The 97,465-nt window shown below is 44.5% G+C and carries 105 protein-coding genes and 1 riboswitch; of the genes, 54 read left to right on the forward strand and 51 right to left on the reverse strand.

What is annotated here, in order from left to right:
• Nucleotides 1–557 precede the first annotated feature (557 nt).
• The 4 genes from prfH to J6578_RS08420 all read right to left on the reverse strand — a co-directional run bounded on the left by prfH (nt 558) and on the right by J6578_RS08420 (nt 3,594).
• Nucleotides 558–1,166 (reverse strand): peptide chain release factor H, encoded by a 609-nt coding sequence (gene prfH, locus J6578_RS08405; RefSeq protein ID WP_287954367.1) that lies wholly within the window; start codon nt 1,164–1,166, stop codon nt 558–560.
• A complete protein-coding gene (locus J6578_RS08410; RefSeq protein WP_287954369.1) occupies nt 1,166–2,302 on the reverse strand; it encodes an RNA ligase RtcB family protein in 1,137 nt (378 codons plus the stop codon). Before J6578_RS08410 ends, prfH begins: the two co-directional genes overlap by 1 nt.
• Nucleotides 2,303–2,644: 342 nt before the next feature.
• Nucleotides 2,645–3,100 (reverse strand): GNAT family N-acetyltransferase, encoded by a 456-nt coding sequence (locus J6578_RS08415; RefSeq protein ID WP_287954371.1) that lies wholly within the window; start codon nt 3,098–3,100, stop codon nt 2,645–2,647.
• Nucleotides 3,101–3,126: 26 nt separating this feature from the next.
• Nucleotides 3,127–3,594 carry a macro domain-containing protein gene (locus tag J6578_RS08420; RefSeq protein ID WP_100120477.1) on the reverse strand — a complete coding sequence of 156 codons (468 nt, stop codon included), beginning with the start codon at nt 3,592–3,594 and terminating at the stop codon, nt 3,127–3,129.
• 180 nt (nt 3,595–3,774) lie between these two features.
• Between J6578_RS08420 and J6578_RS08425 the strand changes: the two genes are divergently transcribed.
• Both J6578_RS08425 and J6578_RS08430 read left to right on the forward strand, forming a co-directional pair.
• On the forward strand, nt 3,775–4,395 hold the full coding sequence (locus J6578_RS08425) for an L-threonylcarbamoyladenylate synthase (protein WP_100150219.1): 621 nt from the start codon (nt 3,775–3,777) through the stop codon (nt 4,393–4,395).
• Nucleotides 4,396–4,460: 65 nt separating this feature from the next.
• Entirely contained in the window at nt 4,461–5,111 is a 651-nt protein-coding gene (locus J6578_RS08430; RefSeq protein WP_093092038.1) for a site-2 protease family protein, read from the forward strand.
• Between the two features lie 106 nt (nt 5,112–5,217).
• Here the strand turns inward: J6578_RS08430 and prmC are convergent, their stop codons facing one another.
• The 5 genes from prmC to J6578_RS08455 form a co-directional block, all read right to left on the reverse strand.
• A complete protein-coding gene (prmC, locus tag J6578_RS08435; protein ID WP_287954373.1) occupies nt 5,218–6,060 on the reverse strand; it encodes a peptide chain release factor N(5)-glutamine methyltransferase in 843 nt (280 codons plus the stop codon).
• A gap of 18 nt (nt 6,061–6,078) precedes the next feature.
• A complete protein-coding gene (mgtE, locus tag J6578_RS08440) occupies nt 6,079–7,512 on the reverse strand; it encodes a magnesium transporter (RefSeq protein ID WP_093092040.1) in 1,434 nt (477 codons plus the stop codon).
• A 1,402-nt stretch (nt 7,513–8,914) separates the two neighbouring features.
• A complete protein-coding gene (locus tag J6578_RS08445; RefSeq protein WP_093092042.1) occupies nt 8,915–9,511 on the reverse strand; it encodes a sigma-70 family RNA polymerase sigma factor in 597 nt (198 codons plus the stop codon).
• 97 nt (nt 9,512–9,608) lie between these two features.
• On the reverse strand, nt 9,609–10,934 hold the full coding sequence (gene tilS, locus J6578_RS08450; RefSeq protein WP_239365488.1) for a tRNA lysidine(34) synthetase TilS: 1,326 nt from the start codon (nt 10,932–10,934) through the stop codon (nt 9,609–9,611).
• A complete protein-coding gene (locus J6578_RS08455; RefSeq protein WP_093092046.1) occupies nt 10,912–11,871 on the reverse strand; it encodes an acetyl-CoA carboxylase carboxyltransferase subunit alpha in 960 nt (319 codons plus the stop codon). Before J6578_RS08455 ends, tilS begins: the two co-directional genes overlap by 23 nt.
• A gap of 407 nt (nt 11,872–12,278) precedes the next feature.
• On the opposite strand from J6578_RS08455, the gene rpsP reads away from it, so the two are divergent.
• The 5 genes from rpsP (at nt 12,279) to purM (ending at nt 15,580) form a co-directional block, all read left to right on the forward strand.
• The gene (gene rpsP / locus J6578_RS08460) at nt 12,279–12,527 is read left to right on the forward strand and encodes a 30S ribosomal protein S16 (RefSeq protein WP_037407977.1); all 249 of its coding nucleotides are present in this window, start codon (nt 12,279–12,281) and stop codon (nt 12,525–12,527) included.
• Nucleotides 12,528–12,543: 16 nt separating this feature from the next.
• The gene (gene rimM, locus J6578_RS08465; RefSeq protein WP_239428293.1) at nt 12,544–13,056 is read left to right on the forward strand and encodes a ribosome maturation factor RimM; all 513 of its coding nucleotides are present in this window, start codon (nt 12,544–12,546) and stop codon (nt 13,054–13,056) included.
• Nucleotides 13,056–13,802 carry a tRNA (guanosine(37)-N1)-methyltransferase TrmD gene (trmD, locus tag J6578_RS08470; protein WP_093092050.1) on the forward strand — a complete coding sequence of 249 codons (747 nt, stop codon included), beginning with the start codon at nt 13,056–13,058 and terminating at the stop codon, nt 13,800–13,802. The genes rimM and trmD overlap by 1 nt, the downstream gene beginning before the upstream one ends.
• Nucleotides 13,803–13,815: 13 nt before the next feature.
• Nucleotides 13,816–14,181 (forward strand): 50S ribosomal protein L19, encoded by a 366-nt coding sequence (rplS, locus tag J6578_RS08475; protein WP_025331156.1) that lies wholly within the window; start codon nt 13,816–13,818, stop codon nt 14,179–14,181.
• A 364-nt stretch (nt 14,182–14,545) separates the two neighbouring features.
• The gene (purM, locus tag J6578_RS08480) at nt 14,546–15,580 is read left to right on the forward strand and encodes a phosphoribosylformylglycinamidine cyclo-ligase (RefSeq protein WP_100150215.1); all 1,035 of its coding nucleotides are present in this window, start codon (nt 14,546–14,548) and stop codon (nt 15,578–15,580) included.
• A gap of 458 nt (nt 15,581–16,038) precedes the next feature.
• Here purM and J6578_RS08485 read toward each other — a convergent pair whose 3' ends face one another.
• The 3 genes from J6578_RS08485 to J6578_RS08495 form a co-directional block, all read right to left on the reverse strand.
• Nucleotides 16,039–16,377 (reverse strand): hypothetical protein, encoded by a 339-nt coding sequence (locus J6578_RS08485; protein ID WP_287954375.1) that lies wholly within the window; start codon nt 16,375–16,377, stop codon nt 16,039–16,041.
• A complete protein-coding gene (locus J6578_RS08490; protein ID WP_287954377.1) occupies nt 16,343–16,759 on the reverse strand; it encodes a phospholipase D-like domain-containing protein in 417 nt (138 codons plus the stop codon). The genes J6578_RS08485 and J6578_RS08490 overlap by 35 nt, the downstream gene beginning before the upstream one ends.
• 902 nt (nt 16,760–17,661) lie before the next feature.
• Nucleotides 17,662–18,147, reverse strand: a complete 486-nt coding sequence (locus J6578_RS08495; protein ID WP_287954379.1) for an HPP family protein — start codon at nt 18,145–18,147, stop codon at nt 17,662–17,664.
• Between the two features lie 110 nt (nt 18,148–18,257).
• Here J6578_RS08495 and J6578_RS08500 point away from each other — a divergent pair, with 110 nt between their 5' ends.
• Complete coding sequence (locus J6578_RS08500) at nt 18,258–18,824, forward strand: TetR/AcrR family transcriptional regulator (RefSeq protein WP_287954381.1); 567 nt, start codon at nt 18,258–18,260, stop codon at nt 18,822–18,824.
• Nucleotides 18,825–19,116: 292 nt separating this feature from the next.
• On the opposite strand, the gene J6578_RS08505 is transcribed toward J6578_RS08500, so the two are convergent.
• From J6578_RS08505 to J6578_RS08525, 6 genes are all read right to left on the reverse strand, one after another.
• Nucleotides 19,117–19,752 (reverse strand): alpha/beta hydrolase, encoded by a 636-nt coding sequence (locus J6578_RS08505; protein WP_287952772.1) that lies wholly within the window; start codon nt 19,750–19,752, stop codon nt 19,117–19,119.
• A gap of 5 nt (nt 19,753–19,757) precedes the next feature.
• Nucleotides 19,758–20,093 carry a (2Fe-2S) ferredoxin domain-containing protein gene (locus tag J6578_RS08510; RefSeq protein WP_037407971.1) on the reverse strand — a complete coding sequence of 112 codons (336 nt, stop codon included), beginning with the start codon at nt 20,091–20,093 and terminating at the stop codon, nt 19,758–19,760.
• 68 nt (nt 20,094–20,161) lie between these two features.
• Nucleotides 20,162–20,959 (reverse strand): polyamine aminopropyltransferase, encoded by a 798-nt coding sequence (locus J6578_RS08515; RefSeq protein WP_239428280.1) that lies wholly within the window; start codon nt 20,957–20,959, stop codon nt 20,162–20,164.
• Between the two features lie 275 nt (nt 20,960–21,234).
• Nucleotides 21,235–21,726, reverse strand: coding sequence for a nitroreductase family protein (locus J6578_RS08520; protein ID WP_239365456.1), 492 nt, complete (start codon nt 21,724–21,726; stop codon nt 21,235–21,237).
• Nucleotides 21,638–21,874 (reverse strand): nitroreductase family protein, encoded by a 237-nt coding sequence (locus J6578_RS10335; protein ID WP_353846666.1) that lies wholly within the window; start codon nt 21,872–21,874, stop codon nt 21,638–21,640. The genes J6578_RS08520 and J6578_RS10335 overlap by 89 nt, the downstream gene beginning before the upstream one ends.
• Nucleotides 21,875–22,352: 478 nt before the next feature.
• On the reverse strand, nt 22,353–23,222 hold the full coding sequence (locus J6578_RS08525) for a phosphoribosylaminoimidazolesuccinocarboxamide synthase (RefSeq protein ID WP_287954384.1): 870 nt from the start codon (nt 23,220–23,222) through the stop codon (nt 22,353–22,355).
• 223 nt (nt 23,223–23,445) lie between these two features.
• Between J6578_RS08525 and J6578_RS08530 the strand changes: the two genes are divergently transcribed.
• The 3 genes from J6578_RS08530 (at nt 23,446) to J6578_RS08540 (ending at nt 24,552) form a co-directional block, all read left to right on the forward strand.
• Nucleotides 23,446–23,760 carry an ElaB/YgaM/YqjD family protein gene (locus J6578_RS08530; RefSeq protein ID WP_037407968.1) on the forward strand — a complete coding sequence of 105 codons (315 nt, stop codon included), beginning with the start codon at nt 23,446–23,448 and terminating at the stop codon, nt 23,758–23,760.
• An 85-nt stretch (nt 23,761–23,845) separates the two neighbouring features.
• Nucleotides 23,846–24,253, forward strand: a complete 408-nt coding sequence (locus J6578_RS08535) for a phage holin family protein (protein WP_100150208.1) — start codon at nt 23,846–23,848, stop codon at nt 24,251–24,253.
• A 2-nt stretch (nt 24,254–24,255) separates the two neighbouring features.
• Complete coding sequence (locus J6578_RS08540) at nt 24,256–24,552, forward strand: hypothetical protein (RefSeq protein ID WP_239365454.1); 297 nt, start codon at nt 24,256–24,258, stop codon at nt 24,550–24,552.
• Nucleotides 24,553–24,662: 110 nt separating this feature from the next.
• Here J6578_RS08540 and dapD read toward each other — a convergent pair whose 3' ends face one another.
• From dapD to fur, 3 genes are read right to left on the reverse strand one after another with little or no spacing between them, the layout of a single operon-like run.
• Nucleotides 24,663–25,481 (reverse strand): 2,3,4,5-tetrahydropyridine-2,6-dicarboxylate N-succinyltransferase, encoded by an 819-nt coding sequence (gene dapD / locus J6578_RS08545; protein ID WP_037407966.1) that lies wholly within the window; start codon nt 25,479–25,481, stop codon nt 24,663–24,665.
• Between the two features lie 15 nt (nt 25,482–25,496).
• Nucleotides 25,497–26,279, reverse strand: coding sequence for a leucyl/phenylalanyl-tRNA--protein transferase (gene aat, locus J6578_RS08550; protein ID WP_287954387.1), 783 nt, complete (start codon nt 26,277–26,279; stop codon nt 25,497–25,499).
• 22 nt (nt 26,280–26,301) lie between these two features.
• A complete protein-coding gene (gene fur, locus J6578_RS08555; RefSeq protein WP_037407964.1) occupies nt 26,302–26,736 on the reverse strand; it encodes a ferric iron uptake transcriptional regulator in 435 nt (144 codons plus the stop codon).
• 129 nt (nt 26,737–26,865) lie between these two features.
• Between fur and J6578_RS08560 the strand changes: the two genes are divergently transcribed.
• A complete protein-coding gene (locus J6578_RS08560; protein ID WP_051608261.1) occupies nt 26,866–27,246 on the forward strand; it encodes an outer membrane protein assembly factor BamE in 381 nt (126 codons plus the stop codon).
• A 4-nt stretch (nt 27,247–27,250) separates the two neighbouring features.
• Entirely contained in the window at nt 27,251–28,063 is an 813-nt protein-coding gene (dapB, locus tag J6578_RS08565; RefSeq protein WP_287954389.1) for a 4-hydroxy-tetrahydrodipicolinate reductase, read from the forward strand.
• A gap of 199 nt (nt 28,064–28,262) precedes the next feature.
• Here dapB and J6578_RS08570 read toward each other — a convergent pair whose 3' ends face one another.
• A complete protein-coding gene (locus tag J6578_RS08570; protein WP_037407962.1) occupies nt 28,263–28,592 on the reverse strand; it encodes a four-helix bundle copper-binding protein in 330 nt (109 codons plus the stop codon).
• Nucleotides 28,593–29,217: 625 nt separating this feature from the next.
• Here J6578_RS08570 and J6578_RS08575 point away from each other — a divergent pair.
• Nucleotides 29,218–29,490: a DksA/TraR family C4-type zinc finger protein gene (locus tag J6578_RS08575; RefSeq protein ID WP_093092080.1), complete on the forward strand. Its 273-nt coding sequence runs from the start codon at nt 29,218–29,220 to the stop codon at nt 29,488–29,490.
• A 394-nt stretch (nt 29,491–29,884) separates the two neighbouring features.
• On the opposite strand, the gene J6578_RS08580 is transcribed toward J6578_RS08575, so the two are convergent.
• Together J6578_RS08580 and moaC are read right to left on the reverse strand one after the other, a co-directional pair.
• Nucleotides 29,885–30,640, reverse strand: a complete 756-nt coding sequence (locus J6578_RS08580; protein ID WP_100150203.1) for an XRE family transcriptional regulator — start codon at nt 30,638–30,640, stop codon at nt 29,885–29,887.
• Between the two features lie 1,094 nt (nt 30,641–31,734).
• Entirely contained in the window at nt 31,735–32,220 is a 486-nt protein-coding gene (gene moaC / locus J6578_RS08585; protein WP_093092084.1) for a cyclic pyranopterin monophosphate synthase MoaC, read from the reverse strand.
• A gap of 71 nt (nt 32,221–32,291) precedes the next feature.
• Between moaC and mog the strand changes: the two genes are divergently transcribed.
• Nucleotides 32,292–32,867 carry a molybdopterin adenylyltransferase gene (gene mog, locus J6578_RS08590; RefSeq protein WP_093092086.1) on the forward strand — a complete coding sequence of 192 codons (576 nt, stop codon included), beginning with the start codon at nt 32,292–32,294 and terminating at the stop codon, nt 32,865–32,867.
• A 155-nt stretch (nt 32,868–33,022) separates the two neighbouring features.
• Here the strand turns inward: mog and pntB are convergent, their stop codons facing one another.
• The 4 genes from pntB to sugE form a co-directional block, all read right to left on the reverse strand.
• On the reverse strand, nt 33,023–34,402 hold the full coding sequence (gene pntB / locus J6578_RS08595) for a Re/Si-specific NAD(P)(+) transhydrogenase subunit beta (protein ID WP_093092088.1): 1,380 nt from the start codon (nt 34,400–34,402) through the stop codon (nt 33,023–33,025).
• 12 nt (nt 34,403–34,414) lie between these two features.
• On the reverse strand, nt 34,415–35,956 hold the full coding sequence (locus J6578_RS08600) for a Re/Si-specific NAD(P)(+) transhydrogenase subunit alpha (protein ID WP_287952782.1): 1,542 nt from the start codon (nt 35,954–35,956) through the stop codon (nt 34,415–34,417).
• A 305-nt stretch (nt 35,957–36,261) separates the two neighbouring features.
• Nucleotides 36,262–37,203 carry a siderophore ABC transporter substrate-binding protein gene (locus J6578_RS08605; protein WP_287954428.1) on the reverse strand — a complete coding sequence of 314 codons (942 nt, stop codon included), beginning with the start codon at nt 37,201–37,203 and terminating at the stop codon, nt 36,262–36,264.
• Nucleotides 37,204–37,352: 149 nt separating this feature from the next.
• A complete protein-coding gene (gene sugE / locus J6578_RS08610; RefSeq protein WP_093092095.1) occupies nt 37,353–37,670 on the reverse strand; it encodes a quaternary ammonium compound efflux SMR transporter SugE in 318 nt (105 codons plus the stop codon).
• A gap of 82 nt (nt 37,671–37,752) precedes the next feature.
• Here sugE and J6578_RS08615 point away from each other — a divergent pair, with 82 nt between their 5' ends.
• Nucleotides 37,753–37,881 carry a hypothetical protein gene (locus J6578_RS08615; RefSeq protein WP_275413926.1) on the forward strand — a complete coding sequence of 43 codons (129 nt, stop codon included), beginning with the start codon at nt 37,753–37,755 and terminating at the stop codon, nt 37,879–37,881.
• 15 nt (nt 37,882–37,896) lie between these two features.
• Here J6578_RS08615 and gloA read toward each other — a convergent pair whose 3' ends face one another.
• The 3 genes from gloA to J6578_RS08630 all read right to left on the reverse strand — a co-directional run bounded on the left by gloA (nt 37,897) and on the right by J6578_RS08630 (nt 39,683).
• Nucleotides 37,897–38,289, reverse strand: coding sequence for a lactoylglutathione lyase (gene gloA / locus J6578_RS08620; protein WP_093092097.1), 393 nt, complete (start codon nt 38,287–38,289; stop codon nt 37,897–37,899).
• An 11-nt stretch (nt 38,290–38,300) separates the two neighbouring features.
• Entirely contained in the window at nt 38,301–39,341 is a 1,041-nt protein-coding gene (queA, locus tag J6578_RS08625; protein ID WP_287954391.1) for a tRNA preQ1(34) S-adenosylmethionine ribosyltransferase-isomerase QueA, read from the reverse strand.
• Between the two features lie 213 nt (nt 39,342–39,554).
• Nucleotides 39,555–39,683, reverse strand: coding sequence for a hypothetical protein (locus tag J6578_RS08630; protein ID WP_287952788.1), 129 nt, complete (start codon nt 39,681–39,683; stop codon nt 39,555–39,557).
• A 927-nt stretch (nt 39,684–40,610) separates the two neighbouring features.
• Here J6578_RS08630 and aroQ point away from each other — a divergent pair.
• From aroQ to ppk1, 9 genes are all read left to right on the forward strand, one after another.
• Nucleotides 40,611–41,069, forward strand: coding sequence for a type II 3-dehydroquinate dehydratase (aroQ, locus tag J6578_RS08635; RefSeq protein ID WP_093092102.1), 459 nt, complete (start codon nt 40,611–40,613; stop codon nt 41,067–41,069).
• A 41-nt stretch (nt 41,070–41,110) separates the two neighbouring features.
• A complete protein-coding gene (gene accB, locus J6578_RS08640; protein WP_093092104.1) occupies nt 41,111–41,578 on the forward strand; it encodes an acetyl-CoA carboxylase biotin carboxyl carrier protein in 468 nt (155 codons plus the stop codon).
• Between the two features lie 46 nt (nt 41,579–41,624).
• Complete coding sequence (gene accC, locus J6578_RS08645; RefSeq protein ID WP_093092107.1) at nt 41,625–42,983, forward strand: acetyl-CoA carboxylase biotin carboxylase subunit; 1,359 nt, start codon at nt 41,625–41,627, stop codon at nt 42,981–42,983.
• A 90-nt stretch (nt 42,984–43,073) separates the two neighbouring features.
• Nucleotides 43,074–43,970: a 50S ribosomal protein L11 methyltransferase gene (gene prmA / locus J6578_RS08650; RefSeq protein WP_093092109.1), complete on the forward strand. Its 897-nt coding sequence runs from the start codon at nt 43,074–43,076 to the stop codon at nt 43,968–43,970.
• 123 nt (nt 43,971–44,093) lie between these two features.
• Complete coding sequence (locus J6578_RS08655; protein WP_287952793.1) at nt 44,094–44,888, forward strand: zinc ribbon domain-containing protein; 795 nt, start codon at nt 44,094–44,096, stop codon at nt 44,886–44,888.
• Complete coding sequence (gene argA / locus J6578_RS08660; RefSeq protein ID WP_093092114.1) at nt 44,885–46,225, forward strand: amino-acid N-acetyltransferase; 1,341 nt, start codon at nt 44,885–44,887, stop codon at nt 46,223–46,225. The genes J6578_RS08655 and argA overlap by 4 nt, the downstream gene beginning before the upstream one ends.
• 63 nt (nt 46,226–46,288) lie before the next feature.
• On the forward strand, nt 46,289–46,561 hold the full coding sequence (locus J6578_RS08665; RefSeq protein WP_093092116.1) for an oxidative damage protection protein: 273 nt from the start codon (nt 46,289–46,291) through the stop codon (nt 46,559–46,561).
• A gap of 71 nt (nt 46,562–46,632) precedes the next feature.
• Nucleotides 46,633–47,184 (forward strand): serine acetyltransferase, encoded by a 552-nt coding sequence (locus tag J6578_RS08670; protein ID WP_093092118.1) that lies wholly within the window; start codon nt 46,633–46,635, stop codon nt 47,182–47,184.
• An 85-nt stretch (nt 47,185–47,269) separates the two neighbouring features.
• Nucleotides 47,270–49,333 carry a polyphosphate kinase 1 gene (gene ppk1, locus J6578_RS08675; RefSeq protein WP_287952797.1) on the forward strand — a complete coding sequence of 688 codons (2,064 nt, stop codon included), beginning with the start codon at nt 47,270–47,272 and terminating at the stop codon, nt 49,331–49,333.
• A gap of 141 nt (nt 49,334–49,474) precedes the next feature.
• Here the strand turns inward: ppk1 and dut are convergent, their stop codons facing one another.
• On the reverse strand, nt 49,475–49,936 hold the full coding sequence (dut, locus tag J6578_RS08680) for a dUTP diphosphatase (RefSeq protein ID WP_037407930.1): 462 nt from the start codon (nt 49,934–49,936) through the stop codon (nt 49,475–49,477).
• A gap of 69 nt (nt 49,937–50,005) precedes the next feature.
• Nucleotides 50,006–51,193 (reverse strand): bifunctional phosphopantothenoylcysteine decarboxylase/phosphopantothenate--cysteine ligase CoaBC, encoded by a 1,188-nt coding sequence (gene coaBC / locus J6578_RS08685; protein WP_287954395.1) that lies wholly within the window; start codon nt 51,191–51,193, stop codon nt 50,006–50,008.
• Between the two features lie 537 nt (nt 51,194–51,730).
• Between coaBC and J6578_RS08690 the strand changes: the two genes are divergently transcribed.
• The 5 genes from J6578_RS08690 to J6578_RS08710 all read left to right on the forward strand — a co-directional run bounded on the left by J6578_RS08690 (nt 51,731) and on the right by J6578_RS08710 (nt 56,967).
• A complete protein-coding gene (locus J6578_RS08690) occupies nt 51,731–52,861 on the forward strand; it encodes an ABC transporter ATP-binding protein (RefSeq protein WP_100150194.1) in 1,131 nt (376 codons plus the stop codon).
• Between the two features lie 19 nt (nt 52,862–52,880).
• Nucleotides 52,881–53,849: an ABC transporter permease subunit gene (locus J6578_RS08695; protein WP_287954397.1), complete on the forward strand. Its 969-nt coding sequence runs from the start codon at nt 52,881–52,883 to the stop codon at nt 53,847–53,849.
• Nucleotides 53,842–54,723, forward strand: coding sequence for an ABC transporter permease subunit (locus tag J6578_RS08700; RefSeq protein WP_093092130.1), 882 nt, complete (start codon nt 53,842–53,844; stop codon nt 54,721–54,723). Before J6578_RS08695 ends, J6578_RS08700 begins: the two co-directional genes overlap by 8 nt.
• A gap of 78 nt (nt 54,724–54,801) precedes the next feature.
• Nucleotides 54,802–56,115, forward strand: a complete 1,314-nt coding sequence (locus J6578_RS08705) for an NAD(P)/FAD-dependent oxidoreductase (RefSeq protein WP_287954399.1) — start codon at nt 54,802–54,804, stop codon at nt 56,113–56,115.
• A 69-nt stretch (nt 56,116–56,184) separates the two neighbouring features.
• Nucleotides 56,185–56,967 (forward strand): BUD32 family EKC/KEOPS complex subunit, encoded by a 783-nt coding sequence (locus tag J6578_RS08710; RefSeq protein ID WP_093092134.1) that lies wholly within the window; start codon nt 56,185–56,187, stop codon nt 56,965–56,967.
• A gap of 132 nt (nt 56,968–57,099) precedes the next feature.
• Here the strand turns inward: J6578_RS08710 and fnr are convergent, their stop codons facing one another.
• Nucleotides 57,100–57,843 carry a fumarate/nitrate reduction transcriptional regulator Fnr gene (gene fnr / locus J6578_RS08715; RefSeq protein WP_093092136.1) on the reverse strand — a complete coding sequence of 248 codons (744 nt, stop codon included), beginning with the start codon at nt 57,841–57,843 and terminating at the stop codon, nt 57,100–57,102.
• Between the two features lie 264 nt (nt 57,844–58,107).
• On the opposite strand from fnr, the gene hemN reads away from it, so the two are divergent.
• Entirely contained in the window at nt 58,108–59,493 is a 1,386-nt protein-coding gene (hemN, locus tag J6578_RS08720; protein ID WP_287954401.1) for an oxygen-independent coproporphyrinogen III oxidase, read from the forward strand.
• Nucleotides 59,494–59,943: 450 nt separating this feature from the next.
• The gene (locus J6578_RS08725; protein ID WP_287954403.1) at nt 59,944–60,555 is read left to right on the forward strand and encodes an NUDIX hydrolase; all 612 of its coding nucleotides are present in this window, start codon (nt 59,944–59,946) and stop codon (nt 60,553–60,555) included.
• Nucleotides 60,556–60,557: 2 nt separating this feature from the next.
• On the opposite strand, the gene J6578_RS08730 is transcribed toward J6578_RS08725, so the two are convergent.
• Nucleotides 60,558–61,178: an NAD(P)H-hydrate epimerase gene (locus tag J6578_RS08730; protein WP_287954405.1), complete on the reverse strand. Its 621-nt coding sequence runs from the start codon at nt 61,176–61,178 to the stop codon at nt 60,558–60,560.
• 39 nt (nt 61,179–61,217) lie between these two features.
• The gene (gene folB / locus J6578_RS08735) at nt 61,218–61,571 is read right to left on the reverse strand and encodes a dihydroneopterin aldolase (protein ID WP_093092145.1); all 354 of its coding nucleotides are present in this window, start codon (nt 61,569–61,571) and stop codon (nt 61,218–61,220) included.
• 58 nt (nt 61,572–61,629) lie between these two features.
• Here folB and plsY point away from each other — a divergent pair, with 58 nt between their 5' ends.
• Complete coding sequence (gene plsY, locus J6578_RS08740; protein WP_037407916.1) at nt 61,630–62,232, forward strand: glycerol-3-phosphate 1-O-acyltransferase PlsY; 603 nt, start codon at nt 61,630–61,632, stop codon at nt 62,230–62,232.
• A gap of 73 nt (nt 62,233–62,305) precedes the next feature.
• Here plsY and J6578_RS08745 read toward each other — a convergent pair whose 3' ends face one another.
• The 5 genes from J6578_RS08745 to J6578_RS08765 form a co-directional block, all read right to left on the reverse strand.
• Nucleotides 62,306–62,980: a DedA family protein gene (locus J6578_RS08745; protein ID WP_093092147.1), complete on the reverse strand. Its 675-nt coding sequence runs from the start codon at nt 62,978–62,980 to the stop codon at nt 62,306–62,308.
• A gap of 40 nt (nt 62,981–63,020) precedes the next feature.
• Nucleotides 63,021–64,364 carry a phosphoglucosamine mutase gene (gene glmM / locus J6578_RS08750; protein WP_093092149.1) on the reverse strand — a complete coding sequence of 448 codons (1,344 nt, stop codon included), beginning with the start codon at nt 64,362–64,364 and terminating at the stop codon, nt 63,021–63,023.
• 291 nt (nt 64,365–64,655) lie between these two features.
• Complete coding sequence (gene folP / locus J6578_RS08755; protein ID WP_287952807.1) at nt 64,656–65,519, reverse strand: dihydropteroate synthase; 864 nt, start codon at nt 65,517–65,519, stop codon at nt 64,656–64,658.
• 645 nt (nt 65,520–66,164) lie between these two features.
• Nucleotides 66,165–68,135: an ATP-dependent zinc metalloprotease FtsH gene (gene ftsH, locus J6578_RS08760; RefSeq protein WP_093092151.1), complete on the reverse strand. Its 1,971-nt coding sequence runs from the start codon at nt 68,133–68,135 to the stop codon at nt 66,165–66,167.
• Nucleotides 68,136–68,220: 85 nt separating this feature from the next.
• The gene (locus J6578_RS08765; protein WP_093092153.1) at nt 68,221–68,841 is read right to left on the reverse strand and encodes an RlmE family RNA methyltransferase; all 621 of its coding nucleotides are present in this window, start codon (nt 68,839–68,841) and stop codon (nt 68,221–68,223) included.
• A 480-nt stretch (nt 68,842–69,321) separates the two neighbouring features.
• Here J6578_RS08765 and J6578_RS08770 point away from each other — a divergent pair, with 480 nt between their 5' ends.
• The 3 genes from J6578_RS08770 (at nt 69,322) to scpC (ending at nt 72,318) form a co-directional block, all read left to right on the forward strand.
• A complete protein-coding gene (locus tag J6578_RS08770; protein ID WP_255356351.1) occupies nt 69,322–69,450 on the forward strand; it encodes a hypothetical protein in 129 nt (42 codons plus the stop codon).
• 48 nt (nt 69,451–69,498) lie between these two features.
• Nucleotides 69,499–70,443: a tRNA (adenosine(37)-N6)-dimethylallyltransferase MiaA gene (gene miaA, locus J6578_RS08775; RefSeq protein ID WP_287954407.1), complete on the forward strand. Its 945-nt coding sequence runs from the start codon at nt 69,499–69,501 to the stop codon at nt 70,441–70,443.
• A 357-nt stretch (nt 70,444–70,800) separates the two neighbouring features.
• A complete protein-coding gene (gene scpC / locus J6578_RS08780) occupies nt 70,801–72,318 on the forward strand; it encodes a succinyl-CoA:acetate CoA-transferase ScpC (protein WP_093092155.1) in 1,518 nt (505 codons plus the stop codon).
• Nucleotides 72,319–72,331: 13 nt separating this feature from the next.
• On the opposite strand, the gene J6578_RS08785 is transcribed toward scpC, so the two are convergent.
• The gene (locus tag J6578_RS08785) at nt 72,332–72,499 is read right to left on the reverse strand and encodes a hypothetical protein (RefSeq protein ID WP_287951081.1); all 168 of its coding nucleotides are present in this window, start codon (nt 72,497–72,499) and stop codon (nt 72,332–72,334) included.
• 177 nt (nt 72,500–72,676) lie between these two features.
• Between J6578_RS08785 and glyA the strand changes: the two genes are divergently transcribed.
• From glyA to J6578_RS08810, 5 genes are all read left to right on the forward strand, one after another.
• On the forward strand, nt 72,677–73,927 hold the full coding sequence (gene glyA, locus J6578_RS08790; RefSeq protein ID WP_287954409.1) for a serine hydroxymethyltransferase: 1,251 nt from the start codon (nt 72,677–72,679) through the stop codon (nt 73,925–73,927).
• Nucleotides 73,928–74,209: 282 nt separating this feature from the next.
• Nucleotides 74,210–74,416 carry a hypothetical protein gene (locus tag J6578_RS08795; protein WP_093092159.1) on the forward strand — a complete coding sequence of 69 codons (207 nt, stop codon included), beginning with the start codon at nt 74,210–74,212 and terminating at the stop codon, nt 74,414–74,416.
• 293 nt (nt 74,417–74,709) lie between these two features.
• Nucleotides 74,710–75,006, forward strand: coding sequence for a hypothetical protein (locus J6578_RS08800; RefSeq protein ID WP_287954410.1), 297 nt, complete (start codon nt 74,710–74,712; stop codon nt 75,004–75,006).
• A gap of 21 nt (nt 75,007–75,027) precedes the next feature.
• Entirely contained in the window at nt 75,028–75,633 is a 606-nt protein-coding gene (locus tag J6578_RS08805) for a HEAT repeat domain-containing protein (RefSeq protein WP_287954411.1), read from the forward strand.
• A 297-nt stretch (nt 75,634–75,930) separates the two neighbouring features.
• On the forward strand, nt 75,931–76,182 hold the full coding sequence (locus J6578_RS08810) for a GlsB/YeaQ/YmgE family stress response membrane protein (RefSeq protein WP_037407903.1): 252 nt from the start codon (nt 75,931–75,933) through the stop codon (nt 76,180–76,182).
• A 51-nt stretch (nt 76,183–76,233) separates the two neighbouring features.
• Here J6578_RS08810 and J6578_RS08815 read toward each other — a convergent pair whose 3' ends face one another.
• Together J6578_RS08815 and alaS are read right to left on the reverse strand one after the other, a co-directional pair.
• Nucleotides 76,234–76,851 (reverse strand): MlaC/ttg2D family ABC transporter substrate-binding protein, encoded by a 618-nt coding sequence (locus tag J6578_RS08815; protein ID WP_093092163.1) that lies wholly within the window; start codon nt 76,849–76,851, stop codon nt 76,234–76,236.
• An 88-nt stretch (nt 76,852–76,939) separates the two neighbouring features.
• A complete protein-coding gene (gene alaS, locus J6578_RS08820; RefSeq protein ID WP_287954413.1) occupies nt 76,940–79,567 on the reverse strand; it encodes an alanine--tRNA ligase in 2,628 nt (875 codons plus the stop codon).
• A 329-nt stretch (nt 79,568–79,896) separates the two neighbouring features.
• Between alaS and J6578_RS08825 the strand changes: the two genes are divergently transcribed.
• Nucleotides 79,897–81,057 carry a polyamine ABC transporter substrate-binding protein gene (locus J6578_RS08825; RefSeq protein WP_037407898.1) on the forward strand — a complete coding sequence of 387 codons (1,161 nt, stop codon included), beginning with the start codon at nt 79,897–79,899 and terminating at the stop codon, nt 81,055–81,057.
• A 90-nt stretch (nt 81,058–81,147) separates the two neighbouring features.
• Here J6578_RS08825 and J6578_RS08830 read toward each other — a convergent pair whose 3' ends face one another.
• Entirely contained in the window at nt 81,148–81,627 is a 480-nt protein-coding gene (locus J6578_RS08830) for a hypothetical protein (protein WP_143557886.1), read from the reverse strand.
• A gap of 249 nt (nt 81,628–81,876) precedes the next feature.
• Here J6578_RS08830 and J6578_RS08835 point away from each other — a divergent pair, with 249 nt between their 5' ends.
• Nucleotides 81,877–82,503: a flavin prenyltransferase UbiX gene (locus tag J6578_RS08835; RefSeq protein ID WP_093092169.1), complete on the forward strand. Its 627-nt coding sequence runs from the start codon at nt 81,877–81,879 to the stop codon at nt 82,501–82,503.
• Nucleotides 82,504–82,704: 201 nt separating this feature from the next.
• Nucleotides 82,705–83,280, forward strand: coding sequence for a hypothetical protein (locus J6578_RS08840; protein ID WP_176715069.1), 576 nt, complete (start codon nt 82,705–82,707; stop codon nt 83,278–83,280).
• 23 nt (nt 83,281–83,303) lie between these two features.
• On the opposite strand, the gene J6578_RS08845 is transcribed toward J6578_RS08840, so the two are convergent.
• On the reverse strand, nt 83,304–83,735 hold the full coding sequence (locus J6578_RS08845) for an Lrp/AsnC family transcriptional regulator (RefSeq protein ID WP_287954416.1): 432 nt from the start codon (nt 83,733–83,735) through the stop codon (nt 83,304–83,306).
• Between the two features lie 65 nt (nt 83,736–83,800).
• Here J6578_RS08845 and J6578_RS08850 point away from each other — a divergent pair, with 65 nt between their 5' ends.
• Entirely contained in the window at nt 83,801–84,346 is a 546-nt protein-coding gene (locus J6578_RS08850; RefSeq protein ID WP_287954418.1) for a cysteine hydrolase family protein, read from the forward strand.
• A 171-nt stretch (nt 84,347–84,517) separates the two neighbouring features.
• Here the strand turns inward: J6578_RS08850 and J6578_RS08855 are convergent, their stop codons facing one another.
• Both J6578_RS08855 and rsmI read right to left on the reverse strand, forming a co-directional pair.
• Nucleotides 84,518–85,447, reverse strand: a complete 930-nt coding sequence (locus tag J6578_RS08855; RefSeq protein ID WP_100150176.1) for a peptidoglycan DD-metalloendopeptidase family protein — start codon at nt 85,445–85,447, stop codon at nt 84,518–84,520.
• Nucleotides 85,448–85,603: 156 nt separating this feature from the next.
• The gene (gene rsmI / locus J6578_RS08860) at nt 85,604–86,476 is read right to left on the reverse strand and encodes a 16S rRNA (cytidine(1402)-2'-O)-methyltransferase (protein ID WP_093092178.1); all 873 of its coding nucleotides are present in this window, start codon (nt 86,474–86,476) and stop codon (nt 85,604–85,606) included.
• A gap of 218 nt (nt 86,477–86,694) precedes the next feature.
• Between rsmI and J6578_RS08865 the strand changes: the two genes are divergently transcribed.
• The 3 genes from J6578_RS08865 (at nt 86,695) to J6578_RS08875 (ending at nt 88,606) form a co-directional block, all read left to right on the forward strand.
• A complete protein-coding gene (locus J6578_RS08865; protein WP_093092180.1) occupies nt 86,695–87,282 on the forward strand; it encodes a D-sedoheptulose-7-phosphate isomerase in 588 nt (195 codons plus the stop codon).
• A 31-nt stretch (nt 87,283–87,313) separates the two neighbouring features.
• Complete coding sequence (locus tag J6578_RS08870; protein WP_239428237.1) at nt 87,314–87,940, forward strand: BON domain-containing protein; 627 nt, start codon at nt 87,314–87,316, stop codon at nt 87,938–87,940.
• Nucleotides 87,941–88,078: 138 nt separating this feature from the next.
• Complete coding sequence (locus J6578_RS08875) at nt 88,079–88,606, forward strand: hypothetical protein (protein WP_287951087.1); 528 nt, start codon at nt 88,079–88,081, stop codon at nt 88,604–88,606.
• Nucleotides 88,607–88,902: 296 nt separating this feature from the next.
• On the opposite strand, the gene J6578_RS08880 is transcribed toward J6578_RS08875, so the two are convergent.
• Nucleotides 88,903–89,118 (reverse strand): hypothetical protein, encoded by a 216-nt coding sequence (locus tag J6578_RS08880; RefSeq protein ID WP_093092184.1) that lies wholly within the window; start codon nt 89,116–89,118, stop codon nt 88,903–88,905.
• Nucleotides 89,118–89,657 carry a C40 family peptidase gene (locus J6578_RS08885; protein ID WP_093092186.1) on the reverse strand — a complete coding sequence of 180 codons (540 nt, stop codon included), beginning with the start codon at nt 89,655–89,657 and terminating at the stop codon, nt 89,118–89,120. Before J6578_RS08885 ends, J6578_RS08880 begins: the two co-directional genes overlap by 1 nt.
• Nucleotides 89,658–89,730: 73 nt before the next feature.
• Here J6578_RS08885 and J6578_RS08890 point away from each other — a divergent pair, with 73 nt between their 5' ends.
• The 5 genes from J6578_RS08890 (at nt 89,731) to J6578_RS08910 (ending at nt 94,858) form a co-directional block, all read left to right on the forward strand.
• Complete coding sequence (locus J6578_RS08890; RefSeq protein ID WP_093092188.1) at nt 89,731–91,398, forward strand: ABC1 kinase family protein; 1,668 nt, start codon at nt 89,731–89,733, stop codon at nt 91,396–91,398.
• A 116-nt stretch (nt 91,399–91,514) separates the two neighbouring features.
• Nucleotides 91,515–91,560: riboswitch (PreQ1 riboswitch) on the forward strand.
• 86 nt (nt 91,561–91,646) lie between these two features.
• Nucleotides 91,647–92,075: a 6-carboxytetrahydropterin synthase QueD gene (gene queD, locus J6578_RS08895; RefSeq protein WP_093092190.1), complete on the forward strand. Its 429-nt coding sequence runs from the start codon at nt 91,647–91,649 to the stop codon at nt 92,073–92,075.
• A complete protein-coding gene (locus J6578_RS08900; protein WP_239428232.1) occupies nt 92,072–92,686 on the forward strand; it encodes a 7-carboxy-7-deazaguanine synthase QueE in 615 nt (204 codons plus the stop codon). Before queD ends, J6578_RS08900 begins: the two co-directional genes overlap by 4 nt.
• Nucleotides 92,687–92,889: 203 nt before the next feature.
• Entirely contained in the window at nt 92,890–93,582 is a 693-nt protein-coding gene (locus J6578_RS08905) for a Bax inhibitor-1 family protein (protein WP_093092194.1), read from the forward strand.
• Nucleotides 93,583–93,751: 169 nt separating this feature from the next.
• Entirely contained in the window at nt 93,752–94,858 is a 1,107-nt protein-coding gene (locus J6578_RS08910; protein WP_287954422.1) for a methyltransferase, read from the forward strand.
• 319 nt (nt 94,859–95,177) lie between these two features.
• Here the strand turns inward: J6578_RS08910 and J6578_RS08915 are convergent, their stop codons facing one another.
• Nucleotides 95,178–96,062 (reverse strand): LysR family transcriptional regulator, encoded by an 885-nt coding sequence (locus J6578_RS08915; RefSeq protein WP_287954424.1) that lies wholly within the window; start codon nt 96,060–96,062, stop codon nt 95,178–95,180.
• 376 nt (nt 96,063–96,438) lie between these two features.
• Between J6578_RS08915 and J6578_RS08920 the strand changes: the two genes are divergently transcribed.
• Nucleotides 96,439–97,257, forward strand: a complete 819-nt coding sequence (locus J6578_RS08920; RefSeq protein WP_287954426.1) for an SDR family oxidoreductase — start codon at nt 96,439–96,441, stop codon at nt 97,255–97,257.
• Nucleotides 97,258–97,465: the final 208 nt, after the last annotated feature.

The raw sequence follows: 97,465 nt of genomic DNA on the forward strand, positions 1-97,465 counted from the left end.
TGATGTTTTTAAGCTGCTCTTGATTTAGATAAAGTTAATCCGTTTGATATAACGGCAAAGTTCTGTGCGTTTGTGCTACATGCTGGTAATTATAATGGGTAAATAAATGGCATAAACAATCACCCAGTTATATATCATTACCTTTATAGCTCAGCTAATGATAGGTTCTTTGCAGTAATAAATATCTGAATTGATTCATCTCACAACTCCTTATTGTAAATATTTTACAATTTGAATGGCTATGACGGTCTTTTACATTACAATTTCTTAACATTATACCAATTTAGATAAATAAAATAAACCATGTACTATGCAAGGTATCAGGATATTATAAATTAGTGTCGTTGAAAGATAACGGGTAATTGGTCTGAAAACTTATGTGGCGGTCTACGTTTTAAATGGTAGTTTAAGTTGGTATGTTAATGTCAATGCATTATAAATAAAGCAGTTTAGTAGATGTTTTCGGTAAGTTTATATCACTGTATAGCTATTGTTCCGGCTATTTGCTTGCTATATCTGGCAGGCAACCATGAATACATCTGGTTGCCTGTAGACGACTATAAAGGTTTGAAATCAAGTTGGGTAAATATTCGCACCGGATTACCGCGCGCTATCTGGTGATGGTGCTTATGTTGTGCAGCTTTATGTTTTGCCTGTAACTGCTGCGCCCGCTGTGCCAGCTTATGCTGTAGGAGCAGAACAGCGAGTTTTTTGTTGGCATGTTGGCTGCGCTCAGTTTGCACTTTAACGCTGATACCGCTAGCCACATGGGTGGCTCTGACTGCTGATTCGGTTTTGTTAATGTGCTGACCACCAGCTCCAGATGCGCGCATGGTCTCGAAGACAATTTCATCAGACTGCTGCTGAACAGTTGGATTAAAACAGCTTGCTCCGATAAACCAGTTTTTGCGCTTGTGCTGCGGTCGATAAGGACTGGGACAAATCCATTGAATGGTGCCCTGCCAGCTATCAGCCAATGCCTTGGCCTGTGCACCCTCCAAGGTAAGCAGTACTGAATGCAGTCCATGTTTAGCTGGCTCCTGCTCCACAATTTCAACTTTCACCTGCATTTGTTTAGCCTCATATTGTAAGCGTGCCAACGCTTTTACCACCGCCAGACAGCATTCAGCCGGTCCATAAGCGGCAGATAATTGCAAGAGTTGCATTATTTTTTCTCCGTTTGAACTTTATATGTGATTACCGGTTTGAAGCGGGCTATTAGCCGGATTAAATCGGCCTGAACTAGGGCGGCAATAACACTGTCGATTGATTTATAGGCTTGTGGTGCTTCTTCATACAGGAGCTCACGGTCGCAGCAGATTACGCGGCTGCCGTGTACGGTACGGGTAAGCTGTTCAGCAGTATAGTAACCGGCCAGTCTGCCTTTGCAGGCTGAGCGCTGCCATTTGCGACCGGCACCATGTGCCAGTGAATACAGGGCGGATGCTGTATCCAGTGGTTGTACCAGATAACTGTAGTCACCCCGTGAGCCCGGAATAATCACCAGTCCTTTCGTGGCTGCTGCGGCACCTTTGCGATGCAGCCAGCCGCATTCGCCGTTAATGGTGACTGGCTCAATAAAGTTGTGGCTGATATCTACCAGCTTTTGTCCCTGCGCGCGTAGGTTGGCCAGTATGCGCCGGCCAATCAGCTCCCGGTTTTGTTGTGCATAATCCAGAGCCTGATTGTGTTGCATCAGGTAGGTGCTGCCAGCAGCGCTATCGGCAACTAAACCTTGATGGCCATACTGGCGGATGTGTTTATCCAGAATCACACCGCCCAGACCACGCGAACCGCTATGCACCATCAGTTGTAGATGCTGCCGATTTAGGCCGATTTGTCGGGCAGTTTCCGGCGCATAAATGGTTTCCAGCATTTGCAGTTCGGCAAAGTGATTACCGCCGCCAATGGTACCGGAAGCATACATGTGTTCCGCAAGTGGCTGAATATCTGGCCACAGGCTGATGCATTCTGCTTCAGACAGGGGCTGGTCGATATTGCCCAGACGTTTAATCAGTTTGGCCTGATTCATGGCATGGATTTTTACTGTGGTTTGCCATAATGACATGCCGCAGCCGATATCTCCGCCAATGAGCGCCGGATAAAGATATTGTGTAGTAAAAAAAGCTGCACCTACCGGATAACCACGGCCGGGGTGTAAATCCGGCATACCGGCTACCAATTTAATATTGGGAAGTGTTGCTGTTGTTTGTAGCTGCTGGATGGCTTCGCCCTCTAACCAGAGTTCTGGTGTTGCTATCAGGGTGATGTTGTCCGCCAGCGGCTGAATAGAATTGCCCATTCTGATCCATTCCAATTATTTTTATTTGGTAATAAGCAAGCAATAGTCAGCCATGTTCATCGGGGCTGAACAGGATTAGCGTGCTGAAGAATAAATTGGCAGGCCGAAGCCAAGGATCAGGAGGTGATTAGCCCTGGATTGACCTGCAAGGGATAGGTAGTACAAGCATAATTATTCCTTTCCATTGCAATGTTGATGATTTGATAGAGTGGCGTACTGTAAATTATGTTCTACGGATAGTCAAAAATAATCAGCCATTTTTATTCTGATAGGCTGAGTATGTTTAATATTGTGTGGCTATTTCACTACTGTTTGGCTATTTCGGGCACTTTTGTTATGGGTTTATTTTAAGTTTAAAAAATAATAAACAAATTGATTATCAATTTGATATCCCGCCTGTTCATATAGGGCTCTTGCCTTGTGATTGTCACTGGCGGTGCATAATGAAATGCCACTGTAGCCACCATCATGGGCAAATTTTTTCACGTATTGCATGAGCTGGGTGGCGATGCCCTTTTGCCGATGGTTTACAGGGATATACAAGTCGTTGAGGATTATAGTGGACGATATTAATAATGAAGAAAAGGAAAAATATAACTGTACAAATCCGCAGGCTTGTTGCTGATGATAGGCAATGAAGATGGCTGAATCCTGCTTCTCCAGTCTTTCCTGAATAAATTTTCTGCTTTCTGTTTGATTATCAGCCAGACCGTAGAACTGGCGATAGCTAGCAAACAGTAAAGCAGCATCATCGAGCTGCTCTGATGTTGCCCGAACAATAGAAATTTGATCAACCATTTAATAATTTCTTGTGCAGTTATTGATTAAGTGGGCATATATTTAACAATAATAACCCGTGCGTTGGTTTCAATCGGTAACAATGTTTCCTGCATAAGCTCAAGTGCCTGCTCCGGACTGAAACCGCCTGAACCGGCGCCAATCAGTGGGAAAGCAACAGACGCATAGTTCTGGGTATTAACAATGTTCATGGCGGAAATAACTGATGTGCGGATTGAATAAGCGCTGGCGCGCCAGAACATGTTGATGCCGGCCACATGAATGATGGCCTGATAAGGTAATTTACCGGCACTGGTAACAACTGCGGAACCTAATTTAAGTGCCCCTGCTCTGCCTAGCTGGCGAAAAGGTGCGTAGCCGGCTTTTCGCTTGATGGCACCAGATACCCCCTGTGGCAATAGTAACCACCATGGAATAATATTCCGGTTCCATGCATTGACAATAACTTCGACAGGTTGTTCCAGTAAATCTCCACTGATAATTTCAGGCTGCATAATAAGTTTTTCTCGCAGAATTTCTGTTTATTTTATTGCCCGCCTGAGTATGTGCTGCGTCTGTTTATTGCCTGTAACACCTCTTGAAGACTAGTAGATGCATATTAAGCTTATCAGGGTGGCACGCTTGTGTTTACAATAACTGATTGCAATGATGAACACAAGAAGAGGAAATCATTTATGGCACAATTTTTTGCTATCCACCCTACTGATCCGCAGGAACGCCTGATTAGTCAGGCTGCGGATATTATTCGTCATGGCGGTGTAATTGTTTATCCAACTGACTCCTGTTATGCACTGGGCTGCCAGCTAGGTAACAAAGAGGCAATGGAACGGATTCTGCGTTTACGTGGTATTGATCAGAAACATCATCTTACATTGATGTGCCATGATCTAAGCCAGCTGGGTGTTTATGCCAGAGTGGATAATAGCCAGTTTCGTTTACTCAAAGCCACAACGCCGGGCAGTTATACTTTTATTTTACAGGCAACTAAAGAAGTACCTGCCCGTACACTGCATCCCAAACGCAAAACCATTGGTTTACGTGTACCGGATAATCGGATTGCGCTGGCGTTATTACAGAATCTGGGTGAGCCAATGTTATCGTGTACACTGATGCTGCCACACGAAAGTGAACCTTTAACTGATCCGTATGAGATACGTGATCAACTGGAACATACGGTTGATCTGGTGATAGATGGCGGCTGGTGTGGTACGGAGCCGACAACGGTAATTGATATGACTGAAGGCATTACACTGGTGCGTGCAGGCAAAGGTGATACAGCTGTATTTGGTTTGTAAAGGACAAACTGGTACTATATCGTGCCTAGTGTGATGGTTTTTATTTATGTTTTAAGGATTGTACCTTGGAGAAATTTGATCTGGCTTTTCTATTGTTGGCCATTTTGCCAATTTTACTGGCCATTACTCTTTCAGAAGCGGCCTGTGGCTATATGGCACGTTATTGTGGAGACCGTACGGCTGAAACGATGGGCAGGCTTAGCCTGAATCCGGCTAAGTACATTGACATCGTTGGAACAATTATTGTCCCAGCCTTTACGCTGATTGTTTTGCAGGGTTATTTTATGGTTGGCTGGGCCAAGCCGGTACCGATTGATCCGCGTAATTTCACTAATCTGCGCAAGGGTGAGCGTCTGGTGGCCATTGCCAGCCCGCTGGCCAATCTGCTGATGTGTCTAGGCTGGACGATTGTGGTGATTATCAGTCGCTGGGTACCGGAGTATTTTCAGGAACCAATGATGCTGATGGGAATAATGGGTATGCGGTTTAATGCCGTGTTCTGCTTTTTCAGTCTGCTGCCGATTCCGCCGCAGCCGGGCGCCCGCTTTGTTGACAGCTTTCTGTCGCCTCGTGCTTCGATGCAGTACCGCAAGCTGGAACCGTATGGCACATGGATTATTATATTTATGATTATCAGTGGCGTACTGTCTTTTATACTACGGCCATTTGTCAATTTGGTTATGTCAATGATGGCAATCTTAATTGATCTGTTCTGAGTATTTTTAATGCCGCAATAAGTAATGACAACTTGTATCAGGCCGCAGACTTTGTTTCTGTGGCCTGATGTTTTTATATTGAATGAAAAATTTTAGATGCGGCAAATCAGGGATGGATATTGCTTTGTCCCAGAGTTACTCTATCCAGACCAGCCAAATCAGGTAAGGTGTGAATCTGGCTGAAACCATGTTGCGCCAGCATATCACGCACGGCTTCGCCCTGATCGAACCCATGCTCCAGTAACAGCCAGCCTGCCGGACGCAGAAAGGCTGCGGCACCAGAAATAATAGTTGCCAGTGCACTCAGACCATTGTGATTATCTGTTAGTGCGTGCTGCGGTTCAAAGCGTAAATCCCCCTGCTGCAAATGCTGGTCGTGTGCAGCAATATACGGAGGATTGGATACAATCACATCTACACTATGCAGTGCCGGCTGTGGCTGTGCCTGATACCATGATCCTTGCCCGAAACGCACATTCGCCTGTAAGGCCGTAGCATTGCTACATGCAATAGCCAGTGCCTCGCTACTGATGTCTGCTGCCCATACTTGCGCATCAGGGCGCTCACAGGCAACGGTTACTGCGATGACACCACTGCCCGTACCTAAATCCCACAGAGTGCCCTGTTCAGGCAAATGTGCCAACGCAGCCTCTACCAGATGTTCCGTTTCCGGGCGGGGAATCAGTACTGCTGTAGAAACCTGAAAACGCCGGCTGTAAAATTCGCGCCAGCCAAGCAGATAGGCTAATGGTTCACCTGCCAGCCGTCGCTGTGCCAACTGACTCAGGTTGACCTGTTCGCTAGTACTCAGCGGTTGCTGGCCATGGGCAATAATGTAGGCATAATTGATATCCAGTACCTGAGCAAGCAGCATACGCGCTTCCAACCGTGGCAAGCCACAGTTGCGTAACCAGCCGTCAATGGTTATGGGTAAATCAGCATTCATCATTTACTTATCAGAACTGGTTTATAACAGAAACAGGGTGGCCAGACCGAGAAAAATAAAAAAGCCGCCGGAGTCGGTAACAGCGGTAATCAGCACACTGCTGCCCAGTGCCGGATCACGGCCGGCTTTCTGCATACACACCGGAATGAGCACACCGACAGTAGCAGCCAGTAACAGATTCAACGTCATAGCAGCCACCATCACCAAACCAATGCCGACACTATGATAGAGAAAATAGGAAACTAAGCCCATCACTGAGCCCCAGATAATGCCATTGACGAGAGCAACGCCCTCTTCTTTGCGCAATAAACGCCACGCCTGACTATTACTAATCTGACCGGAAGTCATGGCACGTACAATCATGGTAATAGTCTGATTACCGGAATTACCACCAATACCGGCTACAATCGGCATTAAGGTAGCCAGAGCAACAATTTTTTCAATTGAGTGTTCAAACATGCCAATCACGCGACTGGCCACAAAAGCCGTACACAGATTAACAGCCAGCCAGATCCAGCGGTTTTTTACCGAATCGAATACTGGTGCAAACAAATCTTCCTCTTCACGTAAACCGGCCATATTCAGCATATCGGTTTCTGATTCTTCACGAATTACGTCCACCATTTCATCTATGGTAATACGTCCGATTAATTTACAATTATTGTCTACTACCGGTGCGGTAACTAGATCATAACGTTCAAATGCTGCGGCTGCTTCTTCGGCATCGTCTTCTGGACGGAAAGTAACCACATCATCAGCCATAACAGTAGAAACCAGCAAGTCCGGATCGGCTACCAGTAAGCTGCGGATAGGCAATACGCCTTGCAGTACATCATAATTATCGACAACAAAGATTTTATCAGTATGGTCGGGCAGACGCTCAAACCGGCGCAGATAACGCAATACCACTTCACAGCTTACATCAGCACGAATACTAACCAGCTCAAAATCCATCAATGCGCCAACCTGATTGTCTTCGAACGACATGGCGGCGGTAATCTGCGCCCGCTCTTCTTCATCGCGGCTGCTTATCGCCTCATAAACAACTTCTTTGGGCAAATCCGGTGCTAGCTCGGCTAGCTCATCAGCATCTAACTTATCTACGGCGGCCAGCAGCTCCTGCTGTGCCATATTCTCAATCAGGGTTTCACGTACCGGATCTGAAACCTCCAGTAACACCTCACCATCTTCAGTAGGAGTGGCCAGCTTCCACACCAGCATACGTTCCTGCAATGGCAATGACTCCAGCAAGGTGGCCATATCAGCAGGATGTAATTCGTGCAGGATAGCAATCAGTTCAGTCAGTGCCTGCTGCTGCTCGGGCATCTGTAAATAAGATTGAGTGTGCGAATGGATATATTCAGCAACAGGTAAAAGAGTAGCAACCAGCTCACAAATATGGTCAGTGTCTAGATGCAGACGTTCCTGCTCGCTGAAGTTACCGTGGTTATCCATTGTATCGTTGTCCTAATTGTTGCACCGTGCAATCCGGGGCATTCCCGCCGTGAGTACAGGCCGTATACTCTAATGCAACAGTATTTGCCTGATATGATAAATTAAAGCCTGCTTTGGCAGGCTATGGATATATTATTGTACACGGATTTCAGCCAATGCTTAAAGCCAAGATCAAGGAACAGCGCAGAAAATATTTACCAAGATTGATGATTTCTCCCGCGATCGATACACAGGAATTTACTCAGATAAGTCTCTATTTAGCTCAGCGTTTTTTACAAACCGATGTCTTAGCCTAATGCGCTGATACCATTGATTGAACTTGCAACCATTGCCGGATTAGCTCAATTGCTTTTTTAAATATTGAATTATCAAGCAGAACCAGCATACCAAACAAATTTACTCATGCGAAAAACAGCAATATCGGCCACAAGCATTTGCTTTAATTGACATAGAATAAAATAGCGATAATAGAATTGATTATTTTCAGGTATTTTTACCAGATGATTTAAAACATCAGCTTACTTAAAACATAAAAAAACACAATAGTCTGAATAGAATTTAATCAACTAAAAAATCGAAGTAATGACTACTTTTATAACAATTTTTTGTTTACCGGCGAAACCTAAGGTCACTACAAGAATCCGTTATTTATTAATTTATAATAATTTAGCTAAAATAACCCTATCTGAAACAGAAATTCGGTATGATGATAATAATAGAGAATTATAAAATCAAAAAATCACTGAATAGCAAATTGTATCAATAAAATGGTACAAATTTAGCCAAACTATCAATAATATAATCAGTAATAAAAAGTATTATCCTATCACCCTAAATAGACTAACTTCTTTTGTATAGAAATTGCAGTTAATACATATAGTTCAATAAAAATTCTGCATTTAAAATTCATATCGCATATCCAATTATCAGCAAAATATGCAAACAACAAAATCACACCAGCCCAAACAACATAAGTTATTAATCTTAAACAACATATTTATTAAAAATATTAAATCTTATTTTATGTTTAGCAGATTAATAGTAACCATACTTTGAAAGAACTATGAAAGAATATACGGCGGTAACAAAGTTAGAGCTTAGCAGAGCAAAAGCGACTTTGACTGATGATAGGCATATATGCGGTATCAAAATTGGTTTTGAAAGTGATTGTTGCCAGCGTTACTATATCAGATGCTCACATCCACGTTCAGGATTGATGTCTGGTTTCATACCGCCAACTACTGCTGCCTCAACCACACCATAACCATTAATATCATCATCACAAAATAGTCAGATACACATAGTACTTACCCAATTAAAGCCATATCTATAGCCGATTCAGTTTTCCTGCCCCACTACAGACAAATACCGGACTGTCTGAAGTATTGCCAAAACTGATCTCCTATTCACGTTCAAATCTGGTTTTAATTTGCACCGACAAAATTTCACGAGCCCGTGCAATACGCGAGCGCACAGTACCAACCGGACAACCTATCACATGAGCAATTTCCTCATACGTTAAACCATTAACTTCCGATAATATAATTGGCTGCCGTAAACTGACAGGCAAATTATCAATGGCCTCATCCACAGCATCAATCAATTCGCGATTAAGCAGTTGCGCTTCCGGCGTGTGATAATCAGACAGATATTCCAGAACATCAATCTGTTCGCCATCGTCATCCACAATCTCAGTAATCATCTGAGGTTCCCGCCCAGAAATAGCAGCCATAGATTTTGCTGTATTCATTCCAATGCAGCATAACCACGTATAAAACTGACTATCAGCACGAAATTGTGGTAACGCCTTATAAGCTTTGAGGAACGTTTCCTGTACTAAATCCAGCGTTATTTGCTCATCATGAGTAAAACGATGCAGAAAATGGTTTAAACGACGTTGATATTTATTGACAAGTAAACTAAAAATCTGTGCATCACCCTGCTGAGCCTTACGCACCAACATCTGCTCTTCAACCTGTTGAGTACGGTTATCATGCATACTGGTATCCTCTAATTATTGTTATTGCATCAATAGTTATCGTTATTGCATTAATCAGCAGCTGAATCTGCGATAAATATAGTATCAGTTTTCTGATTTATAATCTGATAGGCAAATCCTCCATAAACGGCATCCAGCCATTAACCACACCAATATCAGTTGCCACAGCCACATTAATAACAGCAACACACTGATTATTCGAATCACACAAGACCGGCCAAACAGCACGCATAAAAGGTGGAATTTTCCGTTCCTGTAATAATTTCTTAACCTTTTTTCTTCCTCCTCGCAAAACAATTGTATCCTGAACATGCACTTGACGCACCGTCCACTCAGCAATAATTTCTGCCAAGCCAAAACTATGCCGATTCCATTGCAAATAGTGGGCAGCAACCAACTGCCGGCAGGCTACTGGCAACTGTCCAAACCAGCGCCATTGCCTGTTGACCTCATGTCTGTCAATCCACAATCTGGAATCATAATAGATTATACAAGCCTGAGGCAAAGACCATTGTGCACCATTTTTACTTTCCATTAACTGTCGTTCAAATTCTATCAGCGCAGCCGCTGTTGACATCCCCAGACAGTTTTTATGTGCAAACAAGCGTAACTGCTGCCGGCGCCGTACCCCACTCAAAGTACGCCATAAAGGTATCTGAAATCCCTGCTGTTGTGCATGAATCATTGCCCAGTCAGCTTCGACCACCTCATCCAGCAAAGCTAGCTCATCCTGTAAGCGCCCAACTGCTGCTTCAATCTGCGTATCCAGATTCGGTAAATGCTCACGCCAGTGAGGTAAACCATCCAGACGTAGCCAGTTGCGCAAATAAGCACAATTACTGTTACTGTCATCCTCAACATGCACCAACTGCATCTCATCAGCATAAGCCTGTAACTGCTGGCGTGAAAAATGCAACAATGGCCGCCACAAAGCGGTACGTTCAGTTAATTTGCGCACAGCTGGCATAGCCGAAAGTGAACGTAAACCACCTCCACGCAATGCCCCCAAAAAAAAGGTTTCTATCTGATCATCCCGGTGATGTGCCAGTACCACTGCATCCGCCTCACTATCAGCATAAACCTGATACCGAACTTTACGAGCCGCAGCCTCAAGTCCCTCACCGACAGCACACACATCCACCTTAACTATCTTTAGCGGCACCGACCAAGATGCGCATAACTGCTGACAAAAAGCAGCCCATTCATCTGCATACCGGCTTAATCCATGATGTACATGAATGGCAGACACCTCAAGCGGCAAACGGTGACGTAAAAGAGTCAAAGCATGCAACAGAACTACCGAATCCAGCCCGCCACTAAGACCGACAGACAAAATACAACGGCCAGCCATAGTGGCTGACCATTGTTGCGCAATACTGTCACATAATTGGATACAAAATTTATTTACCGCTGAACTGACCATAATTCATCAGGCGATCAAAGCGACGCGTCAATAAAGTCGACAACTGTTTACCTTTAGCTTCTTGCAGCTGGCGGGTAAGCACAGATTTAACTCGCTGCATAATTTCCGGATAATTACGATGAGCGCCCCCCAATGGTTCCTCAATCACAGTATCAATCAGCTTCAGCTCATACAGGCGTTTGGCCGTAATACCCAGTGCCTGAGCAGCTTCCGGCGCTTTTTCAGCCGTTTTCCACAGAATCGAAGCACAACCTTCCGGCGAAATCACAGAATAGGTAGAAAACTGCAACATATTTACATAATCGCCCACAGCAATAGCCAATGCCCCGCCAGAGCCACCTTCACCAATTATCGTACAAATCACCGGTACCCGCAGCCGCGCCAGCTCATACAGATTACGACCAATTGCCTCAGACTGGCCACGCTCTTCTGCCCCGATACCCGGATAAGCTCCCGGTGTATCAATAAAAGTCAGCAAAGGAATCTGAAATTTTTCTGCCAGCTTCATCAAACGCAAAGCCTTGCGATAACCCTCTGGCTTAGGCATACCAAAATTCCGGCGAATTTTTTCCTTGGTATCACGACCTTTCTGATGGCCGATTACCATAACACTTTCACCATTAAAGCGCGCCAGACCACCTACAATAGCAGCATCATCAGCAAATGCACGATCACCGTGCAACTCCTCAAAATCAGTACACAGCGCATCAATATAGTCTAAAGTATAAGGACGCTGCGCATGACGTGATACCTGCGAAATCTGCACTGGTGTCAGCTTGGCAAAAAGATTTTTGGTTAAATCATCGCTTTTCTTTTTCAGGCGCGCGATTTCTTCGGAAATATCCACAGCCGATTCATCCTGCACAAAGCGCAGCTCGTCAATTTTCTGTACCAGCTCGGCTATAGGTTGTTCAAAATCCAAAAAAATCTGTTTCATTGTTAAGATATCCGCAAAAACATGTCGCAGCTATGATACGCGAAGAAATGAAGCTATGCAGCCCCAAATAACAAAAACCTGATACCGCATATCAACAAATAATATATAAACACATGATTTCCATAAAAAATAATTATAGAAAACATCTGAATCACCTTCAGCATATCCAGCTAACATTACCAAATTTCATTACATTTTAACCATATACAGCAACAACTTACCCAGACAGCATCAGCCAACATGTCAGCAAAATAAGTATCCGGCAATAAATAAATCTACAGCAGGATATATGCAACAATATGCATTAACAGCTTGCCAAAATTGGGAATTACCCGCTAAAATTGGCGATTTTCTGTTATATTGGCAGAAGAAAATTACTTCGATTTTTTCACTAAGGAATATACACAATGGTAGTTATCCGTTTGGCTCGCGGTGGTTCTAAACACCGTCCTTTCTATAACATCGTCGTAACTGACTCTCACAACCGTCGCGACGGTCGCTTTATCGAACGCGTTGGCTTTTACAACCCTGTTGCCAATGAAAAACAGGAACGCGTACGTCTGAGCGCAGACCGTTTGAACCACTGGATTGGGCAGGGCGCGCAATTAAGCGAAGCTGTTGCCAAACTGGTTAAAGAGCAAAAGGCTGCGGCCTGATTCAGCAGTAAAGCAGATGAATAGTACACAGCCACAATGGGTAGCAATGGGCTACATTAAGGGCGTATTTGGCGTAAAGGGCTGGGTGAAAGTCCATTCCGATACCGAATATACCGACAGCCTGCTCGACTATCCACAATGGCAGCTGAGTAAAGATGGACAGATCAAAACTGTAAACATTGCCGAAAGTAAAATCAGCGGTGATGAATTACAGGTGAGGTTTGATGGAATAAACGATCGTGACAGCGCAGCATTACTGCGTGGCTTTACTATCGAAATAGACCGTGCCAGCTTTGCCGAAACTGATGATGATGAGTATTACTGGACAGACCTGATTGGCCTGAGTGTCATTAACCGTACACAGGAAAATCTGGGTATTGTCAGCTCATTAATGCAGACCGGTGCGCATGACGTGCTAGTAGTAGATGGTGCCTTTGGCCGCAAACTGATTCCCTTTGTCGCCCAGTACATTGACGAAGTAAGCCTGCCACAACAGCAGATTTGTGTCGACTGGGGCAGCGACTACTGATGCACATTCAGGCCATCACCCTGTTTCCGGAAATGTTTACTGCCCTTACCGACAGTGGCGTAACCGGACGTGCCTTACAACAGGGCATCTGGCAGTTTGCAGCAATTAACCCGCGGCAGTTTGCTGATAATCCACAGGGCTATATTGATGACCGTCCGTTTGGCGGTGGCCCCGGAATGATTATGATGGCTCCGCCCTTACAGGCAGCCATAGATGCAGCCAGACAAAGCAGCCCGCAGGGACGACTGATTTACATGAGCCCTCAGGGCAAACCGCTGAATCATATGCAGGCAGCCAGTCTGGCCAGAGAACCGGCGCTGATTGTACTGTGTGGTCGTTACGAGGGTATTGATGAACGTATTCTCACCAGCAACGAAGTAACCGAAATCAGTATTGGCGACTTTGTGGTTTCCGGTGGAGAATTACCGGCCATGATGTTAATGGACGCAGTAATCCGCCTGCTACCCGGCACACTTGGTGATGCACGCTCAGCAGTAGAAGACTCATTTGCCAATGGTTTACTTGATTGCCCGCATTACACCCGTCCGGTAGAATTTCGTCAACAGACAGTTCCCGACGTTTTACGTAGCGGTAATCATGCTTTAATCGCTCAATGGCGATTAACTCAGGCGCTCAGGCGCACACTGACACGTCGTCCGGATTTACTGGCCGATCGTGGATTAACCCCAGAGGAATCCAGACTCTTGCAGCATATCAGACAAGAGGAACGGGACATCCCATTATAATAGGAAGCTTAACATGAACTTGATTCAACAATTAGAGCAGGAAGAAATCGCTCGTCTGAATAAAGAAATCCCGGCATTTGCGCCTGGTGATACCGTGGTTGTATCTGTACGCGTTACCGAAGGTAGCCGTACCCGTTTACAAGCCTACGAAGGCATTGTAATCGCCCGTCGCAACCGTGGCCTGAACAGCAACTTCATCGTACGTAAGATTTCCAGCGGTGAAGGTGTGGAACGTACATTCCAGTTATACTCTCCAGCCGTTGAAAAAATCGAAGTTAAACGCCGTGGTGATGTACGCCGTGCCAAACTGTATTACCTGCGTGGCTTAACCGGTAAAGCTGCCCGTATTCGTGAAAAACTGCCGGCTCGCAAAGCCTAAGCAGCATACACCATACATTAGCTGCCTATGGCAGACTAATCCTGAGGCCGAATTCATTAATTCGGCCTTTTTTCTTTGATTGCTGCACTAAACCACCTAGAATCCCTGTCTGCTACCAGCATATCAAAGCAGATAACAAACCATCAATATCTGGAAATTTAAACCAAATACTCGCCATAGCTTATCTCCCTTCCTTATCTGAGGTTTATCCTGCTTAAAGTTGCCCGAAAAATATCAGCCAGAATATACCCGCAATAAACCTTACCAATTTCAGCACCGTAAAAAGCTGAAAAATGTTAAAATTACCCAGTTTTTGTCTACTTCATCTCAATCAGCTTTGTTCTTGTCCAAAGGAAGCACACTAATGAGCCAGTCCCTGAGTTATCGTGATGCCGGTGTTGATATTAACGCTGGCGATTCGCTGGTCGAAAAGATTAAGCCATTTGCTAAACGCACCATGCGCCCCGAAGTATTAGGCGATCTGGGCGGCTTTGGCGCACTGGTCGAAATCAGCCAGAAATACCGCCAGCCAGTACTGGTATCCGGTACTGATGGCGTAGGCACCAAACTAAAACTGGCTTTTGAATGGGATCAGCACGATACCGTCGGCATCGATCTGGTGGCCATGAGCGTCAATGACATTCTGGTACAGGGAGCGGAACCACTGTTTTTTCTGGACTACTTTGCCTGTGGCAAACTGGATGTTGAATGTGCAGCAACAGTGATTAAAGGCATTGCTGCCGGTTGTGAACAATCAGGATGCGCCCTGATTGGCGGTGAAACCGCCGAAATGCCCGGCATGTACCCAGATGGCGAATATGATCTGGCCGGCTTTGCCGTAGGCGTAGTTGAAAAAGAACAGGTCATCAACGGACGCAGTATTGTAGCCGGTGATATTGTACTGGGATTGGCCTCTAATGGTATTCATTCCAACGGCTATTCATTAGTGCGCAAAATTATTGAGCGTGCCCAACCAGAACTGGACGCAGAATTCGAAAATGGCAAAACCCTGCGACAGGCTATCATCGCCCCTACCCGTTTATACGTTAAGCCCGTTCTGGCTGCATTAAAACAGTTTACCATCAAGGGTATGGCACACATTACCGGTGGGGGCATCAGCGAAAACGTTCCCCGTATCCTGCCAGACAACACCGTTGCCGCAATAGACGCACAGTCTTGGCCACTGCCAAAACTTTTCCAGTGGCTGCAACAGGCCGGACAAGTAGATATACAGGAAATGTATCGTACCTTTAACTGCGGTATCGGCATGGTAGTGATTGTAGATGCCGCAGACGCTGTTGCAGTACAGCACTTTCTACAGCAGCAGGGCGAAACTGTTTACCAGATTGGCACCATTCGTACACGTCAGGGTGATGAACATCAGACGCAAATAGCATAAAAAATTACATCTACAGAATATAAAACAAAAGCCCAGTATCAGCTTCCGCAAATTTCTGGGCTTTTATCAGATTAATCTGGTCAGGTAATACTGATAACTAATTAACTTTGTAGTGAAAAGCACTTTCGTCTGTCGCAAGCAAAACTACTCTCCTTAGGAAGCTTTTCCATAGACAAGTTATATAAAATCTTACTTCTTTATTAAGACTTCAAGGATTATTAAATGATTCAGATAAATCAGAATGGTGCCTAAACAAACTAATCATTCCTGTGCAAACAACGATACAATATTAAAGAATAAATAATTTTTTACAACCATCATAATAGATAACCCAAACACATGACACTAAAAATTTAAATCATTGATTCTGTAATAATTCATTTAAATCTTCAAAGCTTAATTTAACTTTATCTGTGCTATCTTTGCGCCATTTTAGAGCTTTTCCCTTAATTCTACTTTTAATTTCTTTGGTTAATTCGAATGCTTCTCCAGATATATTTTTTTAAAAAATCAATAAGATAAAAATTACCTTTTGATTTATCGACGACAATTTTCTGGCAACAAAAACTTGATTTTATTCCTTCATTCATACATAAAATAATCTCATTTTCTCTATAGTCTTTTTCATACTTACGCTTAATCTTAAAACATTCATGCTTATCAAAATTCAGTTGCTCACAAGAATTTTCTTTTCCAACTTTCGCTTCAATATATTTCATCGCCTCCTCATCCATATAACTATCCCAAATTAAAATTGTCAATTCAGATGGAATTTCTTTTTTTAAATAATCTTCCAAACTTGAATCTATACAATTTGAATTTAACCAAATTCTGGATTTTGAATGTTTTTTCTATATTTTTTAGTTCATTATTAAAATTTTCATTCTTACAATCGAATACTTTATCTAAAGCTTTCACTTCAGCACTTTCTTTTAAATAGTCTAAATACAACTCTTTATTCTTTATGTAAAGGCACATATCTTGAATAAATTTCAGCCCTTTTTGAGTAAAATTGACGCTCCCTATAACAGTAATATCTGGCTTTATCATATAAAGCTTCCAATGAACGCTATCGTCATATCTGAAATCAATATAAAATTTAAAATTATTATTCTCCTCAGCCTCTTCAATGCAAAAATCTATCAAATCAATAGAAGAAAAGGCATTGATCGTACCCATAATAAGTTTAACCTGATTATGTTGGGCAAGTAATTATTTTATATCAGATTCAATTCCACTTATAAAAGCACAAACAATAGTAATTTTTTTATTATAACTTTGTAGTAAAATTTCACGCAGACAATCTTCTCTCAAAATTTTCATATTTATCTTCTAATTTAATATTCAGATGCTTAATATGCTAACTAGAGTACATAATTATTTACAACAACTTTTTTGTTGATTAATCTTAAGCCAAATCACTTATTCTTATTATTATTTAGCCAGTATTGTTATAGGCTTTATCCAACAAGTGCTGTATTTAGACAAAATAAAAAGCTTACTACACAAAAGATAATGTATCAATAAGCTATATTTGTATAAAAACATAATATTAACAAGGATCTCTGTATTCTATTTTATCGATAATAACTTTAATTATCAATTAAAATAACAGGGAAAGTGAAGAAAAATGGCTATTAATTATAGCCGCAGCTACTTTCATGGTTAGCAGTACACAAGTCACAGACTGTTTGCCCTGCTCTAGAAAAAAGCGGTATTTCTTATTGTGCGGGTATAGAACCTGTTTGCAAGATGGAAGTCTCATCGCTTCCAAGCTTATTTGTAAGGTACAAATTAAAAAAGGCATAATCATGGTTATGCCTTTTTTTATTAACTGAATAAAGTACAATGATAAAATTTTAATCTAAATACCTTATATCTAGTACAAAATTTATCCAGAAAATTAAGCAGTCTGTTTCGGGGTTGCCTATTGCATTGGCGTGATATTAGTTAGTACCTGATGAAGTATTTAAGTACTGAGAATTATTAACCATTTGGCCAAATCATACAGGCAGGCTAATGCCCTTTTAATTTATATGTTTGTTATCCATACCTGAACGATAACCCAACCAATAACAAGGTCAATGGGTTCCAGCTCCGATATTATTGACTATTAATGCGACAAGAACCAACAGAACTGAACCTATTAGTACGGGTGTTATCAAGAATGAATAATCAGTGATTCCTGACATCATGATAAGAATGGGATTAGCACCCGCTGGGGCATGGACTACACGTAAAAATTGCATTAAAGCAATGGCTATGCCAACCGCTAATGCTATGGATAGTACTCCATTACCAAATAAATTGATGAACAAAATCCCTACTAAAGCGGAGATAAAATGCCCGCCGATAACACTTCTTGGCTGGGCTAATGGTGCTTTAGGTACGGCAAATAATAATACACATGTTGCACCAAATGGAGCCATGATTGCTAAAGTACCGCTCCAGTAAGTTATCAGGAGTAACACGAAAATTCCCAAAGTACCACCAGTAAAACCTCTCAATATCGCTACTGCATTAGGTCTGGGCTGCATGGCCTCTCCCCCTTTAATTTTTGCTAACATGAATTCCTCCTGTAATAAATAAGTAAACATTATTGTTCAAATAATATTTATAATTAACCAAAATAGTATTATTGTGATAAAATTAAAAAATATGCTAAAAAGTAAAAATAATGAAATCTGAAATTATTGATAAGATACTTACTGCTGCTGAATCACTATTTAATGAATTTGGTTACTGCGCTGTTAGTCTGGAACTAGTTGCAGAACATGCAGGAGTATCAAAACGAACCTTATATAAATATTTCGGTGACAAAAATGGGCTGGTGAGTAAAGTATTACTTAGGAGGAATGCTTTTTTTAAAAAGTCACTTACAGATGTGATTGCGGTATTTTCGGAGAAAAAAGATAAAATTAATGCGCTTATTTCATGGCATATCAGGTGGTTTAATGATGACGACTATCGCGGTTGCATGTTTGTGCGTGCTCAGGCTGAATATGGCAATAGGAGTGAAGAAATATGCTCTATTGTTAGAGAACACAAACAATGGATGCAGGCTTCTATTGCTCAATGGCTGGGTGCAACCGCAGCATCTGAGCAGGCGGCTTGCCTGATTATGTTAATACTTGAAGGTATGATCGCCCACACATCGGTTTTTGGTGTTAAGGAACATGATTTTGAACGAGAAAAGATATATATATATGATATAGTTGACGCTATTGGTAACGCTAATGCATAAAATCCTGAATAGCCGTTTATCTGTCTAATCGTCAATTTTGTGCAGATGTGATTTTAAATCAGCAATGGGTGTGTTCTGCACATTTTGAAATCAACTGATAGTACGCTTTTCTAGTTTTATATTGGCGAGCCTATTTTTAGCTGTTGGCTATATTGTTTCATAGGTATGCTTGCCAATATAAGATTCTGAGCAGGTAAATTCTGATTCACCCTGAACAACTCTTGTAAAATAAATACATTGATATTTAATTACTTATATTTTAATTAAGCATTCAGGGTAGGAATATTTTTTATTATTTAGCCAGTAACGCTGGAAACAGCCGCTCAATCCACTGGCGCAGCAAAATCAGTTTGCCATGAAAAAAATGGCCGGAGCCGGGCACAACCAGTACAGGTAAATCCTGCGCCTCTGCCCAGTTCATGCTGTTTTGCAATGGTACAACTTCGTCTTTTTCACCATGAATCAGCAAGGTAGTGGCTGGATTGTAGGCATTGGGCGCATCAACAGGATACATGCCAATTGCCGGCCCCATCAGCAGTAAGGCATCCGGACGGGCAGTTAAGGCGCTGAATAAGGCAACATAGCCGCCAAAGGAAAAGCCGGACAACACCAGTTTGTTCACTTCTGGATGCTGGGAACGGGCAAAATCAACTACAGCAAGGCAGTCTGCTACTTCACCGCGACCATAATCATGCTCGCCGTCGCTGTTGCCCACACCGCGCAGATTGGGCAGATAACAGTGAAAGCCCAGAGTGGTCAGCGCTTTGGCAGCAGTCTGTACGACTTTGTTGGTATTCAGTCCGCCCTGTAATGGGTTAGGATGATTAATCACGGCCACACCACGGGCGGTGCCCTGTGCCGGTAAATATATGGTTTCCAGCCGTCCTGCCGGCCCGTTAATCCAGATGTTGGGTTGTTGCTTTAGCATCGGGTTTACTCACTACTTTCGGGTTTATCCATTAATAAACGGGTAACGACACGGTCATTAGCCAGTTCTTCATCAAGAATTTCCTGTAAATCACTTTCGTCTACATAGGTATACCAGCGCCCTTGCGGATACAGTACCATAACTGGCCCTTCATCACAGCGTCCGAGGCAGCCGGCACTGCTGATGCGCAGTTTACCTACGCCCATCAGTCCCATTGCTTTGGCATGGCCTTTGAGGTAATCGACTGCATCGGCACCAACGTTATTGTCACCACAGCTCTGGCGGCAAGGGTTATCACGGCGATTGGTGCAGACAAACAGATGTTTGGCATAATAACTCACGGGTTTTCCTTTATTCTTTCTGCCTGTTTACGCTGACAGGGCGAGTTGCCGCGCCAGCGTGAGGTTATTTAATCATTAAATGACAGTGGACGATTGCTGTGTACCTGCTGAGCTTTTATGGCAGCCAGCATGGCGGGTAAGTCCAGATTAAACTGGCTGGCGCGTTGCCCGGCACGTTTTTTCAGCTTATCCCAGTCGCGCAGTGTTGGCTGCTGCTGAAAGGCCAGTACGGCAATATTGCCATGAGTTTCTGCTGGCACCATCAGCACTTGGTTGTCAAATACTTCGCGCAGGCGGCGTACAAAGGTTTGAAAACGTTTGTCACCCTGCCACCAGTTGGTGACAAAAATGCCTTGTTCACTGAGTGCCTGACGGCAATCAGCAAAAAATGGTTCAGCTACCAGACTGTCTATAATCTGCTCACCATCAAAGCCATCTACCAGAATGATGTCGGTATTGCCGCGTAATACTTTGATGTATTCGGCACCGTCGTCTTCGATAATTTCGAATTTTTCACCTTCAAACGGCAATTCAAACATGCTGCGCGCAATGCTGATGACCTGCGGATTGATATCAACAGCAGTTTGGCGGGTATCAGGCAGATAGGCATCAATCCAGCGCGCAAATGAACCACCGCCCAACCCGATCTGGGTAATATGTTGTGGCATATCATCGGCAAACAGCAGCCAAGCCATCATGGCACGGCTGTATGATAGAACCAGCTCGGCCGGATTATCTACATTCATTGAGCTTTGGATGGTAGGGGTACCCAGATGCAAGGAACGGATATTACCTGATTCGGATATGCCCACTTCCGGTAATTCATGGCGGGCAGGTCGTAAACGGCGATAAGGATGTTGTGGCATGGTGGTTTCCATCATCAGATAATATGGTGTTGCTGGTGCCTGTCTGGTAATCGAATATGCGCCCAGCTACGTCTGTTTATCCTCATTAGCTTTAGTCAGCAGAATATCAGTAACCTGCTACTCAAGCTAATATTGGAGGTAAATAAGCCAGTGCTGTCATGCAGGGAGCCACTGGCAAAAACAGTCTCACTGTTCTGAGCAGCTTAAATTTAACAGTACGAATAGTGAGGCCTGTTGAGGCATATTATATATGTATGGCAGGATTTATGTTTTATTTAAAGAGCACAAAAATCCTGCTTGTGAATGATGTCTAATATATTGCCACGTTTGTAATGTGTATTTGATAAATTACTGGCTATTTGGGTGGTAAATGAATCAATATGCTGGTTGCTGTCGCGTACGCCGTAATAAGTTTGCACAAACTTATCGTATTCAGCAAAATCGGCCACAGCAAATAGATTCTGATAATGATATTCAAATGAACACGTTACCAGTGGCAGGCGGAGTTTACGTTCAGGCATCTGAGCAGGAATGCCTATCTGCATGGCCACCAGAGGAAAAGTCAGTTTGGGCAGTTTTAGTATCTGGATAAGCGGACGGATATCGTTTTGAATACTGCTCAGGTATACACAACCAATTCCATGCTTTCGGCAGCAATTACTACGCTTTGTGTGGCAATTATCGCTTCTTGCACGCCCTGAATAAAAATATCGGTGCTGATGCCAAGCCAAGCTGGTTGCAGATACGATGGTTACGATATAAATCAACCACAAAAACCTGCAAATTACTTTTCGTTCCTATATATTGCTGATGACAGATGCCGCGAATCTGTTCACGTAATTGTAAATCTGTAACACGGATGATAGAACATTGCGGTAAGAAATGTGATGTAGCTGCGTTGCGCGCAACTTCCATCAGGCGTGTATATTGCTCGGTTGTGAATGGCTGGTCTTTGAAATTTTGTACAGTGCGCCGTTATAACAATAATTCTTCTGTTACAGATATATTCATTACTTTTTCTTTAAGAAATGGTCTGTATTTAGTAAATGTCAATGGATTCAATCTGCCTGAATGCAGATAAAAGAATACCGGCGCGAAGCCGGTTAGCACTGGTATGGTTTCAAACAGATACTTATTGCTAAAGCATAATTTGTGCTATCAATTCAGGATTAATAATAAAGTATGCCCGGTATATTGATAATGCCAGTCTGGTTAAGGTGTCATTTCTTAGAAGAAGATCAATAATGAAATCATAAATTCAGAATTGATAGATTAGTTAATAATCTTTGCCTTTATTGATGCTTACTCGCACCAATGGCTTCTAAAAGTTTAATTTCAGATAGGTATTAAAGTTTAGAGCAGTTGTAACTGAACAATCTGCCTGCTGTCCTGACTAAGATGACACGCCTGCAAGTAAATGTAGTGCCTCCTGATATTTAGCCAGTGTTCTGGCAATAATATCGGCCGGTACTTGCGGTGCTGGCGGTTGTTTGTTCCAGCCGGATGCCACCAGCCAGTCTCGGATAAACTGTTTGTCAAATGAAGGTGGATTGATACCAACCTGATAGTTATCTACTGACCAGAAACGACTGGAATCCGGAGTAAGCACTTCATCCATTAAGGTTAAAGTACCATTCTCATCCAAGCCGAATTCGAATTTGGTATCAGCAATAATGATGCCTTTACTGCGGGCATAAGTAGACGCTTCGGTATACAGCTCAATGGCTTTGGCGCTTACCTGTCTGGTGAGTTCTTCTCCCAGCAGTGCGGTGCATTGTGCCAGACTGATGTTTTCATCATGGTCACCCACGGCAGCTTTGCTGGACGGGGTAAAAATCACTTCCGGCAACTGCTCGGCTTCACGCAGACCGGCCGGTAACTGAATCCCACAGACAGCACCTGTAGACTGATAATCACGCCAGCCACTGCCAGAGAGATAACCGCGGACGATGGCTTCGATTTTCAGTGGTGTCAATTTCTTCACTACTACCGCGCGTTTGGCAATTTTATCTGCCTGCTGGCTTGGAAGCACATCGTATACTGTTTCGCCAGTAAAATGGTTAGGCATGATATGTTGCAGTTTTTTAAACCAGAAGTTGGATATCTGGGTAAGAATTTCACCTTTTCCTGTTATAGGTTCAGGTAAAATTACATCAAAAGCTGATAAGCGATCAGTGGCTACCATCAGCATGCGCTGCTCGTCAATTGCATACAGATCGCGTACTTTACCCGAATATATTTTCTTTAGTGCCAGCTCACTCATTATCCATTCCCATCAAAACGGTTAATTGCTAATAGTTCAATATCTGTGCAAAAACATATCCTTGTGCTAAGGTAGTCTTTGTGTAACAGATGTTAGCAGCCAATAATTATTTTAACCGATATTGCACCTAAACTGGCAGTCTGTTTGCTGCACGACTGAGGTTAAGTTAGCTGCTGACTTTGATGTTGTCGATATTTTCACGCCACTTATTAGGAGAATTGTTATGGCTGATTTTGATTCCCAAAAAAAAGATTTAATGAAAGAAGTACGTTCAGTGCTGGATGAAGTTGAAGATTTATATGAAAACGCCAGTGATAATGGTTCAGATCAGGCCAAGGAGCTGAAAGATCAGCTGCGCAAGAAATTAGGTAATACCAAATCCAAACTGAGCGATCTGGAAAGCACGCTGGCCGATAAAGCCCGTGCTACAGCCGAACGCACAGATGAGCTGGTACGTGAACAACCCTATTACGCCATGGGTATTGCTGCTGCGGCTGGTTTGATTGCCGGCATTATGCTCGGACGCTGTAAGCGCTAAACCTGCCTATACAGGCTGCATTCAGGCAATCTGGTAACTATACCGCTTGCCTGAATATGATTCACTCTTTAACGGATACCATTGCATGAGTTTAGGTAATCTTGGCCGCGATTTACGCAAGCTGAAAATCTGGCTGACATACGGTAGTGAGTTATTATGGATTCGTGTACGTATGCTGCGTCTGGATGCCATTGCCCAGCTACAAAGTATTATTACTTTGCTGGTGCTTATCATGCTGGCCGGATTAATGTTTTTTCTGGGTTTTATCAGTCTGTTGTTCGGTCTGAATACCCTGCTCACACCACAGGCCAAAATATGGGTGTTTTTTGGCATCGCCATATTGTTTCTGCTGTTAATCCTGCTTATGTCTATTGCGATTATTAAGTTACTACGCAAACAAAGTCAGTTTATGACTGAAACACTGGCCGCCATGAATGAAGACATCAATTATCTCAAACATACCAGTGATACCAAAGGTAATGGAGAACATTGAATATGAGTAAATTCAGTAAGCTGAATATAGCCCAGCAACGCGAACTGCTAGACCTACAGGCACAAGGTGCACGATTAAAATTACTAGCTGAACAACTTAAAAATGGTCACAATCCTACCAAGTCAAACCTGTGGCAGCGTTCATTGAATATCGTGGACAAAATTCCGGCCGGTGGTTTGGCACTGAAGCTGGCCAGTAAACCAAAACGCTGGCGTAATAAAATACTGGTAGGTGCGTTGTTGACTGCGGCCACGCTGATGGCCAATAAAATCAATCAGTCTATACGCAATCGGTTTTAAGTTGATAAAAAATATGATGAATGGTGGCAGATATGTAATCTGTCGCATTCGAAAACAAAAGCCTGTTACGACCAGTAACAGGCTTTTGTTTACTGTAAACAGATTGAAAATTAAACACCACGCAATAATTCATTCACGCTGGTTTTGGCGCGGGTTTTGGCATCCACTTTTTTCACAATCACAGCACAGTACAGGCTATGGCTGCCGTCTTTGGCCGGCAGGCTGCCAGACACGACCACAGAACCGGCAGGCACGCGACCATAAGTAATTTCACCGCTTTCGCGATCATAGATTTTAGTGGACTGGCTAATAAAAACACCCATAGAAATCACACTGCCCTCTTCGACAACTACCCCTTCAACGATTTCAGAACGGGCACCGATAAAACAGTTGTCTTCAATAATGGTGGGGGAAGCTTGCAAAGGTTCCAGTACGCCACCAATTCCCACGCCGCCACTGAGGTGAACATGTTTGCCAATCTGAGCACAGGAACCTACAGTTGCCCATGTATCTACCATGGTGCCTTCATCAACAAACGCACCAATGTTTACAAATGAAGGCATCAGCACCACGTTCTTACCGATATGGCTGCCGGCACGTACTACCGCACCCGGCACAGCACGAAAACCGGCTTGTTGAAAATCTGCCGCGCCCCAGCCAGCAAATTTGGTGGGCACTTTGTCAAAATAGCGGTTTACAGCATCATCGGCAACCACATTGTCACTGATACGGAATGACAGTAACACTGCTTTTTTCGCCCATTCATTTACCTGCCATTGATTGCCCTGTTTTTCAGCCACGCGCAGGCGACCACTATCCAGTTGTTGCAAAGTTTCTGCTACTGCTTCTTTTACTTCCGCAGTAACAGAAGCCGGGGTAATTTCGGCACGATTTTCAAAAGCAGTTTCAATTACTTGTTGTAAAGACATAAAGTATTCCTATAATCATTGAATCAGGTCAAAGTTGTTGCCGGATAAGGGGACGACACCATTGTCGGCCAGTATCTGTGGTTTAACCGGCTGTGGTAGTGGCTGTGCATTAAACTGACGCAGACAGGCAATAAAATCAGTAAATGGAATTTCCCGTGCACCAAAACTGGCCAAATGACTGGTATACACCTGACAGTCAATCAGCGGCACACCTTGCTGCTGCAAATAACGTACTGCATGTACAAAAGCAATTTTAGAAGCATCGCTAGCATGGGCAAACATGGATTCTCCATAAAATATCTGCCCGAGCAGCACGCCATACAAACCACCGGCCAGAAAGACCTGCCCGTCTGCATTCTGATACCAGCATTCAAACGAACATGCATGATGCTGTTGGTGCAGTGCGTAATACGCCTGCTGCATTTGCGGCACCAGCCAAGTGCCGTTCTGGCCATTACGTGGCGTTTGCGCACAATTGGCAATCACCTGCCTGAAAGCAAAATTCATCGTTACCGCGTAGGGTTTATTGCGCAGATTTTTCGCCAGTGAACGGCTGATTTTCAATTCGGTTGGAAATAGCACCATCCGCTGTGCAAATGCCCACCACATGATTGGTTCATCAGGCGCATACCATGGAAAAATACCTTGCCGGTACGCAGCCAGTATTCGTGCCGGATTTAAATCGCCACCAATGGCTACCAGCCCGTCACGCTGACGTTGTGCAGCTACAATATCAGGGAAATCCAGACTTTCACTGTCTAGCACCGGAATACATGACGGGTATTCAGGCTCGCTCATGCCTATATTTCCTGCCCGTTACTTACAGATATTTATTATCAAGTGGCTGACATTCACTACACACACCATACATATACAATGCATGGTCAACAATGCGGTAGCCGTTATCGTCGGCAATTTTCTTTTGCAGCTGTTCAATCTCTTCACTGCAAAACTCAGTTACTTTACCGCATTTAATACACACTAAGTGGTCATGATGGCCGCCGCGATTCAGTTCGTATACCGCCTTGCCAGTTTCAAAATGATGGCGCAGCAGAATATTAGCCTGTTCAAACTGAGTAAGCACCCGGTAAATGGTAGCCACACCGATTTCCACGCCCTCATCCAGCAAGCGGCGGTACACATCTTCTGCACTCATGTGCAATTCAGGCTGAGCTTCAAATAGCTCCAGAATCTTCAGTCTGGGGCCAGTCACCTTTAAACCGTTATCTTTCAATTGAGCTACATTGTTATTCATGACGCTTATTTCACCACGATCTGATAATACTCGCTATAATACGCACTTTTAAAGCAATTGCCCACTGGGTGTCATACAATGTCGCCATCGCCATTGCTAACTGTTTCGTCCCGGCTCCGAGGTATCAGCATGAAAAAAATATACTGCCTGCTGGCAGTGGCTGTTCTTGGCCTGAGTGCCTGCTCTACAGCCAAACTGGCACAAATTCCGTCGTACAAACTGAAAATTATTCAGGGAAATGAACTTGATCAGAAGGTAGTGAACTCATTGCAGCCCGGCATGAGCCGTGAGCAGGTACAAATGCTGCTTGGCACACCATTACTGCGCGATCCGTTTCATGCCAATCGCTGGGATTATCTGTTTGTGATTTCCCGCGCCAGCCAAATTCAGGAAGAAAGAAAACTGACACTTTACTTTGATGCTAATGGCAAGCTGATTCATGCCGAAGGGGATGCCATCACTGCCCAACCACAGCCAGTATCTACTGCTGTGCCTGAAAAAACGGAGTAATCATATGTCTGCATTCCGCTTGAGAGTAGCTGTTGCCGGTGCCAATGGCCGCATGGGCAGAGCACTGATTCAAAGTATCAGCCAGCGGCAAGATTGTGTATTAAGTGGTGCACTGACACACAAAGCCTCACCGGCTATCGGTATGGATGCCGGTTTTGCTATCGGACTGGAACTTGGCGTGAGCATTTGTCACGACCCCGAAAAAGTACTGGACAATACCGATGTACTGATTGATTTCAGCAAACCGGAATCCACACTTAGTAATCTGGCTATTTGCGAACGTCTTGGTGTTAAAGACGTTATCGGCACTACCGGTTTTGATGACGCAGGTAAACAACGCATAGCCGAGGCAGCGCAGAAAACAGCTATTGTATTTGCGCCCAATTTCAGCGTGGGTGTAAACCTGACCTTTGCCTTGCTTAATACCGCAGCTCGCGTGTTAAATGAGGGCTATGATATTGAAATCATTGAAGCGCATCACCGTCACAAAGTAGATGCCCCTTCCGGCACTGCATTGCGCATGGGTGAAGTCATTGCCGATGCCCTTGGCCGTGACCTGAAAACCTGTGCGGTTTATGGCCGCGAAGGCCACACCGGCGCGCGCGACCCGCAAACCATCGGCTTTGCCACCATTCGTGCTGGTGATATTGTTGGCGACCACACTGCCCTGTTTGCTACAGACGGCGAACGTGTGGAAATCAGTCATAAAGCTTCCAGCCGTGCCACTTTTGCCAATGGAGCTGTCCGTGCAGCAGTATGGCTGCGCCAGCATCAGCAAGGGCTATTTGATATGCAGGATGTACTTGGCCTGAAGTAAGCATAGCAAGAAATTGTTGTCACAAGACCAGTCATTAATCCGGCTAGCCTTGTATGCTTGTTTTATCCATACATAGACACCGCCACTAATCAACTTTAACCTAAAAACCTTTCAGTTGATTTATTTCCCAGCAACAATTTGATATAGCAGATACTAACAGGCCATTATCTTTGATAATGGCCTGAAAAACTTTGTGATATCAGGCAGCCATCGCCATGCATTTATCTGCACAGGCATTGCAGGCTTCAGCGCAGCGCTGGCAGTGATCCATATCAAAGCGGCCACATTCCTGCGCACAAGCACGGCACACCTGTGCACATAGCTGACATACCTGTACGACAAAATCACTGTTCTTACACATAAAATTAACTGCAAGTGCACACATTTCAGCACATTGCAGATCCAGACTGATGCATTTAGCCATCATTTTGACATCATCTTCTTGCAGACAGGCTGTTGAGCAATACTGACACAAGGCTATACAACAATTACATGCTTCTACACATTCCTTAAATTTAAGTGCATCCATGATTCGCATCCTTTTTAACAATATTTTGATTTAACAAGATAAATCAAAATTAGTCTATAAAACGATAGCGCATAATGCAATCCAGTTATAAGTAAATAAATTTATGATTTAGATAGGTTAATTTAATTTGTAGTGGCAAATAATCAATATTAGCCAAATACACAATATTAACTGTTTGTTACTGTAAACTGGCTAGTGAAAAGCTCAGCAATAATTATAAGATTGTGAGTCTGAATGATTATTTTTCCACTAGAGAATGATTTGTCTTATAAGCCTGCCCTGTAATCATATAGATTGAATAGTTAACAAATACAGTTTCGCTACAAAGTAAACAGCAGGCAGCCTAGACACATATGATGCTACACATGGCATACAAGAGACTATTTAATACAATTTATACACAGCATTTTAACAACTGCGCTGATATACATATCACCATTGTTTTCAGCCATAATAATAGTCGTTTTGCTGCCAGCATTTTATTTATCTGAGGCCATTGTCTGGATGACAGCGACAATCCTCTGATTTAGCTATCCACGCTTACAATAATGATGTTAATTAGCAGCATATTGAAAATCAAATGAACACCCCCATTTCAATATCCTGATATTTAAAGGAATTTATTATGGCTAGTGGATGGGCTTCAGATGATGCTGTGAATCAACAGATAGAGAGTACGATTGCAGATGCCCTTAATCATGTACGCCAGCAAATGGATCTGGCGGCTGAAAGTGCAGAATTCTGTGAAGAATGTGGAGAGGAAATTCCATTGGCACGCCGGCAGGCAATTCAAGGTGTACGGTTTTGTGTTAGCTGCCAGACAGAACGCGATAAGGAAAGGCAGAAAACATTCAGTTTATACAACCGGCGTGGCAGTAAGGACAGTCAGTTGCGCTAGAGCAATCGATTTAGGTTATCCGATACTGATTGAATGGCTCGCACTGTATCTGGATTAACCTAATTTCCAGTAAATTCCAGATGGATATGAAAATCAGTTATATCAGCGATGCTTCATATGCCACTTAGCCTATTAGTTCTATTTGTAGCCGATTACAACCATAGGCTTGATCAACACTCATTTGTCTGAGCTGCCTCTTTAAATAAACATGCAGTTGTGTGCATATACCCGTTTTCAGTTATCGTTACAAGCCATACGGTTTCAGGAATAATAATTAAGATTGCTATTAAGCTGTTTAACAGACACTATCTCAATTTGATTAGTCGTTTCAGATTCAGTAAGGACGATACATTCAGCCATTGATATGGTTTTTCCTTTAGACCTAGTGGTCAAATCAGATTTTGCGACCAAACCATTCAACTTTGCCTATAATTTCAAAATCCTGTTCAGTATTAGCTAAATCAACAGTAAATGGTTCATAAACACTGTTAGCTGATGTTACCAGAAGTTGATTATTTGGTTTTAGCTGAGTGCGCTTCACCAAAATATTCTTCCCGATCCGTAATACATACAAGCCATCGCCACCAGCTTTTTTAGCGTGATTAATCAGCACATGATCGCCATCGTTGAGTACACCGGTCATGCTGTCATCTTTAATAATCAGGGTACTGAGTTTTTGCGGATCAACATTCAGATAATTTTCCAGCCAGTTGCGGTTGAAAGCGGTGGTACATATTGCTTTATTTTCTGTAGCATCCAGATCATTCATATTCTCGGTTAAGTATACCGGAACAAATACATAATCGCTGGCACAGACTGTATGAAGATGACTGCCATAACCACATTCGGCCTCACCGATCACGGTATTTCTTATCAGCGGATTAGCCAGTTCTGCATAAAAATCTGTCAGCCCGTTTACGCCTTGCTGTTCAAATTTTGGTCCTCTACCTGTTGCCAGCCATTTTATTTCTACTTGGGCAACACGAGCTATTTTGATCAGATTAGTGGTACTGGGTTCAGCTCCCTCTTTAACCCATTTTGATGCTGTCGGATAAGCTACCTCTACTCTTCTGGATAACTCAGAAACACTGCCGAGTATATCCACTACTTCTTGCATTCTTGAGGCAAAGCCAACATTAAAATTTTCCATATTTGAATTACCTTCAAATAAAAATAACTAAGGTTTGATTTAAAATTTATTATTAAACAATCATTTACAACTTAAAGATTAATAAAATGCAACACTCACCTGCATAAAATTAAATCAAACCTTGCAAAATATAACTTTTGCGATATAATTTACATGTATATATATTAGGAGTAGCAATTCAACACATTAAACAGATTCCAAGCTAACTTTATAAAATTAAGTTAAAGATTCTATTTAAACTTACAGGTATAGTATTAAATGTTAGGACTATACTACTCCCGCCTGTTTTGGTATTTTCGATCGGACAAACGTTGATGATACCATGTCGTCATGTACATGAAAATGCATGGACATGAGTTAATTTGCGTCTAAATTACTACATACACAATCAGGTAATTGCAACTTAGCCTGTTGCATTACAATCCTTGCTTGGATTTATTTTGTCTTCTGAGAAAACTGCAAGCTATTATATGTTAATTTATCGTTATTTTTACATAAAATAAACATTAATAACTTCAAAATTAGATTTTAATATTTCATCGCTTATTTAATATTTACATAAGACCATTTTTCAATCTTTTCAACAATATCTTTTAATATCAGTATTTTATTATTATTCTTTAATAGAAATTTAATTTATATAATAAACCTTAAATTTGGCTATATAGATTAATCTAGAATTGCATGTTGCATTTCACTAATCTTTATTAAAATTTTATATTATCTCAATACCAACAACATATTATGTAATCTAGGCTTAAGTTTTAGTTTTAATGTTTATACAAACATTTCTAGGTACAGGTACATTTATATAATATTTATCTAAAACCATTTCTTATGAATGAATTATAAACAATCTGGATTCATTCTGATAAAACCAATACATAACATATTGTTTTTTTTAATTTAAATTAATAAATATACAACATACTGTTTTATCAGTTAAAACAGATAATACTTTCAGCTATGAAAAATACTTGAAAGACTAAAAACGGTTTGTCCTGTTGCAGATTGGTTCAATTCCAACAAATTATCCGTATTACAAAACAAATACAGCCAGTGATACTCACTGGCTGCAAATGCTGATAACTGTTTTATGGCAGACGTTGCCAGCTGCCAGACTGGCCACCTTCTTTATGTTGCAGACAAATATCACTAATGATCATACTGCGATCTACGGCCTTGAGCATATCGTATATAGTCAGCAAACCGATGCTGGCTGCAGTTAAGGCTTCCATTTCCACGCCAGTTTGACCGGTGTTTTCGGTTTGTACACAGATACTTATCGTGCGCTTTTCGTCATCAAGACTAAAATCCACTTTGACTCTGGTTAGGGCGATGGGGTGACACAGCGGAATTAAATTACTGGTTTGTTTAGCTGCCTGTATGGCTGCAATTCGGGCTACACCAAGCACATCGCCTTTTTTACTGTCTGCGCTAAGTATTTTGCTATAAGCGTTGTCATTGACACTAATCATACCGCTTGCAACAGCGATGCGTTTACTGTGTGGCTTGGCGCCTACGTCTACCATATGCGCTTCGCCACGGCTATTAAAATGGGTTAACTCGTCTGAATTCATCTTGCTTCACTGACAGCTTAAAAGGTCTATATTACAATAATTGTCTTTTTGCTGCTGGGTATACTCTGAATATGAACACATTGCCTTTATTAAAAATCGGTCTGGTCTCCATTAGTGACCGTGCCTCAACCGGTATCTACGCTGATCAGGGTTTGCCGGAATTAAAAAAATGGTTGCAGCGAGCGGTATTGAATCCATTGGAGCTGGTTGAACAGCTGATACCAGACGAGCAGGCACTGATTGAATCAACGCTGATTCGGCTGGCCGATGATGAGTTGTGTCCACTGATTCTGACTACGGGCGGCACTGGCCCCTATCTGCGCGATGTCACACCAGAAGCAACACTGGCCGTGGCCGACCGGGTGATTCCCGGCTTTGGTGAACTGATGCGGCAGATTAGTTTGCACTTTACGCCTACAGCTATTCTGTCACGTCAGGTAGGTGTATTGCGTGGTAACAGTCTGATTCTGAATTTACCCGGTAAACCATCAGCAATTGCTGAAACATTAGGCGGAGTAAAAGATGAGCAAGGTAAAACACTGATTCCGGGGATCTTTGCTTCAATACCCATTGCGGTAGATGCCGTTGGTGGCCCGCTGATTCAGACTGATGCAGATTTCTGCCCGGTAGTGTTGCCCAAGCGCTGATTTTCAATTAACTATCTGATATTTTTTGGTGTATTAGCGCATTATAGTAGTTATGTTGGCTGCTAAAGCTGTGATTGTACTGTAGCCGCTACGGATAATCTTTTTAGCAAAAAAAACAGTCTGGATAGTTTCCAGACTGTTTTTTTAACTACTGCTTAGATATTCTTATCCACTTCGTCCAGTGTTGCTTTGGCATCACCAAAACACATTTTGACATTTTCTTCATAAAATAGTGGGTTATCAACACCTGCATAGCCAGACTGCATAGAACGCTTGAAAACAATTACATTTTTGGCTTCCCAGACATGTAATACCGGCATACCGGCAATGGGACTGCCCGGATCGGTAACGGCTGCCGGATTAACAGTATCATTGGCTCCAATCACCAATACCACGTCGGTATCGCTGAAATCATCATTGATTTCGTCCATTTCCAGTACCACATCATAGGGTACTTTGGCTTCAGCCAACAGTACGTTCATGTGTCCGGGCAATCGACCAGCTACCGGATGAATGCCAAAGCGTACATTCACACCCTGCTGGCGCAATTTAGCCGTGATACTGGCCACAGCATTCTGAGCATGAGCCACCGCCATGCCATAGCCCGGGGTAATGATGACACTATGCGCATTTTTCAGTGTTTCAGCCACCTGTTCCGGCTTGGTCTCCTGCACCTCACCGGCAGGGGTATTGTCGCCACTGGCCGCTACGGGTGCTGCACCAAAGCCACCGCCAATCACTGCCAGAAACTTGCGGTTCATGGCCTGACACATGATATACGACAGAATAGCACCAGAAGAACCCACCAGTGCACCGGTAACAATCAGTAAATCATTGTCGAGCATAAAACCGGCAGCGGCAGCAGCCCAGCCGGAATAGGAATTGAGCATGGAAATCACGACCGGCATATCTGCTCCGCCAATCGAGGCTACCAGATGATAACCAAAGGCCAGCGCTATCAGAGTCATCACAATCAGCGCAAAGCTGGAGCCACCAACTCCTACAAACCACAGCATCAGCAAAAAAGACAATACTAGCGCAGCCAGATTAAGCAGATGTCGGTGTGGCAGTTGTAATGGGCTGCTGGCAATTTTGCCATTCAGTTTACCCCATGCCACCAGAGAACCGCTGAATGTTACCGCACCGATAAATACACCCAGAAAAACTTCAATCAGATGAATGGTGAACATATCTGAATCTACATCGTGCGGGTCGATATAGCTATTAAAGCCCACCAATACAGCAGCCAGACCGACAAAGCTGTGCAGCATGGCAATCAGCTCCGGCATCTGAGTCATCTCTACTTTTTTAGCCTGTTGCAGGCCAACTGCACCGCCTATCACCATGGCGATAATCACCCAGCCCAATCCGTGCGCATCTTGGCTGAAAACGGTAGCAATCAGGGCGATGGCCATGCCGGCTATGCCCATATAGCAGCCACGTCTGGCACTTTCCTGCTGCGACAGTCCGGCCAGACTCAGAATAAACAATACGGCAGCAACGATGTAGGCGGCAGTTACGATACCTTGAGACATCCTGTTTCTCCCTTATTTACGAAACATATTGAGCATACGACGGGTAACAGCAAACCCGCCGAAGATATTGACGCTGACAATAGCCACCGCAATAAAGGCCAGTAACGACACAAAGCCATGTCCCTGTCCGATTTGCAGCAATGCACCCAGCACAATGATGCCGGAGATGGCATTGGTTACCGACATTAACGGCGTATGCAGGGCATGGTTAACATTCCATACCACAAAGTAGCCCACTACGCAGGACAGTACAAACACCATAAAATGATTAAGAAAGGCCACCGGAGCCACGGCACCAACCCATAACACCAGAATAACGGCAATAGCTGCCCAGATTAATTTTTTCTTTGCCGTATTCGGCGGTACAGCCGGTGCAGCAGCAGTAGTAGACGCTGCGGCTTTGGGCGCCGCTTTGGGTGTGGCAGATACCTGAATTGGTGGTGGCGGATACATGCTGTTGCCTTCATGGGTTACAGTCATGTTACGGATAATCACGTCTTCAAAATTCAGCGCTAATTCGCCATCCTGATTAGGCGTGAGTAATTTAGCCAGATTAACCAGATTGGTGCCATAAAGCTGTGAAGACTGACCAGCCAGCCGGTTGGCCATATCGGTATAGCCGATTATTTTCACGCCATTGGCAGTAGTAATGATTTTACCGGGCTCGGTATATTCGCAGTTACCGCCAGTTGCAGCAGCCAGATCAACGATTACCGAACCTTCGTGCATACTGTCTACCATTTCGCGGGTAATCAGTTTTGGAGCTGGTTTGCCCGGAATCGCGGCGGTGGTAATGATGATATCTACCTGTCTGGCCTGTTCGGCAAACAGTTTCATTTCTGCTTCAATGTAGGCAGCACTCATGGTTTTGGCATAGCCATCCCCACTGCTGCTTTCTTCTTCCTGATAATCTAAACGCAGGAAATTACCGCCCATAGATTCAATCTGATCGGCCACTTCCGGTCGGGTATCAAAAGCATTGACTACGGCACCAAGCTGGCGCGCAGTGCCAATGGCAGCCAAACCAGCCACGCCAGCACCGATAACCAGCACTTCTGCCGGTGGTACTTTACCGGCAGCAGTAATCTGACCGGTAAAAAAACGGCCAAAATTTTCCGCAGCTTCAATGACGGCGCGATAGCCACTGATATTGGCCATTGAAGACAATGCATCCATCGCCTGCGCACGCGAAATGCGCGGCACCATATCCATCGCCAGCACGGTAATTTTTTTCGCCTGTAACTGTTCAAGCAGTTCTGGCTGCTGTGCCGGCATAATAAAGCTGACCAGAATCGTACCTTCATTCATGGCGGCGATTTCATCTTTATTGGGTGCATTTACCTTAAATATCAGCGGGCACTGCCAGACGGTAGTCGCATCAGCCACTGTTGCACCGGCTTCATGGTACAGTCCGTCAGACAGACTGGCCGCTTTGCCGGCATCATGTTCAATAATAACTTCATGCCCCAATTTAATCAGTTGGGTAACGGTTTTCGGCGTAGCCGCTACTCTGGTTTCACCGGCAAGAGATTCGCGTGGAATACCTATCTTCATGCTTATTCCTTTCCAAGGAAGATGCCGTAAAAAACAATTTTTGACTGAAAGTGATATGCCATCAGACCACTGGCCGCCAAGCCAGCATTATTCTATTACTGTTTTTACAACGGCTGTGGTAGCAAAATACAGCGATAAACCGCAGTGATGGCGTTATTTCACTCTGACTTAAAAAAATTAACAATAACATCAAATTGACGTAGATAAAAGTTAAATATCTATGTCAGAAAGAACAGTCAGGTATTTGAAACAAAAAAAACCAGCCGTCAAAAAAATGGCTGGCTTTTGCATGGCATTCTATGATGTTAATTAACATCATTTAAAGGCTTTATGACTTCATCAATCTGCCGGTTCAGACTTTCCAGCCCATTACCAGACAAATACCATAAATCGGCACTGAGATAGACTACTTTTGTACCGGCACGCTGCAATATTTTGTCATCAAAATAGTCATTGTGCATCGGTGTTTTGCCGATGGCTTTACTGCGGTCAATAACATAAACAATATCCGGCTGGTATTGGGCAATAAACCGGTTATCCACCATTATTCGAGTAGGTTTGTCATTATTACTGCTAATAAGCGTGGGCAGTAAATCCTTAGTTACAGCCGGTTTAATCTTCAGTTCATCAAAAATCAGTGCCGAAAAAGCGCCCTGATTCACCAGTATAACATTGCCGTCATTATGCAATACCACAATAGCTTTCTGTGCTGAATGCTGCGCCAGCTCGCGGGCAGCGTTCATTTTCAGGTCTAGTGCTTTTAGTTGCTGTTGCGCCAGTGCTTCCTTACCGGCAATTTTTCCCAACAGGCGGATATGCTTTTTCACATCTTCATAGTAATGCCCGTCTGCGGGATTAACAAAATAATTCAGGGTAGGAGCAATCGCACTTAAATCTTTATAAAAAGCATTCTGGCGTCCGCTCATAATAATCAGGTCTGGCTTGAGTGCCTGAATGGCTGCCAGATCCGGCTCTTTCATCTGGCCTGCATTCTGTACCTGATCGTTCTGATACTGGTGTAGATAACTGGGTATACTTTGCTCAGGCACAGCAACTACCCGGTCACCGACATGAAGTGCATCCAAAGTATCCAGCGCACCGAAATCCATTACCACAATTTTTTGTGGTGCGGCCGCCAGTTTTAATTCTTCACCTGTCTGCGTTACCGTAACTGGTGTTGTACTTTGACAGGCACTCAGCCCCAAAGCTAATGCAGATAACACACCCATCGCCAGAATTTTTTTCATCACAAACTACCTCTTTTTATTAAATAATGATAATTATTATTATTTATATTAAGGCAAAAGTCCAGCCTGTAGGTTGTCATTAATGGCTATAGGCTATAAACAGATGATTTTTAGCAGATACTGGCAAATAGCCAAATGCGCTTAGAGCTTTAGTGCCCACCAAATTTCAGGCCAATGATACCGATAATAATCAGCCCCAGACTAATCAGGCGCAAGCTGCCGGCCGGTTCCTTGAAAACGATGATACCTACAATGGTTGCACCCACTGCACCAATCCCTGTCCAGACGGCATAAGCTGTTCCTACCGGCAAGGAGCGCATCGACTGCGCCAGCAGCAGAAAACTGCCCACCAATGCCACCAGCGTAATGATGCTGGGTGTCAGTTTAGTGAAATTCTGTGAATATTTAAGACCGATCGCCCAGACTACTTCTAATAATCCGGCCAGTAATAATGACAGCCAAGCCATAATTGTCCCTGTACAGGCTGATGCAGGCCGTCCTGCGTGAAAATTGACCGGTCGGGTCGTCCCAGACCAGATGCATAAGCATGTGAATAACCGCATCATAGTAGGCAGACAAAGCCAGCGTCAAGCACTGAGAAACCATGATGGTGCAGCAACAGACGGCATCGCGGCCATCTGGCGTAATCTTAGCAGTTGGTGGCACTTTAGGGCTTAAAGCACCACCGGCTGATTATGCAGATTTGTTTTTCTGGATAAATTCAATTTTATAGCCATCCGGATCTTCTACAAATGCGATTACTGTCGTGCCATGCTGCATGGGACCGGCTTCACGTGTTACCCGACAGCCCTTGGCACGCACAGCATCACAGGCAGCATAGGCATCCTCTACCTCAATAGCAATATGGCCATATCCAGTACCCAGCTCATAAGCATGGGTATCCCAGTTATAGGTTAATTCCAGCACGGTGCTATTGGATTCTTCACCATAGCCGACAAAAGCCAGAGTAAAACGGCCGCCGGGAAAATCTTCGCGCCGCAAAAGTTTCATACCCAGCACATCCTGATAAAACGCCAGTGATTTATCCAGATCACCTACGCGCAGCATGGTATGCAGCATTCTCATAATTTGTTCCTTTATTCTGTTTTAGTTTGTGCCAGATTACCCAGCAGCATGGCATCACCATAACTAAAAAAGCGATATTCTGCTGCAATGGCATACTGGTAAATGGCACGGATTTCATCATAACCGCTAAAAGCACTCACCAGCATCAGTAACGTTGATTTGGGCAGATGAAAGTTGGTAATCATGCGGTCGATAACCTTAAACTGATAACCGGGGGTAATAAATATATTGGTATCCCCCTGCCCGGCCTGCAATTTCCCACTGCGCGCAGCAGATTCCAGTGCGCGTACTGCGGTAGTACCCACTGCCCAGACTTTATTACCACGTGCATGTGCAGCTTCTATTTCTGCCACTACTTTTTCGCTCACGTCATACCATTCACTGTGCATGTGATGCTCGGCAATATTCTCTACCCGTACCGGCTGAAAAGTACCTGCACCGACATGCAAAGTTACCTCAGCCAGATGCACACCCTTGTCGCGCAATTGTTGCATAATAGTATCAGTAAAATGCAAACCGGCAGTCGGCGCAGCCACTGCACCTTCATGCTTGGCATACACTGTCTGGTAACGTTCATCATCGTCATTATCGGCTGAACGGGTAATGTATGGCGGTAAAGGCAGATGCCCGTGAGCGGCCAGCAGCTCCCATACTGTCTGTTCACCTGCGAAGTGCAATATAAACAGCTCACCCTGACGTGCCTGCATCTGTGCATGCATACCGCCTTCAAAAATCAGTTCTGTACCCGGTTTGGGGGATTTGGATGAACGCACATGTGCCAGCGCAGTATGCGCATCCAGCACGCGCTCAATCAACGCTTCAATCTGGCCGCCACTGGCCTTGTGGCCAAACAGGCGGGCTTTCATAACACGGGTATTGTTGAATACCAATACGTCACCGGCTGCAATATAGTCTGCCAGCCGGGTAAATTCACTGTCTGCCGGCTGTTGCCCGGGCAGTGCTACCAGCAGACGGCTGCTGCCACGCACGGACGGCGGATGTTGCGCAATCAGCTCTGGCGGTAAATCAAAATCAAAATCATTAATATGCATGTACTAGTGCCTGAAAACGGCAAAATACATATTATATGCCTGCTGCGGTAAGCTGCGAAGCCATAGCACACGATAGCAGGCTGAAGATAGTTCAAACAGCCGGCTTTCCGAAAATCAAGGTTATCTAGCGTATTTTTATAATTAATTTGGTTTCAATAATCAAATGTAAACTTAAATCAGAGCTTTATTTTATCTGGCATAGTTGTTATAAGCTTAAATTAACTGCTGTTTCAAATCATCTGGTAAAAATGCCTGAAAATAATCAATTTTGCTGTCATTAAAGGTTATTTTGATATTGCTATTCTGTTGCAGGGTAAATAATGCGAGTGCTTGCACTCGCATAATCAACCTCAATATTTGCACGACTGATTTATTTTTGCTCATTGAAATGCAACTCTAAATCGCCCGAATGATGTCTTCCTGCATAATCGGAATAGCGAGATTCAATCCGTTTACATGTATTATTTTCCCATTCCAGATACCAAATCCTATCGCCATTCCTAACGTTTGAATCTACCAGTACCATCAGCAAAAAAACTGATATATTCAATTAACCAACTGTTAATACATATTGCTTCAACCAATACAAAACTCAATCTGTATTAGTATGCAATACCGGTAAATGGTTGTCCTTGAAAATAGTATGGTAATTGATTCATCTCATAATCAACATATTCACCACTGGTTAACAAATCATAGTCAATTTTAATCATTCCCTCAGCTTGTAAAGCTCCATAATCCCGACTACCAGTAATAATACCGTCGGTGATTTCATGTATTTGATAAAACTGATTATCCCGATGTTCGCAGGCTTTGCCGGTAAATAAAATATCGTTATAAAAGCAGTGATTAGTGCGATTTTCTAGCTGATTAAGGTTCTGTTCTGACTATCAGAGATATTGATTCCTTAATCTTTTAATCATTAATTTGGTAGGTTAGAATTTAATGGCTTCCAATTTGGCAGGAATGGCACTACAAAGCAGGCTTAAAACCACTGGATCTTATCTTGGTTAAGATAAAATTTCAGTTGCTACCTGGCAGGAAGATAAAATATAAGCACCAGCAAGCTATAAAAACGTTGAATGCTTATAACATAAATAATTTAGTATATTTAAGTGATGGTGATGGCAGTAAGCACGCAAAATAAGGCTGCCAGACTATACTCGGTATAAAAAACATTATTTACACTGTGAAATAAATACGAAAACACTGGACATCTGCGCGCATTTTCGGCAAAAATGACGCAATTTTGCTAAAACCAATAAATTTATGAGTGCCTCCATTCTGGTTTTAAACGGCCCTAATCTGAATCTTTTGGGTGTGCGTGAACCGCATATATATGGTTCTACTACACTGGCAGACATCAATCAGAAACTGCTGGTACAGGCACAGGCGGCCGGTATGACGCTGGAAACATTGCAAAGCAATGCTGAACACGTTCTGACAGAACGTATTCAGGCGGCTTTAACTGATGATACCCGGTTTATTATCATTAATCCGGGTGCATTTACGCATACCAGTGTCGCCATTCGTGATGCTTTTGCTGCTGCCGGCAAACCATTTATTGAGGTGCATATTTCCAATGTACATGCCCGCGAGTCTTTCCGGCGTCATTCTTATCTGTCCGATATTGCTATGGGTGTAATCTGTGGTCTGGGCGTATATGGCTACGAAGCGGCATTACATCGGGCAATAGAATACATTCAAGAGACTAGCCGCCAACACTAATACTTATTGCGGCTAAGTCCAATCACACAAGGGTTCATAATATGGATTTACGTAAACTAAAAAAACTCATTGATCTGGTAGAAGAATCCGGCATTGCCGAAATCGAAGTTACTGAAGGTGAGGAAAAGGTACGCATTACCCGTACCACTGCTGCAACTCAGCCTATATATGCAGCACCGATGCAGCAACAACCTGCCATAATGGCAGCAGCTCCAGCGACTGCAACAGAAACGGCAGCAGCGGGCTCCACAGCGGAAGCGGCTGCTCCTGATCTCAGCAAAGCAGTGAAATCACCCATGGTCGGTACATTCTACCGAGCAGCCAGCCCTAATTCTGCGCCGTTTGTTGAAGTGGGTCAGACGGTTAATGCCGGTGATACCTTGTGTATCATTGAAGCCATGAAACTGATGAACGAAATCGAAGCTGATCACAGTGGTGTGGTGAAAGAAATTCTTATAGCCAACGGGCAGCCTGTTGAATTCGGTGAACCGCTGTTTATTATTGAGTAATGCTCAATATCAGTAATACTTCCCGTTTCTTACAAGGTACTGCCTTATGTTAAAAAAAATTCTTATTGCCAATCGTGGTGAAATTGCGCTGCGCATTCTGCGCGCCTGCCATGAAATGGGCATTGCAACCGTGGCTGTGCATTCAGAAGCAGACAGTGATGCCCTACATGTGAAGCTGGCAGATGAATCAGTATGTATTGGTCCGGCCAGCTCTGCTCAGAGTTATCTGAATATTCCCGCTCTGATTTCCGCAGCCGAAGTTACCGATGCTGATGCGATTCATCCCGGCTATGGTTTTCTGGCTGAAAATGATGGCTTTGCCGAGCAGGTGGAACAGTCTGGCTTTGTATTTATCGGTCCGCGTCCGGAAACCATCCGTCAGATGGGAGACAAGGTTTCAGCCAAAAAGGCGATGCAGGCTGCGGGAGTACCTTGTGTGCCCGGTTCAGATGGTGCATTGCCGGAAGACGCGCATGAAATTGAAAAAATTGGTGCGCAAGTTGGTTATCCGGTAATTATTAAAGCTTCCGGTGGTGGTGGCGGTCGTGGTATGCGTGTGGTAGAAAAGGCTGAAGACCTGCTTGCTGCAGTAGAAATGACGCGCACAGAAGCTGGCGCAGCTTTCGGTAATCCGGCCGTGTATATGGAGCGCTATCTGCAAAAACCGCGCCATATTGAAGTTCAGATACTGTGTGATGAACATGGCAATGCTATTTATCTGGGTGAACGTGACTGCTCCATGCAGCGACGCCATCAGAAAGTGATTGAAGAGGCACCAGCACCATTTATCACGCCTGAAGAACGGGAACGCATCGGTACTGCCTGTGTGTCTGCTTGTAAGCGCATCGGTTACCGCGGTGCCGGTACATTTGAATTTCTGTACGAAGACGGTGAATTTTTCTTCATTGAAATGAATACCCGCGTACAGGTAGAACATGCCATAACTGAGCTGATTACTGGTGTCGATATTGTTCAGGAACAGATCCGTGTGGCCTCCGGCCTGCCGTTATCCTATACCCAAGCCGATATCCGCCTGCTGGGACATGCTTTTGAGTGCCGGATTAATGCCGAAGATCCCTATACTTTTGTCCCCAGTCCTGGCCTGATTACCAGTTGCCACCAGCCCGGTGGCAACGGGGTACGCATCGACAGCCACATATATCAGGGTTACACTGTACCACCCTACTACGATAGTATGATTGGTAAAGTCTGTACCCACGGTCGCAACCGTGAAGAAGCCATTGCCAAAATGCGTGTCGCTTTGCGGGAACTGGCCATTACAGGTATTAAAACCAATACCAATCTGCATCGCGATATTTTTGCTGACCCGGGCTTTATTCATGGTGGTGAGAGTATTCACTATCTTGAGCAATGGTTACAAAAACACAAAGAAGCACAAAAATAATTTACAATACGCATACATTGCGCTTTTATTCACAGGCAGCCGCAGTGGCTGCCTGAAGTTTTATAGAACATCTACACACGGTAAAAAGCCATGCACTACCAACAAGTTGTCATTACAGTTACACAGGATAAGGTTGATAAGCTCTCTGATGCGCTGATAGAAAACGGCGCATTGAGTACTGCTATTGAAGACGCCAATGCCGGTAATGATGATGAGCAGCCAATTTTTGGCGAACCGGATATGCCCACCGAGCAGGTTTGGCAACAAAGCAACATTGTGGCACTGTTTAGTGAACATGCCGATATTGAAGCCATTGTGTCTGCTGCTGCACACGATTGCGGTATCGATATGCCTCATTATTATCTGGAAACCATTCCCGAGCAGGACTGGGTAAGATTGACACAATCGCAGTTTGACCCGATTCAGATTTCTTCCCGTTTATGGATTACACCGTCGTGGCATAATCAGCCAACTGAGCCGGGTGTGATTAATCTGCAACTAGACCCCGGGCTCGCATTTGGTACGGGTAGTCATCCCACTACTCACTTATGTCTGCAATGGCTGGATAAACATGTGCATGGTGGTGAAACGCTGCTTGATTATGGTTGTGGTTCAGGCATTCTGGCCATCGCAGCACTGAAACTGGGTGTTGGCCGTGCCTGTGGTGTTGACATTGACCCGCAGGCCATACGTGCCAGTCAGGATAATGCGCTTCAGAATCAGGTAGATGCTGAATTTTTTCTGCCAGACGACCTGCCGGCTGCACAGCAGTTTGATATTGTCATTGCCAATATTCTGGCCAATCCGCTACGTATGCTGGCGCAAATGCTGGCTGAACGTACCCGCACTGGTGGCGAGATTGTCTTGTCGGGTATTCTGGCTGAACAGACAGAAGAACTGAGTGAAATTTATCGCCAGTGGTTTGACTTGAATTCACCCATAACTTTGGATGGCTGGGTATGCATTAGTGGTCGGAAAAGAGCCTAGACATCTGGCTTGACCATTTGCCTGATAGCACTAATACGGCATGCTAACGCAATATAACAACTATCCTTTTTTGACAGTACGGAATTTCCTCCCTCTTTAACTATTTTGGTTTACTGAAATATCATGTCTAAAACTATCACTGTTATTTGTCCTAAATGCCATGCAGAAAACACTGTAACGACACCGCCACGCGATGGGGGACGTGTTGTGTGTCGCCAGTGTCAGCACAGATTTATTGTTGTATCCAAAATCCGCGCTAATAAAAATGTTACCCCGCGGGCAGCAACCGGCAAGGATGCTAACCAGCAAGTACCAAGTGCTGATGAAGTTATGGATATACTGAGTAACGCTCTGAATTTGAAGCAGACTGCCAGCCAGAAGCGTGCGCAGGAAAAAATTTATACCAATGCGCCCTCACCAAGGAATACCTCAGTCATCGACAAGCGGCCGAATTTTAATACTCTGTTAAATCAAGCAGCTAACAAAGTTGAAATCCGCGCCGCCAAAGTGGCTGAACAGGAACCGGAACATTTATCCACGCCACAACCACAATTGGCTAGCAGTGAACTGCTGCTCAACCGTGCTTCTGCACAGAATGCAGTAAAAGAAGTATCGGCTTCTACCAACGTACCAGTACCTGTACCGGAAGAAAACACCACCAATATTTCCATGAACAGCAATGTGAATAACTTGAATAATCTTGTATTTACTTTACTGCCTAATGACAATCAAAATCACGCAGATGTACCATTACTGCTCAATGATGCCATCGAAAAAACTGATGCCATCCATGCTAAAACTGAATTTCTGCACCACCAGCAGGACAAGTTATCCAAAGAATTTAACTGGACTCTGGCCACAATTGTTGCGTTAACGGTACTGATGATGCAGTTATTTTATTTAATGGCTATCAAATGAGCACCCCTGTAACAGGTAATCAGGATTTTTTTTACAATAATCGTTTTATTCACGATTTTCGGCAGGCTTCTCCTTATATTCACCATTTTAATGGTAAAACTCTGGTACTGGCCATTAGTAGCCATGTTCTGGTAAGCGACAAACTGGCGGCGCTGGCTGCCGACATATTGTTACTTACCAGTCTTGGCATGCGACTGGTCATCATTCACGGTTGCAGCCAGTTTATTCGAGCCATAGCTGATTGCCATACTGCCATCAGCATTGATGAAAATCCTGTTACCGATGAGGCTGCTCTCAGGCTGGTCAAACAGGCCTGTGGTATAGCTCGCTTCGATCTGGAGGCAGCTTTATCCATGATGCCGACACAGGTAATGGATCACAGTGTTCCCAATGTACGCATTAGTAGTGGCAACTTTCTGCGCGCTAAACCACTAGGTGTGATTAATGGTATTGATATGGGATATAGCGGTAGTGTACGCAAAGTAGATGCCGCCGCCATTGAAGAGCATCTGGTACGCAATCAGCTGGTATTCATCAGCCCGATTGGTCATTCACTCAGTGGCCAGTCTTATCGTCTGCCGGTAAATGAAGTTGCTCAGGCTGTATCGGAAGCCATTAATGCAGAAAAACTGATTTTTCTGGGCACGCAGCAAGGTATACTGGATGAACAACAGCAAACCATCAGCAAACTGAACTGTATTGAAATCCGTCAGCTTCTGGCCAGAAACATTACCGATAAACGCCAGACAGAATTGTTGCAAACTGCGGTACATGTACTCGAACATGGCGTACAACGCGTACATGTGCTTTCCGGTCTGCACGATGGCAGTCTGCTACTGGAATTATTTACCCGAGAAGGCAGTGGCACTGCCATGGCCAAAGCGCCGTTCATGCGTATCCGCCCAGCTGAGAACAAGGATATTGGTGAAATTCTGCAACTGATTGCCCCATTGGAAGCTGCGGGTATTCTCCTGCCGCGCGACAGCGAATATATGGAAAATCATATTCATGAATTTTCAGTGCTGGAACAGGATTGCTATGTTTATGGCTGCGTAGCTCTGCATGTCTATCCACAGGAAAAAGCTGGCGAGCTGGCCTGTCTGATTGTCTCACCAAATGCACGTACGCGTGGCTATGGAGAGCTGCTACTATCACATGTCATCAAACAAGCACAAGAATTACAGCTACAGGTTCTGTTTGCTTTGAGTACCAATACCGGCGACTGGTTTATTGAACGTGGCTTTACCAGTGCCACACTGGCGCAATTACCGTTAAAACGACAGCAGCAGTACACAAGCAATAAACGCCAGTCGAAAATATTTCGTCGCCAACTTTAAACGCAACCGGCGAAAAATCTTTTACAATCTATTCTTTCCCCTGATTGGCATAAAGGAAGTCACATGAGTCATATGGTGCATTGCATTAAACTGGGCAAAGAAGCACCCGGAATGAAATTCCCACCATTTCCCAATGAACTGGGTAAACGTATTTACGATAATGTATCGCAGGAAGCATGGGACGGCTGGTTACGTTATCAGACTATGATTATTAATGAAAATCGTCTCAGTCTGGCTGACCCGCGAGCCCGCCAGTACATTACCCAACAAATGGAAAATTATTTCTTCGGTGATGGTGCTGACCACATCAGTGGCTATACTCCGCCACAAGAATAACATCCAATGGCTGTTCGACTGTTTGCAGATGAACAGCTTTTTTATTTACCCCATATCTTATTACAGCTTTTATGGTAATCCGGCTTATTAAAAGTGATTTATTTCGTTACAGTGGCCGTACTGACTGGCGCACATTCATACGCCACTACTTTTGTAACCGTGGCTTTCGCTTTTCCTGCTGGTTCAGACTGGCTTCCGCAACGGGAATCTGGCGCAAACTGGCCTACCCGATGTATGCATGGCAGAAACGCTGTAGTGGTATCATCATCAGCCCGCGTACATCTGTTGGCTACGGGTTGTATATCGGCCATGGCGGGCCGCTGATTATTAACAGCAATGCCCGGCTGGGTAATAATGTGAATCTTTCACCCTACACAGTAATCGGTGCCAACAATGGGGCAGCTGCCATCATTGGTGACAATGTCTATATCGGCCCCAATTGTAATCTAATTGAAAACGTCTGCATCGGTGACAATGCTACTATTGGCGCCGGCAGTGTCGTTACCAAAAATATCCCAGCAAATGCAACTGCGGCAGGCAATTACGCTAAGGTATTAAATTATCAGAATCCCGGGCGGTTTATTCACAACCGCTGGCCACCAATGAATACACATGACACTTGACCTGTATGCAAAACAGTGCCAATGTTAATAAATTAAACCCAAGCTGACACACGCTTACCCATAATGACAGTCACAGGTGTATCTCATGTCCGAAATTCAGCCACACTTACTTTGCCGCGAACTCAGCCTACTGGCATTCAATCGTCGTGTACTGGCACAGGCTCAAGACACACAGGTTCCCCTGCTCGAACGTTTACGTTTTTTATGTATTGTTTCTTCCAATCTGGACGAGTTTTTTGAAGTACGCATGGCATGGCTGCGACGTACCCGTCAACTCTCGCCTCATATTCCACTGGCTAACGGTGAACTGCCGGATACCGTAATCACTAATGTAACCAAACAAGCACATGCCATTATTGCCGAACAATACCGCCTGTTTAACGAAGAGCTGATTCCAGCCTTGCGCAGTGAAGGCATCTCGTTTTATCCGCGCAGTGCCTGGAGCGAAGCACAGCGTCAGTGGGTGGCTGATTATTTCAAGCATGAATTATTACCCATTCTCACGCCTATCGGACTGGATCCATCACATCCCTTCCCACGTTTACTCAACAAATCACTGAATTTTGCCGTAGAGCTGGAAGGTAAAGATGCTTTCGGCCGGACTGGAGGCATGGCCATTGTTCAGGCACCGCGTATTCTGCCGCGGGTATTGAAGATGCCCAAAGAGTTATGCAATGGGCACGATGGTTTTGTATTCCTGTCTTCCATTTTGCATGCCCATGTACATACGCTGTTTACTGGTATGAGTGTCAAAGGCTGTTATCAGTTCCGCATTACCCGCGACAGCGATTTAAGTGTTGACGAAGAGGATTTAGAGAATCTGCGCACCGCCATTGCCGGCGAATTACAGGGGCGACAGTATGGAGAAGGTGTACGTTTGGAGGTAGCAGACAATTGTCCGGCACATGTTTATGATTTTCTCCTCAGCCACTTTCATCTGGGGCGCGATGAGTTATACCGAGTGAATGGTCCGGTAAATCTGGTACGCCTGATGGCCGTACCGGATATGGTTGAACGCAATGATTTAAAATTTCCGCCATTTATTCCCGGCACACCTGCCATACTGACTAAAAATCGCGATCTGTTCAGTATTATCAATCAGCGCGATATTTTACTCTATCATCCCTATCAGTCCTTTGAACCAACAGTGCGTCTGATTCAGGAGGCAGCAGATGACCCTCAGGTTATTGCCATCAAAATGACTATCTACCGCACCGGTAGTAATTCTGATCTAGTAAAGGCACTGATGAAAGCGGCACTGGCTGGTAAACAGGTTACAGTGGTGGTTGAACTAATGGCACGTTTTGACGAAGAAACCAATCTGAACTGGGCCAGCCAGTTAGAAACTGCTGGTGCCCATGTGGTTTATGGCGTATTCGGCTACAAAGTTCATGCCAAAATGGCACTGATTGTGCGCCGTGAAGACGGTAAACTGAAACGTTATGCTCATGTCAGCACTGGCAACTACCATCAGGGCACCAGTCGCACCTATACCGATCTGGGACTGATGACTTGTAACCGGGACATTTGTATTGATGTCAACACAGTGTTTATGGAAATTACCGGATTGGGACAGCCCAACCATCTGAATAAGATAGCCCAAAGCCCATTCACACTGCACAAAATGCTACTCGAGAGTATTAACGGTGAAATCGAACAGGCCAAAGCTGGCAAGGCTGCGCGTATTATTGCCAAAATGAATGCGCTGGTTGAACCCAGTATTGTTGATGCCCTGTATGCAGCCAGTCAGGCTGGCGTACAGATAGAGCTGATTGTACGCGGAATGTGTGTATTGCGGCCGGGGGTTAAAGGGCTATCGGAAAATATTCGGGTTCGTTCTATTGTCGGCCGCCTGCTGGAGCATGCACGAGTATTTTATTTTGAAAACGGCGGTGATACCAAAGTATGGATATCCAGTGCCGACTGGATGGGGCGCAATCTGTTCCGTCGCGTAGAAATTTGTACACCAATTGAAACACCTGAGCTAAAACAACGTATAATCAAAGAGACACTGATGTTCGCTCTGGCTGATAATCAGTGTGCTTGGTTGATGCAGCCTGATGGTCAGTACCGGCGAATTAAGACAGCAGATAATGAACCCGTAACCAATATGCAAAATATGCTGATTGAGCGCTATCGCCAACAGTAATGTGCTTATCAGCCATAATACAGAGTGGCCGATCAGAATAGAAAAATAAATTTACAATAGGCAGTTTAGCCAGTGCCATGGCAAAAAAAGCAAGGTTTATCCATCTGGATGCCTTGCTTTTCGTTTATTGAAGACCAAAAATCAGTGGTGTCCGGTACTACCAAAGCCCCCTTCACCGCGGCTGCTTTGCGCAAATTCATCAACAACAGTAAAAGCCGCCTGCATCACCGGCACAATAATCATCTGCGCAATCCGTGCCAGTGGTTCAATTACATATGCTTCCTGACTGCGATTCCAAAGTGATACTTTTAATTCACCCTGATAATCTGAATCAATCAGCCCTACCAGATTACCCAGCACAATACCATGCTTATGCCCCAGACCGGAACGCGGTAAGATTAAGGCGGCATAGCCTGGGTCGGCCAGATAGACGGCTAGCCCTGTTGGCAGCAGAAAGCTTTCTCCCGGCTGTAAAGTAACGGGTGCTTCAATACAGGCGCGTAAATCCAGACCAGCCGAACCAATAGTTGCATATTGTGGTAACTGTTCCGCCATTAACGGATGCAATACCTTAATTTGTACAGATAACTCAGTAGAACTCATAAACCAGTCTTTATATCAATCACAGTTAACAAAATCAGGGCAGTATACCCCAGATATATACAGCTTTACTTATAAGCGCGCCAGCAGTTGCGCTAGCCGGACAACAATAGCAGTAGCTGTATCATCCTTACTCATTTGCGGTAAGGCAGTTTCCTGCTCGTCATCAAGCAAGACTACTTGGTTAGAGGCTTTACCCATTGCCTGACTCACTTCATTAGCCACTAATAACGGTACCCCTTTTTTCAACCGTTTGGCACGTGCATGCTCCAGCACATGCTCACTTTCAGCAGCAAAACCCACACAGAACGGCGCATCAGCCCGGGCAGCCACAGTAGCCAGAATATCAGCATTCTCAGCAAGTTCTATCACCGGCACGGATTGTCCGGCCTGTTTTTTCAATTTCTGTTCACTACGGTTTCTAACCTTGTAATCAGCCACCGCTGCTACAGATATAAACACATCCTGTCCGGGCAATAACCGCTGCACAGCCGCCAGCATTGCATCCGCACTGATGGCCTGTTCTGTATAAGCCAGTCCGGCTGCCAGCGCTGTTTGCACTTGTCCATATACCAATGACACATTAGCTCCGGCAGCACGACATGCACGTGCAAGTGCCATGCCCATCTGCCCACTGGAAATATTGGTAATACCACGTACAGGGTCAATTGCTTCAAAAGTGGCTCCGGCAGTAATCAATACCCTTTTACCCGCCAGCACAGGCGGTGTCCAGAAATCAACCAGCAAATCAGCCAGATCTGCCGCTTCCAGCATACGCCCGCTGCCAACTTCGCCACAGGCCTGTTCACCAACTGCCGGCCCCAGTATTCTTATCTGATCCTGCTGTAATAACGCCAGATTGCGCTGATTGGCTGGATTATTCCACATCTGCACATTCATCGCAGGTGCAACTGCCAAAGGACAATTGCGCGCGGCCACCAGAGTGGTCAGCAGATTATCTGCCATGCCCTGAGCTATTTTGGCCAGCGTATTGGCAGAAGCGGGTGCAATCAGCATCACATCTGCCTGCCGGCTTAAATTAATATGCGCCATACCATGACCACCAGACCCATCATGCGTATCCAGCAATACCGGTTCTCCACTCAGAGCCTGAAAGGTAGTTGGGCTGATAAAATCAGTAGCAGCCTGAGTCATCACCACATTTACCTGATGCCCTGCCTTTTTCAGCAGCCGCACCAGCTCACAACTTTTATATGCGGCAATACCACCACAAATACCCAGCAATACCTTTTTTTTCATTACCTATACCATCTATAACCAAAAATCAGCCTGTAACAGATATTCACCTTCAATCCACTTCATCACTCAGTAAAATGATGAAAACTATTTGATTAAATGGAAATTTTTTTTGCACAATCCATCTGTTTTGGTAAACAGATATTTATGCAGACAGTAGCTTATTCAGCAGCAGACAAAGCCAGAGTAGCAAGTCAGACCTGAACGAATATAACAGACAATTATTACATGATACACTAGGCACTGCCGCGTTTGCCAGACAAACCATGACTAAAAAAGCCGCACTTTAGTCTCATCCTAACAAAAATTAATTCAAGTTAGAAGCAACATTAAATACTTGTTTATATGAAAAGTTATACATCAACTGGAGAATTAAAATGTATTAACAGTTAAATTTCATTGCCCCACGCAAAATGCTTGCATACAATGCCCACCCTAAAGCAGGAGCAGAATCGTTTTTGCACCGTTCTTTACACATTACAGTAAACATCCATATGCCGAGCATTGGCTGGAACGATTTTTTCTGGAGTACCCCTTATCATGAGCGAAAACGCAACCACCAAGCCAGGTGCCGATCCCGCACATTACTTACAGATTAAAGACATCGTCAAAACCTATGGCGACAACTACGCCGTTGACCATGTCAATCTGACTATTAAAAAAAATGAAATCTTCGCCTTGCTTGGTAGCTCCGGTAGCGGTAAGTCCACCTTGTTACGTATGCTGGCCGGTATGGAAACACCGACTCAGGGACAAATTATCTTGGATGGCGAGGACATTACCAAACTGCAACCCTACGATCGTCCCATCAATATGATGTTTCAGAGTTACGCCTTGTTTCCGCACATGAGTGTTGAACAGAATATTGCGTTCGGCCTGAAACAAGACAAACTGCCTAAGGGCGAAATCAGCGCCCGTGTAGAAGAAATGCTGCGTCTGGTACAGATGAGCAAATACGCCAAACGCAAACCACATCAACTTTCCGGCGGACAACAGCAGCGTGTTGCACTGGCACGCAGTCTGGCTAAACGACCTAAGCTGCTGCTCTTGGATGAACCACTGGGTGCGTTGGACAAAAAACTGCGCCAACAAACCCAGCTCGAACTGGTTAATACACTCGAAAAAGTAGGTGCCACCTGCATCATGGTTACTCATGATCAGGAAGAAGCCATGACCATGGCTTCACGAATTGCCATTATGTCTGACGGACAACTGCAACAGGTAGGGACGCCCTCTGATATTTACGACTACCCAAACAGCCGCTTCACCGCTGAATTTATGGGCGAAACCAATATTCTGGCCGGCAAAGTTACTGAAGATGGTGCCGACCATACCATTATTCAGTGTCCTGATCTGCAACAGCTGGTTTATCTTGGGCATGGCATCAGCGGGCCAGAAGATCAGAATATCTGGCTGTCTATTCGTCCGGAAGATATCAATATCTATCGTGAGCAGCCACCGCTGGAATATAACTGGTCAGCCGGTATCGTGAAAGAGATTGCCTATCTGGGCAGCTTTGGCATTTTTCATATCCAGCTCCCATCCGGCAAAATCATCAAAAGCCAAGTTTTATCCTCATACTGGGAACAATACAACATCCCCATGCCTACATGGGAAGAAAAAGTTTACATCAGCTGGCCTGACAATCAGGCCAGCCCTTTGACCCATTAACAGCCGTGGGAGCTTAAACATGAACTGGTTTAACCACCTAAAAGGCTTGCGCCCAACGCAGGGACTGGTAATAAGCATACCCTACATCTGGCTACTGGGACTATTTCTGATACCATTTTTTATCGTACTCAAAATCAGTTTTGGTGAACAGGATATTGCCATCCCACCCTATACACCGTTATACAACCTTGATACCGACTTGGGGCGCATCAATATTCTGATCAGCTATCAGAATTATGCTGATATCTTCAACGATTTCTGGCTTTCTCTCAAACAGATGCTCACCGGTAATCGTGGCGATAACATCTACCTGCTGACTTACTGGCTGTCGATTAAAACAGCCTTTACCACCACACTAATCTGCCTTCTGGCTGGCTATCCGATAGCCTACGCCATTGCCCGGGCGCCGGAAAAAATCCGTAATGGCCTGCTGCTCGCGATTATGCTGCCTTTCTGGACTTCTTTCCTGTTACGTGTGTATGCATGGATGAGCCTGCTCGGCCATAACGGCATCATCAACACCTATCTGACGAAATGGGGGCTTATCAGCCAGCCGCTGGATATGTTTTACAACTCATTCTCCCTGAATCTGGTAATGGTGTATGCTTATCTGCCTTTTATGATCCTGCCACTATACACCCAGCTGGTGAAGCTAGATAACCGCTTATTGGAGGCAGCAGCAGATCTGGGAGCCGGTCCGATTAAGGCTTTTATTTCCATTACCCTACCCTTGTCCAAAGCCGGAATCATTTCCGGTTCAATGCTGGTATTCATTCCAGCAGTAGGCGAATTTGTGATACCTGAGCTGGTAGGCGGACCAGAAAACCTGATGATTGGTAAAGTATTATGGCAAGCTTTTTTCGACCAGAACAACTGGCCACTGGCTTCTGCTGTAGCCGTAATCATGGTGCTGTTACTGGTGATACCGATTGCCTTGTTCCATCGCTACGAAACCCGAGAAATTGAAGAAGGAGCCAGTCATGCCTAACCACAAATCATCCTGGTTCCTCAGAAGTGTGCTGATTCTGGGACTGGCCTTTCTGTACATGCCTTTAGTGATTCTGGTTATTTACTCTTTTAATAACTCACGTCTGGTGACCGTCTGGGGTGGCTTCTCAACCCAATGGTATGGCAAACTGCTACAGAACGAACAGATACTGGATGCAGCATGGCTATCTGTTCGTATCGCCTTGTGTTCAGCCGCAGCAGCCGTTATTCTGGGCACACTGGCCGGCTATGCACTGGCACGTATCAAGCGTTTTCGCGGCAACACCCTGTTTGCCGGTATGGTGTCTGCACCGATGGTTATGCCGGATATTATCACCGGCCTGTCCATGTTACTGCTGATTATTCAGGTACAGATGCTGCTGCAAAACAGTGCTTTTAGCTTCCTGTATTTTGAACGTGGCTTCTTTACCATCTGGCTTGGACACACTACCCTGTGTATGGCTTATGTGACTGTTATCATTCGTTCGCGTTTGTCTGAGCTAAACCAGTCACTGGAAGAGGCCGCTAAAGACCTTGGTGCACGTCCATTAAAGGTATTTTTTCTGATTACCCTGCCCTCTATTGCTCCTGCAATTGCTTCCGGCTTCCTACTATCCATTACCCTATCACTGGACGATCTGGTGATTACCTCATTCCTGTCCGGCCCGGGTTCTTCCACCTTACCCATGATTATTTTCTCCAAAATCAAACTGGGACTGGATCCGCAAATGAACGTACTGGCCACCATCATCATCACACTGGTAGGTACGTTAGCTATCGGCATCAACTACTGCATGATGCGACAGAATACCAGACGCGAACGGGAAATGGCCGAAGCTTACCGCCAAAGCCAGTTACTTGAGACAACCAAATAACATCCGTTTACAATGGCAGCTATCTGATTCCCGATAGCTGCCAATTTTTTATCTTTCAGTCCTGTTTAACCCAGCGCCATGGCTACGTCATTCACACATACAGAACCCACTCTCAGCTATTACGCTGCCAGCCACAATGATCACACTCATTACCCCTGTTTGCAGGGTACGGTAGAAGTTGAAACATGCATCATCGGTGGTGGCCTGAGCGGTATCGGTACAGCATTGCCACTGGCACAACAACAGCACAGCGTGGCACTTATCGAAGCAGCACAGATTGGTTACGGTGCCTCCGGTCGCAATGGTGGTCAGGTGATTTATGGCTATGCTGCCGAAATGAGCAGCATAGCCAGCATGATTGGTCTGAAAAATGCCCAGACCCTGTGGCAGTGGAGTCTCCAAGCGGTTGCTCTGGTAGAACAACAGATACAAACTTACCGGATAGACTGCGACTGGCACCGTGGCTATGCCCATGTTGCCATTCGGCCACGACATCTGCACGCCCTAACTGAATGGGTGAAAGAAGCTGCTGCACATTATCATTTTCACGACTACCAGATATGGAATCAACACCAGCTACAACAACAACTGGCTAGTGAACGCTATGCAGGTGCAATATTCGACCAGCAGGCCGGCCACTTGCATCCACTCAACTACACGCTGGGACTGGCACATGCTGCGGCAGCAGCAGGTGCCTTGCTGTTCGAACACTCACCCATGCTTGCCCTTGAACCATGGCAGCATGGCTATCGGATTACCACACCGAACGGCTGTATTATAGCCAAAAACCTTGTTATCGCCGTTAACGCCTTTACCCGTAGCTTGCAACAGGCGCCCATCCAGTCACTGGCTGCCAAAATCCTGCCAGTAGGCACTTATATGATTGCAACAGAACCATTAGGCGAACGTGCTCAGCAACTCATACACAACAACATGGCTGTATGTGACACCCGTTTTGTACTCGATTATTACCGCCTCAGCGCAGACAAGCGTTTGTTATTTGGCGGCAAAGTTAACTATTCTGGCCGTGAACCCAGCCAGCAGCAATTAATCCAAGGTATGCGCCGTGATATGTTAAAAGTTTTTCCACAGCTGGCAGACGTTCACATAGACTATGCTTGGGGTGGACAAGTTGACATCAGCATGAACCGGATTCCCCATTTTGGTCGTCTTAATCCACAGCTATACTTTTTACAGGGATTTTCCGGACATGGTGTGGCCGCTACCGGACTGGGCGGACAGATTGTTGCCGAAGCCATCAGCGGTGATGACAGTCGCCTGCGTCTGTTTGAAAAAATAACGCATCACAATTTTCCCGGTGGCAAGCTGTTGCGCCTGCCGACACAATGGCTTGGCGCAAGTTATTACCGCCTGAAAGATTTATTACCTTAAAATTAAGAGTATTGAACACAACTTATAGTACAATCAATATTCTGTTTCGAATTTTCAGCAACAAGCTACATGACCGTTTCCGATTCCACTACCTTTTACCAACATGCCTTGCAACAGTGTCTGCTTGTCCAGACCAGCCTGATGCAAAACCACACACTGGAAAACGGAGAAAAAGTCTGGGTTCGGCAGGCAGGCGCACGCAACAGTGCTTGGCGTTATCATCTATTAAAAATAGCTCAGCAAATCAGCGGCATTCACATGCTTCAACCCGTACCCAATCTGGGCGGTATTCCTTCCTTACAAACCGAAGCAGCCCGTTTACAGGCTCTGGCCACAGCAGGTGTTCAGGTACCCGTCATTCTGGCACAGCAGCCAAACGCGCTAATGATTAGCCATATTGGTGAACACAATCTGGAAAACGAATGGAAACAGCATAAACACCAGCCAGAAATTCTGCTGCAACGCTGGCAGCTTGGTCTTAATGCTATCGCAGATGTGCACAAACGCAAACAATACCTGAGCGAAACATTTGCCCGTAACATGATTTACGTGAATCAACACAGCATAGGCTTCATTGATTTTGAAGACGATCCGCTGTCAGTTATGACTTTGCCCCACTGCCATGCCCGCGACTGGCTGTGTTATCTGCATTCAGGCGCACGTTTAATGCAGGAATATAACGTGGCCAATCAGGCCAAAGCCTTGTGGGAAAGTATGCTGCACCATCAGCCACACGAAGTTCATACCATCGTGACCAATAGCTTGCGTAAAATCCACTGGATGCGCCATTTAACCGCCAGAATTTATGGCAAAGACACCCTCAAACTGGCAGCTATGGCCAGTTATGCCTGACATAGCCAGCTATCAGTAAACCATAGCTCATGCACAGTACATTAGATACACAGAGCCAACAGTTATCAAAAACAAACAGGCTGTAGCAACAATCGTGTGCTACAGCCTGTTTGTTTTCAATGCAGGCAAAATTTAATCTACTTCTGCCCTCTGACACTGCATTACCATTTTCTGCAACATCCACGGTTGTAATAACTGTATGTGCTTATGTTCAACTTTAATCCAGCCCTCATTCTGGAATCTGGACAACATGCGACTTACTGTTTCGAGCTTCAGCCCCAGATAACTGCCAATTTCTTCACGTGACATACGCAGAATAAAATCATTAGCCGCAAAACCCCGGAAACTGAGACGATGAGACAGATTGACCAGAAATGCCGCCAAACGTTCCTCCGCACGCATATTACCCAGCATTAACATCAGTTCCTGTGTGCGCAGTATTTCCTGACTCATCAGACGATAAAAATGTGTTTGCAATGAAGGTAACACATTACCAGCCTCTTCCAGATTCGCAAAAGGCAACTCACATACTTCACTGTCTTCCAGAGCCATAGCGTCACAGCCATGAGTATTATTACAGATACCATCCAGCCCCAGCAGCTCACCAGACATAAAAAAGCCAGTCACCTGGTCGCGACCATCCTGACTATTCACCATAGTTTTGAAAAAACCGGTACGTACTGCAAATATTGCATTAAAAGGTTCTCCAGCACGAAACAGATACTCACCTTTTCTCAGGCGACGACTCTGGCGAATAACTGCACCTAAATCAGTTAATTCCCGTTCTTTCAACATCACCGGCATACAAAGAATCTTCAAAGAACATTTCTCACATAATTTCTGTACTATTTCACCCTGCTTATGCAATCTAATCATAATATATTTAATAATTACCTGTTACATTTTGCCAAACAATATCACCTAACAAATACATTGATATAAGTCAAAAATTTTCTAAACAACTCTATACATTATTAACAGAGATAATTGAATTTTCCATCAACCCCTGCTCAAATAAAAATAGACTTATTATAACGGCACTGCTTTACTTTACTGCCGCATGTGCTTATTCTATCACAAATAGTAACTACTCCTGCCTATTTCACTAAGCCATTCAAAAAGAATAATCATTATCATCCAATGAACACACCACACATCAACATAGAATTTGACCGGCATCTTATTGCTTCCTTACCCACTTCAGGCCCGCGCTATACATCCTACCCAACTGCGGACCGTTTCAATACCACATTCACGGCTGCACACTTGCAGACCGCCTTGCAACAACACATTGGCAGCCAGCCCGTATCCCTGTATGTACACATACCTTTTTGCAATACCATCTGCTACTATTGCGGCTGTAATAAAATCATTACCAAAGATACCAGCCGTGCAGACAGCTATATCCAGTATCTGGATAAAGAGCTGGCACTTCTGGCTCAAAACTGGCAAGGCAAACCCCTTTTAGCACAGCTGCATTTCGGTGGCGGTACGCCCACCTTTCTTAGCGATGACCAACTCAGCCACATCTTTGCCAGCATCCGCCACTATTTTACCCTCACCAGTCAGGGTGAATATTCCATTGAAATCGATCCGCGCAAAGTTACTGCCAGCACAGTTGCCCATCTGGGCAGACTCGGCTTTAACCGCATGAGTGTCGGCATTCAGGATTTCAACCCCACCGTACAGCAGGCAGTCAACCGCATTCAGAGCGAAGCTGAAACCCGTAGCGTGATTGAAGCCGCACGCAATAATGGCTTTCAGTCAGTCAGCGTTGATTTAATCTATGGCCTGCCACATCAGACAGAAGCATCCATGCGCTGTACACTGGATCACGTACTGGAATTACAGCCAGACCGCATTGCCATGTATCACTATGCCCATCTGCCACACCTGTTCAAACCTCAGCGGCGGATTGATACCGCAGCCGTACCAGACAGCAGCGTCAAACTGGATATCTTGCAAAACACCGTACAATACCTGTTACAGCAAGGCTATATCTTTATTGGCATGGATCACTTTGCCAAACCGGATGACGAACTGGCTATTGCCCTGTCAGAAGGACGCCTGCAACGCAACTTTCAGGGGTATTCTACCCATGCCGACTGCGATTTAATTGCCATTGGCGTATCCAGTATTGGCAAAATAGCCAATACCTACAGCCAGAATGAAAAAGAAATAAATGCCTATTATCAGGCACTGGATGAAAACCGTCTGCCGGTTATGCGTGGCTACCAGCTCAACGCAGATGATTTACTGCGCCGGCAAATAATACAGGATCTAATGTGTCGCTTCCAACTGAACTATCACGACTATAGCGCAGCTATGCAACAACCTTTTCAGACCTATTTTGCTGCTGAACAGGCTGATTTACAGCAACTGGCACAGCTTGGCCTGCTCAACCTCACCGATCAGCAATTACAAGTTACCCCGAAAGGACGTCTACTGATTCGCAATATCGCTATGGTATTTGACTATTACTTGCGCCAGAAACGCACCGACGCCCAGTATTCACGTACATTATAACGATAAAATAACAACTACCACCTGTTTGACTGTATTAAATAATACCGCGAACTGATAAACGGCATAAGCAGCTACTATGCCGTTTATTTAACAACCAATCATATTGACAGTTAAAAACTAAACCAGTTCCCATGGCAAATCCCGCCGTTTATGAACTGGTTTTAATTTATTTTCATTACGCAACTGTTGTGCAGCCCAACGCACATCATATTGCCAAGAATAAAGAAAGCTGCCTGATGCTTTCAATTCCTGCTCAAATTTATCCCAAATATATTTACTTACATCTTTAGACCAACCAGCTCCACCTAAATCATTTAAAGCTCAAATTACCCATAACTTCATCATTTCTCTAGTTACCATCACCCCATCCTTTAGCAATTATTCTGGTCATTTACGCCTAATCAATATATAAATATATCAAAAGATCAATATCCTTATATATTTATTAATATGTTTACCTCACCAGATAGCCTGAACCAGTTTCTGCATTATGCCAGTACCACCACTATCCCGGCGATACTCAATCAGCGCCAACAATTACTGCAACAACTGCCAGTTACCTTTCGGCGTGCTGCGGTACTCATGCCTTTTGACTGGAATCATGGCGCCACACAAATCTGGCTCAACCAACGCAGCAAGCAACTGCGCCAGCACAGCGGACAAATCGCCTTTCCCGGCGGTAAACTTGAAGATAGTGAAAACAGCATCACAGCTGCATTTCGCGAAAGCGCAGAAGAAACTGGCCTGATTCGCAATCAATGGCATCTGGCCGGAACCTTGCCACCATGCTATCTTCCCAGCGGCTTTAAAGTTGTGTCAGTTCTGGCCTGGAGTAATGCACACCTGCAATGGCAGCCCAACCATACTGAAGTCAGCGAAATATTTACCATTCCCCTGTCCATCGTTCTGGATAGCAGCCAATATCAGCAAAGCACCATGCGTTTTCAGCAGCACCAGCTCCCCGTTTATCATTTACATTACCAACACTGGCATATCTGGGGTGCCACCGCCTGTATGTTACTGCACGTGGCACAATGCTACGAAGCATGGTATCAGCAATGACATCAATCCCGTAAATTAATACACAGTACCTCACCACACAACTGTCGCACCTGTGCCAGACAATGTGCCGGTTTCAACGCCTGAAAAGCATAGGTAAGCTGCGCCTGAAAACTGCCACTGGCCACCATATCTCCATCACCGGCCACACCACTGGGCATATCCAACGCTACCCGAAATATATCCGCCTGAGCCACCGCAGCAAAGCATTGCCCGACAACCTGTGGCAGCTCCCCATGAAAACCGGTGCCATACACCGCATCCACCACAAGCTGCATAGTTGGCAACAAACTATCCAGATGCGAAACATCCATACAAGCCACCGTAGCAGGTAAACAAGCCCGATTAGTCGCAGCCAAAACAGACAACTGCTGCCCCTGCAGCCACATAATGGTTACCGGCCAGTTATGTTGTACCAGTATCCGTGCCAGTACCAGACCATCACCGGCATTATTACCCTTACCACAAAGCACCAGCGTATGCTGAGGAGACGGAAAACGCCGCATCAAATCCTCTGCGGCGCGGCTTCCCGCATGTTCCATCATTCTGGCATAGCTCAGACCGGCCTTATTCTGCTCATCTTCCCATGCCTTCATCTGCGCCACAGTCAAAACTGGCGTATCCATATCACGCCCCTTTCCCTGCAAGACGGGCAATTATCACGCTTAAGTACCTTCACGCTCAATCAGCACACCAACTTCCTTAACACCAGCCAAAATACCCGGTTTCACTACCTTAACCCGCACCCACAGCGCACCGTAACGGGTCAGAATAAATTGCGCCACATATTCAGCCAGTGCCTCCAGTAACAGAAATTCCTGTTCAGCTAATGCCTCGCACAAATTCTCAGCCACACGGGCGTAATGAATCGTATCGTCAATATTATCGCTTTGCGCAGCCCGCTGAAAATCAGTACCAATATCCAAATCCAGCAACAAAGTCTGCTGCTGCTGTCGTTCCCACTGATATACCCCGATCAGCGTCTGCACACTCATGCCATGTAAAAAGATAGTATCCATGTCCAACTCACTGGGCTAAAATGCAAACCCTTAGATTGTAGACTAAAGAAACCACTTCATGGCTAACTACTTTGCAATTATCGGCGCCTATCTGCTGGGTTCCCTGTCTTTTGCCGTTATCGTTTCACACTGCATGGGCATGCCCGATCCGCACAGCTATGGTTCCGGCAACCCCGGTGCCACTAACGTCCTGCGCAGTGGCAGAAAAAGTGCCGCTGCCCTTACCCTGCTTGGTGATGCACTCAAGGGCTGGCTAGCCGTCTGGCTGGCAGAACACTATCAAGCCACATGGCAGTTAGACAACAACACCATTGCCATCGCAGCTGTAGCAGTGCTTATCGGCCACATGTGGCCGGTGTTTTTCAAATTTAAAGGTGGCAAAGGCGTGGCTACCGCCCTGGGCGTATTACTGGCCTTATCATGGCCAACAGCACTGATTTGCGCTGCTGTCTGGCTTATTATGGCCTTTGGCTTTAAAGTATCCTCATTAGCTGCATTGATTGCCACTCTGATCAGCCCGTTTATCGCTTGGTGGTTTATGCCTCAGACAAGCTGGGTATTTGCCGTCATTGTGATTGATTTACTCGTGCTGTGCCGGCACAAAAGCAATATTAAAAACCTGTTCAGCGGACGTGAAGGCAAAATCGGCGAAAGCAAATAAAACCCACAGCAACAGCCAATAAAAAAGACAGTTATCACAACTGTCTTTTTTATTAACACAAACATTTCTAGATTTATTTTAAATTCTGCTTTTGCTGCTTGCGGGCATGTCGCCGCTGACGAATTTCAGCAATCTTGCGTTTAAAAAACTGTGCACGCTGGCGTTTCTTCCACCAGTAATACAGCAAAGCCAGCACACCAATACCAATAACAATATACACAACTGCCTGAAACTGATGCACCTTATGCATTAGCCAATCAATATTCTCTGCACCATATTCACCCAGATACACCCATACAGGTACCGAAATCATCGCCGCCAGACCATCCATCAGCAGAAACTTGGGCACGGAAACCTTACCACTGATACCCGCCGTAATATAAATAGGCGTACGCAACCCCGGCAGAAAACGAGCGATAAACAGCAACCGGCTGCCATACTTATCAAACTTATCCTGTACCTGAGCATAACGCTTCGGCGTCATTACCCGCTGAATCAAACGGAATTTCAGAATACGATGGCCAAATACCCGTCCGGCAGTAAACATCAAACCATCCCCTACCAGCACACCAGCCATACCCACCACAAACATCGTATGCACATTTGCGTGCCCCAAACCGGCAATCACACCACCGGTAACCAGCGTTACATCTTCCGGTATGGGTACACCAAAGCCACAGGCCACCAACACCAGAAATACCGCTGCATAGCCATATTCAGTAAAAAAAGCTTCCAGCAATGCAAACATAAAATGCCCGTTCTTCTCTTCTCATTGCGGCCGAACAGATCTAATCCGCCAAACCCGCCATAATCGCATCAGCAATTTTTTCAGCTGCCTGTCGCGCAACCTCAATCTGGCGTGCCTCCACCATCACTCGCACCACCGGTTCTGTTCCTGATGGACGGAGTACCACACGTCCATTTTCTCCCAGCTGTGCCGCTACCTCATCAGCCACCGGTGTGGCAATACTCTGCCAATCCTGATCCGGCTCAATATGGACATTAATCATGGTTTGCGGAAAAGGCTGCCAATCACTAAGTATACTGGCCAAATCCTGCTGCAAATCCTGCAAGGCTGCAAAGACCTGTAAAGCTGCGATAATCCCATCGCCCGTATTGTGTTTATCCAGACAAACAATATGGCCAGAAGCCTCTCCTCCCAGCGACCAACGGTGCTGATGCAGCTGTTCCAGCACATAACGATCACCCACCTTAGCACGGATAAAATCAATGTCCAGCTGTTTAAATGCCTGCTCCATCGCCAGATTAGTCATAACCGTACCGACCACACCGCCATGCAGACTACCGGTTGCAGCACGAGCCTTAGCAATGACATAAATCAGCGCATCACCATCATAAACCTTGCCAACCTTGTCTACCATCATCAGCCGGTCGCCATCACCATCCAGCGCAATACCATAGTCAGCCTCATTCTGTAATACCGCTGCCTGCAACGATTTAGTATAAGTAGCACCAATTTTCTGATTAATATTATAGCCATTAGGTTTATCACCAATGCATACAACATCCGCACCCAGCTCGTGGAATACCTTGGGCGCAACATCATAAGCAGCACCATTAGCAGTATCTACCACCAGCGTCAAACCACGTAAATTCAGATTACTTGGAAAAGTAGACTTACAGAATTCAATATAACGGTCAACCGCTCCATTAATACGCCGAGCACGACCAAGCTGGCTGGACGGTACAGTCTGCACCGGCTTTTCCAGTTCAGCCTCAATTTCCAGCTCCAGATGATCACTCAGCTTCACCCCGCCCTCAGCAAAAAACTTAATCCCATTATCATGATAGGCATTATGTGAAGCAGAAATCATCACCCCGCAATCCAGACGTAACGCGCGGGTTAAATACGCCACCCCCGGCGTAGGCAATGGTCCCGTAAGCAGCACATTCACCCCTGCTGCTGTAAAACCGGCCTCCATCGCCGCCTCCAGCATATAGCCGGAAATACGCGTATCCTTACCAATCAGCACAGTAGGTTGATGATCAGTTCCATGCTGCACCAATACATGACCGGCAGCATAAGCCAATTTCAGTACAAATTCAGGCGTAATCGGAAACTTCCCCACTTCGCCACGTATCCCGTCCGTACCGAAATATTTCTTTGCCATCACCTACTCCAACCAATTAAACAAAGACTGTTATTGTAGAACAGGCACAGCCATTCAGTCAGTAAATAAAATGGTATTTGAGAATTCATTCAGCCAATATCCCCAAATACCGCATCTTATTACCAGTTAAAGCCCGAACCCAGACACTTGATCGCATACCAATCCTAGTCATCCACATCTCACAGCCACATCTATTCATAACCCGAATACCTGTACATTCTGGCCATTTCCCGAATATTGCCCTAATGACAAAAGCACAATAACAGCTTACACCGAAAAATTCATTCTCTTTCACAGCACACGAGTACCCAAAGCAGCCCACACCTGCAAACCTTGGCGAGTTTCACGTACATCATGTACCCGTACAATCGCCGCCCCGCGTGCCACCGCTGCCACTGCGGCCACCACACTACCGGCAACCCGCTGCTTGGGATCCGTTTCAGCAGTCAGCAAACCAATCATCGTCTTACGCGACACACCAATCAAAGCCGGACAATCTGCAAGCGTCTGCCATCCAGCGAAATGCTGCATCAAAGCAATATTATGCTCAAGGGTTTTACCAAAACCAAAACCCGGATCTACCATTAGCCGCTTACGTGTAATACCCGCCTGCACACACACCTGCACCCGCTGCTGCAAATACCGACCAACTTCTAGCACGACATCCTCATATACCGGATTATGCTGCATATTCTCTGGCTGCCCCTGCATATGCATCAGACATACCCCAGCATCCTGATGCTGCGCCAGCAAAGCCACCGCATCCGCATCTTCCAGCGCCTGAATATCATTAATGCCGTCCGCCAGTTGCTGTTCAAGTAACTGACGCATTACCCATGTACGCCGCGTATCCACCGTTATGGGCACATTCCAAGTGATCAGCTCACGCAATACCGGTTCAATCCGTGTCCACTCCTCCTGTGGTGATACAAAGGCAGAACCCGGTCGTGAACTTTCCCCGCCAATATCCAGAATATCAGCCCCATCTTTCAGCAACTGCTCTGCATGATTCAATGCTACCGTCAGCGAAGCGTTATAACGGCCACCATCAGAAAACGAATCCGGCGTTAAATTGACAATCCCCATAATTTTTGGCTTAGCCAGATCAATCTGAAACCGGCCACACTGCCAGCATATTGGCATAGAACTATCCATATCAATCATCATCTTTCAACTATAGCCCATACAGCTGTATTTACCTGTACCCACACCAGTAATACCGGTATCAATTGTAAATTACCTTGAACCAGCCTGTGGCCTTTCTCACCATCAAATCTGTTATCAGTCAAACAAATACCTAAACTAACTATATACCCAGCAAAATATCACATACCCCTAATTGCATCACCGTGGTAACCATCTAGAAAACGCACAAAGTCATATATTTAATACCAAACATCTGCCCTATGCTTTTACATCACAAATAACACTTACCTGATATCAAACATTGCTCATCTTTCACATCATACAGAGCACAATTTCCTGTCTATAACAAAACAGCACAGTATCAGCATCATTCCATAACAATATTGATTTAAGCTACGATAAATCTGACAGCCACTATCTTCACCAACACTGTGCTTATATACAGAGTATTTGCGTCCATACAGCGAATACAGAACTAAAAAGAAGTTAGCGTTTGAGCGTCATCATTGCCCTGATATCTTGCTTTAGCATTCATATTACTAGTCGCAATATCATACATTAACCCAACCATTCTTATCATACTATCATGGTCATACAGAAAAAAAGGATATAAAAAACGGCAGCTATTGCTGCCGTTGAAAACTCAATTACACATTATTCCTGTGATTTCTGCTCTGATTCTGGTGCTTTAGCTTCAGCATCACTTACCGCTTCTGCCTCAGAATCAGTTGCAGTAGCTGATTCAGCAACAGACTGTTCTGCTTGAGCATCCTTAGCCACATTTTCACTGAAATCTTTCGGTGGACTAGGTTCTTTGCCTGCCATGATTTCCAATACCTGATCACGGTCAATTGTTTCCCATTCAATCAGGGCTTTGGCCATAGCGTGCATCTTGTCGCGATTCTCATCCAAGATTTTATAAGCAACAGCATATTGCTCATCAAGAATACGACGCACCTCAGCATCCACTTCCTGCATGGTTTTTTCAGAAATATTTTTCGACTGAGTTACTGAACGGCCAAGAAATACTTCATTTTCATTTTCGCCATATACCATTGGCCCCATCTTAGCAGACATGCCATAACGCGTTACCATATCACGGGCAAGCTGGGTTGCACGTTCAAAGTCATTCGAAGCACCAGTAGAAACACGACCAATAAACAGTTGTTCAGCGATGCGGCCACCAAACAAAATCGAAATCTTATTCAGCATCTGGTCTTCATACATACTGATGCGATCACGTTCCGGTAATTGCCAAGTCAGTCCCAGTGCACGACCACGAGGCATAATCGTCACTTTATGCACAGGATCAGTAAATTCCAGCGTCTCAGCAACAACCGCATGACCAGATTCATGATAAGCAGTGGCTTTCTTTTCATCCTCATGCATCACCATAGAGCGACGTTCCGGACCCATATAAATTTTATCTTTGGCGTCCTCAAAGTCACTCATATCAACCTTAGTCTTATTACGACGGCCGGCAAACAGTGCCGCTTCATTAACCAGATTCGCCAGATCAGCACCAGAGAAACCGGGCGTACCACGTGCCAGCACCGGCAAATCAACTGATTTATCCAAAGGCACTTTAGTTGCGTGTACTTTCAGAATCTGTTCACGACCACGTATATCCGGCAATGGCACTACCACCTGCCGGTCAAAGCGACCCGGACGCATCAGTGCCGGATCAAGCACATCGGGGCGGTTAGTGGCTGCAATCACAATCACAGTCGTATTGCTATCAAAACCATCCATTTCAACCAAGAGCTGATTCAGAGTTTGCTCACGTTCATCGTTACCGCCCCCCAGACCGGCACCACGCTGGCGACCTACCGCATCAATTTCATCGATAAAAATAATACAGGGTGCATTCTTCTTCGCCTGCTCAAACATATCGCGCACACGTGAAGCACCTACACCAACAAACATTTCCACGAAATCTGAACCGGAAATACTGAAAAACGGTACCTGCGCCTCGCCGGCAATAGCCTTGGCCAGCAGAGTCTTACCCGTACCCGGGCTGCCGCACATCAAAATACCACGAGGCATACGACCACCCAGCGTCTGGTAACGCTGCGGAGCGCGCAGATAATCCACCACTTCCTGTACTTCTTCCTTGGCTTCATCACAACCAGCCACATCGGCAAAAGTAACTTTATTGGCTTCCTTATCCAGCAGACGGGCACGGCTTTTACCAAAAGAAAAAGCACCGCCCTTACCACCACCGCCTTGCATCGAGCGCATAAAATAGAAAAACACCCCAATCAGCAACAGCATAGGCAGCATACTGTAAAGCAGATTAGTTAAAATACTTGGCTTTTCTTCCGGAATCACATTAACCCGGATATTTTTTGCCAACAGGTTATTAATTAAACCATTCTCCAGCGGAGTAGGAGCATTAGTAGTAAAAGATGATTTATCATTGCGTAAACCTTTCAGCTGAAAGCCATTAACTACCGAACCTTCGATATTTACGCTGGCAATCTCACCCTTATTAACCTGCTGAATAAACTGAGAGTATTCAATCTGCTTCTTACTCTCTTTTTTCTCAGTTATGGCATTGAATGCTGCCATTAAAACTAACGCCAGCACCAGCCAGACTAAAAGATTCTTTACGGTATTCCGCACTGTCAGAAACTCCTAAGGAGGTTAAATAATTGTTGTTCAGAATAGTCATCACAGCCAATACCATCAAAGCTTATTGGCATCACAACTATTTTTTACTGCGACCAAGCAGATAAATTTCACTGGAGCGGTCACGTGAAGCTTTCGGCTTGCGAATCAATACCTGCGCAAAGCTATCCTTCATTACCTGCTGAAATTCTTGCAGACCACTTCCCTGAAACACCTTTACCAGAAAATCACCACCCTGTTTCAAGTGAGCCTGCGCAAATTCCAGCCCCAATTCTGCCAGATACAAACTGCGCGCCTGATCAGTAATATTATTGCCTGACATATTGGGTGCCATATCACAAATTACAAGATCTAACTCACAGCCATTGAGCAAAGTTTCAAACTGCATCAGGACATCGTTATCACGAAAATCACCCTGAATAAAACGCACGCCGGCTACTGGTTCCATTGGCAAAATATCCAGTGCAAACACCTGTCCCTGCTTACCGGCCAGCTTAGCCGCCACCTGCGACCAGCTCCCGGGCGCACTACCAAGATCTGCTACCACAGCACCCGGCCGAATCAGATGATCCTTATCATTGATTTCCAGCAACTTATAGGCTGCACGTGCACGATAGCCTTCTTTCTGAGCGAGATGAACATAATGATCGTTAACATGCTCATTGAGCCATGCACTGGAAGATTTAGAGCGAACACCCATGATGCAATTTCTTGAAAAAACCTTCACATTGTATCGTGAAATCGAAGCAGAATACAGAGCATATCCGTCGCAAAACGGAGAAAATTAGCAGCCTAAAAACATGGCCGATTACCTCAGCCACCTACCAAATCAGTCTGAACACACCACTCTCAACTTAAACCAGAATCTGCATTTCTGCCTCATGCATCAGTAGCAACTTAAGCAAAAAGACTGATTTCCTGCATTCAAAGATATAACTAGCCCACTACCTGCCGTGAATCAAAATCAAGCTAGCTCATTACCATCAGATAACAAATAAATTATTATTTATCATGGGTAAAATTTCAATACAAATAACATAATCACTCATTACAGCAAAATCAAATTATTCTAATTTTAAGTTTATCAAGAAAGAACAGGAAATAAATTTCACACCTAACTATTTATATGCGATTAGTTACGAACCCAACATGCTCCTTTATATTTATACAGTAAAAGTACATGTATTATTCACCCTGTTACCCCGTGCCCCTATTACCCGTGTATTATTCCCTGTTAATGTATCTGCTCAATAAGCGTGAAAACCAGCAGCAATACGCCCTGCTTACCACATTAAGCATGAGTCGCTGAATTGAGCAGATACCGCTACAATAACTGTTTAAAAATATGGTTGCTGTCATGGCTACATCTCTGCCCAAAGTTTTCGCCCTGCTTGGTCCTACCGCTTCCGGCAAAACCAGCCTTGCCCTAAGCTTGGCCAAACAGTTTCCGATTGAAATCATCAGTCTGGATTCTGCACTAATATATCGTGACATGAATATTGGCACAGCCAAGCCAAACACAGAAGAACTACAGGCAGTGCCCCATCACCTGATTGATATCATCTCACCACTAGATAGCTACAGTGCGGCACAGTTTGTTAGTGATTGTGTGCGCCTAGTAAAGGAAATCCATGCCCGCGGCCATCTGCCTCTACTGGTAGGTGGCACCATGATGTATTACCACGCCCTCACACAAGGATTGAATAGCCTACCCGAAGCCAATATCCAAATACGTACAGAACTGGATAAACTGAAACAGCAACATGGTATAGGTTATTTATATACACTGCTACAGCAGGTAGACCCGATTACCGCAGCACGTCTGCCCGCAGGTGACAGCCAGCGTATTGAGCGTGCTCTGGAAATTTATCATATTACCGGCATTCCCATGAGTAGCCATCTGGCCAAACAAGAAAGCCAGCAGGCACCAGTAAATGTATGTACACTGGCGCTGGTACCAGCCGACCGTGCCCATCTGCGCATTCAAATAGCTACTCGCTTTCATCTGATGCTGGCACAAGGCTTTGTGGAAGAAGTTGAAGCATTGCGTCTGCAATACCCTGACCTGCATCCTGATCTGCCATCAATTCGCTGCGTTGGCTACCGGCAGGCATTCGACTACCTCAATGGCATAACCGATTACAACACCTTTGTCGAACGGAGTATTGTCGCCACCCGACAATTAGCCAAACGTCAACTAACTTGGCTGCGTAAACTGAATCCAGAACATCAGCTTGATCCGTTTAATCCGGCTGGCCTGTATGAGAAGACTGCGCAGTTAATACAGCAGTTTTTTTCCTAATCTTATTTATTTTAGAAAAGATTTCTGCAATGGCAGCTTAGGCAATAATTTTAAAATATTATGTAAACATCCTTCTGCCTGACAAGCCAATTCTCGCACAACATGATGTATTAATTAAATTTATAGATTATTAACCTATAACTATTCGCTTTTGCAAGCCTTTTATTACCTTGCTCATACAAAGACAGAACAGCAAAAGACAATTATTTACAGTAAAATGCAGCCTGTTGTGTTGGTCATCATGTCATTGCATTCATACAAATTTGAATAAACGGCAAAGACAAACACTTATTCTCTACGCCTCACTCTGGCTAGGTAAGAGTCAGGCATTTTCGATTTAATTAAGGAGAAAACACGATGTCCGTACAGGATCGCATTCGTTATACCTCACTTCATTCCCATCTTATGTCTGCCGCTCAGGCCGCATCACTGATCCCAAATGGTGCTAACGTCGGTATGAGCGGATTTACCGGAGCCAGCTACCCTAAAGTCCTACCTCAAGCCATCGCAGATTATGCTCGTAGCGAACACAGTGCAGGTCGCCCGTATAAAATTAATGTCTGGACCGGAGCTTCTACTGCACCAGAATGTGATGGCGTAATGGCGGAAGCTCATGCCGTCAGTCAGCGTTTACCTTTTAACAGTGACCGCATTATGCGTCAAGAAATTAACAATGGTGATGTTAATTTTATTGATATGCACCTGTCACACGTAGCACAACAGGCTGAATTTGGTTTTCTAGGCCATATGAATGTCGCTATTGTTGAAGTTGTGGCTATTACAGAAGACGGTATGCTGATTCCTTCTACCGGCATTGGTAATAACCAGACATGGCTGAACATGGCGGATAAAGTTATTCTGGAAGTGAATATGGGCATGCCCATTCAGGTAGAAGGTATGCATGATATTTATCATAACAATGCACTTCCTCCACATCGCTCACCGATTAACATCAATCGTGCAGATGACCGTATTGGCACCCCATATCTTAAAGTGGATCTGAACAAAGTGGTGGCCATTGTTGAATCCAATGCGCCAGACCGTGATAACGTTTTCAGCGAACCTGATGAAAAATCCAAACAGATTGCTGAATATATCGTTGACTTCCTGTCTCACGAAATTAAACAGGGACGATTACCGAAAGAAATGTTGCCAATCCAGTCTGGTGTAGGTAACGTAGCCAATGCAGTTCTGGCGGGCTTACTAACTGGTCCGTTTGAAAATCTGTATGGTTATACCGAAGTACTACAGGACGGCATGCTGGATTTAGTGCGTGCAGGTAAAATGGTAACCGCTTCTGCCACAGCGATTTCTCTTTCAGCCAAAGCATTTAAAGACTTTGTTGATAATATTGATTTTTACCGCGAACGCATCATTCTCCGCTCACTAGAAATCTCTAATCATCCAGAATTAATACGCCGTCTGGGTATTATTGCCATGAATTCAATGATTGAAGCGGACATTTACGGTAACATCAATTCTACCCATGTAATGGGCACCAGCATGATGAATGGTATCGGTGGTTCTGGTGACTTTGCACGCAACAGCTTCCTGAACTTCTTTGTTACCCCGTCTACCGCCAAAGATGACAAAATCTCCTGCATCGTGCCAATGGTATCTCATGTCGACCATACCGAACACGACACCCAGATTATCGTTACCGAACAGGGTCTGGCAGACTTGCGCGGTCTGGCACCACGACAAAGAGCCAAAGTTGTTATCGAAAAATGTGCTCATCCAGATTATCGCGACCAGTTACAAGATTATTATGATCGTGCTGTACAAACCGCAAAAGGTATTCATACACCTCATATTCTGACTGAAGCGTTAAGTTGGCATGAACACTTCCTGAAAACCGGCTCAATGAAAATGTAATTCAGCCCGGATATTAAAACCAACCAGCCCTGTTATTAAACAGGGCTGGTTTCTTATTTATTATTCTTATAATCCATTTATCTTCAGTACAGACATAAGCAATTATTACCCCTTCCAAAAGCATATCCTGTTTCCATTTCAGTTTCAGCCACAAACCAATTGCAGTGATTCCCATCTGCATATAATTTTCAGCATCATTGCCGACAACAAACAACTGACTTGTATCTATGAATCAGTTTCATCCAGACGCATTATCAAATTCAGCCACATATACCCTACTATCAGTTAAAATAGCCACATAAACAAACCTTCTGCTACATTCCCACAGACTCTTTACTTTCATAAAGGAACGACTGTCATGTTTTCCAAAGCATTAACCATTGAAAATTTCGACCCGGAACTGGCCTCAGCCATTGCCCGTGAAAATCAGCGTCAGCAAGATCACGTGGAGCTGATTGCATCAGAAAACTATGTAAGCTGTGCTGTGATGGAAGCTCAGGGCAGCCAGTTAACCAATAAATATGCCGAAGGTTATCCGGGCAAACGCTATTATGGTGGCTGTGAATATGTAGATGAAGTAGAACAGTTAGCCATTGACCGCCTGAAAGAATTATTTGGCGCTAGCTATGTAAATGTTCAACCACACTCCGGTTCTCAGGCCAATCAGGCAGTATACGCCAGCGTACTGCAACCGGGCGACACCATTCTGGGCATGTCACTTGCCCATGGTGGCCATCTGACTCACGGTGCCAATGTCAATATTTCCGGCCGCCTGTATAACGCCATCACCTACGGTCTGGATGAAAACGAAATCCTTGACTACAATCAAGTGGAACAACTGGCGCTGGAACATAAACCAAAAATGATTGTTGCAGGTGCCTCTGCCTACGCACTGGAAATAGACTGGGCACGTTTTCGTGCTATTGCAGACAAAGTGGATGCCTATCTGTTCGTAGATATGGCACACTATGCCGGACTGGTAGCAGGTGGCGAATACCCGAATCCCGTCCCTTTTGCTGATTTTGTCACCACCACTACCCATAAAACCCTGCGTGGTCCACGCGGTGGCGTAATAATGTGCCGGAGTGATGAACATGCCAAAGCACTAAACTCAGCCATCTTCCCTTGTTTGCAGGGCGGACCATTAATGCATGTCATTGCCGCCAAAGCAGTAGCATTCAAAGAAGCATTGCAGCCTGAATTCAAACAATATGCTCGCCAAGTTAAAGCCAATGCCAAAGTACTGGCTGAAACACTGATTGAGCGCGGTTTGCGTATTGTTTCCGGCCGCACCGAAAGCCATGTGTTTCTGGTGGATTTACAACCGAAAAAACTTACCGGTAAGACTGCTGAAGCTATTCTGGGACAGGCGCATATCACCGTTAACAAGAATGCTATCCCTAACGATCCAGAAAAACCATTTGTTACCTCAGGTATTCGCTTGGGCACCGCGGCTATTACTACCCGTGGTTTCACCGAAGCCGATACTCGCACACTGGGACACCTGATTGCCGACGTACTGGACAATGCAGACAATGAGCAGGTAATCTCAGAAGTTGCTCAAAAAATACAGGAAATCTGCACACGATTACCTGTCTATGGCAAATAAACAACAACATTAAATTATTAATATAGTTATTATTGATTAGCACCTAAAGACTACCTATACTCATAACAGACTAATACACAATCAATTCAATGATGTATTAGTCTGTTTTTCTATTGAAAGAAACATTGCTATTTGTTTCCCTACAGGAAACCTAGCTTTAACCAATCAAGCATTATCTAATTACTGATAATGTATTAACATGTGTACATAACAAAAGCAGCATACATGACCTGCTTTTAACAATTTAATTTACCTCAATAATTAATTTTGAAAGGAAACAAAATGAAAAAATTAGTTTCTACCGCTTTATTGGCTGCTTCTTTAACCATGACTGCCGGTTTTGCATTGGCTAATAGTAACAATGACTCCACTGATATTCACAATTTCAGCGAGGCTACTGCTCAGAATGGCCAGAACAACCATGTTTCTGCATCCACCCCAGAAAATACCCCGTACCGTACTCTGGATACCTATTCCGGTAACCACTAATATCCATAGGCTGCCACAATACAAAGCATAACAAAAAGTTATGCTTTTTTATTTTAATCTGGCAATAGCTATAATTGCCATCTATCGGTAAAATTTTAATACAATCAGTCTTAACTAACTCAATAAATATAATCTTCTTATAACCACCATAATCAACAAGTGTATTGTCACCAAATAACCACAAATCATATATCTATTTCGTTTCATTCAAATACACTTAAAATATTAACAGCATTAGCAAACAATTGTTTATCTTAATGAACTTAAGATGTGCTTATATAAACGGCCTAGTTTTGCAGGGCGAACACACAGGCAAAGTTGTTAACCTCTCATTTGATCATCAACTGCCAACGTTTACTTTTGAAGATAACTTTCTTGACTGGTACGAACGCTGGCTGGATGAAGTGATTTCGGGTAAGTTATCAAACCGAGAATCTGGCTGGTTTGGCCATACCGTTGCCGGTTCTGAAAAGCAATTACTTGAAAAATTTTTTATATCAGATTGCGAAGAATATAAGTACCACTGTTTAGAAGCATTATTGCATCAAGCCAACATTTCATCAAAGACATATAAAATACTGGAAAATTAGTATCACCTGAATAATGCCGATTTGAAACGCATCAGTTTACAAGTCATAGCTAACTTCTCTTACTCGAAAGCCAGAAATTATCTCCATAAATACTTTGATATTGAACCAGAGTTTGTTATTAAACTGCTGTACTGGTATGACAAACACAAAATAAACGAGTGGATAGAAATATTACATACTTCCACCCCACAACTCAAAGATGCTCAAGCTTTCAGGTACTTTGTATATTTATTGGAAGAAAGCAAAACCAATTATGTTCAGATAATCCTGCCATTTACCGCACATGCAAACAGTGAAATACGTGCCACCGCCTTCTATGCCTTAGGTTCCCTGAACAATAAAACTAAAAAAACAATAATCAACTATTTCATTGCCGGGCTTACTGATTCAAATCAGCAAGTAATCTATGAGGCACTATCAGCACTGAAAGGAATTACCGACAGCAGATTGCTCAAATACTATCAGGCTATTGCCAACAAAATCACCCAAGAAGATAAATACAGTAATTTATTATATCAGCTAAATAGTTGTCTGATTTATTTCAAATTAACAAATGAGACCATTCTCAATATAGATACAGATACTTATATAGTAAAAAAATGGTTTCAATTTTGGAAAAAATATTAAATTATTTATGCTCAATCCTTTACCAATATACTTATCACTCATTATCTTATTACTTCAGAATAATAATAAGATGCCTTTAGACACTCAATAAAGATAATGCTCCAGCGATCTGGCCATTAACTTAACAGTAGGAATTATCCATTTATATTATTCCCAACTAACAAAAATCAAACACAACATTTTGATTACAAAATTTTATTTAAAAATTCACTTATTAATATTAATTTTACCTCAGCGCTATACTCCTACCATTGCCACAGGATTAAGATAAAACTTCATTATTCTCAGGAGTACAACATGGGTTTACTTTGGACGATTATAGTAGGTTTTATTATAGGTCTGATTGCCAAAATGGTTTATCCCGGCAGACAACAGCTAGGCTTAATTGTGACCACACTACTGGGTATTGGTGGCTCCTTGCTCGCAGGTTATGTAGGACAGGCATTTGGCTGGTATCAGGCAGGGCAAAAAGCCGGTTTAATAGCTTCAATTATTTTTGCCTGCATCATTCTGTTTATCTACGGCAAAATCAAAAACCGTCAGATATAAAAAAAGGTGATGGATTTTAAATCCATCACCTTTTTCCAAATAACAGTAATATTACTTTTTAGTTTGTATTTTTCCCACCCCTCTATCGCGCAACTGAGCAATTGTGGCATCAATGCCCTGCTGCTGAATTAACTGATCAAACTGGCTTCGATATACCGTAACCAAACTGGTACCATTCACCCGAAAATTGTAAATCTTGAATACACCATCAGAGTAATACATCTGGTAACCAACGGTATAATGTTTATTACTGCCACTAACAACCTCAGTAAACGTTTCCAGCTTATTATTTCCCTGATTCACAACTTTCGGTAATACCTTTACCGTAGCATTGCTGGCACCCATTAATGCTGAGTGGGCATAAATTCGTACAATCATATTTTTAAACGCCGCACTGAAATCCCGTCTTTGCTGCGCCGTAAACTGCCGCCAAGGCAACCCCACCGCTAAGGCGGAAATCCGCTCATAGTCCAGATATTGATCTGCATAACGCTCAATCTGGCTGATTCGTTGCTGCTCGTTCAAACTTTTATCCCGTACTACCGACAGCACCGCATCTACATTCTGCTGTAATTGTTGCTGTGCCAGCTGTTCCTGCGTTGCAGCAAACGTGTATACTGAAAACAGCAACATCCATGCAGTCATGTAAACTCTTACATACTTCTGCATTTTCTTTCTCCTGTTAATAAGCAAAAAAAGCGGTTTATGTACTTCTTCATCCATAAACCGCCTGCTATCTTTCATCTGCAAAAATTCTTTATACAGCTTTAGCTGCTAACCAGTCCCTGACACTGGCCAAAGCTGGTGCCAGTGCAGCGATATCCTGCCCGCCTGCCTGCGCCAAATCAGGTCGGCCACCGCCCTTACCGCCCACCTGCGTGGCTACATAATTGACCAGCTCGCCAGCCTTAACTGTTTTGCTGAGTGCTTTTGATACACCGGCAGTAATAGCAATTCTACCATCATTTACCGCCGCCAATAACACCACAATATTATCACCCTGAGCGGTTAAATCAGTAGCAATATCACGTAAAGCACTGCTGTCTGCTTCAATCTGGCTGAGTACCAGTTGCGCCGTACCCACAGTTTGTGCCTGCGCCAGCAAAGCTTTACCAGCTTGTCTGGCCAGTTCGCTTCTGGCTTCGTCTAACGCCTTTTCCAGCTGCTTACTCTGGTTATGCATAGCCTGTAATTTGGATAGCAAATCCTCCGCTGTCTGTGCTTTTACTTCAGCTACCGCTGCTTTCAGCAATTCTTCCTGCTGCTGTACAAACTGTAAGGCATTTAATCCGGTAACTGCCTCAATACGTCGCACACCTGCGGCGATACCACTTTCCGATATAATTTTAAAGAGCCCGATATCACCAGTACGTGCAACGTGCGTTCCGCCACACAGCTCAGTGGAAAATTCACCCATGCTCAGTACACGTACTTCATCACCGTATTTTTCCCCGAACAGTGCCATTGCACCGGCGGCAATCGCCTCATCAAAACTCATATTCTGCGCACATACAGCCACATTGGCCACAATAGCCTGATTAACACGGCGTTCAACTTCCGCCAGTTGTGCAGCACTTACCGGCTGTGAATGCGAGAAGTCAAAACGGGTACGTTCCGCATTTACCAGCGAACCTTTCTGCTCAACATGGGTACCCAATATTTCGCGCAAGGCGCGGTGCATCAGATGGGTAGCACTGTGGTTACGCATACTGGCTTCCCGCAACACACTATCTACCTGAGCCGTAACCGCATCACCCACTTTCAAACTGCCAGACAGCATTTCCCCAAACTGACCAAATACCTTAGCCTTGATTTTTTGGGTATCATCCACCTGAAAACGGTTTTCACCGGCAAAAATATAGCCCATATCACCAGTCTGACCGCCGGATTCTGCATAAAACGGAGTAAAATCAATCACGACAGCCCCAGTTTCACCAGCATTCAGCTGCTCAACCGCCTCACCGTCCTTATACAAGGCCAGAATTCTGCTTTCATTCTGGCGCTGCTGATAGCCAGTAAATTCTGTATCAGTGCCTTCATAGACCAACTGCGTATTGGCCTTGAAATTCTGAGCAGCACGGGCACGGGCTCGTTGCGCAGCCATCGCGCGCTCAAAACCAGCTTCATCCAGACTGATATCACGTTCACGCGCAATATCTGCGGTTAAATCATATGGAAAACCATAGGTATCATACAGCTTGAAAATCACCTCACCGTCCAAAGTCTGAACACCATCCTGCAAAGCATTTTCTAGCAGAGCCATCCCTGTTTCCAGCGTTTGCGCAAAGCGGCTTTCTTCCTGTTTCAGAACATCGCTGATTTGCGTCTGCTTTTCAACCAGCTCAGGATAGGCAGCCCCCATTTCCTGCACCAGATCAGCTACAAGCAAATGGAAAAATGCCTGTTTACAGCCCAGTTTATAGCCGTGGCGTACGGCACGGCGAATAATACGCCGCAACACATAACCACGACCTTCATTACTGGGCAATACACCGTCAGCAATCAAAAAGGCACAGGAACGGATATGGTCGGCAATGACTTTCAGACTTGGAATTTCCTGACTATACGATATGCCTACCACCCGCGCCACAGCATGAAGCAAATGGACAAACAGGTCGATTTCATAATTACTATGTACCTGCTGCAATACTGCTGATATCCGCTCCAGTCCCATACCGGTATCAACCGAAGGCTTGGGCAACGGATTCATCTGCCCGTTTTCATCACGGTTATACTGCATGAATACACAGTTCCAGATTTCGATGAAACGGTCACCATCTTCTTCAGCACTGCCCGGAGGGCCACCCCAGATATGCTCACCATGGTCATAAAAGATTTCTGAGCAAGGACCACAAGGACCGGTATCACCCATCTGCCAGAAATTATCCGAAGCATAACGAGCGCCCTTGTTGTCGCCAATACGAATAATTTTTTCTGGCGGCAACCCAATCTCATTTAACCAAATATCATAAGCTTCATCATCTTCAGCATACACCGTCGCCAGCAGTTTTTCCGGCGGCAGATTCAACCAGTCCTTGCTGGTAAGAAATTCCCAGGCAAAACACAGAGCATCGCGTTTAAAATAATCACCAAAGCTGAAATTGCCCAGCATCTCAAAAAAAGTATGATGGCGCGCGGTATAACCGACATTTTCCAAATCATTGTGTTTACCTCCGGCGCGCACACATTTCTGTGCAGTAGTCGCGCGGCTGTACGGCCGCTTATCAAAGCCCAGAAACACATCTTTAAACTGATTCATACCCGCATTGGTAAACAACAGGGTTTTATCATCCTGAGATGGTACCAGTGAAGAAGATGGCACTACCTGATGGCCTTTACTTGCAAAAAATTGAAGAAATTTAGAACGTAATTCTGCTGTTTTCATGTTAGTTTCAATTAAACGGGCGAATAATCGTATTCAGGCAGTCTGTATAAAAACAGACTGCCTGAATATGTATACTAAAAAAGAGGACACTGGCTTAGTTAAGCTATTACAACCATTACCCTCGTTAAAATCATCTGCATATCTTACCGCAGTTTTACGCATAAGCCTACCTGAACAGACCAAATTCCATGCCAAAATAACATTTCCAACCACAGTGCTGCCCTATATACGGTATAGTTAGCCCAAAGCAAACAGAATGAAGTTACAAAAACAGTAGTAACAAATAACCATGTCAGCCTGTAATTGGCGCATCTTTGAAAAGGACAAACATGAAAAACACAGCTTGCCTGAGTTTATCCGGTTTGATTTTATGTCTTCTGACCGCATGCAGCGGCTCACATGATAACAGCAATCAGCAACCCGCTTCTGCTGCTGCCAGCAATACTGGCACTTTAAGCAATACCAAAGCATTAAAAATATATAATTGGTCGGATTACGTCGATCCAAAAATTATTGGTGAATTCGAAAAAAAATATGGCATAAAAGTCACCTATAACTTTTATGACAGTGATGAAACGCTGGAAAGTAAAATTCTTACCGGACAATCCGGCTACGATATTGTCGGGCCATCCAACTCTTTTGTTGGTCGCCAGATTAAAGCCGGTGCCTATCAGCCACTGGACAAAAGCCAGATACCGAACTGGAAATACATCAACCCAAAATTGCTCAATTTATTAAAAGACGTAGATCCGGGCAACCAGTATGCTGTACCTAATTACTGGGGTATGAATACCATCGCAATCAACATTGAAAAAGTTAATGCTGCTCTTGGTGACACCCCAATGCCAGACAACAGCTGGGACTTAGTCTTCAATCCTGAATACACAGACAAGCTGAAAAATTGTGGTATCAGCTATATGGATAGTCCAGTAGAAATGATTCCACTGGCTCTGCACTATGCCGGCAAAGACCCAAACAGTCAGAGTAAAGATGATATCGACATCGCTGCCAATATCATCAAAGCCAACCGCAGCAATGTATTGCGCTACTCTTCTTCTGGCTATATCGACGATCTGGCGCGTGGCGATGTCTGTGTGGCCATCGGCTTTGGTGGTGATTTGAATATCGCCAAACGACGCCGGCAGGAAGCAACTGGCAAAAAAGATATCGTAGTGCTCGTACCCACTCAGGGCGTTTCCCTTTGGGTCGATACACTTACCATTCCGCAGGATGCCGCCAACCTCAAAAATGCCTATCGCTACCTGAACTGGATTCTGGAACCACAGATTGCGGCCAGAAATGCCAACTACGTTACCTATGCGCCATCCAGCATGCCAGCTAAAGAACTGATGAAAAAAGAATACCGTGAAGACAACAGCATCTTCCCGTCAGATGAAGTTTTGGCCAACAGTTATCTGGTTTTACCGGCAAAATCCGACACCTTAAAATATGAATTGCGCTTATGGCAAAACCTCAAGGCAGGTAAATAGTTGTTCTGAATAATATCAGCCATACAGCAAACGCCTCAGTAATGAGAGTTTGCTGTATTTATTTCAGTCTTATAAAAAGCATAATGCTGTCTAACGGCACAGCTCAGGAAACTTCTTCCATGCCTGTGATAATGTCGTACCATTAGAATAAACATTTACCATACTTTGTGACATACCCGTTTTAACCACATCAATTTGCAAGCCTTCTATCTTCGTAAACGGATTGACCAACGCCAGAGTCTGACTACCATCAGGATAAGCACTGATTTTGTAAAATTCCCGTGGTAAATTAAAGCGTAACTGTAATTTATCATGTAAACACTTACCCACCTCAATGGCTGGCCGCTCAATACTGAGGCTGACATCTGGTAGAACCGTGCGTTCAGGTTTCAGCACCGGAACATCTTTCGATACTACTACACAGCGAAACTGATTTGTGCCAGACGACTGACTAGACTGCAATAGAGCATTTGCCACAGCCTGTGAATCACATTCGCGCTCTTGCGCAACATAAGGCGTTACCTGAACGCACCCCACCAACAGACTGGCGCACAGACATGGCCAACTCACTATTTTTTTCCACAACATATTTAACATTTCCATTATATGTATTTAGGTTTCAATCATTCAGACTAATAACATCTTCTTGCCAGCAGATCATCACTGCTTCTCTAAACTCAATCAATCTATTGTCATTTCAGAACAATAATTCCCGCTTAATTGAAAATTACATTAACTGAAAACCGCAGTATGCCAAATGCTATAACGCAAACAAACCGCTATAATAACAGCCATATTTAAACACATACCAGTTTTATCATGACTTTCCCTACCGTCAAAACCGTCACATTGGCTTTAACTGGCGCCTCGGGCATGCCCTACGCCAGACGGCTGCTGTCCTGCCTGTTACAGGCCAATATCAGAGTATGGCTACTGTATTCACAGGCAGCACAGATAGTTGCCCGGCAGGAAATCAACTGGCATTTACCTACCAGCGCCAAACAGTGTACCGCAGCACTATGCGCAGAATACGCAGTCGACCCATCCATGCTTACCGTGTTTGGACGCGATGAATGGTTTGCTCCGCCGGCCTCCGGATCCAATCCAGCTGATGCCATGATTATCTGTCCGGCCAGCATGGGTTGCGTAGCAGCCATCGCCGCCGGTACCTCAGACCATCTGCTTGAACGCGCTGCCGACGTTTCCATTAAAGAAAACCGTCCGCTGATTATCGTACCACGTGAAACACCATTATCAGCGATTCATCTGGAAAACATGCTCAAACTATCACGACTAGGCGTATGCATCCTGCCACCAGTATCAGCTTTCTACCAGCATCCCCAAAGCATCGAAGACATGATAGACTTTGTAGTGGCGCGCATTCTGGATCAACTGCGGATACCGCATCAATTAATTGCACGCTGGGGTGCAGAAAATAATTCTTGACACCACACACAGAATGCTTTATGGTATAGACATGAAAAACGTAATCACTTTCTCTTTTGCTTATTATTGGTACCACACCTCGGTGCGGTGCTTTTTTGCGTTTATTTGAAAACCTGTTAGCAAAATAAAAAGTGAACCGCCCGGCCAACCCGAGGCGGTTTTTTTATTACCATAAACGCCTCAAGCAAAAAGGCATTAAAAATGTATCAACAACTACTGGAGAACAAAATGTCTGCTTTATCATTAAAACAGCTACCACAATCAGCATCGCCGGTATCACAACTTCAACGCTGGTACATGATTGTTGATGGTAACCAGCACCGCAGTGATCTATGCCAGCTACAGCCTCAGTTTCAGGCTCCCTATATGCTCAGCGAAGCACTCATTCCACAGCTGCGACTGGTAGCCATATTAATTGCCGCACAACGGCTTGGCTTTGACCAACCTACTCCGGATATCATTAGTGAAGAAGCAGACTGGTTTGCCGCACGCATTCTGGTAATGGGAGTGAGAGTTTTTCATCTCGACATTACCTTAATCCCGATGCTGAAAACAGCCAATAGCCGTGCCCGCAGCTTTGCGCAAAAACATAATCTGCCCTTTACTCAGGCTCAAATGCGCATGAGCCTGCACGCCAGCCGTCCCGAACAGATGCTGATTATAGAGACACAAACCCAGTGCAAAGAAGATAAAGGCTGGGTACAAAACAGCCAGCATTTTGCCCATAACCTGTGTCTGACAGAAGATACTATACTGGCAGCCTGCAACAGACCATAAACCAACGCTCCTGCTTTATCAACCTAAAGCACTTTGCGCAGACTGTGGTTCACCTTATAGCGCGCATAAAGCGTAATCTGTTGCAAAAATTGTTCCAACTCCTGCGCCGCGAAACTTGCATGGATAAAATAACAGCCATCACCGGTAATTTTATAAATGGCCTGTACCGCAGCAAAACTACTTACCAGCTGTTCAAATTCAGCAAACCGGCTGCTATCCATGTAAATCGTTATAAATTGCTCAGACGGATAATGTTCGGCCACAGTAAATCGCTCAATCACCCCTCTATCTACCAGATTCTGTACCCGCAAACCTACCGCCTGCCCGCTCAGAAAAACCTTTTCACCAATTTCTTTCCACGATAAACGGCTATTGCTTTTCAGCAAATCCAAAATTGCCCTGTCCTTTTTATCCATACTTTCATCCTGAAAAAAAATAGTATTAACTGTTTTCATCAGCCTGTTCCGGCAACAGCCATAGCAGCGCATAATTGAATCACCAAAAACAACCGGAAAAAATAATGAAACAGTCGCTTATAATCATTGATGTACAAAACGACTACTTTGAACAGGGTAAAATGCAGCTGTATCAGCCGCAAAGAGCATTAGAAAAAATATTAAAACTGCGTGAACATTTTCGCCAGCACCAGCTACCTGTGTTCTATATCCAGCATATCAATATCAGAAAAAACGCAACCTTTTTCCTACCTGAAAGCCACGGAGTGGCCTTACATCCGCAATTGCTGCCCTTAGCCAGCCAAAACGAATTTATCATTCTTAAAAACCACCCTAACAGCTTCTGGCAAACAGATCTGCATCAACAGCTTCAGCAGCAGAGCATCCAACAATTGGTTATCTGTGGCATGATGACGCATATGTGCATTGACTCCACTACCCGTTGCGCAGCAGAACTTGGTTATCACCCCATTTTGATTGCAGATGGTTGTACCACCCGTGATCAAGAATTCAATGGCACACTTACCAAAGCATCAGATGTTCAGAACAGCTTTCTAGCAGCACTCACCACTTTTGCCAAAGTACAATCTGCGGAACAATTTATACACTAATAATTCACCATTTTGTTTTCGTGAGTAACCTATATTATAAAAATTACACCTAATTATTGCATCACTTCAGCCAGATAACAGATTTCTAATAAAAAAGCACCAGTCACTGAATACAGTATTCAGTAGACATGGTGCTTTTAAAATAAATAGAATTATTAAGCTGTTTTATACTTACATCGGCAGGAAGCGACTCGGATCCTGTGGCTGACCATTCTCACGCAACTCAAAATGCAATTGAGTACGTTTGGCATCAGTATTACCCATCGTGGCAATCTGCTGGCCACGTTTCACCTGCTGGCCTTCTTTCACCAGAATACTCTGATTATTACCATAAGCCGTCAGATAAGTCTGATTATGCTGCACAATAATCAGATTACCATAACCGCGCAAACCATTACCGGCATATACCACCTTACCGGAGGCCGCAGCCACTACCGACTGACCGGCACTGCCGCCATAATCAATCCCTTTACTACTACCGCCATAGCTTTGCAAAATACTGCCAGCGGTTGGACGCTGCCATTCAATACCGCTTACACTGCGCACACTACCAGTGCTGACAGTTTTACTGGTCGATACTGTAGTAGAGCTAGATGGCGTAGTTGTCGTAGTAGTGCTGGTAGTCGTAGTTACACTGGATGTATTTACCGGAGTAGTCACAGTTGTTGTTGTATTTTTGCTGCCAGCAGGTGCCACATAACCAGCCGGTTTTACACGCAGTACTTGTCCCAGCTTAATATTATTATCAATAATATTATTCCATGAACGCAGATTATCCTGAGTAATCTGATAACGCTTAGATATATTAAATACCGTATCACCACGTTGTACCGTATGAGTGGCGGCATTAATATCTACCGGAGAATAATTGCCTACATAACCAGCAGAAGTATCAGCATTGGGCGTATAGGCCGGAGCAGTATTTGCCGGAGGAGTATAAGGTGCGGAGCCATATGGATTATCGGCAGAGGTAGTGGCAGTACCACCGGCTTCACTGCTGCCCGTTTCTGTCGGTGCTGCCGGTTGTTTGAAAAGAGTACAGGCACTCAGTGCCAGCCCCAGCAAACACCAGCCGGAACGAATTACGTTTTTTTTCAACATAACGGTTTACCTTAAATCATTGCAATATTCAGGGGGAGCCAGCGCCACAGCGGCGGCAACAGCTAATTCAGACAGTATCATAAACAATGCTCAGCATTGTGTAAAATGACAATAAACATAAACTATTTTAACATGCCCAAATAATTTTGTTTATTCTCATAATTTTTTAGCAGCAATTGCCCAGTCATACAAAGCTTTCTTATTTTCACCACTAATCTGTGCTGCCAGCACAGCAGCCTGCTTAGTTGGCAACTCCTGCACCAGAATCTGCATCACCCGAACAGCCTCGGATGATAAATCAACATTCTTCTCTAACTGTGCAGGATGCAGTACCAGCACCATCTCACCACGCTTCTGGTTAGCATCTTTATCCAGAACCGTCTGAATTTCCGCCACCGTACCACATAAATAAGTTTCATGAGTTTTACTGATTTCACGTGCCAGCATCAGACTACGCTGAGGAAACAATAATGCCATTTGAGCCAGCGTATCAGTAATCCGGTGTGGTGTTTCAAACATCACCACCGGATAAGATACCTCCTGCCAGTCCTGTAGACGCTGCTGTCGTTCACCACTTTTTGCCGGCAAGAAACCAGCAAAATAAAAATCAGACTGCGTTACTCCTGCCACACTCAATGCCGTCATCACCGCACTGGGTCCTGCAACTGGCAAAACCTGATAACCGGCCTCGCGTACTCGCGTTACCAGCCGTGCACCGGGATCACAAACAGCCGGCGTACCCGCATCAGAAACCTGCGCCACAACCTGACCCGCAGCCAAAGCTGCAATGATCTTCTCCGCCATACTCTGCTCGTTTTGCTCACGTACACTAATCAGCCGTGCAGACAAACCATAAGCCCGCAGTAATTGTTGCGTCACCCGCGTATCTTCCGCACAAATCAAATCAGCACGGGACAGCACAGCCAGAGCACGAAAACTCAGATCAGCCAGATTACCTATCGGAGTAGCCACCACATAGAGGGTTTGCGGTACAATACTGGTAACAGCTTTCTGATAATGGGCTTGCATTCATCTATCCGTAATCTGGTTCAATTTTAAATAAAGGCGTCCAGCTGACAACTTAGCAGCAGACAGCCCGAAGTTATTACTATACCACGATGTCTCGGTATTCCAGTGTTAATGCATAACAGCAGAGCCCATACACAGTCCAGATACTGTTTCAGCAGCCAGCTTGCCTGAAACCCGGCATATTGCCTGCATTCGCATCCATTAACACATTAATTTATATGACAGAATCCACCTCAATCCATCAACATTTTGCCGATAGCGCCCAGCTACTGAATGAATGTGCAGATTTACTGGCAGAACCCATCGTCGAAGTTGCCCAGGGAATCCTGATGGCATTAATGAGTGATGGCAAACTGCTTATTGCCGGCAATGGTGCCTATGCATCTTTAGCCAATACACTGGCAGCTTACATGATTACTCGCTTACAACAAGAGCGCATGGCACTGGCTGCATTATCCCTATGCAATAACCCCTCCGTACTCAGCGCATTAACCAGCAGCGAACCCAACGACCTGTTTGCCAAACAGATTCATGCACTCGGCAAACAGCATGATATGCTCTGTGTATTATCAGCAGATGGTCAAAGTACCAATCTAGTTAATGCCATCAAAACCGCTCATGAGCGCGATATGCGTGTATTAGCCATCACCGGCGGAAGCGGTGGCGAAGTAGCTAGCTTATTACGCGATGACGACCTCTGGCTGAATATACCCGGTGATCATCCCCTGCGCGTACTGGAAGCACATCAAGTAACCATTCATGCCCTATGTGCACAGATTGACCAATTATTGCTGGATGGTTTATAACCAGCAACAACTCAATTCACAGGTGTATCTCATGAAAAAATACTTATCTGCCCTAACATTGGGGCTTTGCCTAACAACTACCCTAACAGGGTGTCCGGCAGTTCTAGTTGGCGGTGCCACTGTTGGTACACTATCAGCCATCGACAGGCGCTCAACCGGCGCACAAACTGATGACAAAATAATGGAAGTTCGCATCCTTGACGGTGCCATGTCCTATCTCAACAGTCAGGCACAGCAAAGCAAATTCCAGCCCACATTGTCAGTTATCAGCTACAACCGGCAAATCCTGCTGCTTGGACAGGTTGCCAACGAAAACGATAAAAATTTGGTCGAACGCGTAGCCCGGTCACAGCCGGCGGCACAGAAAGTGTATAACTATATTGATCTTGCCAGCCAGAACCGCAAATTCAATCATGTAACCGATGACTCATGGGTTACCTCAAAAATCCGCTCTAACCTGCTGCACACAAAAGGAGTATTTCCGAAACATATCAAAGTAGTTACCTACAATGGCGTAACCTACGTAATGGGCATATTGACACCTGCCGAACAACAGACAGCCACAACAGCCATCAGTACAACATCCGGCGTACAGAAAGTAATTACCCTGTACCAAACCTTTGAAAACACCCCGAACAGCACCGCAGGAAACCCCTGATATCCAGACATGCTGCGATAAAGTCATACACTTCATGCTGTTACAGCAGCAAATAGCCTGCCTCTGATTAGCATAAACGAAAATTTGGGTATAATAGCCGTCTTATACAAGACCATATCCCTAAAGGATTACAAAATCATGAGCACTAAACCCACCGCACCCGAAACAAAAAATAAAAAAAGCGCGGTCAAAACTGGTTTGAGTACCTTCAGTAAAATTCTCCTAAGCCTGTTTCTGATTCTGGTCATCTTTGTTGTCTGGTTTGTTTTTCACGCTTGGCAGGTTCTGAATACTCCACAAGAAACTACCAATTATGCCTCCCAGACCAGCTTCGAAGTACTCACACCAACAGGCGCAGCAGGTGCAAATAACACTACCCAGTCACCAGTATTTGTTCCTAATCCAGCGGTTACCGCTGCTTCCGACAGCGAAAACATAAATACCGCCTCTGCACCAGCTATCGCAGAAACTTCTGGCAGAGACAGTACTAAACCTAAAGCAGCAGCACCAGAAGAACAGGAAATACAGCCTTTAGTACCAACCAATGTAACAACCACCAACAACAAAGACAGCAGTCCGCTCACACCGGCCACCCCAACGCCAGTAGTAAAGCCAAAACCGGCAGCCAATGGTGCTAATGGCAAACCATTAGATAACCTGTTTTAAAAACACACTACTACAAACAACTACGCCCATCCTCAAAGATGGGCGTTATTATTAATTGCCTCCAACTTAATTATGCAAATAATCATAGCTGGCTGGCAGCTTACCTGAACAAATAGCAAAATCGCCTCAACCATCCGAATACAGACAACAAAAACCCACAGCAAAGTACAACACAAATTGCACAGTGCAACTGTATCCAACAACGCTTCAGCACAGATAAAACTGCTGCAATACCAATATTGTCAGGCAGTCCCAAGCTTGAGCTCAGAAACCATTCAGACCCTTATCAATATTTATTATTGATAAGGGTTTTCCAGCGTTGCCATCAGCTCAGTCAGATAAGCACGCAACTGCTGTTCCTGACACCCCATCAGCAACCCATCTTCAAAGGCTTCCTGTGCCAGCTCATAAATCTCCTGCATATTCTGCTGCATCACCTTAATTTTTTCAGTGCAAGAGACAACATTACCCGCATCATCCACCCATTTAGGCATCGGAGGTAAAGACTTCATCAATGTTTCACCCTGCGCGCCGTTACAAAAGCACGCGCCCAGTAACCCTGTTCAATACTGGTAATTTCAATATTTTTTCCCGTACGCGGCGCATGAATCATCCTTCCATTACCAATAAACATACCCACATGCGAAATACCGCCACCACCGGGACTGAAGAACACTAGATCACCCGGCTGCAAATTAGTCCGGCTGACTGATTCACCTACCGTGGCCATCTGGCGCGAGCTACGCGGCAATGTAACACCCATACTGCGCCGGAAAATATATTGCATAAAACCACTACAATCTAACCCGCTCGTAGGAGAATTTCCACCAAAATGATAGGCTACACCCAGCAGCCCCATCGCATTCATAATCAAATCACTAGCGTCATCACCTGAGCGCACAACCGGCGTAGCAGTCCGCTCACGAATCAAACGTTCCAGTGCAGCATTATCCAGCCCCTCGTCGGGCGCCGCCATCACAGGCGTAATCAAAATGAAATTGGCACACAGGCATACCGTTGCCGATTTCATTAATCTTTTAATCCACTTCATGCCAACATTATTCCATCTATTCATCAAACAATTCTGCTATCCTGTAAGCAGCCATTGTCTGGGATATCATCATATGTTTTCACCCAATTCATCTCGTATCAGCGATTGGGCGCGTATGCGCGAAATTCTTACTATTCTGGCCAAACACGGCCTCGGTGAATTTCTTGTTCGTATCAAATTACCGATACGCCGGATCAAACATTCTGATCCATCAGCTCAGCATCAGCGTTATCTGAGTACACCACGGCGATTTCGTCTGGCTTTTGAAGAGCTCGGGCCAACATTCATCAAACTGGGACAAATACTGGCCACCCGTGCAGATGTCTTCGGAGAAGAATGGACAGAAGAATTTGCCCATCTACAAAATAACACACATCCCCTCCCCATAACTGACATTAGAGACATCATACAGGCTCAGCTAAGCCAGCCATTAGACACCATCTTCAGTCACATAGAAGCACAACCAATTGGCAGCGCCTCCATAGCACAGGTTCACCGCGCCACACTTACTAGTGGCGAACAAGTTGCCATTAAAGTCAAGCGACCGGGCATTGAATCAACCGTTACAGCCGACCTGCGCATTCTCAACCACATAGCACAACTACTCGAATCGGAAATACCCGAATCCAGACGCTACTATCCCGTACAAATGGTGCAATATTTTGCCCGCTCACTGGAAAAAGAAACCGATCTGACTGCCGAACGTCGCAATATGCAACATTTCGCCCGTATTTACAACCAACAGCAGCAAATCCATATACCCCAAACTTATGCGACATATTCTAACCGTCAAATACTGATACAAGAATATATTGACGATACTTTACTTAAAAATCTTACACTCAGCAGCTGGAGCAAACAACAACGGCATAACCTCGCCGCCACATTGGTTGACATCATACTCGACATGATATTACAGCATGGCTTATTTCATGCCGACCCGCATCCGGGCAACATTTTAGTACGAAACGATGGTCGCATCACCCTGATCGACTTCGGACTGATTGGCCGGCTCAGCCAGCAACGTCATCAGGAAATCATCACCCTGATTCACGCCCTGCTTGAACGCGACCAGTTTGCCCTGCAATATGTCCTGTCCAACTGGGCACAGGGAGAACCCCTCAACGAAGATCAGCTTGGTAGTGCCGTACTGGAAATGTTGCTCAACTATGAACAGCTCAACAGCAGCCAACTGCGTATCAGCCAGATCATCAACGACATCACCCATATTGTCCGCGAATACGGCCTTACCCTGCCTGCCGACCTCATCATCCTGTTCAAATGTCTGATTACCCTAGATGGCGTCATCAAACAGATAGATGGCGACTTTGAACTGTTAAACCATGCCCAGACTACCGTCCAAAACGTATTGCGTCACCGTTTTAACACACACACCATCTGGCGCCACAGCAAAATGCAGCTACATTTATTAGCTCAAATAATAGACACCTTACCGCAAAACCTATTACGCCTGAGCAAACGCATCCACCACGGCCAGCTACCTATCAGCCTCAATATTCAACACATCGACAAACTCAACAACCAGCTGGACAAAGCTGTCAACCGCCTGACCATGGGCATAGTCACTGCGGCACTGATCATAGGTTCGTCCATAGTCATGAGTATCAACGCCGGTCCCAAAATATTTGATCTGCCAATTTTCGGACTACTTGGCTACCTGCTGGCTTTCAGCAACAGCCTGTGGGTAATCTGGTCAATCTGGCGTTCAGGACGGCACTGAATCACACTTACCGACCAAACATGCCCCCCTGTCAGAAACCTGCGGATTCCATTAAAATACCCACTTAAACAAAATCAGCGGCATCAAACAGCACCATGCGCTATTAACAGCCAAACAACCACGTGGTTCGCAATCCATCCCACGCTAAAAAACTAGGAGCCATACTACACATGTATCATTTGCATACAGCCATATTTCCTCTTTTACCCTCCAAACCCCACCTTATCAGCTAGTAGAGCCGAGGAAATATGTTCAAAATCGCTAAAGAATTTCAATTCGATGCCTGCCACATGCTTGATGGGCATCAAGGCAAATGTCACAACCTGCACGGCCATACCTACCGCCTGATAGTCGAAGTCAGCAGCCCGTTGCAACCACAAGGTTCCAGCAAAGAGATGGTGATGGATTTCGCAGACATCAAAACCATCATCAACCAGCACATCATCAGCCAGCTTGATCACGCCTATCTGTATGACGAAACCAATAACAACGAACGCAAAATTGCTGCCCTGCTTAAACAAATGCAGCGTAAAGTATTTGCTTTTCCTTGCCGCACCACCGCCGAAGGCATAAGCCGCTTCATTTTCAATCAATTGACTGCCTATCTGCCAGTATCCAAAATCACCCTGTGGGAAACACCCACCTCCTATTGCGAATACCAGAATACCAAACCATGACCCAGTTTAACATCGTCGAAATCTTTGAATCATTACAGGGTGAAGGCTACAATACCGGCATGCCTGCCATTTTCATCCGTCTGGCTGCCTGCAATCTCAAATGCCCGTGGTGCGATACCGACTTCATGCGCTACCAAAGCATGTCCCTGCAACACATTCTTGACATCGTCCAGCAGTATCAGAGTAAAAACATCATCATTACCGGTGGCGAACCCACCATCCATAAAAAACTTCCCTTACTCTTACAACAACTCAAACAGAAAAACTACTATATCGCCCTTGAAAGCAACGGACTGGGCATTGTAGACCCACATATCGACTACATCGCCTTAAGCCCGAAATTCCACTACCGCCAACACTATCCATTCCTGGCACAGAATCGGGCTGATGAAGTACGCATCGTCGTTGAAGACCATCCAGAATTCATCGCTTTCTGCCAGAAAATAGAACAACATATACAGGCCAGACACTACTTCCTCTCCCCATGCGAACAAAACAACCAATTCAACATCCTCACCACCCTACAGACACTTGGCAAACTCAACCAGCACCGGTACAACAACAAATGGTTACTCAGCCTCCAAACCCACAAACTGGCCAATATTGAATAACTTATAAAATTCAAATACATATTATTCAAAACCATTGAAAAAACATAAATCAGCCAAATATCATAAGCAACACAACTTATTACAACCAAAATCAATAATCTTATCGTAGCAATGCATTCGTACTGTGCATTTATACCAACAATTGTTACAATATAATCAACCTGAGAAATTATTTACTGACAAAATTAAGGAGAATCCTTTTTATGCAACCACGCAATACTTACGATTTTACCCACTTGGGACAAGTAGGCGAAAGCCAGCAAACAGCTGTCCTGCGTAAAGCCTATGCCTTGCTTGGCATATCATTCCTGCCTTGTGCAGCCGGTGCCTACGCCGGTGCCTCTATAAATTTCTACTCCCTGTTCAGCAACTCATGGCTGCCCACTGTCGCCTTTTTCATCTTCGCTTACGGCCTGATGTTTGCCATTGAAAAAAACCGTTACAATAACGTAGGCATTGGCCTACTGATGGTATTTACTTTCGGCATCGGATTTTTCATCTCCCCCTTGCTGCAATTTGCGCTGTCCTCTTCTGTCGGAAGCCAAATTGTTGGCATGGCAGCCATGATGACAGCTGGTGTATTCCTGACCATGGCAACCATTGCCCACCGTTCCAAATCCAGCATGAATGGCCTTGGCCAATTCTTGCTGATAGGTGCAGTTGTCTTAATCATAGGCATGATTCTGAACATGTTCATGCAAATACCAGCCCTGTCATTAACCATATCAGCCGGCTTTGTTATCTTCAGCTCACTGATGATTATGTGGCAGATCCGCACCGTTATCGCTGGTGGTGAAGACAGCGCAACCAGCGCCGCATTAACCCTCTTCATCTCCCTGTACAACATCTTTGTCAGCCTGGTGCACATCCTGCTGTCTATTATGGATGATCGTTAACAATCCATACCAACCAAAAAACTGCCTGAATCCAATAGAAATTCAGGCAGTTTTTTTATTTAATCGTAACCATGATCGCCAAACACACATAACAACCTCCTTACCCATACACCCTATTTAACACCTCATTCTCATATAATAGACACCACCTTTTACATAATCAACTAACATGAACGAAACCATTCACTGGACAGAACACGGCCAGAACATGCATGGCATCTGGTGTGGTGACAGCCGCCATCCGGCACCCAGCCACATACAGACAATCAGCCAAATCAACGCCGAACAGGCACTGCATCTCATGCGCCAGAACACAGCACTACTGTGGCGCGGAGATTACCATCAGGGCAAACAACTACTGGCCGCCATCAAAAAGCGCGTCCACAGCAAAGCCCGCACCCATACCGATTTTCACAAGCACCGTCTGCAACAGGCACAACACAGCCGACTGTTTCAGCAGCTACTGATAGAAATCCAGCCCAATGGCCTGCTCAAAAACAACCGTGCGCCCAATATTGCCGCCGCACTTAACGACGTTTTCGGCAGCCCCAATCAACACACCCTGCTTTTACCCCTGCATCTGCTACTAGGCTACATCGGCGCCCATGAATGGCATAAAGCCGGCGTCGCCATTCCGGCACTGAACGGAAAAAAAATCCACGTTCCATATGGCGTTTTTTCACCGGTACGCGGAGAATATCTCGAACTCGTTGCTCAGGCCAAACTACCCAGTCCCTGCCATACCGCATGGGATATCGGTACCGGCAGCGGCGTACTGGCAGCCATACTGGCACAGCGCGGCATACCCCATATCACAGCTACTGACAACAGCACTCGCGCCATCGCCTGCGCCCAAGCAAATATACAACGCCTAAAACTCAACGAACAAATTCACATCCAGCATATCAACCTTTTTCCCGCAGGTCGCGCAGATCTCATCATCTGTAACCCGCCATGGCTACCTGCCAAACCAAGCAGCGACATCGAAACCGCACTGTACGACCCAGAACACCAAATGTTACAAACATTTCTTACCCAAGCCAAAAACCACCTTACCCCACATGGACAAATATGGCTAATCATGTCCGATATCGCCGAACATCTGGGTTTACGCCCAGCAGAAGCATTACCACAATGGATAAGCACCGCCGGACTAAAGCTAATTCACAAAACCGATATTCAGCCTCAGCACCCCAAAGCACGCCAACAGCACCACCCTCTCGCCTATGCCCGTAACCGCGAAATCACCTCCCTGTGGCAACTGGCAGCCAAATAAAAAAACCATTTGCATCAGTGTGTGCACAACCCAATATCAGCCAAACAAAAAAATAGTCGCAGCAACTCAATTACAGATTTTTTTACATACCAAATTCATATTATTCGCACCCTTATTAACCAGTACAACAACAGAGAAACAAAACACCACTTAAATATATTCAAAACTATTATCAAAGTTGCCGGTACATCGCCAACAGCTGGATAGTACCGCAACAATATTAATCTTGGTTATAGCAAAATAAACAACTTATAAAAGCAACAAGTATCTTGACTAAAATCTAATAAAAACCCATAAAAACAACATTCACCCTAACCCATCAATCACACCTCAACGTATCAATAATCAACTTAAACACATTTGAATGTCCTTTGCGACTTGAATAGTAAAGATAAAAAGAGTCATAAGTGATAGCAAACTCAGTTAACAACTCAACTAATTCACCCGATGCCAATTCCTTTTCAACATCAGCTTGAGCAGTCCACGTGATGCCTAAACCATCTAAAGCTGCTTGCTTACGCAAGTGATTATTAATCATAAATTGTGAATGAGGGTGATATTTAATCGTCTTTCCTGCTTGCGTAAACTCCCATGGCAATTCCGTACCATGCTGCGCGGATATCCTCATACCAATTAACCGATGTTCATCTAACTCTTTAATTTGTTTTGGTATCACTTTCCCGATTAAATATTCAGGGCTTGCTACTAAGGCCATCTTTAAAGGCGGTGATATTTTTACAGCAATCATCTCATTAGCAATATCACCACCTAAACGACATCCCATATCAAAACCTTGTTTAACAATGTCAGCCCAACTATTATCGGCTTGAATTTCGACCCTAATCTGCGGATAACGAGGTAAAAAATCACGTATTTTGGGATAGATAATGTGTTCTATAGCAATACTGGGCGCATTAATCCTGATTGTTCCTGAAGGCGTACTAATAAAATTGCTTAATACGTTCACCTCTTGATTAATCGACTCAAACAAAGGAGAAATTTTTTGGTATAACTGTTCTCCTGCTTCAGTCAATGACACACTACGGGTATTACGATTAAATAAACGCAAATTTAACCGCGTTTCCAGCTTTCGCATACTATGACTTAATGCCGATGAAGAAATGCCTAACAATTGCCCTGCTTTTACAAAACTACTGGTCTGTGCCACAGTAATAAAATAACTTAACTCATTAAGATTGTACATAATCACATTTTATTAGTGAATTTAATTCATTACACTATAAAACACCCTCCCCATTTATCTCAACAGAAGCCCCCGCTAAAATAAATTTATCCTTATCCAACAGATAAATTGAATGATAAATACATTGATACTTAGTGTCAGCAGCAGCTTACCTAAAGTCGCTGTTCCTGTTTTATCAAAAAATCATCATGTTAAATAAACATTAACTATCAACAAATACATAAAAGTAACGCATCACAAGAGAATCAAATATCTAGCGTAGTATGGCGAATTTAATTAGTAAGTTAATCAAAAATTCAGCATATTCCGCGTGTAGAATTTTAAGTAGAGCCAGAGTTTAATTCTTAGCGATATAACAAATTAATGGAGAGCGACAATGTCAAAAGAAGTTATCGTTTTAAGTGGATCTGGGGCAATAGGCATAGCAATTGTCAGGCGTATAGCAGTGGGTAAAGTACTGCTGCTAGCCGATTTAAAAATTGAACAAGCCGAAAAACAAGCTCAAGAACTGCGTAATGCAGGATTTAATGTCCATACTATCGCTTGCGATGTATCAAATCGAGAATCAGTCAATAAACTGGTAGAGACTGCCACTGGATTAGGCAAAATCATGGGCTTAGTCAACACGGCTGGTGTATCCCCCTCCCAAGCGTCTGCACAGCGAATATTTGAAGTCGATTTATATGGTAATGCTCTATTATTTGATGCATTTAGTGGGGTAATGGCAAAAGGTAGTTCGGCTTTAGTCATTGGTTCACAATCATCACATCGCTTAGACCCGCTTACATTGGAGCAAACTAAAGCCCTAGCCTTAACACCTACAGAAGCATTACTCGATTTACCTTTTATTAAAGAAGTAAATGATAGTTTAAAAGCTTATCAACTGGCCAAAAGAGGGAATGCCTTAAGAGTACAGGCTGAAGCGGTCAACTGGGGGCATCGTGGTGCAAGAATAAACTGTATCAGTGCAGGTATTATCCATACACCTTTAGCCAATGAAGAACTCAATGGCGATCGTAAAGATTTTTACCGCAAAATGCTTACAGAATTACCCGTAGGTCGTGGTGGGTCGCCAGATGAAATTGCCAATCTAGCCGAACTCATTATGTCCGAAAAAGGAGCTTATATTACTGGTAGTGATATGTTAATTGATGGCGGTGCCACAGCAAAATTCTGGTGGGAGCTAACCAACTAATTTTTATTAAACGTCTAGTATAAGGAATAACACGATGTATGAATTTAGTTTTCAAAATCCAACTCGTATAGAATTTGGTATCAATAAAGAAAAAAACATGGGTCGCTATATGAAGGAGTTTGGTGCCAAAAGAGTATTAATTGTCTTTGGTAGTGATCGCATCAAACAATCTGGTTTATTTGATAATGTAACAGCAAGCCTGCGTGAA

Origin of the sequence: Snodgrassella sp., assembly GCF_024103505.1 — a bacterium.
Lineage (GTDB): Bacteria > Pseudomonadota > Gammaproteobacteria > Burkholderiales > Neisseriaceae > Snodgrassella > Snodgrassella communis.

Excerpts from the sequence above, each read along its gene's own strand:
- prfH (WP_287954367.1), bottom strand. The coding sequence starts at position 1,166 with ATGCAACTCTTGCAATTATCTGCCGCTTATGGACCGGCTGAATGCTGT.
- J6578_RS08410 (WP_287954369.1), bottom strand. The coding sequence starts at position 2,302 with ATGGGCAATTCTATTCAGCCGCTGGCGGACAACATCACCCTGATAGCA.
- J6578_RS08415 (WP_287954371.1), bottom strand. The coding sequence starts at position 3,100 with ATGGTTGATCAAATTTCTATTGTTCGGGCAACATCAGAGCAGCTCGAT.
- J6578_RS08420 (WP_100120477.1), bottom strand. The coding sequence starts at position 3,594 with ATGCAGCCTGAAATTATCAGTGGAGATTTACTGGAACAACCTGTCGAA.
- J6578_RS08425 (WP_100150219.1), top strand. The coding sequence starts at position 3,775 with ATGGCACAATTTTTTGCTATCCACCCTACTGATCCGCAGGAACGCCTG.
- prmC (WP_287954373.1), bottom strand. The coding sequence starts at position 6,060 with ATGATGAATGCTGATTTACCCATAACCATTGACGGCTGGTTACGCAAC.
- mgtE (WP_093092040.1), bottom strand. The coding sequence starts at position 7,512 with ATGGATAACCACGGTAACTTCAGCGAGCAGGAACGTCTGCATCTAGAC.
- J6578_RS08445 (WP_093092042.1), bottom strand. The coding sequence starts at position 9,511 with ATGCATGATAACCGTACTCAACAGGTTGAAGAGCAGATGTTGGTGCGT.
- tilS (WP_239365488.1), bottom strand. The coding sequence starts at position 10,934 with ATGGTCAGTTCAGCGGTAAATAAATTTTGTATCCAATTATGTGACAGT.
- J6578_RS08455 (WP_093092046.1), bottom strand. The coding sequence starts at position 11,871 with ATGAAACAGATTTTTTTGGATTTTGAACAACCTATAGCCGAGCTGGTA.
- rpsP (WP_037407977.1), top strand. The coding sequence starts at position 12,279 with ATGGTAGTTATCCGTTTGGCTCGCGGTGGTTCTAAACACCGTCCTTTC.
- rimM (WP_239428293.1), top strand. The coding sequence starts at position 12,544 with ATGAATAGTACACAGCCACAATGGGTAGCAATGGGCTACATTAAGGGC.
- trmD (WP_093092050.1), top strand. The coding sequence starts at position 13,056 with ATGCACATTCAGGCCATCACCCTGTTTCCGGAAATGTTTACTGCCCTT.
- rplS (WP_025331156.1), top strand. The coding sequence starts at position 13,816 with ATGAACTTGATTCAACAATTAGAGCAGGAAGAAATCGCTCGTCTGAAT.
- purM (WP_100150215.1), top strand. The coding sequence starts at position 14,546 with ATGAGCCAGTCCCTGAGTTATCGTGATGCCGGTGTTGATATTAACGCT.
- J6578_RS08490 (WP_287954377.1), bottom strand. The coding sequence starts at position 16,759 with ATGGGTACGATCAATGCCTTTTCTTCTATTGATTTGATAGATTTTTGC.
- J6578_RS08495 (WP_287954379.1), bottom strand. The coding sequence starts at position 18,147 with ATGTTAGCAAAAATTAAAGGGGGAGAGGCCATGCAGCCCAGACCTAAT.
- J6578_RS08500 (WP_287954381.1), top strand. The coding sequence starts at position 18,258 with ATGAAATCTGAAATTATTGATAAGATACTTACTGCTGCTGAATCACTA.
- J6578_RS08505 (WP_287952772.1), bottom strand. The coding sequence starts at position 19,752 with ATGCTAAAGCAACAACCCAACATCTGGATTAACGGGCCGGCAGGACGG.
- J6578_RS08515 (WP_239428280.1), bottom strand. The coding sequence starts at position 20,959 with ATGCCACAACATCCTTATCGCCGTTTACGACCTGCCCGCCATGAATTA.
- J6578_RS10335 (WP_353846666.1), bottom strand. The coding sequence starts at position 21,874 with ATGGAAGTTGCGCGCAACGCAGCTACATCACATTTCTTACCGCAATGT.
- J6578_RS08525 (WP_287954384.1), bottom strand. The coding sequence starts at position 23,222 with ATGAGTGAGCTGGCACTAAAGAAAATATATTCGGGTAAAGTACGCGAT.
- J6578_RS08530 (WP_037407968.1), top strand. The coding sequence starts at position 23,446 with ATGGCTGATTTTGATTCCCAAAAAAAAGATTTAATGAAAGAAGTACGT.
- J6578_RS08535 (WP_100150208.1), top strand. The coding sequence starts at position 23,846 with ATGAGTTTAGGTAATCTTGGCCGCGATTTACGCAAGCTGAAAATCTGG.
- J6578_RS08540 (WP_239365454.1), top strand. The coding sequence starts at position 24,256 with ATGAGTAAATTCAGTAAGCTGAATATAGCCCAGCAACGCGAACTGCTA.
- dapD (WP_037407966.1), bottom strand. The coding sequence starts at position 25,481 with ATGTCTTTACAACAAGTAATTGAAACTGCTTTTGAAAATCGTGCCGAA.
- aat (WP_287954387.1), bottom strand. The coding sequence starts at position 26,279 with ATGAGCGAGCCTGAATACCCGTCATGTATTCCGGTGCTAGACAGTGAA.
- fur (WP_037407964.1), bottom strand. The coding sequence starts at position 26,736 with ATGAATAACAATGTAGCTCAATTGAAAGATAACGGTTTAAAGGTGACT.
- J6578_RS08560 (WP_051608261.1), top strand. The coding sequence starts at position 26,866 with ATGAAAAAAATATACTGCCTGCTGGCAGTGGCTGTTCTTGGCCTGAGT.
- dapB (WP_287954389.1), top strand. The coding sequence starts at position 27,251 with ATGTCTGCATTCCGCTTGAGAGTAGCTGTTGCCGGTGCCAATGGCCGC.
- J6578_RS08570 (WP_037407962.1), bottom strand. The coding sequence starts at position 28,592 with ATGGATGCACTTAAATTTAAGGAATGTGTAGAAGCATGTAATTGTTGT.
- J6578_RS08575 (WP_093092080.1), top strand. The coding sequence starts at position 29,218 with ATGGCTAGTGGATGGGCTTCAGATGATGCTGTGAATCAACAGATAGAG.
- J6578_RS08580 (WP_100150203.1), bottom strand. The coding sequence starts at position 30,640 with ATGGAAAATTTTAATGTTGGCTTTGCCTCAAGAATGCAAGAAGTAGTG.
- moaC (WP_093092084.1), bottom strand. The coding sequence starts at position 32,220 with ATGAATTCAGACGAGTTAACCCATTTTAATAGCCGTGGCGAAGCGCAT.
- mog (WP_093092086.1), top strand. The coding sequence starts at position 32,292 with ATGAACACATTGCCTTTATTAAAAATCGGTCTGGTCTCCATTAGTGAC.
- pntB (WP_093092088.1), bottom strand. The coding sequence starts at position 34,402 with ATGTCTCAAGGTATCGTAACTGCCGCCTACATCGTTGCTGCCGTATTG.
- J6578_RS08600 (WP_287952782.1), bottom strand. The coding sequence starts at position 35,956 with ATGAAGATAGGTATTCCACGCGAATCTCTTGCCGGTGAAACCAGAGTA.
- J6578_RS08605 (WP_287954428.1), bottom strand. The coding sequence starts at position 37,203 with ATGAAAAAAATTCTGGCGATGGGTGTGTTATCTGCATTAGCTTTGGGG.
- sugE (WP_093092095.1), bottom strand. The coding sequence starts at position 37,670 with ATGGCTTGGCTGTCATTATTACTGGCCGGATTATTAGAAGTAGTCTGG.
- gloA (WP_093092097.1), bottom strand. The coding sequence starts at position 38,289 with ATGAGAATGCTGCATACCATGCTGCGCGTAGGTGATCTGGATAAATCA.
- queA (WP_287954391.1), bottom strand. The coding sequence starts at position 39,341 with ATGCATATTAATGATTTTGATTTTGATTTACCGCCAGAGCTGATTGCG.
- J6578_RS08630 (WP_287952788.1), bottom strand. The coding sequence starts at position 39,683 with ATGCGAGTGCAAGCACTCGCATTATTTACCCTGCAACAGAATAGCAAT.
- aroQ (WP_093092102.1), top strand. The coding sequence starts at position 40,611 with ATGAGTGCCTCCATTCTGGTTTTAAACGGCCCTAATCTGAATCTTTTG.
- accB (WP_093092104.1), top strand. The coding sequence starts at position 41,111 with ATGGATTTACGTAAACTAAAAAAACTCATTGATCTGGTAGAAGAATCC.
- accC (WP_093092107.1), top strand. The coding sequence starts at position 41,625 with ATGTTAAAAAAAATTCTTATTGCCAATCGTGGTGAAATTGCGCTGCGC.
- prmA (WP_093092109.1), top strand. The coding sequence starts at position 43,074 with ATGCACTACCAACAAGTTGTCATTACAGTTACACAGGATAAGGTTGAT.
- J6578_RS08655 (WP_287952793.1), top strand. The coding sequence starts at position 44,094 with ATGTCTAAAACTATCACTGTTATTTGTCCTAAATGCCATGCAGAAAAC.
- argA (WP_093092114.1), top strand. The coding sequence starts at position 44,885 with ATGAGCACCCCTGTAACAGGTAATCAGGATTTTTTTTACAATAATCGT.
- J6578_RS08665 (WP_093092116.1), top strand. The coding sequence starts at position 46,289 with ATGAGTCATATGGTGCATTGCATTAAACTGGGCAAAGAAGCACCCGGA.
- J6578_RS08670 (WP_093092118.1), top strand. The coding sequence starts at position 46,633 with ATGGTAATCCGGCTTATTAAAAGTGATTTATTTCGTTACAGTGGCCGT.
- ppk1 (WP_287952797.1), top strand. The coding sequence starts at position 47,270 with ATGTCCGAAATTCAGCCACACTTACTTTGCCGCGAACTCAGCCTACTG.
- dut (WP_037407930.1), bottom strand. The coding sequence starts at position 49,936 with ATGAGTTCTACTGAGTTATCTGTACAAATTAAGGTATTGCATCCGTTA.
- coaBC (WP_287954395.1), bottom strand. The coding sequence starts at position 51,193 with ATGAAAAAAAAGGTATTGCTGGGTATTTGTGGTGGTATTGCCGCATAT.
- J6578_RS08690 (WP_100150194.1), top strand. The coding sequence starts at position 51,731 with ATGAGCGAAAACGCAACCACCAAGCCAGGTGCCGATCCCGCACATTAC.
- J6578_RS08695 (WP_287954397.1), top strand. The coding sequence starts at position 52,881 with ATGAACTGGTTTAACCACCTAAAAGGCTTGCGCCCAACGCAGGGACTG.
- J6578_RS08700 (WP_093092130.1), top strand. The coding sequence starts at position 53,842 with ATGCCTAACCACAAATCATCCTGGTTCCTCAGAAGTGTGCTGATTCTG.
- J6578_RS08705 (WP_287954399.1), top strand. The coding sequence starts at position 54,802 with ATGGCTACGTCATTCACACATACAGAACCCACTCTCAGCTATTACGCT.
- J6578_RS08710 (WP_093092134.1), top strand. The coding sequence starts at position 56,185 with ATGACCGTTTCCGATTCCACTACCTTTTACCAACATGCCTTGCAACAG.
- fnr (WP_093092136.1), bottom strand. The coding sequence starts at position 57,843 with ATGATTAGATTGCATAAGCAGGGTGAAATAGTACAGAAATTATGTGAG.
- hemN (WP_287954401.1), top strand. The coding sequence starts at position 58,108 with ATGAACACACCACACATCAACATAGAATTTGACCGGCATCTTATTGCT.
- J6578_RS08725 (WP_287954403.1), top strand. The coding sequence starts at position 59,944 with ATGTTTACCTCACCAGATAGCCTGAACCAGTTTCTGCATTATGCCAGT.
- J6578_RS08730 (WP_287954405.1), bottom strand. The coding sequence starts at position 61,178 with ATGGATACGCCAGTTTTGACTGTGGCGCAGATGAAGGCATGGGAAGAT.
- folB (WP_093092145.1), bottom strand. The coding sequence starts at position 61,571 with ATGGATACTATCTTTTTACATGGCATGAGTGTGCAGACGCTGATCGGG.
- plsY (WP_037407916.1), top strand. The coding sequence starts at position 61,630 with ATGGCTAACTACTTTGCAATTATCGGCGCCTATCTGCTGGGTTCCCTG.
- J6578_RS08745 (WP_093092147.1), bottom strand. The coding sequence starts at position 62,980 with ATGTTTGCATTGCTGGAAGCTTTTTTTACTGAATATGGCTATGCAGCG.
- glmM (WP_093092149.1), bottom strand. The coding sequence starts at position 64,364 with ATGGCAAAGAAATATTTCGGTACGGACGGGATACGTGGCGAAGTGGGG.
- folP (WP_287952807.1), bottom strand. The coding sequence starts at position 65,519 with ATGGATAGTTCTATGCCAATATGCTGGCAGTGTGGCCGGTTTCAGATT.
- J6578_RS08765 (WP_093092153.1), bottom strand. The coding sequence starts at position 68,841 with ATGGGTGTTCGCTCTAAATCTTCCAGTGCATGGCTCAATGAGCATGTT.
- J6578_RS08770 (WP_255356351.1), top strand. The coding sequence starts at position 69,322 with ATGTATTATTCACCCTGTTACCCCGTGCCCCTATTACCCGTGTATTAT.
- miaA (WP_287954407.1), top strand. The coding sequence starts at position 69,499 with ATGGCTACATCTCTGCCCAAAGTTTTCGCCCTGCTTGGTCCTACCGCT.
- scpC (WP_093092155.1), top strand. The coding sequence starts at position 70,801 with ATGTCCGTACAGGATCGCATTCGTTATACCTCACTTCATTCCCATCTT.
- J6578_RS08785 (WP_287951081.1), bottom strand. The coding sequence starts at position 72,499 with ATGCAGATGGGAATCACTGCAATTGGTTTGTGGCTGAAACTGAAATGG.
- glyA (WP_287954409.1), top strand. The coding sequence starts at position 72,677 with ATGTTTTCCAAAGCATTAACCATTGAAAATTTCGACCCGGAACTGGCC.
- J6578_RS08795 (WP_093092159.1), top strand. The coding sequence starts at position 74,210 with ATGAAAAAATTAGTTTCTACCGCTTTATTGGCTGCTTCTTTAACCATG.
- J6578_RS08810 (WP_037407903.1), top strand. The coding sequence starts at position 75,931 with ATGGGTTTACTTTGGACGATTATAGTAGGTTTTATTATAGGTCTGATT.
- J6578_RS08815 (WP_093092163.1), bottom strand. The coding sequence starts at position 76,851 with ATGCAGAAGTATGTAAGAGTTTACATGACTGCATGGATGTTGCTGTTT.
- alaS (WP_287954413.1), bottom strand. The coding sequence starts at position 79,567 with ATGAAAACAGCAGAATTACGTTCTAAATTTCTTCAATTTTTTGCAAGT.
- J6578_RS08825 (WP_037407898.1), top strand. The coding sequence starts at position 79,897 with ATGAAAAACACAGCTTGCCTGAGTTTATCCGGTTTGATTTTATGTCTT.
- J6578_RS08835 (WP_093092169.1), top strand. The coding sequence starts at position 81,877 with ATGACTTTCCCTACCGTCAAAACCGTCACATTGGCTTTAACTGGCGCC.
- J6578_RS08840 (WP_176715069.1), top strand. The coding sequence starts at position 82,705 with ATGTATCAACAACTACTGGAGAACAAAATGTCTGCTTTATCATTAAAA.
- J6578_RS08845 (WP_287954416.1), bottom strand. The coding sequence starts at position 83,735 with ATGAAAACAGTTAATACTATTTTTTTTCAGGATGAAAGTATGGATAAA.
- J6578_RS08850 (WP_287954418.1), top strand. The coding sequence starts at position 83,801 with ATGAAACAGTCGCTTATAATCATTGATGTACAAAACGACTACTTTGAA.
- J6578_RS08855 (WP_100150176.1), bottom strand. The coding sequence starts at position 85,447 with ATGTTGAAAAAAAACGTAATTCGTTCCGGCTGGTGTTTGCTGGGGCTG.
- rsmI (WP_093092178.1), bottom strand. The coding sequence starts at position 86,476 with ATGCAAGCCCATTATCAGAAAGCTGTTACCAGTATTGTACCGCAAACC.
- J6578_RS08865 (WP_093092180.1), top strand. The coding sequence starts at position 86,695 with ATGACAGAATCCACCTCAATCCATCAACATTTTGCCGATAGCGCCCAG.
- J6578_RS08870 (WP_239428237.1), top strand. The coding sequence starts at position 87,314 with ATGAAAAAATACTTATCTGCCCTAACATTGGGGCTTTGCCTAACAACT.
- J6578_RS08875 (WP_287951087.1), top strand. The coding sequence starts at position 88,079 with ATGAGCACTAAACCCACCGCACCCGAAACAAAAAATAAAAAAAGCGCG.
- J6578_RS08880 (WP_093092184.1), bottom strand. The coding sequence starts at position 89,118 with ATGAAGTCTTTACCTCCGATGCCTAAATGGGTGGATGATGCGGGTAAT.
- J6578_RS08885 (WP_093092186.1), bottom strand. The coding sequence starts at position 89,657 with ATGAAGTGGATTAAAAGATTAATGAAATCGGCAACGGTATGCCTGTGT.
- J6578_RS08890 (WP_093092188.1), top strand. The coding sequence starts at position 89,731 with ATGTTTTCACCCAATTCATCTCGTATCAGCGATTGGGCGCGTATGCGC.
- queD (WP_093092190.1), top strand. The coding sequence starts at position 91,647 with ATGTTCAAAATCGCTAAAGAATTTCAATTCGATGCCTGCCACATGCTT.
- J6578_RS08900 (WP_239428232.1), top strand. The coding sequence starts at position 92,072 with ATGACCCAGTTTAACATCGTCGAAATCTTTGAATCATTACAGGGTGAA.
- J6578_RS08905 (WP_093092194.1), top strand. The coding sequence starts at position 92,890 with ATGCAACCACGCAATACTTACGATTTTACCCACTTGGGACAAGTAGGC.
- J6578_RS08910 (WP_287954422.1), top strand. The coding sequence starts at position 93,752 with ATGAACGAAACCATTCACTGGACAGAACACGGCCAGAACATGCATGGC.
- J6578_RS08915 (WP_287954424.1), bottom strand. The coding sequence starts at position 96,062 with ATGTACAATCTTAATGAGTTAAGTTATTTTATTACTGTGGCACAGACC.
- J6578_RS08920 (WP_287954426.1), top strand. The coding sequence starts at position 96,439 with ATGTCAAAAGAAGTTATCGTTTTAAGTGGATCTGGGGCAATAGGCATA.